Below are 114606 nucleotides of genomic sequence, written 5' to 3'. Positions count from 1 at the left end.
CAATGCGGCCTTCTTCGTCCATGGCCATGAAGTGGTCGGCCAGGGGATCCAGGCGGTCCCTGATTTCCTTCCTCCCATGGTCGGTTCCGGGAAGGTCCTGTTTGATTTCCCGGGCCCAGATCCGGTAGAGGAAACGAAACAGGCCGGTCTTGTCTTCCTCTCCCCGGGGGCGTGTGACAATGATGTTCATCCTAGCCGGCTTCCTTTTTCCGGTTTTCCAGAAGGTTCCTGACGGCGCCGGCAAATTTATGGACGGTGATGGGTTTCATCAGAAATTCATCAATGGCCTTGCCCTGGTAATCTTTCCGGGAGATTTTCTCGCTGAACCCCGTGCAGAGGATTACGGGAATCTCTTTTCTGATTTTTTTAATCCGGCCGGCCAGGACGTCTCCGGTCATGCCCGGCATGGTCATGTCCGTGATCACCAGGTCAAAATCGGCCGGGGATTTTTCAAAGGCTTCTAAGGCCAGGCTGCTGTCAACAAAGGCTGAAACCCGGTACCCGTATTTCTGGAGGATGTTCCGGCACATCTCGGCGATGCTCTGTTCATCGTCAACCAGCAGGATCTTTTCGGTACCCCCGGGAATCCGGGCTTCCGGCACCTGATCTTCCTCGGCCGAGGAGTCGGCTGCCGGAAGGTAGATATGGAAGCTGGTTCCCTGACCGGGTTCCGAGTAAACCTTGATGTCTCCGTTGAGTTTTTTAACGATCCCGTAGCAGACCGAAAGGCCCAGACCGGTTCCCTTGCCCTTTTTTTTCGTGGTAAAATAGGGGTCAAAGATCTGCATCAGGGTCTGTTTGTCCATGCCGCAGCCCGTATCCGCAACCGTCAACCGGGCATAGGTCCCCGGAACAAGTCTCTCTGTGCCGGTCTGGTATTCAGAGTCGATCTTGATCTCTTCCAGGCAGACCTCGAACCTTCCGCTTTTTTCCTGGACCGCATGAAAGGCATTGGTGCAAAGGTTCATGATGATCTGGTGGAGCTTGGTGGGATCGGCAAAAACCGGGCTGCAGTCGGGCTGGATATTCTGCAGGATCTCGATGTCGCTGGGGATGGAGGACCGCAGCAGCTTGAGCGCCTCCTTGATGATGCTCTGAAAGGATACGGCCTGATTTTTGAGTTCAGACTGGCGGCTGAAGGTCAGGATCTGGCGGGTCAGGTCCCTGGCCCTGGAGGCGGCCTGGTAGATTTCGCGAACCATGTCATGGTGGGGACTTCCCCGGGGCAGGTCTTCGGTTAGGAGTTCTGCATACCCGATGATGGGGAAAAGGATATTGTTGAAATCGTGGGCGATCCCTCCGGCCAGGGTGCCGATGGCCTCCATCTTCTGATAGTGGCGGAGCCTTTCCTCTAGTTTTTCTTTTTCCTCCTGGTTCTTTTTTCTCAAATTTTCCTGATTTTCAAGGGCCGATGCCATCTTGTTGAATCCTTCGGCAATGAGCCGGGCCTGTTCAATTCCGGAGACGGTTTCGAGCCGGTAGGAAAAATCTCCGGATCCGACCCGGTCAAGGGCATTCCGGATTCTCTGGTTCACGACATCCTCCATGGATTGGCGGGGAAAGGCAGAGAAAAATATCCATTGAATGCCGGGAATGACTTCAAAATAGCCCACCACTTCCTCGCCATCGGGCGGGGAAAGGGCGAATTGTCCGCTTTTCCGGTCCAGGAGTTTTTCAGGCTTCAGGGTATTGAACCCGGGGCCGAGCTCATGGAAATGGTGTTGGAAAATACTTCCTTTTTCCCGGTCGATCCGGGTTTCAATGGAGGGATGGGCCACAAGAAGGCCCATTTGATCCGCGATGAAGTTGACCTGACCCTTGAGAAGGGTGTCGAATACGAATTCCGGATAGAGGCTTTTCATGGGAAGATCAATGCTCCAGAGCCCGATGAAGTTTCCTTTCAGATCAACGGGAATGGAAACCGAAAGGATCAGCCCTTCTCCGGCATAGTCAATGCTGGGAGGGGTCCATTGTATTTTCCCCTCTGGATTGTTTTCCGGGGCCACGGATTGATAGGTGTGGTAGCTGCTCCAGTCAAAGTCCGGGGTAATGGCCGTAATCTGATCAATATAGGGAAACTGGATGGAGGTGTTGGTGATGTCCTGGTAATAGATCCATGCCGCGTCGGACAGCCCGGACCGGATTTCTTCCAGAAACGGACCCAAATTTCTCAGGGCATACATGCGGAAACAGGCGTCCCGGTTGCGGACCAGGTCCGGATGCCAGGAATGGGAAAGGATGTTTCCGGGGGCCCGGTTCTCCCGGAAGGCCTTTAAATTGGGGAGACTGAGCCAGAAACCGTCCTCATCGATTCCGAATCCCTCTTGTTTAAACCAGGCGTCAATGTCAGATTCCGTTGCCCGGGTTTCCAGGAATAAAACCTGTGAGAGTCGCCTGAGTTCGTAGAGGGCAGCATGAAATCGCCGGATATTGGTTTCCAGGGATGCGGCGATCTGCTTGACCTGTAATTGGAGGGGGTAATCTTTTAACATGACACCTCACAGGAAAGGCCGGCTTCTGGCACGGGGCTCCTGGGGGAATTCAGGTCCCAGGGCAGACGGCCAATACCTTTCAGATTATAAAATCCCCTGTCGGTTTAACACCCTTCCAGGTTATTATGATGAAACACTGTGTATTGTTCAGTTGAAAACGAATGTTTAAGGGTAGACAGGAACGCGGCTTTTGTCAATAGATCAAGCCAATTATTGGGTTCAAGAACAGCTATGGATTTCTGAAGATGAGTTGAGCCGGCGGGCTTTAAGAAGAAAGGACAGCCCCGGACCCGGGGCTGTCCTTTTCTTTAATGAGTTTTTCTAGTATTTTCCGTCCTTGAATATGGCGTCCGCGGTTTTGACATCCTCGGGACAGAACACGAACAGGCATTTGGCCCCGTCATCGGAAACCGACCCGTATACGTAGTTGATGTTGATCTCTTCTTCGCCGAATTTTCGGGTAATCTTGGCGAATTCCCCGGGTTTGTTGGTGATGTCAATGGCCACCACCTCCTTGGTGTCAAAGAGGTAGTCGTTTTTCTTTAACAGGGCCACGGATTCGTCGACCTTGTCCGTGAGCAGACGGATCAGGGCGAACTGGGCAGAGTCCCGGCGCATGGAAGAGTAACTGGCCGAAGAGGCCAGGCGTTTCAGGGATTTGCCCCGGGCCTCAAACAGCTTCTGGACATAGGCCGAGGCATCCTGGATGGTGATGGCATCGATGTTGATGCCGGCCTCCCCGAACAGGGCGGTCAGGTTTCCAAGCTCGCCGGGTACGTTTTTCAGGAAAAGAGATATTTCCATTCTGATCATGGGGCTGCCCTCCTCTTTTGGGTTCAGATTAAACCTCAGGTTTACGGGTCAGGATCTCATTATCGTCCAAACCGGGTCTGATGTCAATTGGCGGCCAGTTTCACCCCCTGGTCAAAGGCCTCCATGTTCAGGGGAATGATCTTTGCCTTGGCGGCAAATTCGTCTTTGACGCATTGCTTTAGAAGATCGAGATCCACCAGTTTACTCCGGGCGGCAAAGGCGCTTAAGGCAACGATATTGGCCGCCCGGACAGAGCCTGCCTTGATGGCCACTTCATTCACCGGTACGGCCAGCTCGTCCACATCGGTCCTATTGCTGCGCACCGGGATCAGGGAGGAGTTGATGAACACGATCCCCCCCGGCTTGACGTCATTTGCGAATTTCTCCAGGGAAGGCCGGTTCATGGCCACCAGGTGGGTGGGGTTCTTGATGATGGGAGATCCGATGAGCTTGTCACTGATGACCACGGTACAATAGGCTGTGCCTCCCCTCATTTCAGGACCATAGGAAGGAATCCAGGCCACAAAGGAACCCTGTTTCATTGCCGCATAGGCCAGAAGCTTTGCGCTGAGCAGGATACCCTGGCCGCCAAATCCTGCGAATTTTATTTCTGTCTGCATGGGTTTTACTCCAATATTCGTTAAAGGGTGCCTATTCAGGGACCTTGTAATCTCCCAGTTCATAGTAGGGAAGCAGTTTTTCCTCGGCCCATTTCAGGGCATCCAGGGGGGTCATGCCCCAGTTTGTCGGACAGGTGGAGATCACTTCCACCAGGCTGAAGCATTTGTCTTCCAGCTGATATTGAAAGGCCTGTTTAATGGCCTTTTTGGTCTTGTTGACCTGCTGGGGCTTGAGCACGGTCTGCCGGGTGATATAGGCCGGGGTGACCAGCTGGCTTAAGATGTTGGCCATGCGCAGGGGCATGCCGGTCTTGGCCGTGTCCCGCCCCTTGGGGGAGGTGGTGGCCCATTGGTCAGGCATGGTGGTGGGGGCCATCTGTCCGCCGGTCATGCCGTAAATGGCGTTGTTGATGAAGATGACGGTGAACTTCTCCCCCCGGTTGGCCGCATGCATGATCTCGCCCATGCCGATACTGGCCAGGTCGCCGTCGCCCTGGTAGGTAAAGACCATGAGGTCGGGTCTGACCCTTTTGATGCCCGTGGCCATGGCCGGGGCTCTTCCGTGGGCAGCCTCCTGGAAGTCACAGTTGAAATAATTATATGCAAGGACTGCGCATCCCACCGGGGCGATGCCCACGGTTCTGTCCCGGATGTCCAGTTCGTCGATGACCTCGGCCACCAGGCGGTGAACAATGCCGTGGGTGCAGCCCGGGCAGTAATGGGTATGGTTGTCGCTCATGGCCTTTGGCCTGGAAAATGTCTTGCCCATGGTCTCTCCTATATCATTCCTTTTATAATATCGATTATCTTTTCCGGTGAGGGGATGTCTCCTCCGCACTCTCCGTAAAATTCAACGGGCTTCTGCCCCCGGACACAGCGATCCACATCTTCCACCATCTGTCCCATGCTCATCTCAATGCTGATTACGAATTTGCAGCTTTCTTTGCCGGCGGCTTCATGTACGGCCTTTTCCGGGAAGGGGAACAGGGTTTTCGGCCGGAGCAGGGCCACTTCAATGCCCTCCTGTTTGAGCATGTCAATGGAGGTGCGGCAGACCCGGCTCATGGTACCGTAACTGGTGATGAGAACCTGGTAGTCGGTCTCTGCATTGTACAGCTCAAACATGACCTCTTCTTTTTTCATCTGGTCGTATTTGGCCTTGAGTTCCAGGTTGTTGTTGTTCAGTTCCGTGGGATCGAGAAATAAGGATTTCACCAGGTTTCTTTTCTTGCTCTTCCGGGTGGACATGCCATTGGTGGCCCAGTCGTCCTTGTTGGTCGGGGTGGTGTCCAGATCCTGATTGAACTCCACCGGTTCCATCATCTGTCCGATGAGGCCGTCTCCCATGATCATGACCGGTCCCCGGTATTTTTCCGCCAGGACAAAGGCCTTCATGGTCATTTCTACGGCCTCCTGGACGCTGTCCGGCGCCATGACCAGAAGGTGGTAATCCCCGTGGCCTCCGCCTTTGGTGGCCTGGAAATAGTCTCCCTGGGAGGGCAGGATTCCCCCTAAGCCCGGACCGCCCCGGACGATGTTCACAAATACGGCCGGGACCTGGGCCGCCGCAATATAGGACAGGGCTTCGCTCATGAGGCTGATGCCCGGAGAGGAAGAGGTGGTCATGACCCGCTCCCCTGCACCGGCTGCCCCGAAAATCATATAGCCCACCGCCACTTCGCTTTCTCCCTGGAGAAAGACTCCGTCCACCTCGGGAAGCCGCTTGGCCAGGTATTCGGCCACTTCGGACTGGGGGGTGATGGGATATGCAAAATAGTTCTTGCATCCGGCCCGGATCGCGGCCTCAGCAATTGCCTCATTCCCTTTCATCAACACTTTTGCCATGTTATTTTCCTTTATTCCTTGATTTCGGCTTCTTGGGTTTCTTTGATGGTGATGGCCACATCCGGGCACATGATACAGCAGATGGTGCAGTGGATGCAGTCCTCGGGTCTGGCCTGGAATGCCGGGAAATGTCCTTTGGCATTGACCGTGTCCGAGATCTCCAGCACGTTTTTGGGGCAGAAGTTGACGCAGAGTCCGCACCCCTTGCAGCGTTCGGAATCAATCACATGTTTGTACGCCATATTGGTTACTCCTTTTTGCTCAAATGCTTTTCCAGGGGGGTAAAAGTTTTCTGTCAATGGGTAACACGGGACAGTCAAAACGATCCAGATCCAGCTCTGGCAACACCTGGGTGGAAGCAGTTATAAATTCAAGTTTCAGACCGGTTTTCCGGGAAACATCCTTTGCCAGTTCATATCCTGTGAGTATGTGTTCAGGCTCGGTCTCGTCGATGAGATTGGCATTGGAGACCAGGCCGGTGATCTTCAGCTTGGAAGATTCTTCAATTTCTTTTCCGATCTTGATGCAGCCCGCCGTATCTTCCGTGGACGGCCGGAATGGGTTGATGACCTGGAGCATGGAAACCTCCCGGTTTTTAAAAAAATCGGCCAGTGCGGCCAGCACCGTTGCCCCCACATCATCTCCCCCGGCGTCCAGGAGGGTGAGCTGGGCCGGGTTCCGGATCATATCGGCCACGGCCGGGCTCAGGATGGGCAGATCCGCGTGCATATATTTCTTGTCGGGCAGGACCACTTCAACCCCCAGTTTTTCCAGGCTGATCCTGGCCTCCCGGGTCCTGAAATAGGGATTGACCAGGTCAAGGTCGGCTATCTTTACCTTTTTCCCGGCCATGGCCGCCCGGGCCGCCAGGTTGATGGCGGTCTCTGTCTTTCCCGAGCCGTAATTGCCTGCAATGATCACAATACCGTTCAGATCAGGGTCCAAATATATTTCCTTATACTAGAAGATTTCAATAACAACCCAAACATAAAATTAAAACAGATAAGAAATTGATTTGCAAATGATTTCTTTGATTTTCCGGAGATTTTTCATTTACCCCGGATCATGTTGTTTGAGGATGGCAGCGACCTCATTCCGTTTCAAGCGCCGGCCAAGCTCAATGCTCCGGTCTTTAACGGTTGAGGTGATCTGATCCAGGATCCCGGGGGAAAGATCCCGGGCCAGGTTTTCCCGGGCCAGGTAGCGGGCCACCAGCCCCCGGCTGCAGAGAAGATTAAGATAAAACTCTTCCTCTTTCACGGTTCCGAAGTCTTGACCGGCATGGGTCCCGGCCACATGGGTCCGGACCCCGGCACCGAAAAAAGGGAAATTATATTGAAGAAGGGCCTCTCCGGTCTGTTCCCGGACAATGCCATCCACATATCCGTAGTACTCCCGGAACAGGTCTGTATTGGTAAGATCCAGGTTCATGGAAATCCCCTGGTCCCGGATCTGCCGGGCCGTGGTAAAGAGATCGGCGATGCCGTTCCTCTCCCCGATCCCTAAGGCCGAGGCTTCCAGGACCGAGGCTCCGGCCAGAACGCCCATGAATGCATTGGCCGAGGCCATGCCCATGTCGTTGTGGCAGTGGACAGACAGGGCAGATGCGGATGTCTGGGAGGCCAGGCCGTGGATGGCGTCAAACACCTGATTGGGAGCCATGATCCCCGAGGTGTCGGGCAGGGAAACCATCTCCAGTTCCAGGTCCCGGGTCAGGAAGGCCACACATGACCTTAGGAATTGGGGCCGGGTCCGGCCCAGGTCGAGCAGGGCCAGGCTGATCCGGGCTTCCGGCTTCCGGGCCCGGATATGGGAGACCAGGGCCTTCAGGTTTTCAAGGATCCGGTTGATTTCCCCCTGGTCTGCCGAGGGCTTTACATGGAAATGGAAGTGGAGATCGTCCACCCCGGTCCCAAGCATGGTGTCGGCATCCTCTTTGCCGGCTCTGCCCAGGGCCGCCGTCCGGATTCGGAACCCCTTTTCCCGCCCATAGGCCGTAATCTTCCGGACGATTTCGGCCTCTTTGGGATGGGCCGCAGGATAGCCTGCCTGGCAGATGTCAACCCCCAGGGCTTCCTGGAACTCCAGGATTCGGATCCTCTGCTCCCGGGAAAAGACCAGGCCCCGGAACTGCATGCCCTCCCTCAGGGTCTGGTCGATGATGGTTATTTTTTTGGGTTTATTTTGGCTTTCCATGGTTTTCCTTGGGGGGATTAAAGTATCCGTGGATGAGGTTGGGAAATTCCCGGCTTATATTTCGGATCAGGCGGTCCATGCCCAGGGCCGGCCCTCCGGGTTCCACCCTTTCCATGGTCCGCCGGTAGACCCTGGGATCAAAGTTAAGATTCCGCCACTGGATCATGCTGATATCATGGGCCCGGATGAATTTGACCAGGGCATCTGCCTCTTTCTGGGAATCCGTGAATCCCGGGCAGTTAAGATAGTTGATGGCCACGAACTTCCCCTGGCTTCTGGCCCGGTCAATGCTGTCCAGAACATCCTTGAACCCATAGGACCGGGGCCTAAAATAGGCGGTATAGGTTGACTCCCGCACCGAATTCATGCTGACCCGCATACTGTCCAGCCCTGCCCGGCAGAGGTTTTCCACCTCAAGGGGGAGGCTTGCGTTGGTGTTCAGATTGATGGTGCCCTGGTCTGTTTTTTCCCGGATCATACGGACGGCAGGTTCAATGGCCTTTGCCGCGGTCAGGGGCTCGCCTTCGCAGCCCTGGCCAAAGCTGACCACGGCTTTCTCTACTTTTTTGATATGTTCCAGACTCACCTGGGCGATCTCCTCGGGCGTCGGGGTAAAGGCGATTCTTTCCTGGCAGGCGCAGAGGTTGTTTTCCGTCTGCAGGGAGATACAGCCCAGGCACCGGGCGTTGCACACCGTGGATGTGGGCAGGGGCGCTTCATACCGCTCAAGAAAGAAGTTCTTTCCTGCCGGACACCCGTACTCTAAAGCGCAGGTTTCCAGATGCCTCATGAGCCGGTTTTCAGGATAGGCTTTGCGCATGCGGTCCACCCCTTTTGCCACCCCTTTTTGGGGCATGAGCCGCAGATCCTGGCGGGGTTCCTCATCCACCCGGATGGCTGCCGACCGGAAATCCTTTTTCCCGAATCCCACGGCCCCGTAAGAGAACAGGGGCAAAGGCCCTTCCGCTCCCTCATCATCATAGGCGCAGAAATGGCGGTTCACGAACCCCGGGGAGTTGAACACGGCCACGGGAAATATCTTTTCATCCGAGGCATAGGGATTACGGTCCATGACCTCGAACCGGTCTTCATAGATATTATAGACCACCGGAGATCTTCCCGGCAGCATCATGAGCTCGCTGCCGTGGGGCATATCAAGGGTTTTATCCTTTGTCAGGGCCACGAACTCATCCCCGGACATGCCGGCCGCTCCATAGCCTTCCAGCTCGAAGATCTCCCCGTTTTCAGCAGCCACCACTGCGGTGATGTATTTTTTGTTTATATATGTGATAATTGATACCTCTTATTTTAAATATCCATGCTGTCAAGGGGACTTTTCAGCCGGGATATGTCATTGTCCATGACATGGGTATACCGCTTTGTTGTCTTTACATCCGCATGCCCCATGATTTCCTGGAGGGTTCTGATGTTGATCCCATCTTCCAGCATGGTGGTGGCAAAGGAATGCCTCAGGGTATGGCAGGTGACCCGTTTTGAGATCCCCGCCTTTCTCGCGGCTGTTTTAACGGCTTTCTGGAGACCGGATTCCAGTACATGATGGCGCCTTTCAACACCGGATCGGGGATCGGCAGATATTTTTTTGGCCGGGAACACATATTGCCAGCCGGTTTCCCGGGAAGCTTCGGGATATTTCCGGGCAAGGGCAGGAGGCATGAAGACCTGACCATACCCCTTCTGGAGATCTGTCCGGTGAAGATCCGTAACCCGGGAAACATGATTCTGCAAAAGGGGGATGACCGGCTCTGCCAGGATGGTGCTTCGCCATTTGTCTCCTTTGCCGAGTACATGTATCCTTTTCCGGTCAAAATCAATATCCTTAATCCGAAGGCGGACGCATTCCATGAGCCGCAGGCCTGAACCATATAATAATCCGGCCATGAGCGAGTGAGTTCCGTGAATATGACGAAATAAATTCTTTATTTCATCCCGGCCGAGAACGGTCGGTACAATGGGTTTTCTCCTGCTCCGGACAGGCTGGGTCCGGCTGCCGATTTGTATATCGAGCACATCCCGGTAAAGAAACATCAAAGCGTTTAAGGCCTGTCTCTGGGTGGATGCGGCCACCTGTTTTTTTGCGGCAAGGTCTGATAAAAACCGTTCAATATCCGAGGGCCCCAAATCACGGGGATGCGCCTTTTTCCCAAAGAAATATATATACCGCCGTATCCACTGGCAATAGGTTTGTTCGGTTCTGTAGGCATAATCATGATACCTCAGGACTTCACGGACCTGATCCATTAATTTCAAGCTTGGATCCGGATGGAATTTGGGTTTACTTTCCATTTTTTAGTTTGTAGTATGCTGATAAGTGGAAAATTGACAGTCAAAAATCAATAAGTGGAAAAAATGGCCTGCTTTTTCCATGTTTTTGGCATAATATCATAATATATGGAAAAATGACACACCCATATAGCTTGATATTATGAAAATTTTCCGTGTATTATCACTGTTAAACGAACCTATGCACTTTATTAAAATGAGAAAAATATGCAAACCAAAATTGATCATCTCGTTATAGGAGCGGCGACCCTCACACAGGGAGTTAACTATGTGAGAGACCATTTGGGTGTTGATATGCCCTATGGTGGTGTGCATACCAAAATGGGAACCCATAATCACCTGATGCGGATTGGAAACGATGCCTTTCTTGAAATAATTGCTATAAATCATGATATTGCACCGCCGAATCGCCCAAGATGGTTTGGTTTAGATGATCCCTTTATTCGGCAGCAGATAAAGATACAGCCGTCCTTGTTAACATGGGTCGTCAATACCCGAAATATTAAGAATCTGATGCGGCAATCAGCTTTTTCATTTGGGAAAGCAGAGTTAATCAGTCGAGGGAATTTAAGTTGGTATTTTGGGCTTCCTGATGATGGCAGACTCTTGGCCGGGGGAATGCTGCCCTATGCGATTGAATGGCAGACAGACAAGCATCCATCAGTAAATATGGCGGATCTCGGCTGTAGTTTTTACAGTTTGGAAATTTATCATTCTTATCCACGGTGGCTGCAATCTGCGCTATCGTCTGTTGGCGCATCAGATCTTGTCAAGGTAAACACTTTACCAAAAAATGAAGTCCCATATATGATAGCTTATATAAATGCGCCCAACGGAATAAAGAAACTATATAGCAGTGTTACGTTTAACAAAGCTAATTCAGCGGACGCAAAAAGCCGCACCGCTGATCAGCACCGCATTAACTTCAAAAGAATTCAAAACAGATATTTTCTGAGAAAATAACCTTAAATAAGAAAGGAAGAGGCGTGGTATGATACGAAGAATAGCATTTGTGTTTGTAGCAGTAGTGCTTTGGTCTGCTAATGGCAATACAGGCAACAACTTGGTTTTTTCTAGTTCCTCCGACACCAGGGATGCACTAAAATTTATTGGGGCCCCAGTAAGTGGGAATCCTATTCAAGGCTCCATAATAACCAGTGGGGAATACTATGACTTTTCACAAGAGTTGCTGGACATTTGGGTCAAAAAAGATTCGGCACGTTTGAAAAGTCTTCTCACTCAAAGTACCGTTGATTTGTATACCGCTGATGGTGAGGCAAATATTTTAGAGCAATGGGCAACTGGCATGACCGAACATCTTCTCAAATGCAAGCGAGAGAATCCAAAAATCTTCATTACACTGATTGATGACCTGCCGAACAATCAGATGTACATATCACAAAAGCAATGGTTTACCTATCCGGAAACACCTCCTGTCGCCTTGCTCCTCTATTCCTATGACGCTGAGAAACAGCAACTGTTAGGGCGTATGCTTTACCCTTTGAAAAAGAACGGGAAGATTCACTTACTTCTTGAAAAACCAAAAACATAAGGCATTTCACATGGCCTTTTATATCATTAAATCCTATTCTTTGAGTTGGATTTACAGAAAACACAAAAAAAATATTAAACCGCAACTACATTAGAAAAAGTTAACCAGACGCTCAACATTGACCACGGGAACAGCTCCGCGGCAAGTTAGCATACCATTCGGCATCACAATGGAGAAAAATATGTCAGTCTACATGATTATTCAATCAACAGTTAAGGATGAAGAGAAATATAATCAATATATTGACCAGGTCTCTCCAATTGTCGAAAAGTATGGCGGTTATTATCATGTTCGTGGAGAGAACATACGATCATTGGGAAGCTGGAATCCTGAAAGAGTCATAGTTATTGAGTTCCAATCTGAAGATCAAATACAGAATTGGCTAAAATCACCGGAATATACTGCCGTTGCCCCACTACGTGAAGGAGGTGCAGATGCACAGGCCATTATTGTTGAGGGGTATCAAAAAGATTAACTGCCTCGAACAAAACCTTGCACAGGATTCCCAGGATCGGCGGCCGCAGTTCTATTATGGTGTAGCGTTAACGCCTTTTTAACCACAGCTTGATTTCCCTGCTCACATTTGTAGGTGAACGTTCGTCGCAAGAGTATATGAAAATAAGAAAAGAGGGAATTTCCTTTGTCCCCGGAATTCACCATTGGGAAAAACGACTTTTGTAAAGCAATTGGAGAATATTTTAGGCAGACAGCTCAGGCCGAAAAAGCCAGGTCGAAAGAAAAATAGGTAAGGATGTCCCCGGATTACCATGTGGTTCATCTCGGTTTTGCAGGAAGCAAAAACACGGCCCGGGAATCGGATCCCGGACCGTGTTGTTCTGTCGAAACTTGAGTGGTATCTTGTCTTGGCTCAGTCCGCCTTAAAGGAAACCTTGTATTGAAAGGCGGTAGAGTCAAAGTAATCAAGCATCCTGCCGTCCACTTGGGCTGCAGGATACATGAAATAAGGCAGAGGCTTTTTGGCGCCGTTGAGACGGACGCCCCTGGAATTTTTTTCAAGCACCAGCCGGAAAAGATTGTCACCGCCCCAGAAGAAGCTCCTCCAGGCGTCTGTATCTTTATCTTTGAGTTCAAGGGTATGCACCAACATCATTTTTCTGACATCTGCCGGGTCAACCATGACCCAGCCGGTACCCGGCAGATAAAATTCCGCCCAGCAGTGGAACCCGCTTGTTACATCGCCATCTTCTGGAGAGGCCAGACGGAGACCATAAACATCTCTGGCTGGAACGCCTGCTGCCCTTGCCAATGTGACAAAAACTGCGGATAGGTCTGCACATTTGCCGCCCCCATTGTGCTGCTGAAGAGTCCTGGCAGGAAAGCCGAGTCCGCATGCTTGCACATCAGGATCCCGGAAGGTGTTTTCAACCACCCAGTCATAGATGGCCTTGGCTTTTTCGAGAGTACCCTTTTTGCCCTGGATCGCGTTCAGGGCAATTTTTTTTATTTCAGGATCATCGGCCGGGACAAACCGGGTTGCCCGCAGGTATGGTGCAATGATTTCGGGATATCCGTCATCTGACTGCTCTATCCCGGGATTGCGCCTGTCTTTCTGGCTGATGTGAAATTGCATGACGCACTGGGGCGGTTCTGGGGGGGTGCTCCAGGTGGCACGAAGATAAATCACTTCTGAAGAAGGATCCCGGTACACCGCCCTGGAATCGAAATTGCCGGTTATTCTCATATCTGAGATGGTTTGAAATTCATCGCTCACTGGGTAGGGCAGCCACAGATTCACCTGTTTTGTGTCTTGTCCGACAGCGGGGGTAATGGTAAATGTTAACTGCCCATCCGGCTGCCCTGCTTCGCAGATGCCTGTAAAAAACAGTGAGAGAACAAAAAACCATAGGATTTGTTTTTTCATGGGTTCTCCTCAAAATTAAGAAATTAAGATGCGAAATTGCGGAACCGGGTCCAATGATCCCGGTATCTTATTATTTAAAATAAGACCGGAGTTCCGGGTAATCAATTTCAAAATATGAATACGTTGGGTGAAAAGCTTCTGGAATTTCTATGTGTTTTCAAAGCCGTTAAGGCATAAAATTCAGAAAATGGCCTGAACCAGGGCCATGGGGGAAAAGTCTTCCCTCATCCTTTTTTTCTTTGGGATAGGCGGAGGCGCCGGGGAATTCCGGGGACATAATACAATTTTTTCTTAGGTCTGCCCGGTAGCCCCGGTCGAAAATTCCGTCCGGTAAACTTTTCAATAATAGAATAAAAATTACCCGGGCCAAAAGGCCGCCCGGTTCTGATTCTTTCTTCCAATATAGGTTCATTCTGATCTGTTGAGGATAAAAAGGCTTTCCAATCGGTAATTTCTGAAAACAATCGGTTTTCTCTCACTAAAGGATCATGACTTGTTTCACCGCAATGAAAGCTGGCACTGGACCATTTGTATTGCCAGGGATATTTAACAATCTTTGCTTTGACGGGATTTTGTTCAATGTAGCGCAGGGCTGTGAATAAATATTGATCGGTATAAACCGGACAGGATGAAAAACGGCCCTGAAATAAAAATCCGCGTAGGTTTTCCCTGAAATTTATCATTCTTGTATATTGCCGGTGCGCCTCGCCAACGGCTTTGGCAGGGCTGTCCTCTTTTTCAGGAACAGCAAGAAGATGAACATGGTTTGTCATCAGGCAATAGGCGAGAATGGTCAGCCTGAACCTGCCGCTTTGTTCGTTTAAAAAATTGAAATATTCGATCTTGTCTTGACCCTTGAAAAAGATATCCAGGGATCGGACACCCCTTTGAACAATATGATGAGGATAACCCGGGACTACTATTCTTTTCATCCGTGCCATGAGGGGAATTATACCCTTATTGAAAAATTATGCTATAAAACGGTATCATGTCCCCGGGATTTTTGTCCCCGGAATTTTCAACGCCATTGACAGGCTCCGCTCACGCTCCGCCTATCAATGGCGTTGGAGCCGACTCGACCAAGCGGACTTTAAATCAAAATTTCAGACCGCATTTGGTCGAGCGGCTTAACAGCGGTCATTAGCCTATAGAATAAAATGAATATTCGACAATACTCAGATACAGATTGGAAAGAAGTTGAAAAAATATATAATCTTTCCAAACCAGATGAAATGAGAGGATCTGTTAACTTACAGGCACTAATCCCTTTTAATGAAGATTCGAATGCTATAAAATTATTTCAAGATTCAGAAATAATCGTCATGGAAGAAAATGATAAGATCATTGGTTTCGCAGGTAATAAAGGGAATTATATCTCTTGGCTTTTTGTCCATCCTAATCATCGCAGGAAAAAAGTTGCAAGAGAGTTACTTAATAAAATATTGAGCACGTTGAAAGGTTCTATTGTTCTTAACGTTGCACAAAATAATACAGCTGCAAATAATTTATACGAAAGCCTTGGATTTAGGATCGAAAAGAAATTCATTGGTAATTTTAATGGTTTTGAATCAAAAGCAATGACTTTGAAATTAGAAAAATGATGGCTAACAATGCTTTTTCAGCGGATCGCAAAAAGAACGCGCCCGCTAAAAAGTGCCGTTGTAGATGAAAAAAATGAGCCAAAAAATAAAATTTCACGACTACCCTAGCTTTGAAGACAGCACAAAGGTCATGCGTCAAATAGAAAAAAAAAAATTTTTCAGTTCTTCGGGAATTGTGTCTATTTTGCTCGTTGTAGCTATCGGCGTAACCATCTCATCTATCAGTGGCAATATTGTTTTTTTTATATTTATGCTTTTCTTTCTAAGCGCAATAATGATCTTTGGTGCATGGTTTATCCGTAAATCAAACGCCAATGCTCAGAGAAAGAGTTATGATGCAAATTGCATAAAACGACATGGAATTTTTTCGAACGACAATATTGTTTTAGATTTTGAAAAGACCAAAACAGAGCTTGATTGGACATTCTTTGACAAAGCCATAGTAGGTGAGAAAGCCATAGCAATTGTAAAGGATACTGATTTTCTTGGATTTGCAGACTATATGTTTGATTCTGAAAACGATTGGTTAGAGGCAAAAGAACTGATTAATAAAAAATATGTACAACAAATCGCTGGAAAGGATGCGCCATAACTGGCGCATCTCTCAGCTCAGGCGTTCGGCAGTTGAAGGGTAAACCAATGAAGAAGTTTCTTAAATATACCGGAAAATTTTTATTGTTATTTTTTATTGGAGTCTCCGCTTACTATGCATATTCCATTCATGAGGCCCGAGAGTATACACAAAGAGTAGTCTCTCCAGACTTCGAAAAGGCTCAATGGCGGCATCCAAGTGGTACTTTAAAGAAATTTGAAATGTTCAATAATGATTTAAGCAAAAAACAAAGGGAAATACTGTTAAAAGTACAGGACCCTAAATTTTATGCCCATAATGGCATAGACCTTTCTACACCGGGAGCCGGGTTAACGACAATCACACAAGCCATCGTAAAAAAGTTGTATTTTGATAATTTTAAATCAGGTGTGGCGAAAATCAAACAAACCCTGATCGAACGCTTCGTTGTAAACGATATGATACTAAAAGACGATCAACTAACCATTTTTGTTAATACAATGTATTTTGGAAACGTTAATGGCAGGCCAATAGTCGGTCTTGAATCCGCAGCAAACGCCTACTATGGTCAATCAGCGATCAAATTGACAGAAGAGCAGTATATTTCGCTAATCGCAATGATTGTTATGCCTAAAACTTTTCATATTATTGACCACCCTGAGTGGAATAAAGATCGTACAAATCGAATTAAGGCATTGATCTCTGGCAAATACAAACCAAAAGGCCTTATGGATCAGTTCTATGGTAAATTGCCTCAGGAAGTAATTGACAATGGTTTACCTAAAGCATCCTATTTTGATGATGCATTAAAACCCGCTGATAAGAAATCAAATCTGTCGAACAAGGCTAATGCAGCCGACGCAAAAAGCCGCGCGGCTGATTAGCGGCGTGCGGAAAGTATAGAAAATGAAAAAATATATAATTTATCAAATTGATTCTTTTACACAGTCAAAATTTAAAGGAAATCCTGCAGGCGTGGTCGTAAATGCTGACGGTTTATCTGAGAATCAAATGCAAAAGATTGCAAGAGAACTAAATAATTCAGAAACTGCATTCTTATTCTCACCGGATGATAATAGTTGTGATGCTCGAATAAGGTTTTTCACTCCCACTACAGAAGTTCCCACCTGTGGGCATGCGACAATTGCAGCTATGCATGCAAAGGCACTGGAAGAAAATCTAGAATCGTGTGTCATACAAACCAAAACAAAAATCGGCGTTCTCCCCTTTGAAATTATTCGGTCCAATGACAGAATTAAAATTTGGATGACTCAAGGAGATATCGAGTTTGAACCTCCTTTACCAATTGATATTCAACAACAAATAGTAAATCATTTAGGGTTGTCATTTGAGGACTTGGATAAAAAATGCCCAATTCAAATCGTATCAACTGGTCATTCCAAGGTTATGGTAGGCATATCTGGCAGGGATACACTGAACAAACTTAATCCAAGCATGGATGGGTTAAAGAAGGTAAGTGAAATTATAAAATGTAATGGCTTTTTCGTATATACTCTCAACTCCCATGATTCATCAATTTTAAGCTATGGTAGAATGTTTGCCCCCGCAATTGGAATAAACGAGGACCCTGTAACAGGAAATGCCAATGGCCCCCTTGGAGCATATCTTGTAAAAAATAAACTTGTAAAGGGAGGGGGTGAGTCGTTCTCATTCTTAGGAGCACAGGGTGAAGCAATCGAGAGGCAGGGTGTTGTCGAGGTTTTAGTCTCAATACAAAATGATGAACCCAAACGGGTAAAAATCGCTGGTGAAGCAGTTGTTATATTTAGAACTACCATAGAGATATAAAAATCACATAACCAATCACCGGCGCCGACCCAAAAGCCCAGGCGGCAAAATTCAACCGTTAAACAACAAACCCGAAGGAAATCATGAATAACAGACATCTATTGTGGATTCCGTGCTTTTTAATCGTCTTGGTTTTCAATTTGGCATTTGCTGCGATCCCTGACAAAAAGGAAGAACAGCTTTCCACCGGTGTTTTCGGAATCATTGTACAAGATCAACAGGGCAAGGAAAAATTCCAGCCCACCAATACGGTCCCATTCATAGAAGGCCAGTCTTATGGATGGATCATTAAACTTAGCCCGGAATTCACCAAAGTAAAATGGAAAGAAGTCTTTGAGTTGCCGGCAAGCCCCGATACGTGGGGGGCTGGAGAGGCAAGCGGAGGGAATAAAATATCCGAAGATAGAAAGGTTTCCATTATAGAAAAAGAGGTTGCCGTTGAAGATGGCTATATTCAGAACTTTTGGAGTGTGGCGCCGGGTGACCCCCTTGGTGACTATGTTATTCGGGTTTATATTAATGATTTGCTGTTGGAAACCTTTCATTTCAGGGTGATTGGAGAATAGAAATGCCTGACAAGGCAAATCGGCTCGACCGGCAGGAAGCACCGCTCCTTCTCCGCTCTGATTTTTGCTGCGGTTGATGTAAGGCTTCAGGCGGCAAACAGGAGACAAGGGCTCCGGTTTAGGCAAAAGGATAAAGGAGGCGTTATGTTATCACGGAATCTTGGGCAATCAGGGATTTCAGTATCGGCCATTGGCCTTGGGTGTATGGGGCTTTCCGAATTTTACGGAGAATCCATGCAGGAGTCGGAGGCCATCCATCTACTCCACCGGGCTGTAGATCTGGGTATCACTCATTTTGATACTGCGGAAATCTACGGTCAAGGGCAGAATGAGCAGCTTCTGGGTAAGGCCTTTGCCGGACGTTGGGATCAAATTGTGCTGGCGACCAAGTTCGGTCCCCAGCGGGACCCGGCCACGGGGGCCTTTCTGGGGGTGGACGGCTCCCCGGCCAATGTCCGGAGCTCTTTCGAAAAGAGTCTTAAGCGTATGGGTGCCGAAAAAATTGACCTGTATTATCTCCACCGTGTGGCTCCGGCCACGCAGATCGAGGACACAATGGGTGAGCTGGAAAAGCTGGTTCAAGAGGGCAAGATCGGGGCGGTTGGTTTGTCAGAGGCTTCAGCCAAGACGATTAAGCGGGCATATGCGGTTCATCCCATTGCCGCCCTTCAGACCGAGTACTCGATATTCAGCCGTGATATTGAGCAGGACATACTTCCCGCCTGTGTGGAGCTTGGCATCAGCCTGGTGGCCTACTCACCTCTGGGAAGGGGAATGCTCACCGGCCGCTACTCCTCAACCAGTGATCGGCCCACCGGCGAGTCTGATTTCCGGGCCCAGATGCAGCCCCGGTTTCAGCCGGAAAATATGGAGTCCAACCTCAAACTGGTGGAGGCGATCAAGGAGATAGCCGCCCAAAAGGGATGCGCGGCAGCACAGGTTTCTTTGGCCTGGGTGCTGGACCAGGGGGATCATGTTCTAGCCATTCCCGGCACGACCAAACTTGCCAATCTCCAGACCAATCTGGGGGCACTTGATTGTCGTCTCACAGAGGAGGACAAAGCCATCCTCAATGAACTGGCCGATCAGGTGCTCGGGGAGAGATATCCCCCTGAAGGGATGGCCGGGGTCAATCAATAAGACTAGTGGGAGCTGCCTCCGGGCTGCTTTTAAAGAGAAAGAATTATCTGACAAGCGGCTGCACATGGATGCCGACCTCTGCACGGCACGACGAGGTTGCCGTCTGTGAGCCCTGAAGTTGGATGTCAGAAAGAGGGAGAAAAATGAATCATACATTGGGAATTATAGCGGCAATTCTTGTTCTTGCGGTATTGTCCGCATGTTCGACATACACTGGGGATAACCTATTGAAATTCCCCGAGCAAAGGAGCTCCTACGATCAGAGCAAAATCATTTCAAAGGCCAAGAGGGGTGTGTCAGACATACTTGATCGTTTTGGCGTTCCAGAGGAAAGGAAAACTGTTTTCGACAAAATTACTCCGAAGGAGATCATTCACGACAGCGAACCCCTCACAATGACCCGTGTCGACCACCAGCTTGTGGTTGCCGGGGCAAGTACCAATATTTCATTTGCAACAGATTCGATCATTATTTCAACCGGGATCCTGCATATCTCACACAGCAGCAATAACATTATTGTATGCGGCAGCGACGTATATATCAGCCATGACGGAAGCATGGGCAAGGGAAGCCTTGTCATATCGAAAGGGAAGTCCAAAATCAGTCATGCCGGGAATACCTTGATATATGCGATAAACGGCGTGGTAATATCACATGCACATAATGTAAAGGCATTCAATACCCGCGAGAGGAAAACATCCTGGGGGCATATCAACAATATCATTGTAGCGCCGCTGTTCCAGGAAGAAACAGCACCCGGCAAATCACCCCGGCCAACCGGCTCCGCCGGCGGCTAAATTTTACAATAGGGTATAAATTTAAAAAAAAATCTGAAAGGAAACCGGTTATGAGTGATGAAAAATACCCATACGTAAATCACATGAACATACTTCATGATCCCTTGGAACTCATCGATATTGAGTCATTGGTAAAGAAGTGTACTGACAAATGGTACAACCAAACGCTGTGTCAGGTAAATGAATCGGTGGTGCGGCTCGGAATAATGGAAGGGGAGTATCATTGGCACAAGCATGACAACGAGGATGAGTTTTTTTTCACCCTTAGCGGAAAGCTGCTCCTTGATATAGAAGGGAAGGAATCAATTGAACTGAACCCCCATCAGGGGTATGTGGTTCCTAAAGGGGTTGTTCATAAAACAAGGGCTCCGGAAAAAACCATAGTCTTAATGATAGAAACAGCAGGTATCATTCCAACAGGGGAAGCATAACGACGCTAGTTCAGCCGACGCAAAAACCCGAGCAGAGGAATAGCATCATTATACGTTTAAAGATGAAGCTAATTTTCATCACAAAAAGGATTTTATAAGTATTTTTGATTATTCTCTTGCTCATTGGGCAACCTTTTTTACGGCGGCTATTTTGTTAAATCTGTCTCCAGGACCGGACATGGCTTTCATCCTCGGGCAACCAGCCAAAAGAGGGGTGCGGTCCGGTTTTTCAGCCATGTTTGGTATTTGGTCAGGTGCATTCTTTCATGTCATTTTTGCGGCTCTTGGTTTATCTGCTGTTCTGGCCACCTCTGCAATGGCGTTTTCCATCGTTAAATGGATCGGGGCTGCCTATCCTATCTGGCTCGGGATCCAGGCCCTGCGCTCGAAAGGAGCCCATATGTCGGTCAATGGCCAGGAAGCCCCTGAATCTGGATCATAAATATGTTGACATTCAATTGATGCATATATAAGATCAGCCTGTTTATTCCGTCACACAATAATATCATTTCCCCCTCCCTGTTTTCCCGTAGTTCTACAAACCACGCCGTGTTTTATTCATGAGATCATCTCCCTTTCTGATTCATAATCCCTGAAATAATATTTGTGGAAAATTTTTATTGTTGCGATTCCAGCAGACAGGCAATTTCAAAATTATATTACCCAAAGCCGAGTTATGAAGTGCTATACGAATGTTTTGGGAAGATTATGGACATCTGTATATTTTACTGAATTCTTTCAAAAAAAGGAGATAAAAATGAAGCCGACCGAGTTATCAGCACCTGCACAGTTAATGAAATTTATCGTGGGAAGGTGGATAAGCAAACCGATTTACGTTGCAGCGGAGCTGGGGATCGCGGATATACTGGCCGAAGGCCCCAAAGATATTGAAGAAATGGCTCAAGTAAGCCGGTCCCATGCCCCTTCTCTTTATAGGATGATGAGAGCCCTGGCAAGTGTCGGCATTTTTTCTGAAACAGATGGCAGGCGGTTTGAACTTACACCTATGGCTGGATATTTGAAAACAGATGCAATGAGATCTATCGCCATTTTGTTTAACTCTGACTGGAGTGACAAATCGTGGGGATACTTTATGGATAGCATCAAAACAGGGGAAACGGCATTTGAAAAAGCCCATGGGAAGCCCCTTATGGACTGGCTTGGAGAAAATCCCCAGGCCGCACAAGTCTTTAGCGAAGCCAATGCCGTAAAAGCGGCCAACTCACACCGTGCAATTGTGGATGTCTATGATTTTTCAGGTATCCATAGGCTGACAGATGTTGGCGGGGGACTCGGAACTTTGATGGCTGAGATTCTGACTGCAAATCCTTTGCTTAAGGGGGTTGTGGCAGATACTTTTTTTGTAATTCAGGAAACCCAAAAAATGATCCAAACCCGGGGAATTGAAGATCGCTGTCAGGCATTAGAATGTGATTTTTTCAAAGAAATCCCGGCAGGAAGTGATGCATATCTGATGTCACATGTCCTTCATGACTGGTCGGATGAGCAGTGCCGGATAATCCTGGCAAATTGTCATCGAGCCATGAAAACAGAATCAAGGCTTTTGATTGTAGAGATGATTGTTCCTCCTGGAAATGAACCCTCCATTGCCAAGCTCTTGGATCTTGAAATGCTTGTCACCACAGGTGGGCGTGAACGCACAGAAAAAGAATTTCAAACATTGCTGGAATCATCAGGGTTTACGTTTTCCCGGACCATAGCCACAAAAGAAAATATTTTTATAATTGAAGGGCTTCGGGCATAAGCTGAATTGAGCAGGTTGATAGGATAATTTTCATGATCATTAAGAATAGCCGGGCTGAACATTTGATTCATACTCATATAGTCAGTTGACATAAAAATGATGACCAATACAGAAGACGCAATGATCGATTACTATGCCCGGCGTGCTGCCGAGTATGAACGAATTTATGCCAGGCCTGAGCGTCAAGCGGACTTGCAGGTTCTCGCTCAGTTTTTGAGCCGTGCTTTTTCCGGGCTTCAGGTGTTGGAGCTTGCCTGCGGCACCGGGTATTGGACCCAATTCATCGCCAGAACAGCGGCGGCTATTCTATCCACGGATTACAATCCAGAAGTCCTTGCTCTTGCAAAGCCCAAGGATTTTGGGAATTGCCGGGTGGAGTTTACCAGGGCAGATGCCTATTCACTCGAGAATACAGCCGGCGGCCATTGGGCCGGATTCCACGGTTTCTGGTGGTCCCATGTGCCCGTGGCCAGAAGAAGTCAATTCCTTTCAGTATTTCATTCCCGGCTCTCCCCGGGCGCCAAAGTCGTGATGATTGACAATGTCTGTGTGGAGGGAAGCAGCACGCCCGTTTTAAGACGGGATCCCGAAGGCAATACTTATCAGCTCCGGAGACTGGATGACGGCTCTGGGCACGAAGTCTTAAAGAACTTCCCCTCGGATTCGGATCTGCATGCATCCCTGTCCGGCTGCGCAACCGATATTAAAGTGAGGCGTCTTCCGTATTTCTGGATCACCGAGTACAAAACTGCCGGGATGCCGGACAATAGCATCAATACGGACGGGAATGCCGCCGGGCTTCTTTCCCGCCAATGATGGCGGGCATCCGGTTTTATAGCTGTTCTCAAAATACCATTCCGATTCATGCCGGGAGGAGCAACGATTTTGCGCTCATTCTCGAAAATCATCCATGATTTTCTCCGAGGAGGGCTCCCTTCTCCAGCGGCGTCCCGCCGCCCGAAGGAATCCAATCCTCGAAAATCTTGGCTCCTCCCTGGGTCCGGGCTCAGTCCAAATCTAAAGTAAAAATAAAGGAACATACTTTTGAGAACCGCTATAATTCATTATCCCCCAAACGGGTGATGTTTTGCACCAAAATCCAAGCTAACTAATATTTTTGACAAAGGGTATAAAAAAATAATAATGGAAAGACGGTTTATGGATAATGGGCCTGACCGATACCGGCCGTGCCCGAACCAGGGGGAAATATGATACGGGAAGAAGTGGATTTTTTGGGCTGCGGATTCAACAAGGCAAAGTATGCCGGAAAGATGAAATACTGCATTGAGCATGGGCTTGACTTTGGTATCTATAGATTGGGACCCAGACGGATCAAGAAGATGATCCAGCGCAACTACGGGATCGAACTGGATATTGAAGGCAAAGATCTGCATACGATCACCAGAGAAGCACAGGCCATTGAATATCAATAATGAAAAGGCAAGATTGTAAAGCGGACGGACAGGGCTTTCCGGTGACGGGGGTTTCACCGCCCCCCTCTTGTTTCAATTATAGGATTCACAGAGAATTAAATTGAAAAATGGACGTACAAAAAGCAATTTCAGAAAGAAGAAGTCATCGGCAGTACATGGATCAGAATATCTCCCCAAAAGATATGAAGGAGATATTGGAGGCGGGGGTGCTGGCTCCTTCTCCCAAGAACCGGCAGCCATGGTATTTCATCTCCTGCGGTAAACGCAATAAAAGCCGGATTCTTGATTTATTAAAAACAAAGATGGAAGAGATGACTCTTCAATCAGAAAATATCGGGAGTCTTCCCATCAGTACGAAATCGATTGAACAGGGCTCTGAACTGCTTTTGGTCTATAATCAATATTCAAACAAAGAGCCTGATTACAACAAAAACCGGTGGAAAGCCGACATCCTGTCCATTGGGGCCTGTATTCAGAACATGCTTCTGACCGCCCATGCCAAAAAAGTTCAGACCCTGTGGATATGTGATATATTGTTTGCCGAGGCAGAGATCAGTGCGCTTTTGGGGAGTAAGGATGAATTGGTTGCCGGTGTTGTGTTTGGGATCGGGGCACGAAAAGAAATTGCCAAAAGACCAAGAATGGAATTGGACAGCAAATTAAAACAGACCGATTAAAATGGGATTCCCGGATCCAAACCGCCTGCAGCGGATTATCCACGGTTCACCCCCTTGTATAAATCCTGTTATACCGATAAAAATAAATGGTATTGGATAGGTTCAAATAAAAAAAGATCCGGTTCTTCATCGGGGAGGTGGAAATCTTGAAGAAAAGCTCTGTTGTTGCCGTAGATATGTTTTTAAAGGGATATAACTGCGCCCAGTCTGTCCTTTACGCGTTCAGTGAAGAATTGGGCCTGTCAAAAGAGACGGCCCTGAAAATTTCTTGTGGATTTGGTGCCGGTATGGGCCGTAGACAAAAGACCTGTGGCGCTCTGACCGGTGGGATTTTGGTTCTGGGCATGAGGCATGGCAGGGGGGTGAACGATGGGAAAGAGGCAATGGAAACAACCTATGCCAAAACCCAGGAACTCATGGATCAGTTTAAGGCAAAACACGGCAGCTGCATTTGCCGGGATCTGCTTAAGGGGTGTGATCTGACTACGGAAGAGGGACAAGGTATTTTCAGGGAAAACGATTATCTGACAAAGATCTGTAAAACCTGTGTACAGAGTGTTGTCGAAATCCTTGGGCAGATCTGATGATCCCCCGGAGGTTTTCAGGTAGAAACAGGAGAGAAGAATGATCAGGGAAAAAGGACCCGGGGATCTGGGATGGATCATATCCGAACATGGATCTGTTTACGCCGGGGAGTTTGGTTTTGATTCCGGTTTTGAAGTGGATATCGCCCAAAAAGCGGTTGCTCTATGCCAAAAGGATGAAGACTTCACAAAAATCTGGATCAAGGAGATCAATGGGCGGAATGCCGGGTCAATCGCCATATCTGAAAAGAAAAAAGGCATTGCATTTATCAATTTTCTCCTTGTATCAGAAGAGTTCAGGGGCAGGGGGATTGCCGGGGAACTCATGGCCCGTGCCATGGACCATGCCGGACGCAACGGATATAAAAAGCTGAGGCTGGAGACTTACTCCTGCCTGAAAACCGCCAGAAAAATCTATGCAGACCTCGGGTTTCACATATCAGAGCCCCTGGAGGAAATGGAAAAATACGGCCGGAAATTTGATCGGGAATTCTGGGAACTGGAACTATAAATCTGATGGAGTTGGAATAAAAGATGAATATTCTGTTTGATCTGGACGGCACCCTGACAGATCCCTTCACGGGCATCTCCCGGTGTATCTCATATGCATTGGAAACCCTGGGGCGGAAGTCTCCGTCCCCCAAAGACCTGGCCTGGTGCATCGGCCCTCCCTTGCGGGACAGCTTCATCGAACTGCTGGGACCGGATAAGGCCCTGGCCGAGAAGGCCCTGACGCTTTACCGGGAAAGATTCACCCGGACAGGGATGTTTGAGAACAGTGTATATGAAGGCATCCCTCAAGCTCTCCGGGATCTGGAAAAAAGGGGGCATACCCTTTTTGTGGCCACCTCCAAACCCTGGGTTTATGCAGAAAAGATCATCCGCCATTTCGAGCTTCATCCCTTTTTCAAAACCATCTACGGCTGTGAACTGGACGGGACAAGGGGGGACAAGACCTCTTTGATCTCCCATGTGCTCAAGGAGGAATCCCTTTCTGCCTCTTCCACGGTCATGGTCGGGGATACGGCATATGATATGGAAGGAGCGGAAAACAACGGGATATCCGGGATCGGGGTGTTGTGGGGATACGGCAGCCGGCAGGACCTGGAAGCGGCAGGAGCCGGTTATTGCATCGGCTTCCCCCGGGATCTGGCCATGGCAATTCATTGACCCGGGACAGAAGCCGATGATTCAATCAAGACAAAAATCGGGTATCCTCCGGCATGCAGCCGGGTATTTTATCGGCATAGGTCTGTTTTTAATATTGATCCCCCTGGGGATAGTCTCCCTGGCCTCAAGTGAATACAGGATCTTTTCCATCCCGATCCTTCCCTATTTGCCTGCCCGGGTGATCCTGTCGGCTCTTTTCTTCATCCCGGGGGCCGTCTTTGTCCTCTGGTCCAATCTTTTCCTTTTTTCCAGGGGAAAGGGAGGACCCACGGATATCGCAGGGCTTTCCATCAGCCCCCGGACAAAAAAACTGGTGATGGAGGGACCCTATCGATATACGAGGAATCCCATGGTATTCGGGGTGCATTCCATCTATGCGGCTCTCTCCCTATACCTCAATTCACTGGGCTGTCTGCTGGTGTTGATCCTCTTTTTTCTTACCGTGGTCAGACTTGTCGTTCTCAAGGAAGAAAAACGGCTTGAAAAAGATTTCGGATCAGAGTATGCGGCATACAGGAAGAAAACCCCCATGTTCTTTCCCCGGCTTTTCAACATCGGCAAAAAAGGATGAACTCCCTCTGAGTACGGAATCTGCCTGATTGATCCGGGGGGACTCTTGTTAACCCGACTCCCTTACCCGGCAAAGATCGTCTCCATGGCAGATGAAAGATCCCGGCAGTCGGGCAGGGTCAGGGTGCCTTCAGGAAAGTCCACTTCCCCCTGGATCCCGATAAAGTGAAGGCCGGTTTCCAGGGCCGCATGATAATCGGTCAAGGCATCTCCGATGAAGATGCACTCCCCGGGGTCTAAACGGTACTTCTCGAGCAGCATCCGGATATGATCGGGTTTCCCCACGGGGGATCCGAGAATTTCATCAAAATAAAGGGCCATCTCTCTTTTTTGAAGGACATGCTTGAGCTCGGGCTCCGGGGTGCCGGAAATGACAAAGATCTTGATATCCTTTGGGCACGAATCCAGAAATTCCCTTGCCCCCTTTATCCAGGGAGCCTTTATCACCTTTTCAACCACAAGCTCGGAGTACTGCCCGGCCCAAAGGCCGAGCTCTTTTTTTGTTAAGGGTTTCCCGATGATCTGATCATGGGCGTATCTGATCTTTTCCACCCGGCTGATACCGCCGTTGCGACGGTGGTGGCGGACGATTTCATCGATAATTCCCCCATTGTAATCCTTGAACAATGAGATAAATCCCTGGGTTTTGGTAAGGGCGGAATCCACGAGTACTCCGTCAAAATCAAAAAATAAGGCCTGGGGTCGGGCTTTTTCTATCATATTACTCCATCATCAATATCGATTTTCCTGGGGTTTACCGGGGGAACCATATCCTGTTTTCCCAGCCGGGTAAAGCCGATTGGGCAGAGGCCTCACTTTCCTTGAGGTGATCTTCCGCCTTTGAAAGGTTTTGCTCCCTTTCCCTGAGCAGTTTTTGGGAAATCTTCACCTGGGAGGTCTTTTCCTTCACCATGCCGGCCACCTGGTCCCTGTAGCATTTCAATTCCAGCTGGGATTTTATCCTTGCCAGGGTAACCAAGGGGTTCACCGGCTTTATAATCCACTCGTTTTTCTCGTGGTCGCCGTTGGGCTCATTGGGAGGGTTAAAATAGACGTATTTCCCATTCTGAATATCTGAACAGACCGAGGAGATCAATTTGAGCTGGTTCAGGAAGAGCCATCTCAGCCCCAGGAGGACCGGCTTTACAGGGTCAGAATGATCCAGATCACCGGGCTCAGGCTCAAGGCTCCCTGGAAGCCCCGATCAAGGAACAGGGGAGTCTCCATCAGGAAAAAGGGGGATAACGGCCATGGGCAGGAGCATATAGAGCGATGTGATCAGTCTGAATTTTGGATGTGACAACATGAAAAATTACTTAAATCAAATAAAAAAATATCCAGGACAAACCCGGGCATGCTTGAACAAGGAAATTTTTTCCTTTGTCTGGCTGAATCTGATATAGAGAAATATCAGGGAATCCAAATGGCCGGCCGGGCCCCGGATAAATATGAATTGTAAAGAGCAGGACAAAGGACATGGATAAGATAGAAACCGATGCAAAGCATGTGCTGAACCAGCTGGGGGAACTCAGCTCCTTCCTGGCCTCGGCCGAGGTGACCCGGGATATTGACCGGTGTTTTGAAAAACCGATTCAGATCATGCAGAAGACCATGTCCTTTGATGTGAGCGTCCTCTACAAGGTGACCAATGCCGTGGAAGAGGCCCTGCTTCTCAAGATCGTCCAGGTGTCTGATCCCGATCATCTGAGAAAAGACCTTTATCCGGGCAGGCGTTTCCAGCTGGACCTGAAGAATCCCCACCCCAGGTTTGTCAACGAGGTGAAAGCCTTTCAGACCCGGAAGGTCTCCTGCATCAACGTGCCCGGTGACGGATGCGATATCATGGGGTTTGTCTACCTGCCCGAAACATTCGGGGGCGGGTATCTTTTCGGGGGGGATTTCTGCGGCAAGGAGTCCCGGGTCAAGGATTATGAGGCCAGTGTCTGCGAGATTATCTGCAATTACCTGAGCACCATCCTCATCAAGAGCCAGTTTGAGGAACTGGCCATCAATGACAGCCTGACCGGATTGTTCAATTCAAGGAAGATCAAGGAGGAGGCCCAGAGGATTTGCAACCGGTTCAGGAGAAAATCAGGAACAAGGGCCGCGGCGGTCCTCTGCGACATCGACCATTTCAAGAAAATAAACGATACCTGGGGCCATCTCCAGGGGGATGTGATTCTACGGGAAGTGGGCGACCTGCTCAAGTCCTCCATGAGGGAGAACTTTGATGTGGCCGGAAGGTACGGGGGGGAGGAGTTCCTCATGCTTTTTGAGGCTTCGGATATGGATACGGCTTTTTCCATTGTGGAGAGGATCCGGGAAAAGATCGCCGATCACAGGTTCACTGCCATTGACCCAGCCGGTCTCCCGGACAAGGACCGGCACATTTCAATAACGGTTTCCATGGGGATTGCGGAAAACCGGGCCATCCCGGAGGCCTTGACCCGGGAGGAGTGGATCAGCCGGGCAGATCGGGCCCTTTACCGATCCAAGGAGACCGGAAGGAACCGGACCACGGTCTGGGCCGGGGAGCTAGAAATGAAATCCCCGGAAGATGAACATCATGTACCCGATGCTTAGGCCAGCGCCTGCCAGACTGGGAAGCCGGCCGAACAGGGCTGTGAAAAAAAGATGGATCATTCCCGCCCCGGCAATGGCCATGATGCCGGGAAGAAAAACAGGGGGCAGGACAATGGGGCTGAACATGGCATAGAGCCCGATGCAGAGCGGGATACAGATATGGCTGTCCCCGATCTGGGATGAATAGGCAATGTCCGGCCTGCCCGAGGCGGAATAGTACAGGGCAAGCACCCCGTTGGGCACCACCATTAAAAGACCGCTCAAGATCCCTATATACTTCATGGACAGGATCCCTTTCCCGTTCACGGCCACCCATTCCACCAGGCCCTCAATACTATGGAGGGTGGCCCAGGCGCAGAGTCCGGCCAGACCCAGGTCAAACAGCACGCTCATCCGGAAGGACTGGCTTTTTCTGAGGTTGTTTTTCTTGACTTCAAATACATGGATGATCTGCCAGAATCCGAACAGGCCGCAGAGCATGATCCCGTCCGAGAAATCAAGGCGCCCGTCCCTGGCAAGGGTCCAGGCAGCCCCGGTGAAGAAGAGCAGGGCGGTCAGACTCAGCAGCAGGGAGATGTATCCGATTCTCTCCTCCGGGTCATTGGTCTTTTGTTTCAAATTAAGCCCCCGGAACAGGGCCGGGATTCCCAGGATCAGGGTCAGGTTGGTCAAATTGTTCACGATGCAGTTTTCAATGACCAGGCCCCCGCCGTTTCCGGACCGCCCCATGACAAAGGCAAAGGCCAGGTTGGCAAAGCCCGAGCAGTAGGGCATGACCAGGGTCCCCACCATGGTGCCTTGAAATCCTTTTTTCTCCACGGCATTGAGCCGCCAGATCATGACCATGGAGGAGAGGAAAAAGAGCAGGAGCATCTGAACCGGTCCCGGAAAGGTGATGAACCGGACGGCCGGTTCAAAGAACGGGACGGCCGTCACCGCATCTGCCCCGGCATGGTAAAGCCCGAGAATTTTTGTAAAAACTTCCTTCATAACGGGCCTGGTTTTATCATACTCCCGCGGAAAAGTTCAAATGCAAGATTGCTGATCCCGGAAATCAGCATTTTATATTTAAAGATTGCCCAATCATTATCTTGTGTTATACTAAAGCCTTGTTGCAGATTAAATCGTGAAATTTAACGGGAAAGAAAGCTTATGTGTTTGGCCGTACCCTCAAAGATAATTGAAATTAACGATACCATTGCCAGGGTGGACGTGGACGGCGTGGTCCGGGAGACCAGTCTCATGCTCATGGAAGATGCAAAGATCGGAGATTATGTGATCGTCCATGCCGGATTTGCCATCTCCAAGGTGGATGAGGAAGCTGCCCTCCAGACCCTTGAGGATATGCGCAATATCCTGGCAGCCGATTCCGGGGAGAATTGATCTGCCTTGGGGCGGGCGGATATGGGAAAAAAAATCGCCGGGCGCCGGCTTGAAATCAGCGGCGTGGTCCAGGGGGTCGGTTTCAGGCCCTTTTTATACGGCCTTGCCATGGACCACGGACTGGTCGGCCAGGTTTCCAATACTGCGGCCGGAGTGGATGCTGTTATAGAAGGTCCCCTGGAGGCCATTGAAGATTTTATCCGGGATATCCGGGAAAAGCCCCCCCTCCTGGCCCGGGTGGACCGGGTGGTATCAAAGGATACCCCGGTCCGGGGCTTTTCCGGCTTTTCCATTGTCAAAAGCCGGGCCTCAAATGCACGGTCCACCCTGATCTCCCCGGATGTCTGCACCTGCGCCGACTGCCTGGCCGAGATGAGGAACCCCGATGACCGGCGATTTGAATATCCCTTTATCAACTGCACCAACTGCGGTCCCCGGTTCACCATTATCCGGGACATCCCCTATGACCGGCCCAAAACCTCCATGCACTCATTTCAAATGTGCAGTCAATGTCAGAAAGAGTATGAAAATCCCCTGGACCGGAGATTCCATGCCCAGCCCAATGCCTGTCCCCAATGCGGTCCCCGGGTATTTTTAACGGACAATCAGGGAAAAGAACTTCCGGTGAATCAAGGTTCCCGGGATGGGGAGATCATTGCCGAGGCAGGAAACTTGCTCCGACAGGGGCATATCCTGGGCATCAAGGGCCTGGGCGGATTTCACCTGGCTGTTAATGCGGCCGACGACGGGGCGGTCCAAAGACTTCGGAAATTGAAAAACCGTCCCCACAAGCCCTTTGCCCTCATGGCCCGGTCTGCCTCTTCCCTGTCTGATCATGTTCACCTGTCTGGGCAGGAAAAGGAACTCCTTTTCTCTTTTCACCGGCCCATTGTTCTGCTGGAGAAAAAGGATCCCTCCTCAAATGCCGGGCTGTCACAGGCCCTGGCCCCGATGAACACCTGTCTTGGGGTGATGCTTCCCTATACCCCCCTCCATTTTCTTCTTCTGGAAAAGGGACCTTCCATCCTGGTCATGACCTCGGGGAACCGGTCCGGGGAACCCCTGTCCATTGACAATGACGATGCCCTGGATGCCTTTTCCCATATTGCCGATTATTTTTTGCTCCATGACCGGGACATCTATTTTCGGGCCGACGATTCCATTACAAGGATCCAGGCAGGAAAGCAGCGGTTTATCCGGAGATCCAGGGGATTTTCCCCCCTGCCCGTGGAACTTGCCATGGATCTTCCGCCCATCCTGGGTTGCGGGGCCGGCCTCAAGAGTATCATCTGCCTGACCCGGGGAAGATCAGCCTTTTTAAGCCAGCACATCGGGGATCTGGAAAACCGGAAGATCACTGATTATTTTGTCCGGAGCATGGATCATCTCAAGAAGATCCTGGACATTGAACCGGTCCTGGCGGCCCATGATCTCCATCCCGGGTATTTCTCCACCCAATACGCCGAAAATCTGGCCGAAAAGGGTCTGGAACTCTGTGGGGTCCAGCATCACCATGCCCATGCCGTTTCCTGCATGGCCGAGAACCATATGGACGGGGAGGTCATCGCCCTTGTCCTGGACGGTACCGGGTACGGGATTGACGGTCATATCTGGGGAGGGGAGGTTTTAACCTGTACCCACGGAGATTTTCAGAGAAAAGCACACCTTTCCTATGTCCCCATGCCCGGCGGGGATGCAGCCGTGCTGGAGCCCTGGCGCATGACCGCATCCATGCTTTTTCAGGCGTATGGCCGGGATTTTCTGGATATGGATCTGGAGTATATCCGGGAAATGGACCGGGGAAAACTGGAATTTATCTGTCAGATGATGGAAAAGAATTTGAACTCCCCCCTGACCTCCAGCGCGGGACGGATCTTTGACGCGGTATCCTCCCTGCTCTGCATCCGGCATCAGATCTCCCATGAAAGCCAGGCTGCCATGGAATTGGAAGCCGTGGCTGCCGGGGATGAATCTGGAACCGGCAGGGCCTATGATTTTACCCTTGAATCCGCAGCGTCTGAAACCCTGCTGGAAATTAATCTTATTCCCTGCCTCCGCCAGATCACAGGGGATCTGGCCAGGGGAGTTCCATTGGCCCGGATCAGCCGGAAATTCCATGGGACCCTGGTCAAAGCCTTTGTCCGTGCCGCCGGGAAAACCGCAGAACAGACCGGACTGGACCGGGTGGTGCTTTCCGGAGGGGTGTTCAACAACAATATTATCCTCACCCAAATGATCCGGTCACTTGAAGAAATCGGGCTCAGGGTTTATACCCAGTCCAAGGTGCCCTGCGGGGACGGAGGCATCAGTCTTGGACAGGTGGTTTCGGCCGGGGCAAGGATGAAGTAAAGAGAGGAGTACAATGGGAATCAAATATATTGAAGAGTTTCGGGATTCAAAGATCGCCGGAAAACTGATCCGGGCCATCCAATCGGAATGCACCCGAAAGCTTCGTCTCATGGAGGTCTGCGGCACCCATACCATGTCCATTTTCCGCCACGGGATCCGGAGTGTTCTGCCGACCGAAATCACCCTGCTGTCCGGACCCGGCTGCCCGGTCTGCGTGACGGCCCAGAAGGATATTGATGCTTTTGTGGAATTCTCCAGGCTTGACAACCTCATCGTCACCACCTTCGGAGATCTGATGAAGGTGCCGGGGTCCGGATCCACCCTGGCCCGGGAAAAGGCGGCCGGAGCTGATGTCCGGATCGTCTATTCCACCTTTGACGCCGTAAACATTGCCAAGGACAATCCGGACAAGGAAGTGGTCTTCTGTGCTGTGGGTTTTGAAACCACCATCCCCACCATTGCCGCAGGTATTCTGATGGCCCGGGCACAGGGGATAGAGAATTTTTCAATCTACTCGGCCAATAAGTTGACCCCACCGGCCCTGGCCGCCCTCATGGAGACTCCCGGGGTGGAGATTGACGGCTTCATCCTGCCCGGCCATGTCTCCGTGATCACGGGCACCCGGGCTTATACCCCGGTTTTTGAGAAGTACGATATCCCATCGGTGATCACCGGGTTTGAACCCGTGGACATATTAAGGGCCGTGCATATGCTGGTCCGGCAGAATGAATCGGGGGTCCATGCCCTGGAAAACGCCTATCCAAGAGCCGTGGCCCATGAAGGCAATGTCAAGGCCAGGGAAGTCATGGATCAGGTGTTTGAACTCTGCGATGCATCCTGGCGGGGGATCGGGGAGATCCCGGGTTCGGGCATGGGTCTGAAACCAGAGTTCAGAGAATTTAACGCAGCCGAAAAGTTCGGCATGGATCTGGAAGAGGTGCCCGAGCCCAAAGGGTGTGCCTGTGGCCAGATCCTCATGGGCCTGAAGACCCCTGAAGCCTGCAGCCTGTACAAGAAAAAATGTACGCCCATGACTCCGGTGGGGCCATGTATGGTGTCCAGTGAAGGGGCATGCGCAGCATTTTATAAATACAATATTTGAATGGATATAACTTTAGGAAATACGGATGAGTGAAGATAAAGTTTTACTGGACCACGGATCCGGGGGCAAGGTCTCCCATGCCATGTTTTCGGATTTAATTCTCCCCCTGTTTAACAATCCAGAGCTGGCCAAACAGGATGACGGGGCGGTCATGGATCTGGATCTTAAAGGGGGGCGGCTGGCCTTTTCCACAGACTCCTATGTGGTGGATCCCATTTTTTTCCCCGGGGGCAATATCGGGGATCTGGCCGTGAACGGAACCGTGAACGACGTGTCCATGTGCGGGGCCGTTCCCCTCTGTATCAGTGTGGGCCTGATCATTGAAGAGGGGCTGGCCCAAAAGGATCTTAAGTTGATCCTGGAGAGCATGGCCGGTGCCGCAAAAAAGGCCGGGGTGAAAATCGTGACCGGGGATACCAAGGTGGTGCCCAGGGGAAAGGCGGACAAGATCTTCATCAACACCTCGGGTATCGGGGTGATCCCGGCCGGGAAGGATGTGGGAGGCTCAGGCGCCAGGCCCGGGGATTGTATCATCGTCTCCGGCTTTATTGCCGATCACGGGATCACCATCCTGTCCACCCGGGAGGGATTGAAGTTCGATTCAGACATCCGGACCGACTCGGCCCCTTTAAATAAAATGGTTCAATCCCTCATCCATTCGGACTGCGACATCCATGTGCTCCGGGATCCCACCCGGGGAGGTCTGGGAACCACACTGAACGAGATCGCGGCCCAGTCCGGGGCAGGCATCCTCATCAAGGAATCAGCTCTGCCGATCCGGGGGGCGGTCCAGGGAATCTGCGAACTTCTGGGGTTTGACCCCCTGTACATCGCCAATGAGGGCAAACTCATTGCCTTTGTACCGGAACAGGATGCGGACAAAGCCTTGGAGATCATCAAACAGGATGAGTTCGGGCATGATGCAAAAATCATCGGCCGGGTCACGGACCAGGACCCTGGCAAGGTTTTTCTGGAAACCGGGATCGGGGGGATGCGCATGGTGGATATGCTCACAGGGGAGCAGCTTCCCCGCATTTGCTAGGGTTGGGATGAAGTTTCACCCATCTGCGGCGTTGCTTCACACGTTTGCCCGATTATATTAAGATTGGCCTCACGTACTGCAGTACGCTCCGGTTCCAAAAATGCTTGCGCCTTGCACCTATGCAAATCTTCATCCAACCCGGGAGAGTGCAGGAGGTGAGATATAAAGTGGGAGCTGCATATGCTTGAGATCGTCGATATCGGCGTTGAAGATGCCATTGCCTACCGGGTAGGTGCAAAGTTCACCAAGGATGAGATGAACGAGGTGCTTTCCCTGTTTCAGGAAAAGATCGACAAAGGGGAGAAGCTCATTGTTTACCAGGAGATTGCGGGATTCGGGAAGATTGAACCGGGAGCCCTTCTGGAAAAGATGAAATTTTTCAACAAGGCCGGTCTGTCCCATTTTTCACGGGTGGCCCTGGTGACTCAAGAGAAATGGGTGAAGCAGATCGCAGACCTCGAAGGACGCCTGTTTACGAGCTTTCAGATGAAGGGTTTCCCCATGGAGGAAAAGGATCAGGCCATTGAGTTTTTGAGGAAGGAAAACCAATAACCGAGTTTTACTAAATCAGGATGGTTCACCTGAATTTTGGAATTTCCGGATTGGCAGGATAATGTATAGAGTTGAATTCTCATCGGGAACCGGCAACTTCAAAATGTAGTGGTTAAAGTGAAATCGAAAATCTGAGCTTTGATAGACATATTGCGGGGTGATCCGAACGCAGCTTTCCTGAAAAAGGCAATCCAAAATTTTCAAACTCTAACTGATTTTGATCGTGTCGATACATGATATCCTGAAAAAAAGTGCAAGGGTTTTGGGGGATATGTCCATTTTTACTTTCATTTTTCAACCCTTTTATAGCAATTTTATCTTTAAAATTCAAGTTGTTATATCTAATTCAGGAGACCCTAATTATATTTCCCTTTGTAAAGGCTATAAACAAACGCAATCACATAAACCACGGCAACGACGATCAAGGCTATCCAAGGCTTATCTGCAAGAAGTGCACTAATATTCATAATATTTCTCCTTCTTTTCAAATGAAGCTTTTTCGAGTTATCAAAATTCGTTTAAATTAGCTCAACCTCAAGTGTACAATCCTTGTGAAGGATCACTCTGCTGCGTTCTCAAAATTTAGTCGGGGTAGTATCACTCTGATTTTCTGTTGCCTTCATCTTGGCATTTTGCTGCAACTCAGCCAATGCAGTAAGACCACCCAATGCACCGATGTTCATCGATTCCAGGGCAGAACTCGGCACGATCATCAGTGAACCTTTGTCCTTTAGCCCTTCAAACAACATGTTCATACCCCGTAACTGAAGCGCAACTGGGTTGTTTATATAGCGCTCACTAGCCTTAGCAAATTTTTCAGCGATCTCTGTTTCTGCAGTTCCTAATATAACACGGGCCTGACGTTCCCGCTCTGCCTGGGCCTGCTTACTCATGGCATTCGACAAGCCGGCAGGGATAATAATATCTTTGATTCCAACATTATTACAGGTGATGCCCCAAGGATTGGTTGACTCATCCAGGTATTGTTGCAAGCCCTCGGCAATTTGGTCGCGATGCTGAAGAAGATCTGCCAGATCATGCTTCCCGATAACATCCCGAAGCCCTGTCAAAGAGACATATGAAACGGCATCAGTGTATTGCTGGACTTCCAGAGCCGCTTTCTCCACGTCCCAGACTGTCCAGTATACAACTGCATCTACGGTTACGGGAACGGTATCTTTGGTCAAGGTCTTCTCTGCACTAATATCAGTTACACGCAAACGCTGATCAACGTAATTATCGATTTGATCAATGATCGGAATGATTAGAAAAAAACCGGGGCCTTTTAATTCCTTAAACTTTCCCATTCGAAGGACCACCGCTTTCTCCCATTGGTCGGCAATACGGATTGCCGCGGCCCCCAAAAGAGCAAACGCCACACCGAACAAACTTAGTAAAACCAGATGTTTGATGTGGGGATATACCAGGTAGTCAAGATATCCAGTGCCCGCAAGAATGACAAAAAAAATCGTCGTGGCGACTGGGTTAGAAAAAACCTTGGCCTCTCTATTTGTTATCATCGGACACCTCCTTCAATTTTTTTAAGTTCAGTGATCATTTCGTCTGCTTTAAACCCGTAGCTGGCAGCAATCGTATAAAACTCGGTGCAGATTGACTTGAGTTTAGCAGACCGCTCACGGGGCTCGATATCAACTGCAACCGGACCGATGAAGGTCCCGGTACCTTGGTGAGTCTCAAGCACTTTCTGAATTTCAAGTTCCTTGTATGCCTTGCTGACCGTGTTTAGATTAACCTTGAGTTCTACGGCTAAGGCTCTGACCGTAGGCAGTTGCTCACCAACGGTCAGGCTGCCGGCAACTATTCCGTAACGGATTTGATCGATAATTTGGCGGTAAAAAGGAACGCCACTTTTGGGGTCTAGTTTGAATATGATCATAGCATTGCTCGTCTGATTCATTTAGTTTAATATTGTTATATATAACTATGACAATAGTCTGTTGTATTATTGTCTGTCAAGAGAAAAAAAGGGCGCGATTCATTTTGAAATCATACTGCGCAATAGTGGTATGATCGATCGTTTTTCCTGAAATTGTCCAATCACAAGATCTGGTGGCTGTGCAAACAACCAAGATTCAGGTGTATTGGAAATAATCATCCCTGTTCTGGAATCCCAAGGCCAAAGTTTCTACCTTATAAAATCGGGAAGGTGGCTCCGGATTTGGATAAAAGCAAAATAGCAGATGCCGGATATCCCGATAAAAACAAGTCTTGAAAAAAAAGGCCCAGACAAGGTAGTCTAACCGGAACCCTTAACCGTCAACTGGAAATCATTTATGATTGATAATTATCAGAAAATCGTTCAGGGCAATCTTTCGAATTTGTACCTTGACCTGCCGCCGGATCTTGCCCGGAATATGGGTGCGGAGCAGGATGGGGACGGCTTTGTCTTCAAGGCATTCGGCGGGGAGTGCTTGATCCGCCCCGATAAAATCCTGCTGGACGGGAAAGAGGCCGACGGGGTGCTGGGAATCCTGATCTCCCTCTATGCCCTGAATGCCCATCCCGACCCGTGTGAAATCCTGCCGTTCAAAGCGTTCAAGGAATTTCCCGATTCCATGCCCTATACAGGAGCCTTTATCACCCATACCGAGCAGGTACTGGCACCCCATGTGGAAAAGATAGCGGCATCCATGGATATTATCCTGGAAACCCTGGATGGAAAAGCTTCCCCCGACGGGGTGGGAGGTGACTTTTCGTTCATGGTCCATGCCCTGCCCAAGATCGTTCTCTGCTATATTTTTTACGAGGCGGACGAGGATTTCCCGGCATCGGCGACCTGCCTCTACTCCAGCAATGCCCGGCTCTTTTTGCCTGTGGACGGTCTGGCCGATGTGGGGGAGTATACATCGAAAAAGATGATATCCATTGCCGCCGGTACCGCCGGATAAAGGGCGGGAGTATCCATGGAGAAAGACCACCTCTGAGAATGGACTTTTGGCCGGATTTCCCTGGGCTTTAAACTCAAACCAGTATTTTAAAGAGATACCCTAAAAAAGGATGGAGGAAGGATGGAAGTTCAAATCAATTCCCTGGAAATGGGAGAGGAGTTTAAAATCTGCCCCTCATGCGGGTATAAAGACGGGTTCCACTCCATGCTGAAAAAGGAAGGGGGCAAGGTAAAATGGATGTTTATCTGCCCGTCATGCCATGAGGTCTTTGATATCGGCTACAGGATTGAAGATTTCCACAACGGTTGAAGGGGCTTTTGCCGGCGGCCTCTGAAATCAAGGCCGCCGGCTGACACTCTTCAGGGGATCCGGATAAATTAAAATATCTTGGTCAGGGTCAGGACAAAGACATTGCCTTGGGGCCGGTCCTCGGCTTCAAATTCAAATTCGGCCCTGAAATTGGCAAAGAGCTTGAATCGGGGAATAAAGACCGAGATTTCGGGTCCGATGGCATAGACCTGGTCGTGGACACCGACGTCCGTGGCATTGCTTCCGGAATCATCACTGACCTGCCACTGGCAGTAGCCTGCGATCCCGGCCTCCCAGACCTTGGCAAAGGATTTACCGATGCCCCATTCAAAATGAAGATCATCCCCGGGGGTATAATCCCTGTCTTCCTGGTCCGTATGGATTTCGTACCGCCCCAGGAAGGAAGCAGACCAGGTCTTCTGAGCGTCAAAGTAATAGGTGCCGCCAAAGGTGGTCATGAAGGTGTAAAATCCCTTGCCGTTGGATGCCGGGTTGGTGATGTCGAAATCCCCGGTGGGCAGATAGACGGCCAAGGCCAGTGCCGCGTCATACCGGGGCCCGTGCCAGGCCAGGCCGGCCGGTTCCAGGCAGATGTCCCCGATACCCGAGTCATCGGAGTTCACGCCAAGGGCAGTGATCTCAAGGTCTGTCTTCATGAGGGGGATGGTGGTGTCCATGAAAAAATCCGCTCCCAGGAATTTCTTGTCGGTCACCCAGATGAAGCGGTTGGCAATGGCAAAGATATTGAGGTCAAAGCCGATGGGAGCCTCATTCCCATCCTGGTCCATGGTTTCGTCGGCGGAATAGAACACATTGTACATCTTATAATAAAAACCCGGGGGCGGAACCGAACCCCCTTTGACCCCCTCCACTCCGTTGACGTAATGGTTGTTGGGATCGGCGTGAACTCCTGAAAACCCAAAAGCGATCATGAGCATAAGAAACAGTGCGCTGATTTTCTTTTTCATGTTTTCCCCTTTTTTCAATTAGAATGGAGTAATAGTGTGTTTCTATATAAAGAAACACAAGGGATTGTCAAGCAGGTTTTTTAAAGGGTTCCGACAAATTGGGCGCGGTAGAAATTATTGGATATTTTGTTTTTAAATCAATGTATTGGGCAGTCGTTTGTTTTTATGATTCGGCGGAATCCGAATCTTTCAAATTCCCATGCAGAGGGGCGGCTCCGCTTTCAGAGCAGCTGAACTGGGGAAGGGCTTTTGGGGGGCCGGGCTTGCATAATCTATTTTGGAAGTTAATTTATCGTCATGAACAATGGTAAAAAAATAGAAAACAGACAGCTGAACTTTCGACCCCTTGCTTTCCTTGCACTGGGGGTTCTGGTTTCCCTGGCTGCCTTTTCTTCCTGTGAGAAAAAGACCCCCTTGCCTCCGGATTTCGGGGCGATCAAGGACACTGACCAGAAAAAGCAGGTTTTCTTCGCCTTTCTGTCTCCCATTGTCCGGGCTGAAAACAAACGGATTAACGCCCGGCGGGACCGGTTGCTGAAGGTTTATGAAACCCTAGGAAAGGAGAATGAAATGTCTTTCCTGGACAGGGGGTGGCTGGAAGATCTGGCCGAATCCTACGGCGTGGTTTTGGACGGAAAAGTCCCGTCAGCAGCGGACTGGGATATTCTGCTGCGCCGGGTGGATACCGTTCCCAGGGAACTGGTGCTGGTTCAGGCCGCCATTGAATCGGCATGGGGCACCTCCCGGTTTGCCCGGGAAGGGAATAATTTTTTCGGGGAGCACTGCACGGCTCCGGGCTGCGGCATGATCCCGGAGGCGCGGCCTCTGGAGCAGAAGTGGGAGGTGGCGGTGTTTGCCTCCCCGGCTGGATCCGTTCGCAGTTATCTGCATAATCTTAACACCCATGATGCCTATACCCGGCTTCGCAAGATGCGGGCAGAAATGCGGAATAAAGGGAAAACACCGGATGGTGTTCTGCTGGCCCGGGCCCTGGAGGATTACTCGGAACGGGGACATGAATATGTCAGGGATGTCCAGGCCATGATCCAGGCCAACCAGGAGGAGATATTGAAATGAGAACCCGGCTTCCGGCGATTCTCTTGGTATTCTTTGTCGGCTGCAGCTCTGCCGCGGCTGCCGGTCACGGAGTGATCCTGCAATACCATCATTTCGGCAAAGACACGCCGCCTTCCACCAGTGTTACTCTGGATCAGTTCCGTCAGCATGCGGCTTACCTGGAAAAAAACGGGTTTATAATCTGGCCCCTGGAAAAGATGATTCAAAACCTGAAAGCCGGAAGCCCTCTACCGGAAAAGTGTGCAGCCATTACCATAGACGATGCCTATGTCTCCATTTATGAAAAGGCCTTTCCCATCCTTAAGGAGAAAGGCTGGCCTTTTACCGTGTTTGTGGCGACCCAGGCCGTGGACAAAAATTACAAGAACATGCTTTCCTGGGATCAGATGCGCGAGATGGCCGGCCATGGTGCTGACTTTGGGCCCCATACCCACACCCATCTCTATCTGCTGAAAAGGCTGGACAGGGAGTCTGAAGCCCAGTGGGCCACGCGCATTAAAGCGGACATCACCCGGTCCGTTACTCGGATCCAGGAGGAGGTTGGCCGGGTGGTTCCCCTGTTTGCCTATCCCTTTGGTGAGTACAATCCGGCAATCAAGGGAATGGTTACAGCCATGAGGCTGACAGGGCTGGGGCAGCAGTCCGGTCCGGTATGGACGGGCAGCGATTTCGGGGCGGTTCCCCGGTTTGCAATGGCTGCGGGGTATGCAGACATGGAAAGTTTCACGACCAAGGTGAACTCCCTGCCCCTGCCGGTAACAGCAGTCACTCCGGAGGATCCCGTGGTATCGGAGGAAAATCTGAAGCCTGTCCTCCGCCTGACCCTTGGGGAAGGGGAGTACGACAGGGAAAGCCTTGCCTGTTTTCTCAGCGGCCACGGGCCCATTGATCTGTCCTGGGTGGACCGGAAAAACCAGGTTCTCGAGGTGAAGTCTTCCCGGCCCCTGCCTGAAGGACGCAGCCGGTACAACATCACGGCCCGGCACAGAGACGGTTCCCGGTACTTCTGGTACAGTCATCTGTGGATCCGGGGCCGACAGCCCTAGTTTCGGTATCTTCTTCCATGGCCCTATACCTGGGCGGAAAGCCCATTTCAGCATCAAATTAAGACCTTAAAATAAATCTTGACAAAAAAAAGGGTTTGGAATAGGAACTTGTATACACGTGTATACAAATTCCAAATGGAAATTATGATACGGATACTTTCATGGGAATAGAAAAAAACAGCAGCACACCGATATATCTTCAGCTGAAAAAAAAATTGAAAAACGCAATTTTTTCGGGTCAATTTCAGGACGGGGAGGCCATTCCCTCGGAATCCCAGCTGGCGGATAAATATGAAATCACCCGGACGACGGTGCGGGCGGCCATCAACGAACTGGTCAACGAGAATATTTTGAGAAAGGAACACGGCAAGGGGACTTTTGTCTGCCTTAAACCGGTTGCCTATTCCATGACCAATTTTGGCAGTTTTACCGAATATGCCAAAAAAAAAGATAAAAAGCCCGTATCCAAAATCCTGGAAGCCGGAACCGTCAATACAGGGGATGAACCCCGGTTCAAGCTGAAAAGAGCCCGGGGGATCGAAGTTGACGGCCAGGTCCACTATCTGACCGTGGATACCTCTCTGATCTCCCTGACAATTTTTCCTGGAATTGCCGAATATGATTTTGAAATCCGGTCCCTCTACCAGATCATGCGCGAGGCATACCATATCGTTCCGGACCGGGCCGAGCTGTCCGTTACTCCCTGCCGGGCGGATGAGGTGATGGGTGATCTGTTCCAGGTAGAAAAAGACCATCCTTTGATCATGGCCGGGGGAAGGGTTTGCACTCGGGATAACCGGTTTATCGAAGAGCTGGAAGTCGTATACGGGCCCAAGGTGGATTTTAAACTGGTGACAAAAGTTGACCCGTCCCCCTGATCCAAAAGTCATTGGAAAAAATTTGGATGGGGTGAGGGGCTTGAATTTTTTAATACAAATTAAACGGAGAATGGAAATTATGGCAAAAAACCGGCTGGTTTCATTAATTTTATTTATATGTCTGGTTCTGCCCGGTTCAGCAATGGCGGGCAGTACCCAATCCCTTGTGCTGATCAATACCGGGGGAGACTGGGGAAAGTGTCAGAGAGTTACCTTTGCCGACACCTTTGAAAAAAAAACCGGGATCAAAATCATAGACGGTCCTTTTCTGGACGACGGCCAGATCAAGGCGGCCGTTGAAACAAGCGTCTATGATGTGGATGTGGTTTTTCCCACTCCCAGCCTGGCCCTGGAAGCTTCCGGGAAAAAATACCTGGAGCCCATTGATTTTTCCCGGGTCAACAAGGAAGAACTTCTGCCGGGCACCTATACCAAATATGCCGTGGCCCTGGATCTTTTTGCCTGGGCGTTTGGATTTCGGACAGATGCCAAAGCCGTTCCGACCCAATGGGCGGATTTCTTCGATGCAAAAAAGTTTCCCGGTAAAAGAGGGCTGGTGAGCTGGGATTTTGCAACGGTAATGATCGGCGCCCTGATAGCAGACGGGGTCAGTCCCGACAAGCTGGTTCCCCTGGATATTGACCGGGCCCTGGCCAAGCTGGACACCATTAAAAAGGACATTGTCTGGTTCGGTACCGGAAGCGACGGCCAGAACCTGCTGAATACCGGAGAAGTTTCCTATATCCAGCTTTACGCCAACCGGATCACCACTTCCAGGGACAAGGGAGAGCCCGTGGATATTATCTGGGACGGACAGATCATCCAGGCCGATTACCTGGGGATTCCCAAGGGAAGTCCCAATGTGACGGCGGCCCAGCAGCTCATCGCCCACATGACCAGCAAGGAAATCAACGGGAAATTTTCCTTTTGCCAGCCGGGCGCCCCTTCCAACACCAAGTCGGAAGTCAATCCGGCCATGGCCAAGGATCTGCCCACCAGCCATCTGGATAAGCTTCACGTCATCTCCAGCAGTCCCGAGATTGCCGGCTATATTGAGCAGCATCTGGAGGAAATCACCAACCGTTTCAACAATTGGAAGGCAGAGAAATAAGCTGCCCATGGTGACCAAGAACAAAGACAGGGGGCTGGCCCTGCCGGCCCCTTCTCCTGCCTGGCTGATCCTCCCTGGGCTCCTGGTCCTGTTCTTCCTCTTTCTCTGGCCCCTTTCCCAGATGATCATCCGGAGTTTTACGGATCCGGAACTGGGCCTGGGCAATTACCAGCGGTTTTTTACCACCTCATCCGCTGTCCGTTCCCTGTTGACCACCATGAAGGTATCCCTGGCAGCCACGCTGATCTGCGCGGTGATCGGTTATATATACGCCTATACCATGGCCGGGGCATCCACCGCGGTCCGGCGCCTGCTCATGGCCGCCATTGTCCTGCCCATGGGCATCAACCTTCTGGTCAGGACCTTTGCTCTCCAGGCCATTTTAAGGGATACCGGGGTGATTAACCAGGCCCTCATGGGGATCGGCCTGATAACGGAACCCCTGCCTTTGATCCGCAACCAGTTTGCCGTGGCCGTGGGCATTGTCAGCATGCAGCTTCCCTTCATGGTTCTGCCCGTATTTTCGACCATGGTTAAGATCGACCAGAACCTGCTTCTGGCCGGGAAAGGCCTTGGAGCGACCCCGGCCCGGGTATTTTTTGACATCTATTTTCCCCTGTCCCTTCCCGGGGTGCTGGCCGGGAGCCTGATCGTGTTTGTCTCCTCCCTTGGATTCTATGTGGTTCCGGCCCTTCTGGGCTCCGGCAATGACCAGTTTTTAAGCGAGCTTGTTTTTTTCTGGGTTCGGGGCAGGGGGCAGTTCGGGTACGGATCGGCCATGGGAGCCATCCTGCTGGTACTGACCCTGGGCACGCTTCTGGTGGCCTCCCGGTTTATAGGGATTGACAAGGCCATTGTCCAGTCCACCAAAGGAGAGTAATGCAAGGTTCAAAGATTCAATGGATTAACCGGGGCATCACCCTGTGCATTGCCCTTTTGCTTGTGGCTCCCATTGCCATTGCCGTGATCATGAGTTTTACCGCTTCCGACTCCTTACGGTTTCCTCCCAAGGGATTCAGCTTCCAATGGTATGAGGCTGTGGTGAATGAGCCCAAATGGCAGGAGCGGGTACCGGTCAGCCTCGAGGTGGCGGTTGTTTCATCCCTGCTGGCTACGGCCCTGAGTACCCTGGCTGCCTTTTCGCTTGTCAGGAGCAATATCCGGGGAAAGGGACTGATTTCGGCGCTGTTCATCGCCCCCCTGATTGTTCCCATTGTGGTCCTTGGCTCAGGGGATTTTTTCGTATGGGCCCGGGGATGGTCCCTGGGCCCGTTCAGCTTTGGGGGCCGGCTTGTGGGAACGGTGAGCGGCCTTGTCATGGCCCACACCGTGATTGCCATTCCCTATCCGTTTATCACGGTCCGGACCAGCCTGAACAATGTGGATCCCCTGCTGGAACTTGCTGCCCGAAACCTCGGGGCCCATCCCCTGAAAGCGTTCAGAACCATCACCCTTCCTTTGATCATGCCCGGGGTGTTGTCGGGCCTTATCTTTGCCTTTATTGCCTCCTGGGACGAGGTGGTCATCGCATCTTTTCTGTCAACCTCCCGGGTGAGTACGGTGCCGGTACAGATTTTCAACCAGCTGAGGGATTCCCTTGACCCGTCAGCCGCGGCCCTGTCCACCCTGCTGCTGGCCGCCAGCGCATGCCTGATCGGTCTGCTGGCCCTGGTACGGAAAAATCAGAATCCGGCGGGCAAAATTGAAAAGGGAGAAAGAGCATCATGAGCTATTTGAAAATTCGCGGCCTTTGCCACCGGTATGGCCGAAAACTCGTCCTGGATGATTTTTCCCTGGACGCGGACCAGGGAGAATTCATCTCCCTGCTGGGTCCGTCCGGATGCGGCAAGACCACTATCCTGAAACTCATTGCAGGGTTTGAAACCCCTGAATCCGGCACCATTGAGATCAATGGGACGGTTCTCAATAAAGTGCCTTCCCATAAAAGGAATATGGGAATGGTGTTTCAAAGTTATGCCCTCTTTCCCCACATGTCTCTGATTGACAATGTGGCGTACGGGCTCCGCCAGCGGAAAATGGGCAGGAAACAGGCCAGGGCCTCAGCAGGAGAGGCTTTGGAACTTGTCCGGCTCAGCGGGTTTGCCGACCGCCGCCCGGATCAGCTGTCCGGGGGGCAGCAGCAGCGGGTTGCCCTGGCAAGGGCCATTGTGATCCGGCCCGGGCTCCTTCTCCTGGACGAAAGCCTGAGCGCCCTGGATAGAAAACTGAGGGTGGAAATGCAGGTGGAATTAAGAAAGATACAGCAGACCGTGGGCATTACCACTCTTTTTGTCACCCATGACCAGGAAGAGGCCCTGACCCTGTCCGACCGGGTCGCCCTTCTTGACAAGGGGAAAGTGGTTCAATACGATACACCGGACAGGATTTACGAGCAGCCCAGGAACCGATTTGTGGCCGGTTTCCTCGGCCAGGCCAATTTTCTGGAGGGAATTGTCTTTCCCGGCCGGGAAGAGCTTTACGAAATGGAGCTTAAAAACGGAAACCGGTTCCGTTTCGGATGCGCTGCTTGTCTTCCTCCCCAGTCCCGATGTTTATTGGCGGTTCGGCCCGAAAAGATGTCCATATCCCCTGAGCCTTCCCCGGCCCGGCCGGTGCAGGGCGTTGTCAGTCTGGTCACCTATGCCGGGGGGACCACCCAGTACAATATCGATGCGCTGGGAAAAAACTGGATTGTCCAGACCCAGAATGCCCGGGTCAGCAGCGGCCTCTTCTCGGTGGGAGACCCCGTGTGGATCGGCTGGGAAAAAGAGAATTGCCTTGTCCTTGATGTTGAAAAATCTTAAAAAAAAAGCCGGCCCGGCCCTCCATTTTGGGCGGGATCAAGGAAATAAAACCCTTTCCAAGGTGGATTATGGATAAGAATTATACAGAGAGCAGACCCGTCAGGGTCCTTCTCCTGGGCGGGGTCATCATCGACCGATGTTTTGAGGTGGACCGCTATCCTCTGGCCGGCCAGGATGCCGGCATTACAGATTCCTATAATAAAATCGGCGGATGCGCCCTGAATATGGCCGTGACCCTGGATAACCTGGGAGACCGGCCTTATCTGGTGTCCATGATCGGAGAAGATCCGGGGGGACAAAAGATCCGGGAATACATCGGAGGGCTTGAGCTGCCCCTGGACGGGATTGTCTCCTGTCACGGTGAACCCACGGGATTCTGTCTCAACATGATTGATCCTTCCGGTGAAAGGACCTTTTTTACTTCCAGGGGATGTGAGGGAAGGTTTTCCAAGTCCATGCTTCTGCCGGACCTGGCCCGGAAAGTTTCCTGGGTCTATGTGACCGGTTATTATCTTCTCGATCCGGATTCGGCCGGACAGGTAGTGGAACTCATCTCCGGGATGAAATCCACGGGATGTTCTGTTCTTTTTGATCCGGGCCCCCTTGTCCAAGGGATCGAGCCGGGTATTATCCGGGACATGGTCAGCCTCTCGGACTGGAGCGTTCCCAATCTGGAAGAAACCTTCATGATCCGGGACCGGGTCGGGTTTGATAAGTCACCGGTGAACTGGTTTCAAGACCTGGGCTGCCGTAATCTCGTGGTCAAGAAGGGCAGGAGCGGGGCCGAAGTTTATACGGATGATCTCCATTTTAGAGTTACGGGTTTTACAGTGGAGTCCCGGGATACCACGGGCGCAGGGGACAGTTTTGCAGGGGGGCTGATCCACGCCCTTTCCAGGGGCCGGTCCCCGGGGGATTCCGTGAAATTCGCCTGTGCCTGCGGAGCGTTGACCACCTCTTTTCAAGGGCCCCACGGACGTTTTTCCTTAGAGGATGTTAATCAACTGGTTGTAAAGGACAATGAAATATGATCGATCGTGCATACGGCTGCCTTTTGGGCGGCGCCATCGGGGATGCAATGGGCATGCCCGCTTCATTTATGTCTCCGGAACAAATCAAACAGGTTTACGGCCGGATTATTGATTTTCTGCCTCCGGATAAGGAGCAGCAGAAAGCCCACGGCGGCCTTGCAGCGGGTCAGGTCACCGACGATACCGAGGAAAGCCTCATTCTGGCTTCGGTCCTGACCGAGGCCCGTGGATTTGACCCGGACCTGTTTGCAGAAAAGATGAGGAAATGGGCCGTGGAAAACCGTATGCTGGAAAGTACGGTAATCGGTCCGTCCACCCGTAGATTTCTGGAGGCCCTGGTCAACCATACCGATTTTATGGAGGCGGGAAAAACCGGGAATACCAACGGGGGGGCCATGCGCGTCGCTCCGGTGGGAATCTTTTTTCACGGGGACCTGGACCGGACCATCCAGGCCGCAATCGACTCGGCCCGTCCTTCCCACGGAAGCCGGCCGGGAATGGCTTCCGCCGCTGCGGTTGCCGCTGCCGTCTCCACCGCTGTTGAAGGCGGGTGCACGGCCCGGGAGGTTATGGAGGTGGCGGTCCGGGGCGCCGAGGCCGGGGAAGAGCAGGGACACGATATCCCGGCTCCCTCGGTAAAGGCAAGGATCCTTCTGGCCATGGAGCTTGTGGACAGGAACCGGGACAAGCCCCTTGAGGAGATCTGCTTTATCCTCTATCAGCATATCGGGGCAAGCATGAAAAGCTATGAATCCATTCCCCTGTCCCTGGGGGTATTTTACGCCGCCAAAGGCGATTATAACCAGGGGCTTGTCGCCGCCATAAACCTGGGAGATGACGCAGACACCAACGGCGCCATTGTGGGGAATCTCTGCGGTGCCTTTGGCGGCGCCCGGAAAATCGATCCGGCCTGGATCCGTACCCTGTCAAAGACCAGTCCCTTTGACTTCAAAGAAATGGCAGGGAACCTGATGGCCGTTTAATTCTGAATAGGGCAGATAAAGGCAGACCCTGGTATTTTGGGATAAATCAGCGGCCCGCTAAAAAAAGGAAAACCGGCTCCGGTCCCTGTGAGCAGAAGATTCTGGCCAGGGGCTGGAGCCGGTTGGTCTGAATTTACCAGTTTTCGCAGAGCAGTTCAAAATAATTGGCAGGCTTGACACAGGCCGGGCATTTGTCCGGGGCCTCTTTGCCCTTGTGGATATACCCGCAGCTCAAACATCTCCAGGATTTTTCCTCTTCCCTGGCAAAGGCCCGGTCCGAGGCAATGTTGGCAGCCAGCTGCCGGTACATTTTTTCGTGCTGAACTTCGGATACGCTGATGGCGTTCAGGGTATCGGCGGCCCGCTGGAACCCTTCCTTTTCGGCGATCCTGGCAAAACCGGGATAGATCCTGGAGTGAACCGACAACTCAAGTTCGGCAGCCGAGATCAGGTTGGCCCGGGTATCCCGGATCACACCGGCGGGAAAGGACCAGGTGGTCTCCAGGTCGCCGCCGTTGAAAAATTTGAAAAACCGGAGCGCATGTTCATACTCCTGGGCTGCGGTTTCGTCAAAGATCCCGGCGATCTGCATATATCCTTCGTCCCTGGCCTTCTGGGCAAAAAAATTATACCTTGTCCGGGCCTGGGCCTCCAGGGAAAAGGATATGAGCAGGTTTTTGGCTGTCTGGCTCTCCCTGAATTTTCCCATGATGATTCCTCCTGGAGTCTACTCCTCGATGATAATGGCGTCTGCCCCGCATTCGTCGGCTGCCTGGCGGACAATGTTTTCAAGGTGTCCGGGGATGGGATCCACCTTTACTTTGGAAAGCAGATCATCTTCATCATAGGCAAACACTTCGGGACAAAGATCATTGCAGTTCCGGTCTCCCATGCATTGTTTCGTAATCGTTACCTTCATCTAAACCTCCTGTTCGGTTAAATCAGTTAGGCAGGCGGACAGGCCTGCAGCAGGAACCATAAATTTCACTCGCGTTTGATTCTTATAGATCTTAAATAGATCTATAACAGATTCTTCAGACCCTTTTCAAGAATGAAATCATCGCGGCAAAAAGGCCGGAAAACCTTCCTTTTTTAAGGAAATGAGTTTTCTTGTAATTCCGGCCGGCATCGTGTAATCTTATGTTTTCGGCGAAACCAGAAACCTTTGTACAGGAGAATAGGACATGGGGAAATCCAATACACTGACCATATTGAAACATGCCATCCTCATGGAGAGAAAGGGCAGAAGTCTTTATTTAAAAGCAATGGAACACACCCGGGACGAAGCGGTGAAATCTTTTTTCAAGGACCTGGCCGATGATGAACAGGAACATATCAACATCCTTGAAAAACAGTTTAAGGCATTCATGACGGACGGGAAATTCATGGCCGGCGACTTTGAGAACAATGCAAGAGCCGTGGATGCACCCCAGATCCTTGACGAGGCCGTAAAGGGAAAGATCAGTGCGGCCGGATTTGAGGCCGTTGCCATTACCGCTGCCATCGGATTTGAGGAAAAGGCCGTTAAAACCTATGCGGAACAGGCTGAAAAGACCGATGATCCGGAAGAAAAAAGGATCTATACCTGGCTTTCCACCTGGGAGAAAACCCATTTAAAGAAACTCATGGCATTGGAAGAATCCCTGATGGAGCGGGTATGGGAGGATAATAATTTCTGGCCTATGTAGCTTTGTTTGAACGAAACTTCACCCATCTACGGCGTTGCTGCAACCTTTTGAAATCCTCATGTACTCCAGTACACTCCGGTTTCAAAAGCTTTTGCGCCTTGTATATGGGCAAATTTTCGTCCAAACCTTGGGCATGATTTAAAATTAAAGCTGTTTTTCCACCCGGGCCATCTCAATCACCGGCAGAAGCTCAAAGGGCTCGCCCGGGATCATGTTGAGCAGTTTTCGGGGCATGGACCGGTACAGGAGGCGGATGCGGATCCTACTTCCCTTGTCCGGGACCCCGGGCAGGTCAACGACAAGATTACGGGTCTCTTTTGCCTTGATCCGGTTGTCTGTCAGGACCTCTCTGGCCTTGGCCAGGTTGATGACCGGGTTCCCCTTTCCATCCCCGAAGATTGTCCGGAAGAGAAGGGTCTCTTCCGGAAGCTCATGCTTTTCGTTCAGGACCCCGGACTGGAATTTTATCTGATTGTTTTGATCCTGGATCCTGATCTCAAGCCAGACCTGGCGAAGGTCTCCCACCCCCGTGGGAATGGAATGGCCCGCACCGGAGTTGGTGATGGCGATCTTCAGTTTTTTTTCTTTGATCCCGGAGGTGTCAAGGGAGAGATCTGCCGCATGTCTAAGTCTTTCCTCGGCCATTTTCGCCTTTTGTTCCGACTGGAACATCCTTGGCAGTCCCGCATTGGCCCCGACAAAATAATGGGTAAAGATATGGGGGCGTTCATCGGAATAGTCGGATGCCGATCCCGGGTTTTCCGGCCGGGGGGTGGAACCGGTGGCCGGGATCCCGGGCCTCTGGAACATATGGCAGCCCTGGCAGACCACCCTTTTCCCAGGGTCTTTTGAATTATAGGGACTGTTTGCCCATTCCGTGTAGGTGGTTTCCAGATTCGTTCCAAAGGCCACATGCTTGACGTCGTGGCAGGTCCCGCAGATGGTGGCATCCGTATGAAGAGGGGAGAACCGGGCTTCATGGAAATCCGGTTCTGCATCATCAAAGGGGCCCTGTTTGATCCCGGGATCGTCCTCTCCATGGCCGGGTTCCAGTTCCAGACCGTTATTGTACATCTGACGGACCTTTACGGCGGAATGGCAGAAATCGCATTGAATGCCCTGGACTGCGATTTCAGGGGTTTTGGACAGGTCGTCGGACACCCTCTTTGGGAATCCGGTCATATATCCTATCGGGGTATGGCACTTGACACAGGATTCAGCCTCCCTGACTTCCCCTTCATGGACCAGGCCCCTGCGGAGGAATTTGGCCACCCTTGAATAGACCGGATCCTTGTGGGAGAGGTTGTGCATGGAGTTTTCCCATTGATCAAATATGCTTCCGTGGCAGTCCCTGCAGACGGCCGGCCGGATGAACCGGTTGAGTTCCAACTTTTCCGGCTCTGATGCCCGGATGGGGCTGTAAATGAAAATTCCCAGTATTGTCAGAATGGCCCACTCTTTTGTTTTCAGCATTTGTTCTGGATAAAACTCCTTTTATTTTCATGGATTCAATCTCTATACAAATATCGGCTGGAGTCTCCCCTGTCAATAAGAGATCCCCGGGAAAAATCAGTTTCCGTGAAGGGTAGGAAAAAGGATTCAATCGGTCCCATTGACCTGGAGTTTCCCATTGCCTGCTTTCTTGTCAGACTCCCGGCCCAGGATGCTGCTAAAACTGAATCCCCGGTCGATTCTGGACAATTCATCGGCAATCCTGCCGGAGAGCTGGCCTGGGGTCTGTTCCGAAAAGATCACATAGCGCATCAATGTTTCCGCATAGGTCTGCTTGTCCTTGTACTGGCTGTAAAAAGTGAACATGAGGGCGGCGATGGCCGTTACCGTGGTCTGTACGATGGAGGACTTGAGCCATTTCCATTGATCCGGTCTCGATTTGAGGATAACGCTTAGGGAAGGCCATAGGAGAACAGCCAGGGCAAAGACCACGGAAAACCAGAAAAAAATCTTGTTGAGCCAGGCATAGCTGTTGGCTTTAATATAGATATCATAGAGCAGGGCATATTTTTTTCTGGCTTCATCTTGTTTTTCTGGCGGGGCCATATCCATTTCATTCTTGGCATATTTAATGAGCATGGATGCACTGGTCTGTCCGGTATGAAATATATTTTCACCGGCCATGGACAGGGTGCTCATTAAAATTAAGGCTGCCAGAACCGGAACCATCCAAAAGAAAGATTTCATGGCTGCTCAACCTCCGTTTTTTAGAAATATCATTTGTCAAGGGAAAATATTTACTGTATGTTGATAACCTATCAAAATTCGATGAAATAATAAATATAATCAGGGGCATGATTATGAATATCAATTCACATCTTTTGGGGGATCATCTCAAAAGCCTGGGGATCATTACAGGCAAACAGCTTGAAGAGGCTCTTCAATTTCAAAAAGATCTGGCATCCGAATCTCTGCCCGAACCGGAGATTGACCGTGTGGAACTGATCTCCAAAAGCAGGGAAAAGAACAGGGATGTTCCCATGCTGGGGCAGATCCTTCTGGACAAGGAGTTTATCACGGAAGATATGCTGGCACCGGTTCTTGCCCTTCAGAACCGGCAGGTCCGGGAACTTAGGATGCTGAGCAGCGAAAAGTTGGCCCTTGTGATTCAGATCGGATTTATCATCAATTCCACCGTGGACCTGGTGGATGTTCTCTCATTGATCATGAAATATGCCAATATCGTGACCGATGCCGGGGCAAGCACTCTGATGCTTCTGGATGAAAAAACAGGCGAGCTGGTCTTCAGCGTCCCCACGGGCCCCAATGCCGAAGAGCTCAAGGATATCCGGATCCCCCCGGGTGCCGGGGTGGCCGGCTGGGTAGCCCAGAACCAGCAGCATGTTCTGGTGAAGGATGCCCGGGAAGATTCAAGGTTCTACTCCGGGGTGGATGATATGACCGGGGCTGAGACCCGGTCTCTTCTCTGTGTTCCCATGCGGTCCAAACGTAAGATTATCGGTGTTCTGGAAGTGATCAACAAGAACGACGATGCCGGTTTTTCCGAAGATGACGCCCTGCTGTTGAGTATTTTTTCCCACCAGGCGGCCATTGCCATTGAGAACGCCATTTTATTTGATTCCATCCAAAAACAATGTAAAAAAGATTGAATCGATAAAATTGTTTTGTCCTTGCCCTTCAAAATGGCATTGGCTATACTCCAACTCAATTTTTAACCCAAACAATTAGAAGGATATGAATATGCCGGGTTTACTTCCCAATATTGACCCTGACGGACTTCTGGAATACTCAGTGGTATTTACGGACCGGTCCCTGAATCATATGTCACAGTCTTTTCAGGAGGTGATGATCGATATATCAACCACCCTGAAAAAAGTATATAACGCCGAATCCGTCGTGGTTGTCCCCGGAGGGGGGACCTTTGCCATGGAGTCCGTGGCCAGGCAGTTTGCCGGAGGCAAAAAATGCCTGGTGATCCGGAATGGCTGGTTCAGTTTTCGATGGAGCCAGATCTTTGACATGGGCAGGATCCCTTCCGAGACCATCGTATTAAAGGCCCGCCCGGAAAGCGGGGAAAAATGGGCTGCCTTTGTTCCGGCCCCCATTGAAGAGGTGGAGGCCACCATAAAGGCGGAAAAACCCGATCTGGTCTTTGCCCCCCATGTGGAAACCTCATCGGGCATGATCCTGCCCAGGGATTATATCCGCCGGATGGCAGATGCCGTGCATTCCGTCGGCGGACTTTTTGTCCTGGACTGCGTGGCCTCGGGCACCATCTGGGTGGACATGGAGGAAAGCGGAGTGGATGTGCTGATTACGGCCCCCCAAAAAGGATGGAGCAGTTCTCCCTGTTCCGGCCTGGTCATGCTGGGCCCCCTTGCCCGGAAAAAAATCGAATCCACGGTCAGCAGCTCCTATGCCTGTGATCTTCTCAAATGGCTCCAGATCATGGAGGCCTATGAAAACGGGAGCCATGCCTATCACGCCACCCTGCCCACGGATGCCCTGAGAGGGTTCCGGGATACCATGAAGGAGAGCGAGGCGTTCGGGTTTGATAAACTCATGAAGGCCCAGCAGGAGCTTGGGGACCGGGTCCGGGCCCTTCTGGCTTCAAAGGGATTTAAAAGCGTTGCCGCAAAAGGATTTGAAGCCCCGGGTGTTGTGGTCTGCTATACCGAGGACAAGGAGATCCAGAGCGGCAGGAAATTTTCATCCGCCGGCCTGCAGATCGCAGCGGGCGTTCCCATGCAATGTGATGAGCCCGATGATTTCCAGACCTTCCGGGTCGGGCTGTTTGGCCTGGATAAATTTCAGAACGTCGATCGTACCGTGGAAAACCTTGAAAAGGCATTGAGCCGGGTGATCCCGGTCTGATTCCGGATTTTTTTATCTTGAGGGGGAGCGGTTTTTGAAATTCCCAGGGAAGACCGCTCCATCTCAATGAATGGTTCTTTTCGGTTTTTGGCCGGCCGGTTTCTATTCCGCAGGATTGTATACATGGGTGTAGGGCGTCTGGCTTCGGCTGGTGCTCAAGAGGGCTTCCAGGGAACTGCCGGCGGATTTTGTCGCTGAATACTTCAATGCCAGGGACATCAAGTCATCATCACTGGTATCCCCGTTCACATAGTTTGCAAGGTTGTCGGAGCGTGTCAGCAGAGAATCCTTGAAGTTGATGATTTCACTGTTGGCAGTCAACCCCGTGAACGCCGATTTAAAGGCTTCCTCTTCGTTTAAAATCGCTTCCAGTTCCTCTTTCCCGGAAAAATCTTCCTGGATGGAGATGTCTCCGTTGTTATCCAGGCCCAGGCTGACCTGCTGCTCCGAGTCAATCCCCAGGGCCTGCACGGCTGTTTCAAGCATCGAGTTTACGGCTTCTTCCTGTGCGGCGGAGGCGGCTTCAAAATCCGCAAGGGTGAGCCGGCCCGTCGGGCTCAGTCCCAGGGCTTCCCTTGTCCTGGCTGTGGCCACCTGGCTGGAAAGGGTCACGGTGTCCCGGGCCGTGGAAGATGAAAGGGTTTCATCTTCAGAATTGGTATTGGCGGAAGTTTTGATTGATTCCAAAAGACTCGTGTTGGAATATGAGTAGAAGTTGCTAGAGAGCGTATCCGTAATGGAAGTCATTTTTCCTCCTTTTTGTTGAAGTTTGGGGTATCCTGTTCATGGGAAAAGCAATTTTGATGCCGGTTGAACAGAATCCCGGGAACCGTCTTTACCAGAGCCCGGGGCATCATCATGAACCACGGGACGGAACCAAAAAAGGAGAAAAAATTTCCCAAGGGGAGAGGAAGGAAAAGAAAAAACTGCAGGGTTGGAAAAAGATTTGTAAGAGGGTTTTGTCCAATAAGAAAGGGCAGGGAAAAAGGTTGTTTCTTATCCGTTTTTTTCTGCCAGAATGGCCCGGATATGCTTTCTGGCGACTTCCATAAAATCGGGAAGGGCTTTGGCCAGGGCTGGGGTGGGTTCGGTTCCCCAGTTGATTTTTTCAGGCTCAATCCCGATGACTTTCAGCCGGGGACGGTTTCCCCTCATCTCGGCCATGCCCAGGGAATCGAGAAGATCAATGTCGTGGAGGGAGAGGACCTGTTTCTCGTTCTGTCTTAAATCCTCTTCATCCAGGCTGTATATGGTCCCGGGTTCATGACCGGCCCGGACAATGTCCAGGACCAGGATGTTTTCATACTCTTCAAAGAGATAAAAAATGTCCTGGGTAAAGGTTCCTCCGTCAATGAAGTCCACAAGGGATCCGTCCCAGTCCTCTTTTTCCTTCCAGAATTCCTGGACAGCGTAAACGCCCATGCCTTCGTCCATGAGAAGGATATTGCCCACACCCAGCACCAATAATTTTTTCATCTCTTTTTTCTCTGTCCAGGTCTAAAGCCGAAAGATGTCTTCTCTGTTTCTGCTCTTTTATCCCGGGATTGTAAAAAGAGCAAGGGGATGCCCTGGGCATCCCCTTGTTCCTATCATAATTGAAAATTTAAATCAGAGCGGTACTTCCACTTTGATTTCCCGACCAGTATCTGCGTCCAGCACGTGGACGGCACAGCCCAGTCAGGGGTCGTAGGAGCGGATAAGCCGCCCCACATTCACAGGATTCTCCGCATCCGGGACCGGGACGCCGATCAGGGCTTCCTCAATGGGGCCTCTTACGCCCATGTCGTCCCTGGGGTTGGCGTTCCAGATGGTGGCCGAGGTTACCTGGTAGTTGGAGATCTTCTGGTCTTTGATGTCCACGTAGTGGAGCAGGGCGCCCCGGGGAGCCTCTGTCATGCCGAGGCCTTCCGCAGACTGGGGAATCTCGGCCGGAACAAAGGTTTCCTTGCCGGGCTGGGCAGCGGCCAGCCATTCTTCCACGGCCATGGCCACCAGGCCGGTCTCTTCAGCCCTTGCCACATGGCGGCCCAGGATGGAGAAACAGGCATCGCCGATGTCGCGCAGCTTTTTAACGCCCAGGGCATCCTGGCCGGTCTTGGACAGCTCGGGGTTGGTGGCCCACATTCTGGCAAGGGGACCGCCTTCATGGGGCTTTCCGTTATATCTCGGGGCCTTGATAAAGCTGTAGGCGCCGGGTTTGTCGATATTGGGCAGGGTTTTTCCCCTGGTGGGGTTAAGGCCTGTGGTGGAATCCTCAAACCAGGAGTACTTCACATACTCCTTGATCAGGGCCGGATCCACGGGGTAGTCCTTGCCGTCGGTGTAAACACCGGGTTTGAGAAGGGTATTGCCTTGGGCATCCAATTGGAAAACACCCCAGGAAACCAGGTTCTTGTGTCCCACACCGGTCTTGAGCAGGTCTCCGTAGGGACCGGCCAGCAGATAGACGATGGGGATATATTTTTTCATGATAAATTCTTTTACTTTTTTGAAACGCTCGGCATAGGCGTTGAGAGCTTCCCGGGTGGGGATCTCGGTGGCGCCGCCCACAACGATACCCTGGACATGGGGCATCTTTCCGCCCAGAAGAGCGACCATCTCGTGACAGATCTTCCTCATTTCAAGGGCCTCAAGGTATTGGCCCACGGCCACGTCGTTGATATCTTTGGGGACCCGGACGTCATTTTTAGCGTATCTGGGGATAAAAGGCGCGGTATCCGGACCGTTGACATAGTCGAGTGCGGCCAGGTGGTAGAAATGCAGGATATGGGACTGGAGAAAATTGGCGCCCAGGATCAGGTTCCTGGCAATTCTTCCGTTTTCCGTCAGTTCCACGCCGAATGCATCATCCAGGGCCAGGGCCGATGCCGTGGCATGGGCCGTGGGGCATACCCCGCAGATCCTCTGGGTGATCTGGGTGGCATCCCTGGGATCCCTGCCCACCAGGATCTGTTCAAAACCGCGGTACATACCGCCGGAGAGCCTGGCATCAACGACCTTGCCTCCCTTTACCTCTACTTCTGCCTTGAGATGGCCCTCGATCCGGGTGACGGGATCAATGCCGATCTTTATCTTTTTCCCGGCCTGGGCCGGTTCAGCCTGTGGTTTACAGCCTGCCATAGTAAAACCTCCTTGGTTTCATTGAGTTCTGGATATTAAGCGGGTTCATAGAAAGGGGATGATCCGTCGGGAAAACCCGGTTCAACACAACCGATGCAGACGGAATTATCCACGCACCAGTTCATGCCGCTGTTCCATTTCCTCTTATAGCAGTCGGCATAGGTGTCCGGACCTTTACAGCCCAGATCCATGCGGCAGCCTTTGGGATCTGACAGGATTTCAGCCATTTCTCCTTCATCGTACATGTCAAGCCTGGGGCAGTTGTCATGGATGTTCTCACCATAGAAAAGTGTGGGACGGCCGGCATCGTCCAGCTCGGGAACACCCTTGGTCAGAAGATGGACCAGGGAGCCGACAATCCAGTCCGGATGGGGCGGACAGCCCGGAATGTTGACCGTGGGAGTGGTGATTCCCTTGGATTTGAGGAAATCCATGGTCCCGGTGGCGCCGGTGACGTTGCCTTCAGCCGCCGGAATTCCGCCGTAGGCGGCACAGGTTCCGATGGCCAGAACCGAACCGGCGTCTGCGGCCAGTTCCTGCACCAGGTCCATCATGGTGATTTCCTTGTGTCTCATTTCGCCTACAATGCAGTATCTGCCGTCGGCAGCCGTGGGGATGGCTCCTTCAACGGCAAGGGAGAACCTGCCCTTGTACTCTTTGGCAATGGCATAAAGATTTTCCATGGCGATCTCCCCCTCGCTGGCCATGACAGTGGGATTGAACTGCAGACTGATCACCTTGAGAAGAATATCTGCAATGGTGGGCTCAACACTGTTCAGCAGGGATACTGAACAGCCGGTACATCCCTGTCCCTGGACCCAGAGGACGGGATGTCTCTTCAGTCCTTTTTCAAGGGCCTGGATGAGTGCAGGATTGAACATCTGAGAAATTCCGATCCCGGCAGCTGTTCCAGTCACGGTTTTCAGAAAGCTCCTCCTGGAAACCCCTGTTTTTTTCGTTTGTTCGTCTTTCACGGGCACCTCCTTGATGCTGTTAAAGTCTAACTCCGCTTATCCCGCCGGGAAACCATTCCCGCACAGGTTTGAATTCAGTAGAAAAGCCAGTATATAAAGGGAATCTATGACTGTCAACGGTTTGTATAGAAAATTTTAATGATTTTCAAGGCAGTATAGTGGGTTTTTAAAAAAGACTATAAAAACAATAAGTTAAACCTGTCTTCAGGAAGAGAAAATCCTGGGAAACCGGATGGTTTCATTGAATATGGGAGCAGGGAATCAGTTGAGAAATTCAAGGGTGGGAATGGGGATGAGTTTTTTCCCCGGACCCAGGCAGACCAGCTCAAGTTCGCAGGTTACGGCGGGTTTTTTTCCTTCCGGGCGCCAGGCTTCATGAAAAAAAATAACCCTGTATTCGCCCTGTTTCTCCCAGGTGGTCCGGATGTCCAGAACATCGCCGAAAACGGCTCCGTCATGATAGGAAAGGGAGGCCTTGTAAACGGCGAATCCGATGCCGTCCTTGTGCCACATCCTTGAAAGGGCGTCCACCCCGATGACGTCCTCCCTGGCCCGTTCAAAGAATTTCAGGTAATTGGCATGGTAGACGACCCCGGAATGGTCCGTGTCTTCGTAGTAGATCTGGGCCGTGAAGTGGTGAACCAAGGGTTTCAACGGTTATCCCCAAAAGAATTCATTGATCAGTCAATCCTCTTGAATTTCATAATATTGTTCGGTCATTGAGACTTCGGTCGCCGTTTCCTGAATCTGCCGGCCCATGAAATGGACGCCCCTGTAAATCTCTGAAACCGGGTGCGGCCCTTTGACACCGATGGATATCCGCTTTCACGCTTCACCTGCAAATCCGGTACGCAGCAGGGAATCCCGGCTGATCATTCCTGCAAACCGACCCTGTTCATCGACTACCGGAAGGCGCTTGAGCGCTTTTTCCGTCATGATCCCGATGGCCTCTTCGAGCAAGGCGTCTTCACGGACCGTGACCAGATCGGTATTCATGGCAGTTGCTGCGGTGATACCGCTTAAGCACTCTCGAAGTTCATCATCGCAGGTGTTGGTATGGATAAAAAAGAATGATTTTTTAATCAGACCCCAGACGCCGTTCTGATCCCGCTTGAAAAAACGAAGCAGGTCCCAATCCGAGATGATACCCAGGAGCTTCTTTTTATCATCAATCACGGCCACCCGCTGGATATCGTTTGAATCAATGGTCCGAATTACCTCCCATACGGCAGTCTCAGGGGAAACCGTCTGTAAATCCCGTCGCAAAACATCCTTAACATACCTTAGGTTTTCCACCCGTACCTGCTGCGCCCGGAAAGTGTTCCAGTCCGGGGCTTCCTTCATCACTGTCTTGAATACATCTAGCCGGGACAATATGCCGGTCAAACGGCCTGCCTTGTCCACCACCGGCAGTCGTTTGGTTCCTTTTTTCAGCATCAGGTCGACGGCTTCAATGAGCCGGCAATCTTCTTCAATGGTAATCACCGGCCGGGTCATCACATCCGCGGCCTGTTTTCGGCCCAGGGCGGTCAATATGCTGTCCTGTTCTTTCGGGTCTGATTCAGCCAGGAAACCGAGGCGAATCGGCATTCCACCCCGTTTGATAAGATCTCCCTGGGTGATCATGCCAATGGGTTTGGCCGATTCATCCACAACCGGCAAGCCCGTGAATATCGAAGAAAGGAGCAGCTGGGCAGCTTCATCCAGAAAGCTGGCAGACGAAACCGATTTCGGATCACGTGTCATGGCATCCCGGACCCGGACCTGACGTGGGAAAAAAGAGTTTCGTGCACGGTGGCTGACAACCTTTAAATCGTGAATTGCAACGATACCGTCGGTGATCATTTCAGTGATCGTCGGCAATACACGCTCAACTTCCGCCTCGGGCAGAATGATGTAAATGCGCACCGGCATGTTAAACGACAAAATCTCCAGGCGCCGGGTGACCACCTCTCCGTTTTCATAACATCCGTCTGTCCCTTTGGTTACGTGGCATCTTGCCGCGATTTTGAGATTCTGAACAAATTCGATGACCGCGTCTGAGACAGGTTGCGACTGATACCGGGCTTCTTCGTTGGTAAAAATATCAATCGATTTATAATTCAGCATCATCTCCTCCGTGGATCAGATCAGCCGTCCCAGCCAGATCCCCAGAAATGCCAGGAACAAGCCGCCGATATTATTGACAAGGATATTTGCAATGAACAGGAAATTTGTTCCGTCACGGGCGATGTTGACCGATTCCAGCGCAAAAGAAGAGAAGGTGGTCAAAGCGCCCAGATACCCGGTGATGATGAACAGTCGAACGTCCGGGCTTAAAATGCGGCTCCTGTCAGCAAGGGAAAAAATCAAACCAACCAGAAAACAGCCCAAGAGATTGGCGGCCATGGTCCCCCAGGGGAAATGACTCCCGCCCAATTTTACGCCGAGCAAACTTATTCCATAGCGACTGATCGCGCCCAAGCTGCCACCGATCATGACGAGCAAAATTTTAAACATCATTTCCCAGCCCTTAAAACTGTTATACCATCGGATTGAAACATGCGGCCCGGAAAAGGCAATAAAAAAAACCCGCCTGCTCGCGGGTTAATATTACCAAATAACTCCCACCGCGACTAGTGCCGACAGGAGTCATCAGCCAAAAGCGGTTTGCAGGGACGCAGGCCCTGTGGGGGACTCCATCCCCGAAAATCCCTGACTTTTTGTACCAGAAGGATGAAATCAGATCAAGCAATAAAAAAAAGGGAATTCATTTGAAATCCAGGAAGTTTTTAAAATGCCCCGGGTTTTCTATCCCCTATAATTCCTTGACTATATTCTTTTCATTGACTATTCAAATCCAGTATGGCTGCAGAAAGTCAAAAAAAATTATTTCCAATTTAAGATCATCGGAGGTCGTTTTTGCCGGAACACCAGAACACAGGGTCCCACACTCTTCCTGTTCGGATCATCATACCCGTGGGACTGACCATTGTTCTCTTCAGCATGACCATATTTTTGCTGGTCATCCCCATGCTGGAAGAGAATATGATGGAGGGCAAACGGGAGAATATTATGCATTTGACCGAGAGTGCCTGGTCCATTCTATCCCTGTATCACGACAGGGCCGGCCAGGGAATGATCTCCCCGGCAGAGGCCAGGGCAGAGGCCATCAGACATCTGAGGCATCTGCGCTACGGAGCGGACCTCAAGGACTATTTCTGGATAAACGACATGGGACCGGTAATGGTCATGCACCCCTACCGTCCGGATCTGGTGGGCAAGGATATTGCCGGATTCCAGGATCTGGCAGGCAAGTATCTGTTCAGGGAGATGGTGGAGCTTGTGAAAGAAAGGGATGCCGGGTTTGTGGATTATCTATGGCAGTGGAAAGAGGATTCGGACAGAATTGTCCCCAAGATCTCCTATGTCAAAGGTTTCCAGCCCTGGGGCTGGATCATCGGCACGGGCATTTACGTGGAGGATGTGAGGGCCCAGATTTCCAAAATCACCCGGCATCTGACCTGGACTTGTCTGGGGATCATGGCCCTGGCCCTCTGTCTTTCCTTTTATATTATCCGGGAGGCGGCCAAGGAAAAACAGGAAAGGGTGCGTGCCACGGCCCAGTCTCTTTTGAGGGAAAAACAGCTCCTCCAGGCGGATAAGATGAGTTCCCTCGGAATTCTGGTGGCCGGGGTGGCCCATGAAATCAACAATCCGGCCACCTCCCTCATGCTCAACGCGCCCAATTTGAAAAAGGCCTGGAAGTCTTTTTTGCCGGTTCTGGACAATCACTTTGAGCAGGACCCCGGGGCCAGGGTCTGCAACATGGCCTATTCTGATCTGAGGAAGCGCATCGACCTGATGCTGGCCGCCATTGAGGACGGCTCCATCCGGATCAAGAGAATCATTTCGGAGCTCAAGGACTTTTCTCGGCCCGTTTCCGGGGATATGGACCATGATATCGATGTGAGCCAGCTGGTTGAAAAATCCCTGGACCTGACCGCCTCCATTGTTAAAAAGGCCACCCGAAATCTTTCTGTGGAGTGTAAAGAAAACCTGCCCGGGGTGCGGGGCAATTTTCAAAAACTCCAGCAGGTGGTGATCAATCTGATTGTCAATGCCGCCCAGGCCCTGGAGAATCCGGATCAGGCCATCCGGGCAGCCACCTTTGCAGACCGGGAAGGGGGTTTCCTGGTCATTGAGATCGCCGATACCGGCCCCGGGGTCTCCCCCGGGGATCTGAAGCGGATGAAGGATCCCTTTTTTACCACCCGGAGGGATGAGGGGGGCACGGGCCTGGGGCTTTCCATTTCGGAAAAAATTATTTCCGACCACGGGGGAATGCTCGAGTTCTCCTCTGTCCCGGGGCAGGGACTGACTGCCAGGATCCTCTTGCCCTTGGACCTTAAATGAGTTATGAGATAAAGGATATGAGTCATGAGATGAAAATGATTGCACCAGAATCCCGGATCTCCCCGCTCAAACTCCATCTCCCATATATTAACACCGGAACAGGTATATGACAGAAAAAGCCCTAGCCATGGACCGCCCCATTTTTGTTGTGGACGATGAGCCTGAAATCCTGATGGCCGTGGATACGACTCTCAGAATGGCGGGACTGGACAATATCGTCACCATCGGCGATTCCCGGGACGTGATCCGCCGGATGGAACGTCAGATCCCCGGCCTGATTCTCCTGGATCTGAACATGCCCCACATCAACGGCGGGCGGCTCTTAAAAATTATCCGGAAAACCTGGCCCAGAATACCGGTGATTGTGCTCACCGGGACCATTGATGTGGATACGGCGGTCAACTGCATGAAAATGGGGGCCATGGACTACCTGGTCAAGCCCGTGGAAGAGGAAAAACTCCTGGCCGTGGTCAAAAAAGCCATGGATGAGAACATGGAGGGCGGCAGCGGATCCCTGCCCAGGGATCTGTTTGACCAGGTCAAGAATCCAAAGGCCTTCCGCCATATTATCACCCAGGATGAGAAGATGCATTCCATCTTTCACTATATCGAGGCCATTTCCCCCTCTTCCCAGCCGGTGCTGATCTTCGGGGAAACCGGGGTGGGAAAGGAGCTAGTGGGCCGGTCCATCCACACCCTGAGCCAGAGAAAGGGGAAACTGGTGGTGGTCAATGTGGCCGGCCTGGACGACAACGTGTTTTCCGATACCCTGTTCGGCCACCTCAAGGGCGCATTTACCGGAGCGGAAAAATCCAGGCCCGGCCTCATCGAGCAGGCAGCCGCCGGTACCCTGTTCCTGGACGAGATCGGGGACCTGGCCCTGGGCTCCCAGGTCAAACTGCTCCGCCTTCTCCAGGAGGGGGAATACCTGCCCCTGGGATCTGACCAGACCCGGCGTTCAGACGTGAGGATCATCGCCTCCACCAACCTGGATCTCTGGGCCCTTGAAAAAAAAGGGGTTTTCAGAAAAGACCTTATCTACAGGCTGTCCACCCATACCCTGACCCTTCCCCCCTTGCGGGAACGCCTCCTGGACCTGCCCCTGCTCCTGGACCGGTTTGTCTGCCAGGCAGCAGATGAACTGGACAAACCGGTTCCGGATATCCCCAAAACTCTGATTGAACAGATGGAGAAGTATCCGTTCAAGGGGAATATCCGGGAGCTCAAATCCATGGTTCATGATGCCCTGTCCCGCTATAAAACCGGCCCCATCACGGCGGATCTTTTTAAGGGACTGTCGGATTCAGCATCCCCGTCGGTTAGAGAGGACGACCCAGAGGGCGATTTGCCCACCCTGAAACAGGCTTCCATGGAGCTGGTGGAAAGGGCCATGGAGCAGACCGGGGGAAACCAGTCTGCCGCGGCAAAGATCCTGGGAATCTCCCAGCAGGCCCTGAGCAAGCGGCTTTTAAAGATGAAATCCCAGCAAAAATAAGCGTACAACAAAAGTTGTATTCACAACTTTTGTTGTGAACGCGGCCGATCCTCCTGTTCCCCATGTGTTTTTTTTACGAATCGCCGTGGAATACAACTTTAGTTGTAAAAATCTGCAGGGGAGCGTATCTGAAAAATTCATATAAAATCTTTTAAAATCAAGTAGATATATAAATCATAATCCCCTGGCATAATGATTGCTTTTAAAAGATGTGAACCACAATCATTTAATATGAGGGGATCATTATCATGCAAAATCAGAAAAATTTAGGCTGGCGGGTAACCTTTGCAGGACTGGGAATTAACCTGGCTCTGGGGATTCTTTATACCTGGTCCATATTTAAAATGGCCATCAAGGATTCCATTGTCGCAAAGGACGGGCTCTTCAACTGGAGCCTGGCCTCTCTCAACGACCCCTACGCAGTCTGCTGCCTGGTGTTTGCCTTTGCCATGATTTTCGCCGGAAGGATCCAGGACCGGATCAGCCCGAGAATTACCGCGGTGATCGGCGGTATCCTGACCGGGTCGGGCCTGATCCTCATTGCTTTTTCCACCTCCTGGATTGTCTGGATACTGGGTTTTGGAATTCTCATGGGCCTGGGCCTGGGATTCGGCTATGCCTCTGCCACTCCGCCGGCCATCAAATGGTTCCCCCCGGCAAAAACCGGAATGATCGCAGGGCTGGTCGTGGCCGGATTCGGCCTGGCCTCGGTATATATTGCTCCCCTGGCCATTTATCTCATTGAAAGATTCGGCCTGAGCCAGTCCATGCTCATCTTCGGCGTGGCATTCATGATCATCGTATCTCTTTTGGCCCAGCTCCTGGTCAATCCCCCGGAAGGGTATGTTCCCGAGGGAAAGGCTAAGTCCGCTTCTGCCTCTGCTCCCAAACTCGTGGATTTTTCACCGGGCGAAATGATGAAAACCAGTGCCTTCTATAAACTCTGGATCATGTTCTGCGTGGGCTCGGGAGCCGGACTCATGATCATCGGCAGCGTGGCCGGGATGGCCAAACAGGGCATGGGTCAGCTGGCCTGGGTGGTTGTGGCCCTCATGGCCGTTGGCAATGCTTCTGGCCGGGTGGTCGCAGGCATTCTTTCCGACCGCATCGGCCGGGCAAACACCCTTTTTATCATGCTGACCTTCCAGGCTGCCGTGATCTCGTCCCTCATGTTCATCTCCCCGGATCAGGTCTTCTACCTGGTCCTGGCCGCCGCCCTGATCGGGTTCAACTACGGCACCAACCTCTCCCTGTTCCCCTCGGCCACAAAGGATTTCTTCGGACTCAAGAACTTCGGGGTCAACTACGGCCTGGTCTTTTCCGCCTGGGGTGTGGGCGGCTTTATCTTCCCGAGGGTATCCCAGATGATCGTGGCCTATACCAATAGTCCCAAGATGGCCTATCTCATGGCTGCCGGCCTGCTTGTGGTCGGTGCCATCCTGGCCGTTGTGACCAAGGCTCCGGGAGCGGAAGAGGAGACCGAACCTTTATTGGGAACACCTGCCCCTGCGGCAGCAACTGTTATTGAGAAAAACTGATCTTTTCTTGAATCCTGAATCTGTGATTAACTTTGTAAACTGACTTGAAAAGGAGATGATGATGAGCGAATTTAAATTTCACGCACCTGAGGAAGAGTACCGGAAAAACGCCTGGGTAAAGAGCATGGAAGAGTACAAGGCCTTGTATAAAAGGTCCATCGAAGACCCCGAAGGGTTCTGGGCGGAGATTGCCGAAGATTTTTACTGGGAAAAGAAGTGGGACAAGGTCAGGAACCATAATTTTCATATGTCCAAGGGACCCATTCTTATTGAATGGTTTAAAAACGCAAAGACCAATATCACATACAATTGCATTGACCGGCATCTTGCAACCCGGGGGGATCAGACCGCATTGATCTGGGAAGGCAATGCAGTGGGAGAAGATCTGGAGATCTCCTATAATCAGCTCCATGAAAAGGTCTGCCAGTTTGCCAATGCCCTGAAATCCAGGGGCGTGGGCAAGGGAGACCGGGTGGCCATCTACATGCCCATGATTCCGGAACTGGCCGTAACCATGCTGGCCTGTGCAAGGATCGGAGCCATTCACAGCATCGTGTTCGGCGGATTTTCAGCAGAAGCCCTGTCGGACCGGATTCTGGACAGCCTGTGCAAGGTCCTGGTCACCACGGACGGGGTCATGCGGGGGGCCAAGGCCGTACCCCTCAAGGGCAATGCCGACACAGCCCTGGAACTCTGCAAGGACAAAGGCCATGCCGTTGAAACCTGTTTCGTGGTCAAGCGGACCGGGTCGGACATTGAAATGAGAGAAGGCCGGGATATCTGGTGGCATGATGCAGCCAATGCCGAGTCTGCCGACTGCCCTGTGGAATGGATGGATGCCGAGGATCCTTTATTCATTCTCTATACCTCCGGGTCCACAGGCAAACCCAAGGGGGTTCAGCATAATGTGGGCGGCTATATGGTCTATACCGGAACCACGTTCAAGTACATCTTTGACTACCATGACGGGGATATCTATTGGTGCACCGCCGATATCGGCTGGGTCACGGGCCATTCCTATATCGTTTACGGCCCCCTGTCCCAGGGAGCCACCAGCCTCATGTTCGAGGGCGTGCCCAATTATCCGGATCCGGGCCGGTTCTGGGCCGTGGTGGACAAGTGGAAGGTCAACCAGTTCTATACCGCACCCACGGCCATCCGGGCCCTCATGGCCCAGGGAGAGGAATGGGTGGAGAAGTATAACCTCTCCTCTCTGCGGCTTTTGGGATCCGTGGGCGAGCCCATCAATCCCGAGGCCTGGAAGTGGTATCACAAGCACGTGGGCAAAGAGAAATGCCCCATAGTGGATACCTGGTGGCAGACGGAGACCGGGGGGATCCTGATTTCCCCCCTTCCCTATGCCATTGACCAGAAGCCGGGTTCTGCCACTCTGCCCTTCTTTTCAGTGAACCCTGTGATTCTCAACGAACAGGGCCAGGCCCTTGAAGGGGCCTGCGACGGGATCCTGGCCCTCAAAGAACCCTGGCCCGGTCAGATGCGGACGGTTTACAACAACCATGAACGGTTTGAAAAAGTCTATTTTGAGATGTTTGACGGGTACTATTTTGCCGGTGACGGCTGCCGCCGGGACGAGGATGGCTACTACTGGATCACGGGCCGGGTGGACGATGTCATCAACGTATCCGGACACCGGATGGGAACCGCGGAAGTGGAGTCTGCCCTGGTCAGCCACAAGGAGGTGGCCGAGGCCGCCGTGATCGGATTCCCCCATGACATCAAAGGCCAGGGCATCTACGCCTATGTCACCCTGAATGTCACCAGCGAGCCTTCCGATTCCCTGCTGGCGGAATTGAAAAATCATGTCAGAAAGGAGATCGGGCCCATTGCCACCCCGGACATCATCCATTTTGCACCGGCCCTGCCAAAGACCCGGTCCGGCAAGATCATGCGCCGGATCTTGCGGAAAATAGCCACGGACGAATTTGACCAGCTCGGCGATATTTCCACCCTGGCCGATCCCGAAGTGGTCGGTAATTTGATCGAGTGTCACAAAGAACTGACACAATAGACCCTGGCCCCGGCGCCCGTAAGGAGCCGGGACCTGTTTTGGTCCGGGGCTAGATCGGGGCCCCGGGCCAAATCGGGTCCATAAAATAGTTCTTTTCCTCCAGAAGACCGGAAGGGGTTGGCCCTTCCGGTCTTCAATATTTTTATCCGTATTTAAAAATGATTAAAATCAGGGGTTTTTCGCCCCGGAGCCCTTTACAAAAAGCATTTCATGGAATAATAATTGCGGTTATACCTGAACGGGCGATATCGATTGTGCTCAACGGGCACAGGATGGACTCTAAATATTTATAGTTAAAGGGTAGGGCAATGACAGATGAAAAGACAATAGCCGTTGTGGGACTGGGGTATGTGGGTCTGCCCCTTGCCGTAAATTTCGCAAGAAAATATAAGACCATCGGATTTGATCTGAAGCAGAGCATCGTTGAAAACTGCAAAATCCATGAAGACCCCACAGGGGAGGTGTCCAAGAAGGAGTTTGAACAGGCGGTCCATTTCACCCCCACCACAGACCCGGCAATGATGTCGGATGCGGATTTTATCGTTGTGGCCGTGCCCACCCCCATTGACAAGGCCAGAAGACCCGATCTTTTTCCCGTGGAAAGTGCATCCAGAACCGTGGGTAAGGTCATGAAAAAAGGCTCTGTGGTTATTTTTGAGTCCACGGTATACCCGGGGGTCACCGAGGATATCTGTGTGCCTATTCTTGAAGAAGAATCCGGGATGAAATGGAAGCAGGACTTCCATGTGGGATACTCTCCGGAGCGGATCAATCCCGGGGACAAGGAACATACCCTGACCACCATTGTCAAGGTGGTATCCGGGGACGATGAATCCACTCTGGAGCAGGTGGCCGGTCTCTACGAGGCCATTGTCACTGCCGGGGTTCACCGGACAAAGACCATTAAAGAGGCCGAGGCGGCCAAGGTGATTGAAAATACCCAGAGGGATCTGAATATCGCCCTGATGAACGAGCTCTCCCTGATATTTGACCGCCTGGGCATTGATACGAAAAACGTATTGGAAGCGGCCGGGTCCAAGTGGAACTTCTTAAAGTTCACCCCGGGTCTGGTGGGGGGGCACTGCATCGGGGTGGATCCCTATTACCTGACCTTTAAGGCCGAGTCCGAGGGGTATCATCCCGAGGTTATCCTGGCCGGCCGGCGGATCAACGACAATATGGGGCGGTTTGTGGTGGAAAAGACCGTGAAGATGATGATCCAGCAGGGACGTCATGTCAAGGAGACCCGTGTGGGTGTCCTGGGACTGACCTTTAAGGAAGATTGTCCGGATTTAAGAAATACCCGGGTGGTGGATATCATCCAGGAGCTGGATTCATACGGGTGTGAGGTCCTGGTCCATGATCCCATGGCCGATCCCAAGGAGGCCCTGGAGTATTACGGGGTGAACCTGCGTTCCTGGGAGGAGTTAAAAGACCTGGGGGCGGTCATCCTTGCCGTTCCCCATGAATGGTACAGGAAGAGATCCGTGTCAGACTTTGTCGGGCGCCTGGGTGAAAACGGATGCCTGGTGGATGTGAAGTGTATGCTCGACCCGGAAGAGGTCAGGCAGAATGGTGTGAGTTTCTGGAGGTTGTAAAGCAGCCTAAAGCTGAAAGCGAAAAAGTTACGCCGTACAAACTAAAAGAGTAAAAAAATGAGTTTTGAAAAATTGCAGGACAGATTAAATGGAGAATCCTTTTCCTGGCTGATAACCGGATGTGCCGGGTTTATCGGGTCCAATCTCCTGGAAACCCTGCTGAATCTCGGCCAGAAGGTAACCGGCGTGGATAATTTCTCCACCGGGTTCCAGCATAACCTGGATCAGGTAAAGGCTGCTGTCGGGCCGGAAAAATGGAAAAATTTCAGGTTTATCCAGGGAGACATCACCCGGTTCGAGATCTGCCAAAAAGCCTGCACCGGCCAGGATTATGTGCTGCACCAGGCGGCCCTGGGATCGGTCCCAAGATCTGTTGCCGATCCCCTGACCACCAATGAGAACAATATCACGGGCTTTTTAAACATACTTACGGCGGCAAGGGATGCCAAAGTCAGGCGGTTTGTCTATGCCGCTTCCAGCTCCACCTACGGCGACCACCCCGGACTTCCCAAGAAAGAGGATAAGATCGGCAAGCCCCTTTCGCCTTATGCCGTGACCAAGTATGTAAATGAGCTTTATGCAGAGGTGTTTTCCTCCACCTATGGGTTTAAGACCATCGGCCTGAGGTACTTCAATGTGTTCGGCCGGCGCCAGGATCCTTTTGGGGCCTATGCCGCCGTGATCCCCCTCTGGTTCGCCTCCATGGTCCGGGAAGAGGAGGTCTATATCAACGGAGACGGCGAGACCAGCCGGGATTTCTGTTATATTGACAATTGCGTCCAGGCCAATTTGCTTTCCGCCCTGGCAGGGGACGAGGCCGCCGATGAGGTGTACAATGTGGCCTTTGGGGAAAGGACCAGCTTAAATGAGCTCTTTGTCATGATCAAGGACCGGGTGGTCCGTGCATATCCCCGGTGCGCAGGCCTCAATCCCGTTTTCCGGGACTTCAGGGCCGGAGATGTCAGGCACTCCCTGGCAGATATATCAAAGGCAGGCAAGCTTCTGGGATACAAACCTCAATTTTCTGTCGGCCAGGGACTCGACCTGGCGGCAGAGTGGTATATGGAGAATCTTTCATGTTAAAAGACGGAGAAAAAGGAGTGATCCGGCAGAGGGGCAAGGATGAACCCAAATACGCCATTGCCCCCCACCTGCCCTGCGGACTGGTCAATCCGGATCAGTTGCGCAGAATTGCAGATGCTGCGGAACAATACGGGGTCCCTGCATTAAAAATCACCAGCGCCGCCAGGATCGCCATGATCGGGATTGAAGAAGGCCAGGTGGATGAGATCTGGAAAAAATTGGGCATGGACCCGGGGCAGGCAACAGGGCTCTGCGTCAGGAGCATCAAGGTCTGCCCGGGAACTCAATTCTGCCGGCTGGGCAAGCAGGACAGCCTGGCAATGGGTCTGGAACTGGACAGGATCTACCATGGAATGGTTTTGCCCAGCAAGATGAAGATGGGGGTCAGCGGGTGCAAGATCCAGTGCGCAGAAAACTGCATCAAAGATATTGCTTTATACGGAACCCAGGATGGGTGGACCCTTACCATCGGCGGGAACGGCTCGGCCCGTCCCCGGCTGGCCGACCTTCTTGTTGAAGATCTCTCCTTTGAAGATGCCAAATCCATGGTGGCCCGGGTGGTTGAGTACTATCGGGAGAACTCAAAGCGGGAGCGCATGGGAAGGATGGTCGACCGTCTGGGCCTGGATACCATTAAACAAGACCTTGGTTTATGACGAGTCCCGTTTGATTTTCGGACAAAACCGCAGGAGGAATTTCTCAGGCCCTCGCGGTTTTCCCGGACAATTGCCGCCCCTTTATCAATAATCGCAAATGGACTGATCCACACTCCTGGGAACCCCTTCATAAGGGGTCCATTTATTGGATCGGTATGCATCCTGCCCTCTCATGTGCTTGAGAATCTCGATACTGGTTTTATACCCCTTGTACATTCTGCACATATCCATGGCCATGCCGCAGATCAGGGCCACGGCCTGGACCAGGGTGATATCGTTGTAGGAGAATTCCCAGTGTTCCTTGGTGTAGACCCGGAGGGCACCGATGACTTTATCGTGGCTGATGATGGGAACCCCGAGCAGGGAGACGATTCCCTCTTTTCGGGCCTGGTCAGGGTATTGGATCCTGGGATCATCCATGACATCGTAAATGGCAACGGGTACCGCATCCTTGGCTTCCTTGATGGTCTGCATAAAGTGAATGGGACCCTTGTTGAGATACTCCTCGCTCAACCCGTATGATGCCACAAGTCCCAGTTCCCGGGTGTCGCGGTCGACCAGGAAAATCGAACAGCCTTTTGCCTTAAATGCTGTTTTTACGCTTTCCGCCGTTATCAGTGCAACATCTTCCGGATCCTTGCACTGGGAAATGGCTGTGGTGACCTTGATAAGGGTGTCGTAGTACATGGCGTGTTTGTCCATCTGGGCCTCCTTTGGTTGAAATTATAAGATCCGGCTCCGGGCAGAAACGCCTGCTCCGGGCCATGGGCAATCCGGAAAACAATTTTTAAGAGAGGCTGAAAATCAGGACAAGCCGGTCAGGGAAAAGGCAAATGAGACAGGATGGAACTCATTCATAAGGATGGAATAAGTATAGTCCAATCCCCTAAAAGAGTCAAAGGGTTTTGATAAAGCAACAAGAAGACTTAACCGCAAAGAGGGTGCCTGGGGCCTTTTCGAAAATGTTCGGGACAGGCATTGGAAAGCTTGCCTAGGCCGAACCATAATTGATATAGTCTCTGAAGTGGTATGGTAAACTTTTGGAGATTTATTCCGGTGTTTTTTATGCTCCGGATTTATGACCCGTCCGCCATGCAAAACGGGTACAAGGCTGTTTCAATAATGTCTGTTTCCGTTTTTATGATTATATAAAGAATCAGAGGAGTACAAAAGTGAAAGCCCTTGTCATTGCCGCCCACGGCAGCAGGAAAAAGGAAACCGCCCTGGAGGTTGAAGCCCTGGTGGAAAGACTGGCAAAAAAGGCAGCAGATGAGTTCCATTTTGTGGAACATGCTTTTCTGCAGTTTACAGAGCCGGGTCTGGAAGAGGTCATGGAAACCCTGGTTCAAAGAGGGGCAAAAAAAATTTTCATTTTTCCTTTTTTCATTGCCGTGGGCACCCATGTTCTTCAGGATCTGCCGGAATGCATTGAAAAGGCCCAAAAGACCCATCCAGGTGTGGATTTCATTATCACCCGGCATCTGGGGGCCCTTGAATCCATTGAGGATGTCATCCTCAATGAAGTCAGGGAAGGGGTACCCCGGCCGGAGGGGGAAAGGGCAGATTGAAACCAAATGAAAAAGAGGTCCGTGGCCGGGACATGGATAAAAAGATCATCGTGGTAAAAACAGGAAATACATTTGCGTCCATGAAATCAAGGTACGGAGATTTTGAAGACTGGATTTCCAGGGGCCTTGGGGTGGAACCGGAAATGATCCGGGTGGTCAATGCCAGCGGGCATGAGCCTTTGCCCGGAAAAAAGCAATGTATGGGGGCCGTGGTTGCCGGATCCCATGCCATGGTCACCGATGACCTGGACTGGAGCCTTGTCCTGGAAAACTGGCTCCGGGAGATGGTTGAGGCCGGGGTTCCGATTCTGGGGATCTGCTACGGCCATCAGGTCCTGGCCCGGGCCATGGGAGGGCAGGTGGATTATCATCCCCGGGGAATCGAGATCGGCTGTGTGGACATCAAACAGACCCGTGAAGAGGATCCTCTTTTTCATGGATTTCCTGAGATATTCAAGGCCCATGTCTGCCATTCCCAGACCGTGGTGTGTCTGCCGGCCCATGCCGTTCACATGGCCGGGAATGATTTTGAGCCCCACCATGCATACAGGCTTGGGGATAGAGCATGGGGCGTGCAATTTCATCCCGAGTACGACAGGCCCATCATGAAGGCCTATGTTGAGTATATGCAGGCCAAGATTGAGGCCTCAGGCCGTGATCTAAAACCGATTTTGGACGGGATTGAAGAAACTCCCCATGCATTGAAAATTCTGGAAAGATTCGGCCGCCTCTGCCTGGCCTGACACCGGGAGAGAGAACCCCTCTGGCCGGTTCACCGGTTCAGGCTCCAGTCATAGGGGAGAAAATCAAGTTTGATCTCTTTTCCCCCATCCAGGTTTTCTTTGAGTTCTCCCCGGGCATATTGCCGGATAAAACCAAGGGGATTGTCGTTAAAGTCTTCCCGGAACCAGTCAAAGATCCTGCTGGCAAAGAGGGTGGTGCCCCGGAGGGTATTGCGCCTGGGATCGTTGATAAAGGCAGTTGCCTGGTCGTCAAGCTGGGTTTCCAGGGTTTTTCCCTCATAGGGGACGTTGAGCAGGGCAGGGCAGCTTTTAGAGGCGCAGTTAACCGCAAAGTGAACCCTGGGATCCTTGAAAAAAGGCCTTAAAATATCATGCTCCACCTGATCCAGGGAGAGTTTCCGGCCGTTGAGGGAGATGAACTTCCGGCTCCAGGGGCCGGAGAAAAATGAACCGATTTCCTTGATGGAATTGATGCCCGGATACTCGGTCAATACCAGTTGAATGGTGGCCGCATTGTACAGATTGATGTAAAAAGCGAACCTGCCGCTCCGGGAAAGAGATTCAAGGTCGGTCCGGCTCAGAAGCTCAAGGTACTCGTCCAGACGTTTTTCATCCTGTTTAAACCCGTCATAGTCGACCCGGCCCCTGAATACATGTTTTTTGAGCAGACCGGCATAGATGCGGTTGTCCACGCCTGCCGGGCAAGGTCCCGGAAAAGCCAGGAACAGGACCATAAAAAACAGGACAGACGCACCGGCCTTTTTGTAAAATGAAATTGGATTGCCCATGGATCCCTCTCTAGAAAAATTAAGGATTGACAGAGAGATTACTTCATGTCCGTATAATTCTCAATTCTCAATTCTCAATTCTCAATTCTCAATTCTCAATTCTCAATTATATCACCCCGAATCCCGCAATCAGGTTGAGGCCCCCGTGAAAAATTATCCTGGACCTAAGCTGTTTCAGACTTAATTCCTTCCGGGTCCGGTGATCCGGACAAAGGATGCCCAGGCGCCACCCCTTAAAATCCCGGGTCAGTTTTTGGCCGATCTCATGGTAAAAATCATCCGCGTTCTGCCCCTGGCCAAGCCGTTTTCCATAGGGTGGATTCAGGAGAATCACACCTTTTTGAAGAGACGGACGGGGCATGATATCAAAAAAATCAATTTTTTCAGCCCGGATGGAATTAAGAAATTCATGGGCGGAAATATTGGCCCTGACCGCATCCACCGCCCTGGGATCAAGATCCGAAGCAAAGATTTCCGGCTCCCGGGACAGGATAAATTTTTCCTTGGCCTTTTTTTTTAGGTGATTAAAATTTTCAGGCCGGAAACCGGGCCAGGCCTCAAAGGCAAACGACCTGAAAAACCCCGGCGGCACCCGGGATCGGATCATGGCCGCTTCAATGGAAAATGTCCCGGACCCGCACATGGGATCCACCAGGATGTCTCCCCCATGAAAGCCGGATTCCTTGAGAAGGGCAAAGGCAAGGGTTTCCCGTAAAGGGGCCGAGATCACGTGGCCTTTGATCCCCCGCCTGTGCAGAAGGGCCCCGGACATGTCCAGGGAAACCTGGAAACGGTCATTTTCAGCACGGATCATCAGGGTCTGGATACTGCCGCTTTCCTGGGGTGCCCCTGTGCTCAGCCTGGACTGAATAATGGGCCGGCACCTCTGGGCAATGGCATCGGAATGAAAGAGCCTTGATTTTTTACAGCTCACCTGGATCCGGATGTCTGCATCGGAAGGCAGGAACAGCTCCCAGTCAACGGAGGAGATGCTTTTTTCCAGGGCCGGAAAATTCGCAGCCTTGAAAGAGGCCAGTCTCAGTAGCAGCCTGGATGGGCTCCGGAGATGGAGATTGGCCAGATATCCTGCCTCAAGCCTACCTTCAAAGGCGACCCCGCCCTTTACCACCCGGGGATTGAGGATTGGATCTCCCAGTTCATCCATTTCAGATCTGCAGAGGGACTCAAGTCCGGGGGAGCATACGGCAAAAAATTCATGCTGTCTGGCAATGATCCGCCGCTTTACCCTCTTTTCAAAGGCAGATGGATTTTTACTCAAAGACATTGTTGGCCATCCGGATGGACTCAAAATAATAACCCGGCAGTTTCGTTTCTATGGCCTTCCCGGATATGGCCCTGAAAATATCCTTGCTCCACTCCCCTTTTTCAAAAGAGGTGATGAGTTTCAACATCGTATTAAAACTTTTTACCCTGCCGAGAAGGGCCTCATTCATCTTCTGTGAGAATCCGAGCACCTTTATGATATCTTCCATTGTATGATCCAGCATGGCATCCATGAAAGAAAAAAGCCCGAGGGTAAAAAGTTCATCGTCGGAGAACTCCGTATGGAGTATGGATCCGAGTTTTTCACACATCATGGCTCTGACCACGGATCGCCTGGCCAGCTCATTGGGTTTGTCCTTGTTCAGATCGGATACGGCAATGACGCTGATGAATTTTTTTAATTCATCCACCCCCAGATAGGTGATCCCATCTTTGATGGTGTGAATGGGGTTGGGGCGTTTAAAATAGGCTGAATTTAAAAATTTGAGCAGTTTATAGGAAATGGAAACATCATTTTTGATCAGGGACTCGACTTTTCTTATATCCAGGTTCTCATACTGAAGTTCATTGATCAGACGGAGTTTGGTCACCTGGTTGAGAGAAATGTCTTTTTTGGAGAGCATTTCAGGTCTGGAGAAAAAATAGCCCTGAAACAATTGAAAGCCCATGTCCCGGGCCCGGGCATAATCTTCATGGGTCTCCACTTTTTCTGCCAGAAGAGTTGTTTTTTGATCCGTTTTAATCTTTTCTGCCATCTTGTAAATATCTTCCCTTTTGGAATACTTGAAATCCACCTTGATGATATCACTTATTTCCACCAGGGGGGCGTATTTTTTGTGATCTGAAAAATCGTCCAGGGCAATTCGATATCCCTTTTTTTTCATCTGATGAAGTGCATGTATGATCCCGGATGAGGGTTCAACATCTTCCAATACTTCTATAATGATATGGCGGGCAGGGAAAAGCAGGGCGGTCTTCTGTGTGATCAGTTTTTCGGTGAAATTGATAAACCCGGGCCTGTTTCTCAGGATCTCCATGAGTTCAAAGGAGAAAAAGGCATTGGACAGGACGTTTGAGGTGGCAATATCTCCTTCAATGCCCGGGAATGCGTTTTCCAGCCTGTCCCTGAATAAAAGCTCATAGCCAAAAACTTTTAGCTGGGTATCAAAAATTGGCTGTCTTGCAACAAATATCTCCATTTTAATTCATCCCAATCGATCAGAATATTAAATGATTTTTACGTTGCACTGCCCTGGCACAGTATAACCATTATTTCAAAATAAAAAACCGGATCCCCCCTAAAAAAGGTAATCCGGTTGCAACGGCATACTATTTTTTGTCTGCAATCCGGCTATCTTTTTTAAGACCCGTGACTTTCCGTCCTTGCCTCGCGGCAAGTTTGGCTTTTAAAAGTTAAGACGACAAAATTCTACGCGTTTTCAAAGATTTGTCAATGAATTTTATGTTTTGGCAGGATTTGAACCCAAATCGGCCGCTTTCTGCCCCTTGGCGGGGTCCGGCAGAATCCCGAAAGGAAAATCAGAAGGACTTTCCGCAGCAGGATCCCGGGCCGGCGCACCCGGATGCCTGTCCCGGTGTGGAGCCGCAGCAGGCCGTGTCCTTCAGGCCGGGCATGCTGTTTTTTGAGGGACCTGACATGGAAGAGTGGGCGGCCATGAGTTTTTTTAGGTTCTGGCTGCCGCAATGGGAGCAGGTCGGCAGGTCTGATCTGTCGATCACCAGAACTTCACTTTCTTTTCCACACGCCTTGCATTGAAAATCATACAGGGGCATAAGATGTCTCCTATTATGGTGTTTGGAGCCCCGGCCGCATCCCCCAGGGGACAGGGTAGGTATGGAGAGAAAGGGGGGCGGCAACGGGGCTCCAGGGGAAGCCGATGGCTGAATCTACCAGTGACCGTCTACATTGGCTCCGTCGGCATATGTAAATTTTCCTTTGTTGAATTGTTCAATCACCCCGCTGACGGTTCCGTCGGCGTCGTTGGCGACCTTGATCCCTGCGGCATCAAGGGTTTTAAAGGCATTGGGTCCGCAGAATCCCGTCAACAGAACCTTGGCGCCTTTTTCGCTGATACTGGAGGCCGCCTGGATGCCGGCGCCCTTGAAGGCATTTTTATTGTTCTCGTTGTCAATGACCTCAAATTCTTTTGTGTCGGTATCCACGACAATGATATATGAAGCCCGGCCGAACCTGGGATCCACCTGGGCATCCAGGCCCCGGCCCTTGGATGTTATGGCAATCTTCATCTTGCTGTCCTCATGTATATAGAGTAGGTGTTCTTTTCCCTATTGGCCTCCGCCTCCGCCGCACACCTGGTCATTGCGGATCTCCGGCAGCTTGCCCTGGATCAGGTCCATGACCACAGGTTCGATCTCGGCCCTTTCGGCATCGTGGAATACGTCAATTCCGACCTGGCGGAAGCCCATGAGGGGCCTCATGCCGATGCCGCCCACGACCAGGGCATTGACCCTGTTCTCGGACAAGAGGTTGACCGGGACCATGCAACCGCCCTGGACGTGTTCCTGGTTGGCAAGGGTGGAGATCTTGGTGATTTCACCGTCTGTCACATCCACCAGGGTAAAAACATCGCAATGTCCAAAATGTCCTGCCCGGGTTCCTTTAAGTCCGCCTTCCCCGTTGGAAGGGATGGCAATTCTACCATTTTTCATCTCGTACAACTCCTGTGTTTAAACGGTTTTTACATTATTCTTTCAAGTTTCATGGCTGAACTTTCCATTACTTTCTGCCATATGTCTTTGACAGCCTTTGCTGCCATGGAATCCTCATTGGTTTCCATGATGGTTTTTCCCTGGACCATGGCCCGGGTAAATTCCGGATCAAAGGGGATCCTGCCGGCAAGCCCCAGGTTTTTCTCTTTTGCAATTTTTTCAATGATCAGGCCCTGATCCGGATTGAGATCGAACTTATTGATACAGACCATGGCCGGAATTTTGAAATGGGCGGCCAGCCGGGTCACCCTTTCCATGTCATGGACTCCGGACACCGTGGGCTCCGTTACGATGAGCACGGAACTTGCCTGTCCGATACTGGCAATAACAGGGCAGCCGATTCCCGGAGGGCCGTCCGTCAGTATGAGGTCAATGTGCTGATTTCTTGCCCTTTTTTTCGCTTCTTCCCTGACCAGGGCCACCAGCCGGCCTGAGTTTTCCTCGGCGATCCCTAACCGGGCGTGGACCATGGGGCCGAATCTTGTTTTGGAGACAAACCACTGGCCGCAGGTTTTTTGGGGAAAATCCACGGCCTGTTCCGGGCACATGTCTACACATACTCCGCATCCCTCACAGTCAATGGGGTCCACCACGGGCCGTCCTGTCCGGTCCTCTTGAATGGCGTTAAACCGGCAGAGTTCCATGCACAGGCCGCATTGACTGCATTTGTCGGCAAGGATGAAGGCCTCGTTCCCTCCTACAAAATCGGTCGTTTTAAGGATTTCAGGGGCCATGAGAAGATGGAGGTCGGCTGCGTCCACATCTGCGTCACAGAGCATCATATTGTCTGCCAGATTTGCAAACGCACCGGTCAGGCTTGTTTTCCCGGTTCCCCCTTTTCCGCTTAATATGACAAGCTCTTTCATTGGACAGAATTCCTTTTTTCAGCTATTTCTTTGATCCGCTCCAAGAGCCCTGAGAATTTTTCTCTGTATTCCGGAAGAGCCGATACGATGAGTTCTCCCCGGGAATAGGCTTCTGCAATCCGCCTGTCAAAAGGGATTTCCATGAGAATGGGGATATCTTCCCTTTGGGCATAGGCTTTTACGTCATCATTGCCCATGCCGGCCCTGTTGATGATGATGCCGTGGGGAATGCCCAGCAGTTTGACCGCCTCCACTGCCAGGGTAAGGTCATGGAGGCCGAATGGTGTGGGTTCTGTGACCAGGACCACAAGGTCAGCCCCTTTCATGGAGGTGATGACCGGGCAGGAGGTTCCCGGAGGGGCATCAATGATATTGATTTTTTCCGGATCCGTATAGGTCCTGACCTGTCTGATAATGGGAGGGGCCATGACCTGGCCGATGTCCATGAGTCCGTGGACAAATTTGATTCTCTTTTCTTTGCCCGGATCGGCCGTTCCATTTACCCGTGAGGTCTTGATCCATCCTTCCTGGATGACGCCCAGGCTCCTTTTCTTTTCTTTTACGGCATTTTCTGGGCAGACGGCGGTACAGCCGCCGCAGGAGTGGCAGAGTTCGGGAAAGGTCACAACGCTCTTTGCCACAACGGCAATGGCCCCGAACCGGCAGATGTCCATGCATTTTTTGCAATGGGTGCATTTTTCAGTATCAATTTCAGGAACCGGGGCAATCACCTCTCTGGTTTCAAAGATTTCAGGCTTTAAAAACAGATGGGAATTGGGCTCTTCCACGTCACAGTCGAGGATCTGGGCCTGATATCCGATGGTTTGGGCAAGGTTGGTGCTTACAAGGGTTTTTCCGGTGCCCCCCTTCCCGCTGGCGATGCTGATGATCATCTCTTGGGTATGTCCTTTTTGTAGAAAATTTATTTTCAGCCGGTCAGGTCAAGGATCTTTTTTACACAGGAGATTAACTCTTGCGCGTCCTTTTCTCCCGGGTGTCCGGGAAGCTGCATCAATACCCCTAGCCCTTCGAAATAATCGTGGAATTCCTCAGGGGCAAGGGAACTGACCGGAACGCAGTTGATCATGGGATTGGTCATGATCGCCTTTTCCACCAGTTGTTTAGGGGTCATGTCCACCAGGTGTTCATCCACAATTAACAAATCTATTGTTTTTTTATCCGTGCACATGGCAAGACAGGCTTTGCCCGAGTCGGCCCATTCAATCACAAAATTATTTTTTTCCAGGACCGGTTCAATATCTGAAAAGTTTTTCCGGTTCCCGGCCGCGATTACGGCTTGTTTCATATTCAGGTTCTCCAATTATCAGGGCCTGCGCCAAGCCTCTGATGAAGTTAAATTCAATCGCACCCATACCCTATAGCAAGACCTGTGCCATGGGGATATTAGAACGATTTTTCAGGTTCAAGTAATTGAAATTATATTATTTAATTTAATTGAAGAAAGGGGGGTGCCCATTCCATGGACAGAAAGAGACGCATAAATGCGACCCGTGGTATTGCAGGAGAATCTGCCCCTGCCCGATGGGCAGGGGCAGATAGGGTCAAAGGATCATAATTTGCCGTGGGCGCAGCGGATCAGGTCAATGGTGCTTTCCCAGGAGATGCATTCATCAGTGATGGAAACCCCGTACTTGAGCTGGTCTGCTCCGCAGGTGCCGTCCTGCCGCCCCTCAAAGAGATTGCTTTCCAGCATCAGTCCGATGATCCGGTCATTGCCCTGGAGCCGCTGGTCCAGGGAGCTTTTGAAAACAAAGGACTGGCCCGTGTATTTCTGGCCCGAGTTGTCGTGGGAACAGTCGATCATGATCCCGTCCAGAAGATCTTTCGCCCGGAGCTGGTCCTGGGCTTTCCCCACGGAAATGGGATCATAGTTGGGGGTAGGGCCTCCCCTGAGGACGATGTGTCCGTATTGATTGCCCGTGGTGCTGACCACGGATGAGACTCCGTTGGGGTCAATTCCCAGAAAATGCTGGGGGGCCGAGGCCGCCTGCATGGCATTTACCGCAACCGTGAGGCTGCCGTCCGTGCTGTTTTTGAATCCCACGGGCATGGAAAGGCCCGAGGCCATTTCCCTGTGGGTCTGGGATTCAGTGGTCCGGGCGCCGATGGCCACCCAGGAGAGAAGTCCGGCAATGTACTGGGGAGTGATCGTATCCAGGATTTCCGTGGCCGTGGGCAGGCCCATCTTATTGATATCAATGAGCAGGGATCTGGCCTTTCGCAATCCTGCATCCACATTATAGGTGGAATCCAGGAAGGGATCATTGATCAGGCCCTTCCATCCCACCGTGGTCCGGGGTTTTTCAAAGTAGACCCGCATTACCAGTTCGATCTTGTCCTTGATCTCTTCCCTGAGGTCCTTCATCTTCCCGGCAAACTCAAGGGCGGCATCGATATCATGGATGGAGCAGGGGCCGGCAATGACGAGTAGCCGTTTGTCCTTTCCCTGGAGGATGTTTTCAATGTCCCTGCGGCCTTTGATAACGGTCTGGGCCGCATCATCGTCCACCGGGAGTTCCTCTTTCATCCGGGAAGGGGAAGTAAGGGGTTTGAATTCCTTTACATTGACGTCATAGGTCTGTTTCATGGCGGTTTCCTTTTTTTGTCAGGCTTGCTTGGTCCGCCCGGGGGGAGAGAAGAAGAGTTTAAGCCCCAGGCGGTGTCTGCCTGCGGCTTAAATTAAAGATTAAATCAGCGCAATACAGGCAGATCGGGTATAAAAATAATACCAAAAATAAAATCTGTCTGTTTTGCAAAAATTCATCGGGTCTGGCTCCTTGTTTTAAAACAGGTAGAACACAATTCAGAATCCGTGTCAACCACTAAAACGGTTCTTGGCTCAATAAGAAACCAAACCCTCATGAAAACCTAAATCTTATCTCATATTTGGAGTGCTAGTCTTAGGCCCAACGTAAACCTGAAAACCAAGCGAGAGGATAGATAATGACCTGTGCGGATCTGCATCTTCATTCATGTTACTCCAAACACCCTGCGGAGTGGTTTCTGAAGAGACTGGGGACCCAGGAGTCCTATACGGACATTGATTTCCTATACCGGTCTGCCAAGGAACGGGGCATGTCCTTTGTCACGCTGACAGACCACAACACCATCCAGGGCGCCCTTGAACTCCACCGACGGTATCCGGAAGATACCTTTGTCAGTGTGGAGGTGACCGCCTATTTCCCTGAGAACGGATGCAAGGTCCATGTCCTGGTATATGATATTGATGAAGATCAGTTTAAAAAAATCGAGGCCGTCCGGACCAATATCTACGATTTGCGGGAGTTTCTGCTTGAACAAGAGATCGTCCATTCCCTGGCCCACGCCACCTATAGTGTAAATGAGCGCCTCAATGCAGATCTTGTGGAAAAATTGCTGCTGCTGTTCAACACATTCGAGGGGGTTAACGGCGCCAGAAGCCCTTATTATGCAAAAAAATGGATGAAGCTGCTGAAAGAACTCACCCCCGGGGATATGGATCGGCTTTCAGCCAAACACGGGATCAAGCCCCATGGCCCGGCCCCCTGGTCCAAGGGAATCACGGCAGGTTCCGACGACCATGCCGGCCTTTTTCAGGCCCTGACCTTTACCCGGGGACCCCAATGCAGAGATCCCAAAACATTCCTGGCAGCCGTCCGGAACGGGCAGACCCGGGCAGAGGGAAGAAGCCATGATTTTAAAACCTTTGCCTTTTCCATTTACAAGATCGCCTATGATTTTTCCAAACACAAGACCAGCGCGGATTCCCATGATCTCTTCAATATGATCAGCTCCATCCTCTTTGATCAGAACGGGGCATTGATTGCCAGTGCCCTCATCCCCAAGGATCAGAATACGCCATCGGAAGGGGCGGCCGGGGAGAAAAACCCCGAATCCCTGATGCTCGAATTCATGGAGGCCATTGCCAGGGATCTTGCCGATACCGGCGGTTCAGATATGGACACCAAGTTCAACCGGATCTATGCCAGCCTCTCCTCCCTGGTGGACAACTACTTTGTCATGGTCATGGATTCCATGGCCGATGCCGTTGATAAACTTTCCCTGGTCTCTTTTCTGAAAAATCTTTTTGCCTCTCTGCCCTTTTTCTTCTTGTCCACCCCCTTTGTCACCAGTGTTCGCCACCTTACCCGGGACAGGATCATCATCAACCGCCTCAGGGAACAGATGGACAAGCCCGAAGCCCCCTCGGGAAAGCGGGTGCTCTGGTTCACCGATACCATCCACGATCTGAACGGGGTATCGGCCAGCCTCCGTCAGATCGCCTGGCATGCCCACAGGACCGACCGGAATCTCACCCTGGTCACCTGCCATCCCGGCAGCGATAAAATCCAGGCACTGCCCCCCAATGTCATGAACCTGGACAGCGTCTATTCCTACAGGCCTGAACTCTATACCTCCTATACCATGTACTTCCCCTCTCTTCTCAAGGCCATTGACAGGATCAGCACCTGCAACCCGGAAAGGGTGATCATCTCCACCCCCGGTCCCGTGGGACTGCTGGGGCTGATGGCGGCCCGGATGCTCAATATTCCCAGCACCGGGGTCTATCATACGGACTTTAAAACCCAGCTGGACCTGACCATTAAGGATCACACCCTTTCTTCCCTCATCTTCCAGTATGACCGGATGTTTTTTACCATGATGGATGAGATCCGGGTGCCTTCCATGGCCTACGTGGACATTTTAAACCAGCGCGGTTATCCAGGGGAAAAGCTCAAGATCTTTGAGCGGGGAATCAATACCTCGCTTTACAGGTACCGGGAACAGGGGAACCATGAAAAAGCAGATTCCCAAGAGCCGGAATTCACCCTGGTCTGGGCCGGACGGGTGAGCCACGATAAAAATATCGCCTATCTCCTAGAGGTATTTGAACTGGCCCGGAAGGAAATCCCCGGAATCCGGCTGGTCATGGCCGGTCACGGTCCGGATTACGATTATTTTAAAGAGATCACCGCAGGAATCAAAAACGTGGAAATGAAGGGCAGGGTCCCCTATGAAAAGCTTCCCGGGTTTTATAGTGCCGGAGACCTCTTTGTCTTTCCCTCCACCATGGACACCTTCGGCATGGTGGTCCTGGAGGCCCAGGCCTGCGGCCTCCCCGGTCTGGTCACCGACATCGGCGGCCCCCAGGAAATTGTGGAGAACGGGGTTACCGGTAGCGTTCTCTCCCTTGCCAGAAGGCAGGACTGGGTCTCTGCCATCCAGGCCCATGCCCGCCGGAAAGCCGAGAACCCGGAAGAGTACAGGGCCTATAAAAAGAAGATCAGCCGGAAGGTCCATACCCAGTTCTCCTGGGAAAAGGCCCTCACCGATATGATTGACCTGCCCAACCGCTCCATCTGCATCCGGGGCGAAGCCCTGTACGCAAAGTCCGCATGATGAATGTTCTGCCGGCCGCAGCCGAACGGCTCAAGAGAAAATGGCGTCAGAAACTCATCCGGAGCCTGCCCGGACAGGTGGTGATCCAGGTCACGGACAAGTGCAATGCCGCCTGTCCCCAGTGCGGCATGCGGATCTCCTCTGATTTTACCCGAAAGAGCCTGGCCAGGGAAGATGTGTTCAAAATCATTGATGCTGCCGGGGATCGGGGCGTCAAGGCGATTTCCTTTACCGGGGGAGAGCCCCTTCTTGTGCTGGATGATCTGTGTGCCTATATGGACCGGGCAGGAGAGAATGGGATTCCCTTTATCCGTACCGGCACCAACGGATTTTTATTCCGGGGCAGCCCCAAGCCAGGATTCCGGGACAGGATAGGGAAGCTGGCCCGGCAGGTTGCTGCCACACCGGTGAGAAATTTCTGGATCAGCCTGGATTCCTGTGATTCAAAAATCCACGAAAGAATGCGGGGATTTAAAGGCATCGTGGAGGGCATTGAAAAGGCCCTGCCCATTTTTCACGATGAGGGCCTTTATCCTTCGGCCAACCTGGGGATCAATAGGAACCTGGGAGGAGACCTGACCCGGAATCTGGACCCAAGAGATTATTCTGATCCGAAAGATTACGAACAGGCCTTATACAAGGCCTATTCCAAAGGATTTTCAAAATTCTACAAGAAGGTCATTGAGCTGGGGTTCACCATTGCCAATGCCTGTTACCCCATGAGCGTGGACCCGGACCAGGAAGACCTGGAAGCGGTTTATGCCGCCACCTGCTCCGAGAACATTGTCCGATTCTCGCAAAAAGAAAAAAAGATGATTTTCAAGGCCCTGAAGGATACCATCCCCAGTTTCAGGGAAAAAATCCGGATATTCACGCCCCTGGCATCCCTGGACGCCCTGATCCGGGAATACGGCGGCAAAACCGCTAGCTCTTTTCCCTGCCAGGGCGGACTCAACTACCATTTCATCGATTCCCAGACCGGCAATACCTTTCCCTGCGGATACAGGGGAGGGGAGAATTTCGGGAAATACTGGCATCTTAACGGAAAGACCCGGGATCTCCAGCCCGACTGCCGGCTCTGCGACTGGGAGTGTTTCCGCGACCCTTCGGAACTGGCAGGACCGGTCCTGGACCTTTTTTCCTCTCCCTTGGGCCTGGTCAAAAAAACCGCCCGGGACCCTTTGGGAGTGAAAACCTGGGCCCGGGATCTTCTCTACTACCGGGCCTGCGGCTACTTTAACGGAAGGTCGGCTCCGGATTACCGGCGAATGTCCCGCGTCTGATTTTTTGATCCGGCGTCAACATCCGGCAAGAACCTGCAATAATAAATTCGGGATACTATCGACTCGAAACAGTATTGATGCCCTCGGTTGGAAAGGCATTTGCCCCGCAATAATAGATATAGTTCTGGAATATTGATTCCTAAGGATGTTTTAAAACTATCCTTTGATGTTTCATAAAGTTGGTTGCAAAGCCGAGTTTCGTCTGGGCAACTTAAAAAGTGTTGAACGCATCTAACTTTGCACAGGGGACATCGGCAAACGAATGATGAATTTAGCTCCCGCTCCCGGCTGGGATTCCACAATCATTTCGCCTCCATGATTTTCAGTGATGATGAAGTATGAAACACTCAGACCCAATCCCGTTCCCACACCCTGGGGTTTGGTGGTAAAAAAAGGATCGAATATCTTCTTGCGGGTGGTCTCGTCCATGCCCGGACCGTTGTCCTCAATCTCCACGCAAGCCTTGTTGCCGGTGGAATCCACATAGGTGCTGATGATAAATTGGGGAGACTCGATTCCTTCAGACTGCATGGCTTGGGCTCCGTTGCCGAATATATTGAGGAACACCTGCTGGATCTTTGTGGCTTGACAGGGAACCCCCGGCAGATTGTCAGCATACTGTTTGATGATTTTTATTTTTTTGAAATCATACTGCTTTTTCAAGTCATAGTCCGTGGCGGCCAGTTCCAGGGTCTTATCCAACAGCTCATTCAGATGATGGGACGTGGATGATGGGTCCTCATCGCCTTTACGGGCAAAACTGAGCATATTATTCACAATTTCCGCCACCCGCAAACCCGAGGTGGTGATGGCATTCAGCATGCGGTGAATACCCCGGGCTTCCATGAAGTGCTCTATTCCTTCCAGGGTGATCCCAGCTGCATCGGCGGCCCGCTGGTTGGCCGGTATATGGAAGCTGGTGGTGAGTCGGTTGCCTAATACGTTGGCGGTTTGCAGCATTGCGGCCAGGGGGTTATTTATTTCATGGGCCATGCCCGCAGCCAATCCCCCCACGGAAAGCATCTTTTCGCTCTGGATCATCATTTCCTCCATATGCACGTGTTCGGTGACGTCATCCACACGAATCACGGCACCTTCCACCCCGTTTGTCATCAGCGGAAAAATGGTGATGTCTTCATAACGGATATCCTGATCCACCTTACGGGAAACCTTTGAAGAACTGACTACCCGGCGATCCCGGATAGAGGTTCTAAGATCTTCCATTTTGCCCTTAAGCTGGGCAAAGACCGTATCAAGAGGCTTTTTAACTGCCTGATCAGAAGAAATTCCAGTCACCTGCTCGGCCTGCCGGTTCCAATGAGTAACCCGGCCCTGGGAGTCCACCCCCACCAATACCGAGGGCATGGAGTCGATGATGTTTGAAAGATAGTTGCGCAATTGCCTGAGTTCATCTTCAGCCTGTTTTCGTTCGCTGATGTCACGCACAAAGGAGACGTGCAGAGGGGTATCATCGAACCACATTTGCCGGCTTACTACATCAGTGGGGAAAATGGAGTTATCCTTGCGTTTGTGCAAGGTTTCAATTTGCTTATTCTCTATCGGAATGCCTTTCCGAAATTGTTCCCAGTCATTGAAATGCTTTTCTCTGGGATAGACCGGGTCTATATCCCATAAATACAATTTCTCCAGTTCATTTCGGGTATACCCCAGACTGCGGCAGGCCTGTTCGTTAACATAAGTAAATCGCCCCTCCCCGTCCATCCAGAACACGGCATCCGGTGCATTGTCGATGGTGAACCGGAACATTTCCAGGCCTTTTTGCATCTGCTTACGTTGTGTGATGTCACGGAAATACCAGACGCGCCCAAGATGATTCCTGTCCGGATCCAGCATGGGAGAGGAGTAGTGGTCAATGATGCGGCCATCGGCCAGGACAAGTTCTCCATGGCTTTTTTTCTCGGGATGGGCGTGCAGATGCAGGATCTGGGCTTTGAACGGATCAGGTTTTTTGATCCTTTCCAAGACCAGGTCGAGGTCCTGCCCATCCACCTTTGATACCTCGGTATCTTTCGGCATCGACCACATCTCGGAAAACCGCCGGTTACATAAAAGCCGTCTTCCGTTCCGATCCAGCACGAGAATGGCATCCAGGGAGGTTTCCTGCTGGGTGGCGAGGATCACATTCAATGATGCAAGATCGGATGTATAATCGCCAATCCGGCAGAATAGTTCATCCAGGGCTGTTTTTACCAGCCAAATCTCTTCGCTCACCACACCTTTGAGCTGGGGCAGGCTCTCCTGGACATCTCCTCCGCTGCGGCGCAGGGTATTGGCCAGGGTGTTCAGGGGCCGCAGAAGCAAGATGACAATCCACCAGCTCAGAAAAAGCAAAAGCAGGATGCAGACGATGCCCCAGAAAAAGCCGATGGTCACATCCCGCTTGACCTTTTGTAAAAACGCCTTGCTCCCGTAAAATGTGGCAATGCCCAAAAGTTCTCTGGTTTCTCTGGAAAAGATCGGTACCTCCGCGGCATAGCCCCGGATCTGATAATCGGTTCCTGCGGCTGCCCGGCGGACCAGATCAAGGGATCCGGGCTCCGCATCCACGGCATCATAGTCCATCTCCAGCTTCACAGCCAGAACCAGGGGGGTCTGGGTCGCTGGATCCTTGAGCAGCAGCATATGGTCCATGAACCGGACGATCTGGTTTTGATCAACATCGGAACCGGACAACTGGGCTGCCAGGGCCAGGGATTGGGACTGGGCCAGGGATCGGATACTGGATTCGACGCCCGCTTCCAGTCGAGGCCCCAAAATCCTCATCCAGTAAAACAAAAGCAAGCCTTCCATTAGAACCGCCAGCACCACGAACATCATGGTAATGCGTCCTTTGAGAGAGGAGGGGTATCCAATTCCCGATCTAGTCGTCATAATGCTTTGATACCCTGAGAAAAAACGGTTTGATTTTAATGTCGGATGCCTTCATGGCTTCAATATTGATGTAGGGCAGCAGTCTATCGCTAATGTGGATGCCGCCCACGATACCCTCCTCCACATCTCCTTTGAATGGCGAAAAAACGATGATATGGTGTTTTTTGCCGAAATTGACCACTGTGTTCAGTTCATCACGAATCTTCTGGACCAGAAAAATGCCGGCAGGGGGCTCATTTTGATATTGAATCAAGGCGTTGCTGACAGCCAGTTCCACGCGAATGGGAATTTTCTGGATATGCCGGACCTCTTCCAGGTTGCGGGCGAAGGTTTCCGCGAGTCTTTTGTTGTTCGTGTAAATCAGGACCAGCAGCAGCGCACCATCTGTCCCCCGTTTGTCCCGAATATCCAGGTCAGCGGCCAGCACGCTGCGGAAGACGTCGAGACCGGCATTAAGGCGCACGTCTTTTATTTCCAGTGTCCAGGCATGGGCACATAAAAGCAAAAGCAGACCCACCATCAGAAAGATGGGAGGCCGGGCAGTAAGGTTTGCCCCCGGCCATATATTCAAAACCCTGCCCGGATACTTGTTAAAAAACATAGCTCAAACTCACCCACCACTGTCTGCCCGGGCGTGGATAGTCTTCGCGGTATGTGGGCACGTAGTTGCCCGAGGAGTCAGTCGTGGTCGGGGCAGGATCGCGGATCTCCGAATTGAAGATGTTTTTTATCCCTGCTCGCATCGTAAGGCCGGTAACCCACAGATTGAAAATCGAGCCTGTAACATCCAGGGTAAAATAGTCATTCATTTTTTCCCGGGTGTCATGGGCTTCTCTCAAACGTTCTCCCACATACCGGCCTTGCAGGTTGACTACCAGGTCCGGGTTATATTCATACAGCATCCCGATATTGCCGAGCCAGTTGGCCACGGTAGTGGCCGACCCGACCGGGACATCATTGATATCAACATAGGAAAAATTCGCATCCAGTTTCAGGCTGTCTCCCAGGCGTCGCTCAAAGGACATTTCCACACCGCTATGGACGGTTGTTCCATCTGAATTGGCATAAATCTCGTCACTCCGGTCCCGTACAATGAAATCGTTTAGTTTCGAATAAAACAGGGTGACGCGGCTCACAAGCTGTTTGGTACGATAGATATAGCCCAACTCAATGGTGTCAATGGTTTCGCTTTCCAAATCTTTATTACCCGATAGTATTGGATTGTTTTTGGTATACATCTGATTAATCGTGGGCGGACGAAATGCATGGGCATACTGGGTTTTAAAAATATGATTGTCCGTGGCCCTCCAGACCAACGCCATCCTTGGGCTCAGATCCGTACCTGCATCGTCGTAGTGGTCAAATCGCACCCCGGCGGTTATGCTGATGTCCGGGCCGACGGCAATTTCATCCTGCAAGGTTAGGCTGTTGAGCCAGCGATCCACATCCTCGTCAATAAAATTCTCTTCTCCTGAAAATCTTGTCAACCCGGCAAGGGGCGCACCCGTGGAGGGTTGGAAGTTGGTTTCATGCCAGGCATCATCCACCTGTATGTATGCTAACGAGTAAACCAATTTAAGGGTTTGGTGACGAAACCCCTCCCAAGTCATTTCGATGTCGCCATCGATCCTGGACTCCAGATAGTATGGGTTGCCGATCAGTCCATCGGGGAAAATGCCGAGATAGCCGGCAGGTGCAGTGATGATTTCCGAAGTGGAATACTCATACCGCAAATAGCCCAAAGAGAAGACCGTTTCCAGGTCGGGCGTGAAATGGAGTCGCTGCCTCGCCTGAGCCCCGTAGTTTTTAGATTGGAATTTGATTTCATCATCGGGCGGGGGAAGATAATTGCTGAGGCCGAAATGGTCGCCGAACCCGGTTTGGAGATAGTAGGCGGATAGGGAAAAATCTTTAAACCCAATGTTAAGAATTCCCGAGCACATTTCCCGGGATTCGTTGGTCGGACCCGGAGCGTTGGATATTGCAGGCATGCCCAGGCCATAGGCAAGATCCTCTCCCGAATCGATAACGGCTCCATCCGTTCCCGTTGATGCAAGATTGAGACTTAATGAAAGATCATGCTTGGGTTTTTTGAACGATAGAAGCCCCGTGCCGATGTAGGAATTATGGCTGCCTATGGATCCGGAGATTTGGTTGCCATGCTTTTTCGTAATCACATTGACAACCCCCCCATAGGCATACTCACCGTGGACGGCTGAACCGGGGCCGGCTATCACTTCGATGCGTTCAACTATGGCCAACGGAATGGCGGAGACCATCCATGCATCTCCAAGATGGGCAGTATTCATGGCAATGCCGTTGACCTGATATTTTAAAATATGTCCAATCACCCCTGATTTTCCGATCCCCCTGGAGATGATGTCAATTTGACCATAAGAGTTGATGGAGGTTTCGATCCCCGGCACCAGTTCCAGGGCCTCCAATACTGTTTGCATGCCGCGGGAGAGCAAATCTTCACCGTCCAGCACTGTCACCATGCCGGGTACGTAATCTGCGTTTAGTTTTGATTTGGTGGCGATTTCGGTATGTTTATCAAGAATTTCCAGTAAATGCTGCATTTCTTCCTCTTCTCCAATTGCCTTGGACTGTAAAGGAATATTGTCAGAGGAGCGGGGCGGTGTATTCCGCGCGTTACAAAGAGGGGCGGCAATAGCCCATACAACCCATACCAGCAACAAAATTGTGGAACCCGCGCCTTTTTGTCGTTTTTTCATGGATTTTCTCCTCCTTGATTGTCAATCGATAGTATGGATAAAACTGTGCCGACCATACCGAATCAGGAACAGGCTGTGTATTTTGAACTCCCCGGTTTTTGTCTTAATATGAATGATTCTTCCTTTTTTTACAATTACGCTTCCATAATTTAAAATTCCATATACCTTCTTACAAATCCCGCATCCGAGCCACAAGACCATCCAGGTAATCGTGACGATTCAAGCGGCCACTTCCTTCCATCCATCAGGTGGGAACAAGACTGGCGAATTTTTTTGGGCTTTAACAACATCTCCGAATCATAATATATTATAATTGCATGGGGATTATTTAAAAGTCAAATTCTCTGTAATATTGATTCATATATTGTGACACAATGAGCATTATGACAGAGGAGAAGGAAAAGCAGACTGCGCAATCACGGCTTTTTCAGGATAGAAGGGGAGGTCAAAAATAATCAAACATAGAACCCATCTTATCCCAAAGCGATGCTTTTGAAAAATAGATGTCGTCTTGGAACGCAAAATTAGCAGGATAATCTTGCAGCTACGATTTTGTATTTCTATTGATGATTTGCCTTCCCACGAAAAAAGGGATTGACCTGCTCTGGGAATGGGTCTTTTTATTGAAATCCCCTTAACCGGTTTTAAAACTCATACTTCAAACTGGTCACGATCCGGTCGTTTTGATCCCAGTGCCCATAACTGATATTGTCGAAGGAGTACTCGTCCGAGGACTCAATGTCATCTGTATCGCCCTCGAAGATTTCAAAGGCACAGGCCAGCGTCAGTCCTTCCCTCAGCCGGTACGAGATTTTAAACCGGTTCATCCAGGCATTATCTGACAATTGGTTGTGAAAGAGGTTTTCAAACTTTAGGGATTCATTGTATTTCAGCTGGAGTCTTGCCAGGATGTCATTTTGTCCCGGACGGCCGTTTTGGGAACTCTGGGTATAATTTTCCGCGCTCTGGCGGTCTGTGATGATCTCATTGGCATATTCCATTGTGAGTACGATCTGGTCCATCCGGATCAGGGCGGCGGTGTCATTCAGCGTATAGGTGACTCCGGCGGCCCAGCTGACATAGTCGTCATCCTTGTTGTTCTCACTGACGTTATAGAGTGCCTCCCCATGGAATTCAAATTTATTGACAGTGGTTGAAAATCCGCCGGCAAGGGAGTAGACACGCACGATTTTTTCAAAATAAGAATCGCCTTCTTTTTTCACGACGGTGTATGGATTCGGACCGGAATCCATGCTCGCAAAAAGGTCCCATCCGCTGAGGGTTGTTTTTGCCTTGATAAAATATCCCATGTTTTTTCCTGAGATATCCGGATCTTCCCGGGTCACCGATCCTTTTGTCATGGGCAGTGACGAGGGGAGGGAGGTCTGGGTTGAATAGGTTCTCTCCCCCCACCACCTTGAAAGGGGGGAGGGTTCTTTATTGCGCTGGTTTACGGGGAGTACGGCAAATTCGAGCCGGGTGGTATCCTGAAAATAATCCGCCCGGGCCTGCCATATGCCGAATTGTTTTGCATCTGTGGGATCAGTCATATCCATGGGGCGGAAGCGGTCGGAGGGCGAAATGAGCGTACAGATCCCGTTGGTGAATTTCTTTTTGCCAATGGTGAAATCGGTGTTTTCACCGCTGTAGACTGCGTAGAGCTCATTGATTTCCAGGTGGCGCCGGTAATATTCCTTGTCCTGCATCCAGTTTGAGACATTCCTATAGGTGTCGTCCTGGGTTCCGGTTTCCACCCATCCGGAGGTAAAGAGGTTCACGGATGATGTTCCCGTCGAGGTTGAAAATTCGAGCAGGGCTTCTCCGACATCTTTGTTGTTGTCACATTCAATGGAACTGTCCATTTTGTCAAAAAAATGATGATACCTCAATCTCAGGCTTCCCTCGAAATTGTCCAGCAATCCGTTTACCCATGGATTCCCGCTTTTCTCAACCGCCTCCGGCGTCCGGACTTCCGATTCGCTGCTTTCCAGGTCTTCAAACAGATCCAGATCATCAGAGGCAAAGGTGCTGTCGCAGGAAAAGAGAACCGCACACAAAAATCCGGTCAGTCTGATAAGCATGTCTGAAAGGGTCATTTGGTTACTTTCATCAGGTCAATGGTTCTCTCATTGAGCCGCTGTCCGAGAATTTTTGCAATATTGCGGTAAAGGTGAGCTGCGATTCTCGGATAGATCGTCCTGAGCCGGCTCATCCCCTTCCAGTCAAACTCAAGGCATTTCATATCTTCGGTTGCTTTGATATCTGCGGTTCTGGGACCGGGGTTCACCAGGGCCATTTCCCCGAAAATATCCCCGGGCCTGACACTGCCGATTACACAGGGGGCGTCGTTGGCATCCCGGGTCAAAACCTCAGCGCTGCCTTCCAGCACCATGAACATGGTATTCCCATGCTCACCATAACGGATGATCCGTTCCCCTTGGGGGGTTTCCCAGACCTTCCCCAGCAGGATCACACGCTTCATCTGCCAGGGTTTCAGGCCCCGCAGCAGCCGGGACCCTTCGATGACCTCCTGCCGCAGGTTCAGTTTGACCATATCCCAGATGGTGATCAGCTGGGTTGAAGACAATAGGACCGGCGTGAGAAGCAGATCTCCGAAACAGGCAAAAATCATGACCAGGGCAGAGAGAAATCCAAAGGAGACAATGGGCTTGAAACTGGAAAAACAGATCACGGCAAATCCCATTGCCAGGGCAGTGGATGTGGAGATCACCGGGGTGATTTCCGAACGGATACAGGATTCCATGGCCTTATCCTGGTCCTGGAGCTTTCTCATATCCCGGTTGTAGTGGGTCATGAGATGAACCGTATCGTCCACTGCAATGCCGATGGCAATGGCTGCAACCATGGCGGTCCCGACGTTCAGGGATATCTTGAAGATCCCCATGACCCCGAAAACAAGGATAATGGGGAAAAAATTGGGCACAAGGGATAAAAGTCCTGCCTTGATGTTGACGAACAGGACGGACATGATGACAAATATGATGAACAAAAGCAGGGTCAGGGACCAGACCTGGCCGTAGGCAATGCTGTCTGCAGCATTGTTCACCAGGATATTCTCTCCGGTAAAGCCGGTTTTCAAATGGGGATTCAAATGGGCCGCCATATAGGTTTTCACATCAGACACGGCCTCATTCAGTTCGTGGGAAGAGCCTTTGATATGCCGTACCATGAGATTGACCTCGCTGTAATCCGGCGACACATACCGCTCAATTTCATCCCGCTGAAGGGTTAAAAGATACTGGGCGATCAGTTTTTTTGAAGTGGGCAGCTTAAAAAATACCGGATCCCCGTTGTTCATTTCCTTGTGGATGAGCTTGAGGAATTCAGTGAGGGAAATCACCTTGTCAAACCAGTTCTTTTCCTGCATATAGCTGACCAGGCCGGCAACCTGGGCAAGATTTTCAGGCTCTTTAAAATATCCTTTGACCCCGCTGCTCACACGGATGTAGAAGGCCTGGGGGCCTGCGATCTCTTCATGGAGCATCTGACTTCTCATCCGTATGGGGGAATCGGGTTTAAAATACCCGAGAAGGTCATTGTCCACTTTGACGTCGAAAATAAAAAGCCCCATGATAATGGAAAGGGTCAGGGAAAATCCCAGGATCAGTTTCTTCTGGGTCTGTACCAGAAGGATAATTCGGTTCGAAAGGGCTGCCAGCAGACGGGAATTCAAATTTGCTTTCCCCTTTTCCGGGTGTTTCAGGCCGGGACCGAAAAACTTCAGGTAAACCGGCGTGACCAGGCAGGTGATCAGGGGATTGACAAAAAGCCCGAATGAGGAAACGATACCGAACTGCTTCAGGATCAGGATGTCGTTGATGGTAATGGATAAGAATCCCAGGAAGGTGGTCAGGGCGGTCAGCATGACGGCCGTGCTGGTCTTTGCCGCCATGAAATCCACTGCTTTGAGTTTGCTGCCCCCTTCTGCCTTGAGTCCCTCAAAATATTTGGCCAGAAGATGAATGTCTTCTGTGGACCCGATAACGATGATCAGGGAGGGGACAATGACGGTCAGGATATTAAGGGGAATCCCCATATATCCCATGAACCCGGCCGACCAGACGACACTGCTGCCCGCTGTCAGCATGGGCAGGACAGCACCGGCCGAAGTCCGCATGGTCACCAGCAGCATGAGAAGCAGGACAATGACGGAGAGCGGTGCCATGGTCATCTGATCTGAAATGATGCATTCGGTGATTGATTTGCGGGTATAGGAATTGCCCAGCTGGAACACTTTTTCAAAATCCGGCCGGGCCTTGCCAATGATCTCTTCAACCTTATCCGTAAAATGAAGGACAAAATCCGGATCGTCCGGGTCCGGTGTGACAAAGAGGTTCAGTGCCACTGCATTGCCGTCGGGGGAGATGATATTGTTGACCCAGATGGGATTGTTCAGGGCATCGGCCTTGACCCGGGCCGCCTCTTCCAAGGTCTCCGGCAGATAATCCATCAGGGGCAGGACGTTCAGCGATCCGTTTTCCCCCTTGAAATTGGTGACCGTAAAAAGGCTTTCCGTCTTCTGGACAGCCGGCAGGCTTTCGAGGGCATACTGGATATCATCCAGGCGGAGAAGCTTCTCCGGGGTGAACAGATCCTTGTCTTTGATAAAAACAACCGTGATATTCTCTGTTCCGAATTTTTCAACGGTATCGTTGTAGTAAGCCATTGAGGGGTCATGCTGGAGCATCATGCCGGAAGAAGAGGCATCAATCCTAAGTTTTTTAAGACCCAAACTGAAAAACAGGGTTATGGCAAGGATAAAAATAACAATGGTTTTGGGGTGACGGTGGCTCCACAGGATTAATTTCTGCATAGGATGTCTCTATCTGCAATAGGCTTTTTTAATTGTCATGCTGGTTGCTGAGAATGAAGCGCTCTGTGAAAATCTGATCCTTGATGTCGGAATCAACCAATCTTTTCCTGACAAGACAGAGGGTTTTATGATTTTTCTTGTGATTGTCCATGATCACTTTTTTGGGACGGAACACCGTACCGGATATATTTTGAATTTCATATGCTCTCTGGGTTTTGAGCAGACGTTTTCTCCGGTCGTAGAATTCCACCTTCAGACTTGTAAAATTGGCTTTATCCACCCAGAGAATCCGCTTTGAATATCCGCTGGAGCGTTTTTGTCCATCCTGTGAAGGCAGGGCTTCAATCACCCAGCATTCAGCCGCCGGTTCCACCTGGTCAAGGGTTTCATCCTTTAAAATCGTATACTGGAAGTTTTCGATTTTTTCCGGTTCCATGTCCTCATAGGTAAAATCGGTTCCCATGAAATAGGATTTCTTGCTTGCCGAGGCAATGCGCTGCATCTTCTGGGTTGCCGGCATATAAAGCCACTGGTCATCCTCGGCTTCCTGCTCATGGGTTAAAAGTGCAGTGCCCTTGATGTCTGCCGGCCCTGTGAAAACAAGCAGATACCGGTTAAGGTCGTTGTCCATCTTTTTTCCATACCGTTTGATTTCCCGTTTTTCCTTTGTCCCGCTTCTGCCGTCAACCAGCATCATTATTTCTTCGCCGTATTCCGTATCAACGCTTTGGCGGTTTTTCTGTTCTTCCATGATCTGCCGGCCGGTCATCTCTTGGCTGTAGACTGTGGAATGAAACAGCATCCCCCACAAGGGCAGCATCAGAAAAATAAAAACAAACTTTTTTGAATGACTTTTTAATCTCTTTTTCAAACTGAAGTTCTCCTTTTGCAGCACCCTCTTTGATAAAGAATCATTAACGGATGTGCGGAATCTGATTTTAGAAACTGATAATGCCTTTATACAAAAGCACTTATTTATTAACCTGTTCATATATACCGTCCCAGTCCCGTCCCGGCGGTACTTCCATAAAAGAACGAATCCGTTTCACCATTTCCCTGGACGGGCCGTCATCCGGGCGATATGCCAGGACCTTTTGAAAATTTTCAATGGCAGTCTCCCATTTTTCTTGACGGTAGCTGTCCAGACCTGCCCCATAGTACAGGATCACCTCATCCTGCTTTTCCAGGCGGGGCTGTTCCCCATGGCTGACAAGCTCATAGATGCTGATGGCCTGCTTCCTTCCCTTGACCCGGACATAATCGAGTTCACGGAGGACAAATGCCTCATCCAGCATTCCGGCTGTATTTTCTCCGATAATGATTTCGGTCCCGTAGATCTTGTTGAGCCCTTCCAGACGGGAGGCCAGATTCACCTGATCCCCCAGGACACCGTATGAAAACCGGTAGGGAGAGCCCAGGTTTCCGACCAGCATGGGGCCGGTATTGATCCCTGTCCTGGCGTAAAGCGGAGGGCGGCCGTTTTTTTCCCAGTTCTTCCGGAGCTGCCGGGCTTTTTCCGACATGGCCAGGGCAGCCGCACATGCCCGTCCGGCATGGTCGGCCTGCTCGATGGGTGCGCCGAAAATCGCCATCATCTCATCACCGACATACTCTTTCAGGGTCCCTTCATATTTGAATATTTCATCGGTCATTTCTTTGAAATAATCGCTCAAAATCTCGACAATCCGTCGGGGAGGCAGCCGTTCGGAATGGGTGGTAAAGCCCACCAGATCGGAAAACAGGACGCTCAGTTCCTTTTCCTCTCCTCCCAGCTGCAGGCGGGCCGGCTCTTTTGCAATGATTTCCGACACCGACGGCGGAACATACCGGCGGAATGCATCGGTGAGAAAATGAATATACGTCCTGTCCTCAATGGTCATCAGGAGGCCGCAGATCTGCTGTTCATCATCTTTCAGGGGATGCAGGTAGAGGTTCCCCACTATCTTTTCTCCGGTGTTGAGGGACAGGTTTTCCGAGCGCATATGGTGCGTCCGTCCTTTAAGGAGGGTGCTCTCAATTTGGGCTGTAACTTCGGGACTGTTGGGAAAGAGGCTGCCCACGGGATGATCTTTGATGTCTGCCAGATGGGTTGCCAGAATCTTCTCTGCAATCTGATTCATGGTCTGAATTCTGCCGTCTGCATCCGTGGCCAGGATGGCAACCGGCAGGGATGAAAGAAGGGTTTTGGTATACTGGGACTGGTTGATCAGGTGTCTTGCCTGGTCGATTACCAGATCCTGAAGCTTGTTGTAAAAGTGTTCCAGATCATCGTTCATATATTTCACTCAGCGCCGGTACGCAAAAAAGCGGAGATCTTCTCCGCTGCCAGAAAGACGTCCGGAGACTGTAAGCCATGAGGGGACCGCTTGTCAAGAAAAGCCGGCACATTTATAGCCGCCTTTTTAAGAATCTGTTCCCCCTGCTAAATCCGGGTGCCGTCCCTTTCATCTTCCGGTCCGGCGCATTCGGCCCCTTATCCGCCCAAAGGCCTGACAGATATGTACCTAATCCTAGGGGATGATGGATTGTTGAATTTAAAATCCGGCTGCCATGGTGATAATCGATCAAAATATATTTTTTTTGCACACTTTTTTCAATTGTTCAAAAAATTGTTCAAAAAGGGAAGCCCCCGGGCGTTTTCTTTATCAAGGTAAAGACCTTCCCAGCCCCTCCTGCTTTATCAGAAAACCAGTGAAACTCCCCTCCGGATCTGGTAATAAATAGTATCCAACAGATAAAAAAGATCAAAGGGGGTGTCATGTCAAGTACATTCGGGCGTGTATTCAGGGTTTCCACATTTGGGGAGTCCCATTGCAGGGGGGTGGGGGCTGTTGTGGACGGGTGTCCGCCGGGCATGGATCTTACCGAATCGGATATCCAGCCCCAGCTGGACAGAAGAAGGCCCGGCCAGAGCACCCTGACCACGGACAGGGATGAAACCGACCGGGTGACCATCCAGTCGGGAACTGAAAACGGAAAAACCCTGGGAACCCCCATCTCTCTTTTTGTACCCAATCAAGACCAGCGGCCCCATGATTATGAGGATATGAGTGGGATCCCGAGGCCCTCCCATGCAGATTATACCTATGAGATGAAGTACGGGACCCGGGCATCCAGCGGAGGGGGGCGGTCCTCTGCCCGGGAGACCATCGGCAGGGTGGCCGGGGGGGCTGTGGCGGAAAAATTTCTACGCCGGGACCTGGGGATCGAAATCGTGGCCTGGGTGAGTGATGTGTCTGACATCTCCTCCCAGGGGCCGGATCTTTTCAAACTTCAAAGAGATGAGGTGGATGCCACCATGATCCGCTGTCCGGACCTGGCCGCGGCAAAGGAGATGGAAGCCCTGATCCTGGAGGCCAAAACCGATCAGGATTCCCTGGGGGGGATTGTCTCCTGTGTATGCCGGAATGTCCCTGCCGGCCTGGGGGAACCGGTGTTTGACAAGCTGGAGGCCATGCTGGCCCGGGCCATGCTTTCCATCCCGGCGACCAAGGGCTTTGAAATCGGCTCTGGATTTTCAGGGACAAAAATGAGGGGATCCAAGCATAACGACCCCTTTGTCTCCAGGGGAGACCGGCTGGGCACCCTGACCAATAACAGCGGCGGGATCCAGGGCGGCATTTCCAACGGGGAGCCCATTCTGTTCCGGGTGGCCTTTAAGCCCCCGGCCACCATTGGTCTGCCCCAGAAAACCGTGGATTTCCAGGGCCGGGACACTGTGTTGGAGGCCAAGGGCCGCCATGATCCCTGTGTGGTGGCCCGGGCGGTTCCCATTGTGGAAAGCATGGCCGCCCTTGTTCTGGCGGATTGTGAAATGCAGCAGCGCTCCCGGCGGTGAAGGCCCGCCTTGAACATCCAAATCCAAGGGAATAGACCGGCCACGGCGCCCATGCCGGTTCCCTGGCAAAAAGAACAGGTCTGGCAGGAGGTCGCCCAATATTTTCAGACCATGGACCGGGCCTGCCGGGAATCCCTGGATCCGGTCCGCACCCTTGCCCTGTCCATCCGGCAGTCCCTTGAACGCCTGTCGGAACCGATGGATGAGTTGTGCGCGGTCTCCTGCCCGGACTGCCGGGATATCTGCTGTGAACGGGCCACCATCTGGTATGATTTCAAGGATCTGGCCTATCATTATTTTGCTTTTGGATATCTTCCTCCTGAACAGATCCGGAAAATAAAAGGACCGGGCAGAGCCCCCTGCTGTTCCATGCTGACGGAAACCGGCTGCTCCCTGCCCAGGAGCCGGCGTCCCTTTGTCTGCACCTGGTATATCTGCCCGGCCCAGAGATCCATGCTCGGGACCCCATCCTGCCATGCTGACCTTGCCAAGATCCCGGAGCTTGTGAAATCACTGAGGAACAGGCTGGAGGACCGGTTCTGCCGGATATCGGCAGGACACTTCCCCTCGGCACCGGCTCCGAAGGTCTAAAATCCTGTTTTCCATTCCCTTTCTGTGGTAATATAATTCCTTTAAAACGACAGATAAAAGGATAGAGATTTGATTCAATTAAAAGGATCCCAGAGAAAATATTTGCGTGGGCTTGCCCATAAACTCAACCCCTCGGCCCTTGTGGGGCAGAAAGGGGTGACCCGGGCTTTGATCGAAGAGATCGGCCAGGCCCTTGATGCGGCCGAACTCATCAAGATTAAATTTGTCGATCACAAGGATAAGGAGACCAAAACCGCGCTGACTGAGGAGATCTGTGAACAGACCGGATCAACAGCCGCCGGCATGGTGGGCCATGTGGTGGTTTTGTTCCGCCGGAATCCTGATCCTGAAAAGCAAAAGATAAACCTTCCGGGCTGATATTTCTCCGGCCCCGATTATTTCCCGTTCTGAACTTCTCCTTTGCCCTGTTTAATTTTTTTTGGATTTGATATATTAGATCCCCTTTTAAATAAAATGCAAATGAGATGACAATACAGAGGATGAATACATGAAGGTTGGAATCATCGGCCTGCCCCAGACAGGTAAAAAGACATTGTTCCGGATTTTAACGGGCAACGAGATCACGGAGCCGGCAAAGGCATTCAAGCCCGTTCCCGGAGCCGCCGACATCCTGGACTCCCGGTTCAATTCTCTTGTGGCCTTATATGAGCCCAAAAAACAGGTCCGGGCCCGGCTGGACCTGGTGCTTCTGCCCAAGCTGGAAGCCGAGACCATAGCCAAGGGGGAGATCTTCAGGGATATTGCGGATATGGATGCGGTCTGCCATGTGGTCCGGGCCTTTGAGGACGAGGCCGTCTACCATGCGGAAGGCTCTGTGGATGCGTTCCGGGATTTTGAGATGGTCAACTCCGAGCTGATCATGCATGACCAGATTTTTGTGGAAAAGCGGATCGAGCGCTTGGAGGCCATGGTCAAGAAGATCAAGGACGAGGCCCAGGAAAAGGAGCTGGTCCTCATGAACAAGATGAAAGACCATCTTGAACAGGAAAAGCCCCTGCGTCTCCTGGAACTCAGCGAAGACGAGGAAAAAATGATCCGGAGCTATCCCTTTATCACCCGGAAAAAACTGGTCATTGCCGTAAACGTGTCCGAGGAAGACCTGGGCTCCGGGGATATCCTGACCCGGTTCCAGGAGAGCTGCGGGGCGCAGATGATCGAGGCCATGACTGTTTCGGCCAAGGTGGAATCGGAAATTGCCATGCTGGACACGGAAGAGGAGAAAAAGGAATTTTTAGAGGATCTGGGTATAAAGGAGACCGCATTGGAGATGCTCACCGGCCTCTGCCTGAAAAGCCTGAACCTTATCTCCTTTTTCACCGTGGGCAAGGACGAAGTCCGTCAATGGCTGGTCCGCAAAGATGCCCCGGCCCCCCGGGCCGCCGGGGTGATCCATTCCGACCTGGAACGGGGATTTATCCGGGCCGAGGTATTCAAGTACGATGAACTCATGGCGCTGGGTTCCGAGGCTGAACTCAAGAAAAACGGGAAGTTTTACGTGGAAGGCAAGGAGTATCTTGTCCAGGACGGGGATATCCTGAACATCCGGTTTTCCGTATAGGCCTGTTTATTTTTCCAGCTTTTTTTTGGCTTTGTGCATCTGGACATCAATGGCCTTGATTTTTTCCAGCTTGTCTTTCAGGACGGACAGTTCTTTTTCCAAGCTTTTTTGGGATTTTATTTTCGCCCTTGCCTGTTCCAGTTCTGATTCGGCTTGTTCCAGTTTTGATCCGGTATTCTCCAGTTGCCGGGCAAGGGATTCAATCTGGATCTTTTGACTGCGGGTCCGGGACAGGAGATTTTCTTTCTCTTCTTGCACAGAACGGATCTGTCCGGCAAGGGCAATGCAGAAGACGGCCATTTCTTTTTCCTCCGGCAGAAGATCCAGAGATAGATATTGTTCCAGCCAATATTCCCCTTTTATGAAATCGGCTTTTGGATTGTCAGGATCAAGGTGGAGCAGGGCCATTTTCAGGACCGCGGTTTTGTAATGGCCGGTTTTGGGATAGGTCCGTACAATGAAGCCATACTCTTTTATGGCTTCCTCAAATTGCAAGGCCTTTTCTTTTTCCCGGGCCGACTCCATGTGGACCCGGGCCTGGTTTTCTGAAACCGGGAGACCGGAGATGCAGCCGGTCAGAACAAGGCTCAAAAGGATGAACCCAAAAAGGGAGATTCCCATAAAAGATCTCATGGGAAGGCCCCTGCATTTTCAGATTCCGGCTCCGGGGAATCCAGCGCCGGGAATTCAACCTGGAACAGAGAACCTTGATCCGGCATGCTTTGGACATGAACCCGGCCCCCATGGCCTTCTGTATAGGCTTTGACAATGGCCAGGCCCACACCGGATCCGTTCTGCGTTATCTGTCCGGCGTTGCCGGCCTGGTAGAACCGGGTAAAGACATTGGGAATTTCCTCCCTGGAGATGCCGATACCGGAATCCTGAACCCGGATCCGGGCCCCAAGCTCTCCCGGATCGATGCGGACAAGGATGTTTCCCTTTTCCGGGGTATACTTGATGGCATTGGTGATCAGATTGGAGACGATGATGGCGATTTTTTCCCGGTCCGCCATGATCTTCGGAACAGCAGAGTGTTTCAGTTCAAGGTCGATTTTTTTTGATTCTGCAATGAATCGGGTCTCTTCAACAACGGGCATCACTATGTTCACCAGATTCGACGGCTCCAGGTTGTATTCAATGGCTTCGGATTCGATTTTGGCCAGGTCAAGGTATTGCCGGCTCAGATGATTCAATTTGTCAACGGCCCTGGAGACAACTCCCAGTATCCGGACCTGGCCTTCATTGATATCCGGGGAGGCTTTTAAAACATCATGGGCCGACTGCATGGCCTGGAGCGGGGTCTTGATCTCGTGGGAAATCTGCTGCATCATCCGGGCTCTTTGACGGTTGACTGCGCTGATCCTTGAACCCATATCGTTGACCGCCTCTGCCAAAAGGGCAATTTCATCCCGGGACGAGACCCGGATTTCATCGAAGTTGCCCCGGGCCATTTCCTGGGTCCCCCGGATCAATTCACCGATGGGTTTTGTGAGGGTCCGGGTGATGATCAGGGCTGCTGCCGTGGCAGCCAGGAGGGAACCGGCGATTAAAGCCAGGGCAACCTGGACCGACTGGGCAATGATGGATTCGATTTCTCCCATTTCTTCCCCGATACGGAACTGATTCCTCTGGATCATGCTGTCAAGGGAGGCCATGAGCCGGGCCAGGTTCTCCTGGGTTTTCCCGGGGTCTGGTTCCTGATTTTCCACTGCCCGGACAAGGGTTTCATGGCTCTGGATCATCTCCTGGACCAGGGCCCTGTCCCGGGCGGAGGTCTGCCGGGAGAGCAAAAGCGTCAGTTGCTGGTTGACCTGTGTGCCGGTTTCGGAGAAGAGGGATAGATAGGTCGGGTCATTGGAGATAAGATATTTTTCCGCATAGGAGTTTTCATCCCGAACAATGGACTTGAGCTGCCGGGCTGCCTTCTGGGTCTGAACATTTGAGTTCAGGATGGTTTTGACCCCGGTGGATACTTCATTGAGTTCAAAGATGACATAGGCGCTGGACAGGATCACCAGCCCGATGATCGCGCCGAATCCAAGCATCATCTTTTTGTATACGGTCAGTTTCAATACTCAGGATTCCTAATCAATCGTAAGGATGTTCTTTGGCTTCCAAGGGATCTGCCGTAAACGGATAAGACTAAATGATATGGGGCTCCCCGGGGGGCGGCTCCATGGGGTTTCCGGGGGTTATTCCCCGGCGTTGCCATGGGCCTGGCTCAGCCGCTGCTTCAGATATTCGATCTCATCTTTGTCGTATTCGTAGAGATCAAAGCAGTAGCCGTCTTCTCCCAGGAGCCCCTCGGGGATCAGGTCCCCCATTTCATCCGGGTCTGTGATCATCTCACCGTAGAAGCAGACGGAAAGCCATCTTTCATCTGGATCGTCGTCGATGACGTCCACCATGGCAAAAAGGGATCTTGATTTCTGGTCCCTGCGCCGGGGCCGCAGGGAGTAGCTCACCCCGGGCCGGGCATTGAATTCCAGGTCTGTGATTTCAAGAGTCTTCAGGTGTTCAAGAAGTTCGGTAAAGGCTTTCTGGGTCTGGGAGTCATTGTCTTCCCAGGCGGATGCAAATTCTTCTATTTCATTCATTCTTTATTCCTTCATGTGCTTGACCAGATGTCCGAGTTCCGGGAAAATCAATCCGTTGCAGGCCAGTTTGCAGGCCTTAATGCTGCCAGGGATGCAGAAGACCACGCTGTTTTCGATGATGCCGGCCGTGGCCCTGGACATGATGGCGGCCGAATCGATTTCTTCAAAGCTGAGCTGGGCAAATACCGGGCCAAAGGCGGAGAGTTCCTTTGTAAAGAGCGGGCTGACCGCCTCAATGGTGACGTCCTTGGGACTGATTCCTGTCCCGCCGGACAGGATCACGGCATGGGGGCTGATTTTCCGGGTCACATGTTCCACCAGTTCCTGGACCGCCTGGATATCATCGGTAACGGTCTGGTGGATCACCACTTCATTTCCCTGCTTTTTGGCCTGTTTTTTTATCCAGGTTCCGCTTTTGTCCTCGGAAAGCTTTGTCCGGGTGGTGGAGACGGAGATGACGGCGATCCTCAGTTTTCCGAGGGCCTCTTTTTTGTGGAGAAGGGTGCTCATGGAATCCTCCCTAGGATCGGGCCTCCTTGAATACCAGGTCCTGATCATCATGTTCCCGGACCAGGACCTGGATGTTGTCCCCCTGTTCCGTGTCAATGGAAATCCCCTTGTAATCGGCCTGGATGGGCAGTTCCCTGTATCCCCTGTCCACGAGGATGGCCAGTTCGATCCGGGAGGGCCGTCCGAAATCCATGAGGGCCTCCATGGCCGCCCTTATGGTTCTGCCTGTGTAAAGGACATCGTCCACGAGGATGATCTCCTTGTCGTCAACGGAAAAGGGAATATTGGAGGGCCTGACAATGGGCTGGTGGCTGATCTTTGTCCAGTCGTCCCGGTACATGTTGATATCCATGGACCCCACGGGGATACGGATGCCCTCTATGGTGTAAATCTGATCGGCCAGCCGCTTGGCCAGGGAATCCCCCCGGGTTAAAATTCCCACAAGCGCCAGGTTTTGGGCCCCTTTATGGGTTTCAATGATCTCATGGGCAATTCGTGTGATGATCCGCTTGAAATCCTGGTCATTGAGAATGGTTTTTGATTTTTTCATGGAAAGTCTTTCAAGTCCTCCGGACCCGTCACGGGCCTTTTCATTATTACCGGTTCCACCCCTGTACCATTTTTTTTTTCGCCAGGCAATACCCCGGGCCCAATGTTAATATTGATTTTAAATCCCAGTTCCTATAATTCAATGGGCAGGGTCAGGGCTTTATGGTTTGGGGAAAATAATTTGAGCGGGATGTTAGGGGTATGAAATTTGACTGTACCGGCGTGATTCTGGCCGGGGGCCGGAACAGCAGGCTTCCGGGAAAGAAAAAATCCTTTCACAGGGTAGGGGAAACCACCATGCTGGAGAGGACCTGCGACCTGTTTTCAGATTTGTTCAGGGAGATCATCCTGGTGGTCAATGACCCCGGGGATTTCATTGGGCTGGATGCCATGGTGGTGACGGATATTATTCCGGCCGGGTGCGCTTTGGCAGGCCTTCATTCCGGCCTGTTCCACGCCTCCTATCCCTGGGCCTACGTGACGGCCTGTGACTTCCCCTTTGCCAGCCGGGCCGTGATTGAATATCTGGTCAAACGGACCGGGCCCGGGGCCCAGGTTGTCATCCCAAGGACTCCGGAGGGGCTGGAACCCCTTACCGCGGTTTACGCCAAGACCTGCATCCCTTTGATCGAGAAGAACCTGGCAAAAGAGATCTTCATGATCAAAAAATTTTTTAATAAAAAAAGGGTAAGGGAAATTCCCTTTGAACAATTGAAAAAACTGGACCCTGACCTTAACTTTAAGTTCAATGTCAATACCCCGGAGGATCTGGCCAGGGCCAGGCAATTGGTAAGACAATTAAAAATTAAGAATTGATAATTAATAATTGAGGAGCGGGGATCGGAACAGCGATCCCGGGAGGATAGAATGGATATTGCATCAATGCTGGAACAGGTCAAGGCACATCCGGATTTTTCAAAGGCCGGCATGGTCCTGTGCCACAACGGGGTGGTCCGGGAAAATACCCGGGAAGGAGATCCGGTTACGGGCCTTACCATCCAGGTGGACCATGAACTTCTCTCCCGGATCGTACAAGAGCAGAAATCCAGGCCCGGAATCGTTGAAATCCTGGTGCACATTGAAGAGGACAAACTTCTTCAGGTGGGGGATGATGTCATGGTTCTCATCGTTGCCGGGGATATCCGGGAAAATGTTATAGAGACCCTGGCAGAGACCCTGAATCTCATCAAATCCCAGGTGACCCGGAAAAAGCAGTTTTTCAAAGAATAAAACCCTTGTAAATACCCCATGGAAGCATTTTGGCTTTCATGGGAGGAAATGGAACTCATATGAAGGATTTTACACACCTGGATGCAGACGGCCGGGTCAGGATGGTCGATGTGGGAGACAAGGCCGAAACCCCGAGGACGGCCGTGGCCGGAGCCCATGTGGTCATGGCTCCGGAAACCCTTGAACGGATCATGGATGAAAAGGTGAAAAAGGGGAATGTCCTGGAAACGGCAAGGATCGCCGGGATCATGGCCGCCAAGAAAACATCCGATCTCATTCCCATGTGCCATCCCCTGAATATCACCCATGCCCGGGTGGATTTTTTTCCCGATCCCTCGGGAAACCGGATCCGTATTGAGGCTGAAGTTTCCCTGACCGGAAAAACCGGGGTGGAAATGGAGGCTTTGACCGCCGTGACCGTGGCCGGCCTGACCATCTACGATATGTGCAAGTCCTATGACCGGGCCATGTCCATCTCCAAGGTTTTTCTCAAGTCTAAATCCGGGGGCAAGAGCGGGGTTTATCGGGCAGATCCGTCAGGGGACAATGACCTTTCCTGATTTCAGCCAGATCAGCCCGGATAACCTGGCATGGCTGGCTTTGGGGTTTGGTCTGGGAATCCTGGTCTGTTTTATCCTGACCCGGCTGGGCCTCTCCTTCTTCTCGGGCCGGCTGGAAGAGCTTTCTGATAAGGCTTTGTACAAGAATTCCACCCGGTTCATGGAGATTGCCGAATCCTATTTTTCAACCTATGTGAAGGAGGCCAGGAAAGATTTTTCCATCCGGGGGGATGAGATCCGGCATACCATAGACCCCATCCGCCAGACCCTGGACCGGTATGAATCCCGGCTCAGCGAGATGGAAAGGGAAAGGGAAAAGGCCTATGGAACCATCACGGAAAAGCTCCTTGAGATGGGAAAGACCCAGCACCTGCTCCACATGGAGACCGGGAATCTGGTCAAGGCCCTGCGCCAGCCCCATGTGCGGGGACGGTGGGGGGAGATTACCCTCAGGCGGGTGGCGGAGCTGGCCGGTATGGTATCCCACTGCGATTTTGAGGAGCAGAAGACCGGGACAGGGGAGAACGGCCGGCTGAGGCCGGACATGGTGGTGACCCTGCCGTCCAATCGCAAGATCATTGTGGATGCAAAGGTTCCCCTCATGGCCTACCTGGACGCCCTGGAGGCAGGAGATGAAAACGAAAGACAGGCCAGGATGGCGGACCATGCCCGCCAGGTCATGGCCCATGTCGTTTCCCTGGGGTCCAAGCAGTACCAGTCCCATTTTTCCCCCTCTCCTGAGTTCGTGGTCCTGTTTATCCCTGGGGAGAATTTTTTCTCGGCCGCCCTGACCCATAAGCCCGACCTCATTGAAAGGGCCGTTGAAAAAGGGGTGATCCCTGCCACCCCCACCACCCTGATTGCCCTGTTAAAGGCGGTTTCCTATTCCTGGCTCCAGAAGAAAAGCTATGAGAATGCAGAGGAGATCCGGGATTTAGGGGTCCAGCTTCACTCCCGCCTTTCTGCCATGGCCGACCATATGAACCGTCTGGGCAAGGATATTGAAAAAACTGCGGCCAGCTTTAACCGGACCGTGGGCGCCATGGAAAAGCGGGTCATGCCCCCGGCCAGAAAGCTTTCGACCCTGGGGCTGGGTTCCGTGAAAACCACGGAGCTTTCTTTTCTGGATCCCTCGGTTTCCGGGGTGAGAAAGGTCGGAAAAGGAGAGGATGATGGAGAATAGAGTAATGGCTTTGTTCCGGCCTGGAAGTGGAGGTCCGGTAGCGGCCGTCTGGGCTTTGGTCCTTGTTCTTATCTGCCTGGGCGGATTTCTCGGATGCGGCCCTTCAAAGGGGATGCGGCCCGGAGAAGAGGGCTTTCCTTTGAAAAAACTGAAGCCCCGGCAATATCCCCGGTTTGAGGACAGCCTGGGTTTTAAGGACCTTTGCACCTCCCTTGAAAACAGCCTGACCTATTTTTCAAGGGTCCCAAAAGGCCGGACCTATACCCTGGGCAGAGAGGTATACCCGGCCGGACACATGGCCCGATCCATTGAGGTGTTTAGGGATTTTCTGGCCGGGTCTCCTTCGGTAAAAGAACTCAACTCTTTTATCAAAAAGAAATTCATCGTCTACGAAAGCGTGGGAAACCCGGATCATGAAGTCCTGTTCACAGGATACTTTGAGCCGGTTTATGAGGGAAGCCTGTCACCCGGCCCGGAGTTTGAGTGGCCTTTGTTTTCCCTGCCCTCGGATCTTCTTAAAATCGATCTCTCCCTGTTTTCGGACCGGTACAAGGGGCATAAGAGCCTGACCGCACGGGTAGACGGGAACCGGGTGCTTCCCTATTTCACCCGGGAGGAGATCAACCTTTTAAAGGATTTTTCCGCCAGGGCAGAGCCGGTGATCTGGCTCAAGGACCGGGTGGACCGGTTTTTCCTGGAAGTCCAGGGATCGGGCAGGATCCGGGTTCCGGGCGGAGAAGAGATCCGGGTCCACTATGCCGGGTCCAACGGGAATCCCTACCGGTCCGTGGGCCGGTATCTTATTGACCAGGAAGAAATTTTAAAAGAAGATATGTCCATGGCGGCCATCCGGAACTGGCTGGAAGCCAACCCCCTGCGTATGGATGAGGTCCTTCACCATAACCCCAGTTTTGTCTTTTTCCAGCAGGAAGAGGGGGGACCCTACGGGAGTATCGGGGTGGAACTCACCCCTTTGCGGTCCATCGCAACAGACCATAAGCTTTTCCCCTGGGGAGGGCTTGGCTTTATGATGGCTGCCCTTCCTGATCCTGAATTCCCTGCCCCCAGGGACCAGTGGGCGCCGGCTTCCTTTTTTGTCATGAACCAGGACACCGGCGGCGCCATACGGGGACCGGGCCGGGCAGATCTTTTCTGCGGCAGCGGGACTCTTGCCGAATTTACGGCAGGAAATATGAATACCCCGGGCCGTCTCTTTTTCCTGGTCCTGGCCCAGCCTGACTCTCCCGGCGATTTCTGATCAAAATGATTTCCTGAAACATATTGAACAGATATCTGATTTTTTTTATGCAATAGCGGCTTGAATTGTGTTATGTCTCTGATTGGGAATTATTTTTACTCATTAAATCGGGAAAGGAAGAGTAAATGGGGATAGAGGATAGGTTCTGGCAGATGGCAGAGGCGTTTGTGTCCCAGGTTAAACAGGAATCCGGCTATCCGGTCATCGTCTGCGATGAAGCAGGAGTGATTCGAATTGCCTCGGACCGGACCCGGCTTGGGGATACCCATGCCGGAGCCCAGAAGATCATGTCCGGGGAAGTGGATGAGGTATTGGTTACGGCAGAAGATGCCCTGGAAAATCCCCTTGTCAAAGAGGGGTACAACTGCGTAATCCAGGCGGGCCAAAAGCGGGTGGGAACCTTCGGTCTCGCCGGAGACGTGGACCGGGTCAAGTCCCTGGCCAGGATTTCCTCCCTGGTCATGACCTCCTGGGTGAATGAACTGGAACAGAAAGAACAGATCGACCAGACCTCCCAGCGGGTATTTTCCAGTGCCGATGTGATGACGGACAAGAACAGGGATATTTCCGAAAGGACAAAAACCATTTTCCAGGAGATTGAGAAGTCCGCCGGTCAGGTCCTTGAAAATGTCAAGGTCACCGACGATATCCTCAAGACCATCCAGGATATTTCTTCCATGAGCAATATCCTGAGTATCAACGGCACCATTGAAGCCTCCCGGGCCGGGGAACAGGGCCGGGCCTTTGCCGTTGTAGCCCAGGAGATGCGGGAAATGTCAAAGGCGACAAAAGAGGCGGCCCTCACCATTGAGAAGAATATGGGAATTATCAATGGCTCCATTGAGGATCTGAACCAGACCCTGGAGGCTTTTTCCGGAATTTCCGTTCAACAGAATGAGATGATTGATGAGACCATTGTCATGATTAATGAGTTCAAGGATTCCCTTCTCAGGCTCAAGCAGGGGGGATAAAGATCCCCTTCCCGGACTCTATCTCCATTGAATATCTCCGGATCTGAACCTGAGTTCCACGATTTTTCCCGGAACAAGGCCGAGGCGGGATCCGTTTTCAGGTGAAAGGCTGAGGGCAAAGCTCAGGTCATTTACCTGGATAAAGGTCATGATGTTTCCGGTCTGTTTTTCCAGGAGCATGGAGATCACCTGTCCCGGGATTTGATTGTCCATATCCGGATCATGGGCCTGTTCTCCGGACAGGCATATCCGAATCCGGTCCCTTTGTATCACGGCGGTTTGATCCGGCCCCCCGGGCAGGGACAGCCGGATCCGGCCGATATCCCCCAGGGGGCGGACCATTGTCCGGGTTCCTGTCCGGTTTTCATAGGGTCCGGGAATGATGATCTCCCGGCCCGTGGAAAACAGTCTTCCCTGGAAAATGGAGATCTGGGTGTCCGAGCATTTGTAAAGCCATTGGAGATCGTGACTGGCAATGATCAGGGTGGTGCCCCACTCTTTTCTGGCGTTGAGGGAGGCCTGGCGGATCAGGCCGGCACTCTCGGTGTCCACGCTGGCCACAGGCTCGTCCAGGAGCAGGACTTCAGGCTTGAGGATGAGCCTGGCCGCCATGGCCACCCTCTGGGCTTCCCCCCCGGAGAGTTCATGCCATTTGCGCCGGGCGAAATTTTCATAATCCAGGCCGACAATGGACAGGGCCTGGCCCACCCGGTTTTCCAGATTCCGGGTATCTTTCCGGATGGCCAGTCCATAGGCCACATTGTCGAAAACGCTCCGTTTCAGCAGGTAGGGTTTCTGGGTCAGGAGACTCACCCGGGCCCTGACCCGGGGGGAAAAGGGGACTTCGGGCTGCCCGTTGAGATGAACGGCTCCCTGCCTGGGCTTCATGGCAAAGGCCAGGATTTTCAAGAGAGTGGATTTGCCGCTTCCGTTGGGCCCCTGGAGCCCGGTGATGGAGCCTTTGAAAATGGAAAGAGCCCCAATGTCGAGAACCTTTTTTTCCCCGTAGTAATGGACAAGGTCCTTTATTTCAAATACAGGGGCCGGGCTCATTGTCTTCTCAGGAAGGAAAGGGAAAGGTTGACGGCAAAGGCAATGGTGATCAAAACCAGTCCCAGGGCAATCCCGTCGGCAAAGAGTCCCTTGTTGGTTTCAAGGGCAATGGCCGTGGTGATGGTCCGGGTATGATACTTGATATTGCCCCCCACCATCATGGAGATGCCCACCTCGGTGAGGACCCGTCCATAGGCCGTGACCGCGGCGGCCAAAATGCCGTATCGCACCTCCCAGAGGCAGGTGGCAATGATGTTTTTTTTCCCGGCGCCCAGGGAAACCAGGGTCAGCTTAAGATCCGGATCCAGGTTTTCCACGATGGAGGCGGTGATGGCCGTGACAATGGGAAAGGCCAGGATGGTCTGGCCCATGGCGATCCCGGTAAGGGTGAACAAGAGGTTGAACTCCCCCAGGGGGCCCCGGCTGGAGATCAGGGCGTAGATTACAAGACCGATGAACACCGTGGGCAGGGCCAGGAGAGTATCCAGAACGGTTCTTAAGGGTTTTTTGTACTTAAAATTAAAGTACCCCAGGACAAATCCGCAGGGAAGACCTGCTCCGATGCTGACCAGCATGGAGCAGGTGGAGATCTTCAAGGTTGCAGATACGGCGGTCCAGGTGGAGGCATCCCCGGAAAAAAGAAGCTGGACCGCCTTGATCAGGCCTGCAACGATATAATCCATGGATGATCCGGGTTATTTGGCATTGGGGATAAAGAGTTTTTTCCCCAAAAGCCTGAAATCCCGGATCAGGTCCTGGGCCGCCTTGGAGGCCATCCAGTCGGAGAATTTCAGGGCCAGATCATACTTGGCCTTGGGGCAGTTTTTGGGATCCAGGGTCAGGACGCTGTACTGGTTCAAAAGGATCTTGTCCCCTTCCACCAGGACCTGTAAGGGGGCATTGCCTCCCTGCTGGGACTGGTACTTGATATAGGTGCCCCGGTCGGTCATGGTATACCCTTTTCTTTCCTGGGCCACGTTGATGGTGGCCAGCATGCCCTGGCCGGTCTGGACATACCAGGACTCTTTATCCGGAAGCTGGATTCCGGCATTCTTCCACAGCAGTTTTTCTTTTTTATTGGTGCCTGAGTCGTCTCCCCGGCTCATGAACATTGCCTTGCCCGCCTTGACAGCGGCCAGGGCGCCGGAGATATCCTTTCCCTTGATGCCGGCGGGATCGGATTCAGGGCCGATGATGACGAAATCATTGTACATGACTTCCCTGCGGTCTTTTCCGTATCCGTTGGCAATGTATTTTTTTTCCGCCGGGGGGGCATGGACCAGAAGCACATCCACGTCACAGTTCTGCCCCAGTTTCAGGGCCTTGCCCGTTCCGGTGGCCGTCCATTTGAGTTCAATCCCAGTATCTTTTTCAAAATGGGGGATGAGATAATCCAGAAGCCCGGTGTTGTCCGTACTCGTGGTGGTGGCCATCATCAGGCTGTCAGCCTGGGAGGTTGCCGAGGCAAATATCAGAAACAAGACAGCGGCAAGGATCGACTTCAGTTTTTTTCCGTTCATTTTTCTCTCCTTTGAATTAAGTGATTTTTCCCTTTGATGGAAAATGATTTTGTCCCTTCAAAAAGAAATATGCGAATCCAAGGGTTTAGTCAAGAACATCGTAAATAAAGGAGTATGCGGTTTAAAAGGTTACCGATAACAACCAAAAATAACAGAAG

117 protein-coding genes and 2 riboswitches (1 of these 119 only partly in view) are annotated in these 114606 nt (G+C 51.4%); of the genes, 61 read left to right on the top strand and 56 right to left on the bottom strand.

Features of this window, described 5'->3' with window-relative positions:
• The 11 genes from F608_RS34510 to F608_RS0107220 all read right to left on the bottom strand — a co-directional run.
• Positions 1-190 carry the start of a GNAT family N-acetyltransferase gene (locus F608_RS34510; RefSeq protein WP_022664965.1) on the bottom strand. 1835 nt of this gene lie to the left of the window's left edge, so 190 of the gene's 2025 nt are visible here — the first part of the coding sequence; the start codon lies at positions 188-190; its stop codon lies off the left edge, out of view.
• A gap of 1 nt (position 191) precedes the next feature.
• Entirely contained in the window at positions 192-2492 is a 2301-nt protein-coding gene (locus tag F608_RS34505; RefSeq protein ID WP_022664964.1) for an ATP-binding protein, read from the bottom strand.
• A 321-nt stretch (positions 2493-2813) separates the two neighbouring features.
• Positions 2814-3305: an amino acid-binding protein gene (locus F608_RS0107260; protein WP_022664962.1), complete on the bottom strand. Its 492-nt coding sequence runs from the start codon at positions 3303-3305 to the stop codon at positions 2814-2816.
• 83 nt (positions 3306-3388) lie between these two features.
• Positions 3389-3925, bottom strand: a complete 537-nt coding sequence (locus F608_RS0107255; protein ID WP_022664961.1) for a 2-oxoacid:acceptor oxidoreductase family protein — start codon at positions 3923-3925, stop codon at positions 3389-3391.
• 31 nt (positions 3926-3956) lie between these two features.
• Positions 3957-4694, bottom strand: coding sequence for a thiamine pyrophosphate-dependent enzyme (locus F608_RS0107250; RefSeq protein WP_022664960.1), 738 nt, complete (start codon positions 4692-4694; stop codon positions 3957-3959).
• 8 nt (positions 4695-4702) lie between these two features.
• Complete coding sequence (gene vorB, locus F608_RS0107245; protein WP_022664959.1) at positions 4703-5770, bottom strand: 3-methyl-2-oxobutanoate dehydrogenase subunit VorB; 1068 nt, start codon at positions 5768-5770, stop codon at positions 4703-4705.
• Between the two features lie 11 nt (positions 5771-5781).
• Positions 5782-6012, bottom strand: a complete 231-nt coding sequence (locus F608_RS0107240) for a 4Fe-4S dicluster domain-containing protein (protein ID WP_022664958.1) — start codon at positions 6010-6012, stop codon at positions 5782-5784.
• A gap of 19 nt (positions 6013-6031) precedes the next feature.
• Entirely contained in the window at positions 6032-6715 is a 684-nt protein-coding gene (locus F608_RS0107235; RefSeq protein ID WP_022664957.1) for a hypothetical protein, read from the bottom strand.
• Positions 6716-6823: 108 nt separating this feature from the next.
• Entirely contained in the window at positions 6824-7966 is a 1143-nt protein-coding gene (locus F608_RS0107230) for a hypothetical protein (protein ID WP_022664956.1), read from the bottom strand.
• Complete coding sequence (locus F608_RS0107225; RefSeq protein WP_022664955.1) at positions 7950-9224, bottom strand: radical SAM family protein; 1275 nt, start codon at positions 9222-9224, stop codon at positions 7950-7952. The genes F608_RS0107230 and F608_RS0107225 overlap by 17 nt, the downstream gene beginning before the upstream one ends.
• A gap of 50 nt (positions 9225-9274) precedes the next feature.
• A complete protein-coding gene (locus F608_RS0107220; RefSeq protein WP_244154281.1) occupies positions 9275-10225 on the bottom strand; it encodes an integron integrase in 951 nt (316 codons plus the stop codon).
• 249 nt (positions 10226-10474) lie between these two features.
• On the opposite strand from F608_RS0107220, the gene F608_RS34500 reads away from it, so the two are divergent.
• The 3 genes from F608_RS34500 (at position 10475) to F608_RS0107205 (ending at position 12294) form a co-directional block, all read left to right on the top strand.
• Complete coding sequence (locus F608_RS34500; protein ID WP_022664953.1) at positions 10475-11230, top strand: VOC family protein; 756 nt, start codon at positions 10475-10477, stop codon at positions 11228-11230.
• A 28-nt stretch (positions 11231-11258) separates the two neighbouring features.
• Positions 11259-11819, top strand: coding sequence for a hypothetical protein (locus tag F608_RS0107210; protein ID WP_022664952.1), 561 nt, complete (start codon positions 11259-11261; stop codon positions 11817-11819).
• Positions 11820-12000: 181 nt separating this feature from the next.
• Positions 12001-12294: a DUF1330 domain-containing protein gene (locus F608_RS0107205; protein ID WP_022664951.1), complete on the top strand. Its 294-nt coding sequence runs from the start codon at positions 12001-12003 to the stop codon at positions 12292-12294.
• Positions 12295-12687: 393 nt separating this feature from the next.
• Here F608_RS0107205 and F608_RS0107200 read toward each other — a convergent pair whose 3' ends face one another.
• Both F608_RS0107200 and F608_RS31070 read right to left on the bottom strand, forming a co-directional pair.
• Positions 12688-13701: a transglutaminase-like domain-containing protein gene (locus F608_RS0107200; protein WP_022664950.1), complete on the bottom strand. Its 1014-nt coding sequence runs from the start codon at positions 13699-13701 to the stop codon at positions 12688-12690.
• Between the two features lie 224 nt (positions 13702-13925).
• Positions 13926-14633, bottom strand: coding sequence for a transposase (locus F608_RS31070; protein ID WP_208599519.1), 708 nt, complete (start codon positions 14631-14633; stop codon positions 13926-13928).
• Positions 14634-14858: 225 nt separating this feature from the next.
• Here F608_RS31070 and F608_RS0107185 point away from each other — a divergent pair, with 225 nt between their 5' ends.
• The 17 genes from F608_RS0107185 (at position 14859) to F608_RS0107100 (ending at position 26816) form a co-directional block, all read left to right on the top strand.
• Complete coding sequence (locus tag F608_RS0107185; RefSeq protein ID WP_022664948.1) at positions 14859-15302, top strand: GNAT family N-acetyltransferase; 444 nt, start codon at positions 14859-14861, stop codon at positions 15300-15302.
• A 64-nt stretch (positions 15303-15366) separates the two neighbouring features.
• Entirely contained in the window at positions 15367-15894 is a 528-nt protein-coding gene (locus tag F608_RS0107180; RefSeq protein WP_022664947.1) for a hypothetical protein, read from the top strand.
• Between the two features lie 47 nt (positions 15895-15941).
• Positions 15942-16757 (top strand): transglycosylase domain-containing protein, encoded by an 816-nt coding sequence (locus F608_RS0107175; RefSeq protein ID WP_022664946.1) that lies wholly within the window; start codon positions 15942-15944, stop codon positions 16755-16757.
• A gap of 22 nt (positions 16758-16779) precedes the next feature.
• Complete coding sequence (locus tag F608_RS0107170; RefSeq protein WP_022664945.1) at positions 16780-17682, top strand: PhzF family isomerase; 903 nt, start codon at positions 16780-16782, stop codon at positions 17680-17682.
• Positions 17683-17765: 83 nt separating this feature from the next.
• Complete coding sequence (locus tag F608_RS31065; protein ID WP_022664944.1) at positions 17766-18248, top strand: hypothetical protein; 483 nt, start codon at positions 17766-17768, stop codon at positions 18246-18248.
• A gap of 144 nt (positions 18249-18392) precedes the next feature.
• Positions 18393-19388: an aldo/keto reductase gene (locus tag F608_RS0107160; protein ID WP_022664943.1), complete on the top strand. Its 996-nt coding sequence runs from the start codon at positions 18393-18395 to the stop codon at positions 19386-19388.
• A gap of 143 nt (positions 19389-19531) precedes the next feature.
• Complete coding sequence (locus F608_RS31060; protein ID WP_051148507.1) at positions 19532-20185, top strand: hypothetical protein; 654 nt, start codon at positions 19532-19534, stop codon at positions 20183-20185.
• A 50-nt stretch (positions 20186-20235) separates the two neighbouring features.
• On the top strand, positions 20236-20616 hold the full coding sequence (locus F608_RS0107150; RefSeq protein ID WP_022664941.1) for a cupin domain-containing protein: 381 nt from the start codon (positions 20236-20238) through the stop codon (positions 20614-20616).
• Positions 20617-20767: 151 nt separating this feature from the next.
• On the top strand, positions 20768-21058 hold the full coding sequence (locus F608_RS31055; protein WP_022664940.1) for a LysE family translocator: 291 nt from the start codon (positions 20768-20770) through the stop codon (positions 21056-21058).
• A gap of 315 nt (positions 21059-21373) precedes the next feature.
• Positions 21374-22381 carry a methyltransferase gene (locus tag F608_RS0107140; protein ID WP_022664939.1) on the top strand — a complete coding sequence of 336 codons (1008 nt, stop codon included), beginning with the start codon at positions 21374-21376 and terminating at the stop codon, positions 22379-22381.
• Between the two features lie 96 nt (positions 22382-22477).
• Positions 22478-23197 carry a class I SAM-dependent methyltransferase gene (locus tag F608_RS31050; protein ID WP_153307461.1) on the top strand — a complete coding sequence of 240 codons (720 nt, stop codon included), beginning with the start codon at positions 22478-22480 and terminating at the stop codon, positions 23195-23197.
• A gap of 392 nt (positions 23198-23589) precedes the next feature.
• On the top strand, positions 23590-23814 hold the full coding sequence (locus F608_RS0107125) for a hypothetical protein (RefSeq protein ID WP_022664936.1): 225 nt from the start codon (positions 23590-23592) through the stop codon (positions 23812-23814).
• Positions 23815-23921: 107 nt separating this feature from the next.
• Positions 23922-24491, top strand: a complete 570-nt coding sequence (locus F608_RS0107120) for a nitroreductase family protein (protein ID WP_022664935.1) — start codon at positions 23922-23924, stop codon at positions 24489-24491.
• Positions 24492-24637: 146 nt separating this feature from the next.
• Positions 24638-25075, top strand: a complete 438-nt coding sequence (locus F608_RS31045; protein WP_022664934.1) for a C-GCAxxG-C-C family protein — start codon at positions 24638-24640, stop codon at positions 25073-25075.
• Positions 25076-25115: 40 nt separating this feature from the next.
• On the top strand, positions 25116-25586 hold the full coding sequence (locus F608_RS0107110) for a GNAT family N-acetyltransferase (RefSeq protein WP_022664933.1): 471 nt from the start codon (positions 25116-25118) through the stop codon (positions 25584-25586).
• Between the two features lie 23 nt (positions 25587-25609).
• The gene (locus F608_RS0107105) at positions 25610-26245 is read left to right on the top strand and encodes an HAD family hydrolase (RefSeq protein WP_022664932.1); all 636 of its coding nucleotides are present in this window, start codon (positions 25610-25612) and stop codon (positions 26243-26245) included.
• Positions 26246-26261: 16 nt separating this feature from the next.
• Positions 26262-26816: a methyltransferase family protein gene (locus F608_RS0107100; RefSeq protein WP_022664931.1), complete on the top strand. Its 555-nt coding sequence runs from the start codon at positions 26262-26264 to the stop codon at positions 26814-26816.
• A 62-nt stretch (positions 26817-26878) separates the two neighbouring features.
• Here F608_RS0107100 and F608_RS31040 read toward each other — a convergent pair whose 3' ends face one another.
• Both F608_RS31040 and F608_RS0107090 read right to left on the bottom strand, forming a co-directional pair.
• On the bottom strand, positions 26879-27535 hold the full coding sequence (locus F608_RS31040; protein ID WP_022664930.1) for an HAD family hydrolase: 657 nt from the start codon (positions 27533-27535) through the stop codon (positions 26879-26881).
• Positions 27536-27569: 34 nt separating this feature from the next.
• Positions 27570-27803, bottom strand: a complete 234-nt coding sequence (locus F608_RS0107090) for a hypothetical protein (RefSeq protein WP_153307460.1) — start codon at positions 27801-27803, stop codon at positions 27570-27572.
• 488 nt (positions 27804-28291) lie between these two features.
• On the opposite strand from F608_RS0107090, the gene F608_RS34495 reads away from it, so the two are divergent.
• The gene (locus F608_RS34495; protein WP_022664926.1) at positions 28292-29398 is read left to right on the top strand and encodes a GGDEF domain-containing protein; all 1107 of its coding nucleotides are present in this window, start codon (positions 28292-28294) and stop codon (positions 29396-29398) included.
• Here the strand turns inward: F608_RS34495 and F608_RS0107070 are convergent.
• Entirely contained in the window at positions 29351-30388 is a 1038-nt protein-coding gene (locus F608_RS0107070; RefSeq protein WP_022664925.1) for a sodium/calcium exchanger membrane region, read from the bottom strand. The genes F608_RS34495 and F608_RS0107070 overlap by 48 nt on opposite strands.
• 162 nt (positions 30389-30550) lie before the next feature.
• On the opposite strand from F608_RS0107070, the gene F608_RS0107065 reads away from it, so the two are divergent.
• From F608_RS0107065 to F608_RS0107045, 5 genes are all read left to right on the top strand, one after another.
• On the top strand, positions 30551-30781 hold the full coding sequence (locus F608_RS0107065; protein ID WP_022664924.1) for a HypC/HybG/HupF family hydrogenase formation chaperone: 231 nt from the start codon (positions 30551-30553) through the stop codon (positions 30779-30781).
• 21 nt (positions 30782-30802) lie between these two features.
• Positions 30803-33130 (top strand): carbamoyltransferase HypF, encoded by a 2328-nt coding sequence (hypF, locus tag F608_RS0107060; RefSeq protein WP_022664923.1) that lies wholly within the window; start codon positions 30803-30805, stop codon positions 33128-33130.
• 13 nt (positions 33131-33143) lie between these two features.
• Positions 33144-34232, top strand: a complete 1089-nt coding sequence (hypD, locus tag F608_RS0107055; RefSeq protein ID WP_022664922.1) for a hydrogenase formation protein HypD — start codon at positions 33144-33146, stop codon at positions 34230-34232.
• Between the two features lie 25 nt (positions 34233-34257).
• A complete protein-coding gene (gene hypE, locus F608_RS0107050; RefSeq protein ID WP_022664921.1) occupies positions 34258-35274 on the top strand; it encodes a hydrogenase expression/formation protein HypE in 1017 nt (338 codons plus the stop codon).
• Positions 35275-35454: 180 nt separating this feature from the next.
• Positions 35455-35826, top strand: coding sequence for a SpoIIAA family protein (locus F608_RS0107045; RefSeq protein ID WP_022664920.1), 372 nt, complete (start codon positions 35455-35457; stop codon positions 35824-35826).
• Between the two features lie 575 nt (positions 35827-36401).
• Here F608_RS0107045 and F608_RS31030 read toward each other — a convergent pair.
• Positions 36402-37346, bottom strand: coding sequence for a slipin family protein (locus F608_RS31030; RefSeq protein WP_022664918.1), 945 nt, complete (start codon positions 37344-37346; stop codon positions 36402-36404).
• A complete protein-coding gene (locus tag F608_RS0107030) occupies positions 37343-37723 on the bottom strand; it encodes a GntR family transcriptional regulator (RefSeq protein WP_022664917.1) in 381 nt (126 codons plus the stop codon). The genes F608_RS31030 and F608_RS0107030 overlap by 4 nt, the downstream gene beginning before the upstream one ends.
• A gap of 397 nt (positions 37724-38120) precedes the next feature.
• Between F608_RS0107030 and F608_RS0107025 the strand changes: the two genes are divergently transcribed.
• Both F608_RS0107025 and F608_RS0107020 read left to right on the top strand, forming a co-directional pair.
• Positions 38121-38735, top strand: a complete 615-nt coding sequence (locus F608_RS0107025; protein ID WP_022664915.1) for a DUF3786 domain-containing protein — start codon at positions 38121-38123, stop codon at positions 38733-38735.
• A 120-nt stretch (positions 38736-38855) separates the two neighbouring features.
• Positions 38856-39044 (top strand): hypothetical protein, encoded by a 189-nt coding sequence (locus tag F608_RS0107020; protein WP_022664914.1) that lies wholly within the window; start codon positions 38856-38858, stop codon positions 39042-39044.
• Between the two features lie 68 nt (positions 39045-39112).
• Here the strand turns inward: F608_RS0107020 and F608_RS31025 are convergent, their stop codons facing one another.
• Entirely contained in the window at positions 39113-40012 is a 900-nt protein-coding gene (locus F608_RS31025; RefSeq protein WP_022664913.1) for a SphA family protein, read from the bottom strand.
• A gap of 297 nt (positions 40013-40309) precedes the next feature.
• Between F608_RS31025 and F608_RS31020 the strand changes: the two genes are divergently transcribed.
• The 9 genes from F608_RS31020 (at position 40310) to F608_RS0106965 (ending at position 48942) form a co-directional block, all read left to right on the top strand.
• On the top strand, positions 40310-41089 hold the full coding sequence (locus F608_RS31020) for a glucosaminidase domain-containing protein (RefSeq protein ID WP_022664912.1): 780 nt from the start codon (positions 40310-40312) through the stop codon (positions 41087-41089).
• Positions 41086-42135 carry a polysaccharide deacetylase family protein gene (locus F608_RS0107005; RefSeq protein WP_022664911.1) on the top strand — a complete coding sequence of 350 codons (1050 nt, stop codon included), beginning with the start codon at positions 41086-41088 and terminating at the stop codon, positions 42133-42135. Before F608_RS31020 ends, F608_RS0107005 begins: the two co-directional genes overlap by 4 nt.
• A 161-nt stretch (positions 42136-42296) precedes the next feature.
• A complete protein-coding gene (locus F608_RS0107000) occupies positions 42297-43013 on the top strand; it encodes a GntR family transcriptional regulator (protein ID WP_022664910.1) in 717 nt (238 codons plus the stop codon).
• A gap of 79 nt (positions 43014-43092) precedes the next feature.
• Complete coding sequence (locus tag F608_RS31015; protein WP_161626830.1) at positions 43093-44124, top strand: extracellular solute-binding protein; 1032 nt, start codon at positions 43093-43095, stop codon at positions 44122-44124.
• A gap of 7 nt (positions 44125-44131) precedes the next feature.
• Positions 44132-45004, top strand: a complete 873-nt coding sequence (locus F608_RS31010) for an ABC transporter permease (protein ID WP_022664908.1) — start codon at positions 44132-44134, stop codon at positions 45002-45004.
• Complete coding sequence (locus F608_RS31005) at positions 45004-45852, top strand: ABC transporter permease (protein WP_022664907.1); 849 nt, start codon at positions 45004-45006, stop codon at positions 45850-45852. Before F608_RS31010 ends, F608_RS31005 begins: the two co-directional genes overlap by 1 nt.
• Complete coding sequence (locus F608_RS0106980; RefSeq protein WP_022664906.1) at positions 45849-46928, top strand: ABC transporter ATP-binding protein; 1080 nt, start codon at positions 45849-45851, stop codon at positions 46926-46928. Before F608_RS31005 ends, F608_RS0106980 begins: the two co-directional genes overlap by 4 nt.
• Positions 46929-46996: 68 nt before the next feature.
• Entirely contained in the window at positions 46997-47959 is a 963-nt protein-coding gene (locus F608_RS0106970; protein ID WP_022664904.1) for a carbohydrate kinase family protein, read from the top strand.
• Complete coding sequence (locus tag F608_RS0106965) at positions 47956-48942, top strand: ADP-ribosylglycohydrolase family protein (protein WP_022664903.1); 987 nt, start codon at positions 47956-47958, stop codon at positions 48940-48942. The genes F608_RS0106970 and F608_RS0106965 overlap by 4 nt, the downstream gene beginning before the upstream one ends.
• A 133-nt stretch (positions 48943-49075) precedes the next feature.
• Here the strand turns inward: F608_RS0106965 and rbr are convergent, their stop codons facing one another.
• Entirely contained in the window at positions 49076-49651 is a 576-nt protein-coding gene (rbr, locus tag F608_RS0106960) for a rubrerythrin (protein WP_022664902.1), read from the bottom strand.
• Positions 49652-49669: 18 nt separating this feature from the next.
• A complete protein-coding gene (locus F608_RS0106955) occupies positions 49670-49861 on the bottom strand; it encodes a ferredoxin (protein WP_022664901.1) in 192 nt (63 codons plus the stop codon).
• 265 nt (positions 49862-50126) lie between these two features.
• Here F608_RS0106955 and F608_RS0106950 point away from each other — a divergent pair, with 265 nt between their 5' ends.
• A complete protein-coding gene (locus F608_RS0106950) occupies positions 50127-50630 on the top strand; it encodes a ferritin-like domain-containing protein (RefSeq protein ID WP_022664900.1) in 504 nt (167 codons plus the stop codon).
• A gap of 144 nt (positions 50631-50774) precedes the next feature.
• Here F608_RS0106950 and F608_RS0106945 read toward each other — a convergent pair whose 3' ends face one another.
• Complete coding sequence (locus tag F608_RS0106945) at positions 50775-52103, bottom strand: multiheme c-type cytochrome (RefSeq protein ID WP_022664899.1); 1329 nt, start codon at positions 52101-52103, stop codon at positions 50775-50777.
• A gap of 126 nt (positions 52104-52229) precedes the next feature.
• On the bottom strand, positions 52230-52829 hold the full coding sequence (locus F608_RS0106940) for a hypothetical protein (RefSeq protein WP_022664898.1): 600 nt from the start codon (positions 52827-52829) through the stop codon (positions 52230-52232).
• 113 nt (positions 52830-52942) lie between these two features.
• Here F608_RS0106940 and F608_RS34490 point away from each other — a divergent pair, with 113 nt between their 5' ends.
• Both F608_RS34490 and F608_RS0106930 read left to right on the top strand, forming a co-directional pair.
• Entirely contained in the window at positions 52943-53752 is an 810-nt protein-coding gene (locus F608_RS34490; RefSeq protein ID WP_022664897.1) for a GAF domain-containing protein, read from the top strand.
• Positions 53753-53843: 91 nt separating this feature from the next.
• Positions 53844-54977 (top strand): aminotransferase class V-fold PLP-dependent enzyme, encoded by a 1134-nt coding sequence (locus F608_RS0106930; RefSeq protein ID WP_022664896.1) that lies wholly within the window; start codon positions 53844-53846, stop codon positions 54975-54977.
• Positions 54978-55079: 102 nt separating this feature from the next.
• Here the strand turns inward: F608_RS0106930 and F608_RS0106925 are convergent, their stop codons facing one another.
• The 7 genes from F608_RS0106925 to crcB all read right to left on the bottom strand — a co-directional run bounded on the left by F608_RS0106925 (position 55080) and on the right by crcB (position 61573).
• Complete coding sequence (locus F608_RS0106925; RefSeq protein WP_022664895.1) at positions 55080-55724, bottom strand: hypothetical protein; 645 nt, start codon at positions 55722-55724, stop codon at positions 55080-55082.
• A gap of 249 nt (positions 55725-55973) precedes the next feature.
• Positions 55974-56453, bottom strand: a complete 480-nt coding sequence (hysD, locus tag F608_RS0106915; protein ID WP_022664893.1) for a NiFeSe hydrogenase maturation protease — start codon at positions 56451-56453, stop codon at positions 55974-55976.
• 201 nt (positions 56454-56654) lie between these two features.
• Entirely contained in the window at positions 56655-58097 is a 1443-nt protein-coding gene (gene hysA, locus F608_RS0106910; RefSeq protein ID WP_022664892.1) for a NiFeSe hydrogenase large subunit HysA, read from the bottom strand.
• Between the two features lie 35 nt (positions 58098-58132).
• Positions 58133-59071, bottom strand: coding sequence for a NiFeSe hydrogenase small subunit (gene hysB / locus F608_RS0106905; RefSeq protein WP_022664891.1), 939 nt, complete (start codon positions 59069-59071; stop codon positions 58133-58135).
• A gap of 261 nt (positions 59072-59332) precedes the next feature.
• Positions 59333-59725, bottom strand: a complete 393-nt coding sequence (locus F608_RS0106900; protein ID WP_022664890.1) for a YbgC/FadM family acyl-CoA thioesterase — start codon at positions 59723-59725, stop codon at positions 59333-59335.
• 171 nt (positions 59726-59896) lie between these two features.
• A complete protein-coding gene (locus tag F608_RS0106895) occupies positions 59897-61180 on the bottom strand; it encodes a DUF190 domain-containing protein (RefSeq protein WP_022664889.1) in 1284 nt (427 codons plus the stop codon).
• A gap of 15 nt (positions 61181-61195) precedes the next feature.
• Positions 61196-61573 carry a fluoride efflux transporter CrcB gene (crcB, locus tag F608_RS0106890; protein ID WP_022664888.1) on the bottom strand — a complete coding sequence of 126 codons (378 nt, stop codon included), beginning with the start codon at positions 61571-61573 and terminating at the stop codon, positions 61196-61198.
• A gap of 116 nt (positions 61574-61689) precedes the next feature.
• Positions 61690-61766, bottom strand: a riboswitch (Fluoride riboswitch).
• 206 nt (positions 61767-61972) lie between these two features.
• On the opposite strand from crcB, the gene F608_RS30995 reads away from it, so the two are divergent.
• The 7 genes from F608_RS30995 (at position 61973) to F608_RS0106850 (ending at position 71865) form a co-directional block, all read left to right on the top strand.
• On the top strand, positions 61973-63466 hold the full coding sequence (locus tag F608_RS30995; protein WP_022664887.1) for a cache domain-containing protein: 1494 nt from the start codon (positions 61973-61975) through the stop codon (positions 63464-63466).
• 106 nt (positions 63467-63572) lie between these two features.
• Positions 63573-64961 carry a sigma-54-dependent transcriptional regulator gene (locus tag F608_RS0106880; RefSeq protein ID WP_022664885.1) on the top strand — a complete coding sequence of 463 codons (1389 nt, stop codon included), beginning with the start codon at positions 63573-63575 and terminating at the stop codon, positions 64959-64961.
• A gap of 248 nt (positions 64962-65209) precedes the next feature.
• A complete protein-coding gene (locus tag F608_RS30990) occupies positions 65210-66499 on the top strand; it encodes an L-lactate MFS transporter (protein WP_022664884.1) in 1290 nt (429 codons plus the stop codon).
• Between the two features lie 61 nt (positions 66500-66560).
• The gene (gene acs / locus F608_RS0106870; protein WP_022664883.1) at positions 66561-68528 is read left to right on the top strand and encodes an acetate--CoA ligase; all 1968 of its coding nucleotides are present in this window, start codon (positions 66561-66563) and stop codon (positions 68526-68528) included.
• Between the two features lie 308 nt (positions 68529-68836).
• Positions 68837-70126, top strand: a complete 1290-nt coding sequence (locus F608_RS0106860; protein ID WP_022664881.1) for a nucleotide sugar dehydrogenase — start codon at positions 68837-68839, stop codon at positions 70124-70126.
• A gap of 57 nt (positions 70127-70183) precedes the next feature.
• The gene (locus F608_RS0106855) at positions 70184-71209 is read left to right on the top strand and encodes an SDR family oxidoreductase (RefSeq protein ID WP_022664880.1); all 1026 of its coding nucleotides are present in this window, start codon (positions 70184-70186) and stop codon (positions 71207-71209) included.
• Positions 71203-71865: a nitrite/sulfite reductase domain-containing protein gene (locus F608_RS0106850; protein ID WP_022664879.1), complete on the top strand. Its 663-nt coding sequence runs from the start codon at positions 71203-71205 to the stop codon at positions 71863-71865. Before F608_RS0106855 ends, F608_RS0106850 begins: the two co-directional genes overlap by 7 nt.
• Positions 71866-71949: 84 nt before the next feature.
• Here the strand turns inward: F608_RS0106850 and F608_RS0106845 are convergent, their stop codons facing one another.
• Positions 71950-72567, bottom strand: coding sequence for a GAF domain-containing protein (locus F608_RS0106845; protein WP_022664878.1), 618 nt, complete (start codon positions 72565-72567; stop codon positions 71950-71952).
• 446 nt (positions 72568-73013) lie between these two features.
• Between F608_RS0106845 and F608_RS30985 the strand changes: the two genes are divergently transcribed.
• On the top strand, positions 73014-73433 hold the full coding sequence (locus F608_RS30985) for a sirohydrochlorin chelatase (RefSeq protein WP_279615082.1): 420 nt from the start codon (positions 73014-73016) through the stop codon (positions 73431-73433).
• A complete protein-coding gene (locus F608_RS0106835; RefSeq protein WP_022664875.1) occupies positions 73430-74176 on the top strand; it encodes a glutamine amidotransferase in 747 nt (248 codons plus the stop codon). Before F608_RS30985 ends, F608_RS0106835 begins: the two co-directional genes overlap by 4 nt.
• Positions 74177-74205: 29 nt before the next feature.
• Here F608_RS0106835 and F608_RS0106830 read toward each other — a convergent pair whose 3' ends face one another.
• The 10 genes from F608_RS0106830 to F608_RS0106785 all read right to left on the bottom strand — a co-directional run bounded on the left by F608_RS0106830 (position 74206) and on the right by F608_RS0106785 (position 82473).
• Positions 74206-74964 (bottom strand): DUF547 domain-containing protein, encoded by a 759-nt coding sequence (locus F608_RS0106830; protein WP_027362544.1) that lies wholly within the window; start codon positions 74962-74964, stop codon positions 74206-74208.
• 106 nt (positions 74965-75070) lie between these two features.
• Complete coding sequence (locus F608_RS0106825; RefSeq protein ID WP_022664874.1) at positions 75071-76249, bottom strand: THUMP domain-containing class I SAM-dependent RNA methyltransferase; 1179 nt, start codon at positions 76247-76249, stop codon at positions 75071-75073.
• On the bottom strand, positions 76236-77447 hold the full coding sequence (locus F608_RS0106820; RefSeq protein ID WP_022664873.1) for an EAL and HDOD domain-containing protein: 1212 nt from the start codon (positions 77445-77447) through the stop codon (positions 76236-76238). Before F608_RS0106820 ends, F608_RS0106825 begins: the two co-directional genes overlap by 14 nt.
• Positions 77448-77586: 139 nt before the next feature.
• A riboswitch (cyclic di-GMP riboswitch) is annotated at positions 77587-77662 on the bottom strand.
• A gap of 125 nt (positions 77663-77787) precedes the next feature.
• Positions 77788-78042 carry an FmdB family zinc ribbon protein gene (locus tag F608_RS0106815; protein WP_022664872.1) on the bottom strand — a complete coding sequence of 85 codons (255 nt, stop codon included), beginning with the start codon at positions 78040-78042 and terminating at the stop codon, positions 77788-77790.
• A gap of 114 nt (positions 78043-78156) precedes the next feature.
• Positions 78157-78516 (bottom strand): NifB/NifX family molybdenum-iron cluster-binding protein, encoded by a 360-nt coding sequence (locus F608_RS0106810; protein ID WP_022664870.1) that lies wholly within the window; start codon positions 78514-78516, stop codon positions 78157-78159.
• Between the two features lie 39 nt (positions 78517-78555).
• Positions 78556-78939 (bottom strand): NifB/NifX family molybdenum-iron cluster-binding protein, encoded by a 384-nt coding sequence (locus F608_RS0106805; protein ID WP_022664869.1) that lies wholly within the window; start codon positions 78937-78939, stop codon positions 78556-78558.
• Between the two features lie 29 nt (positions 78940-78968).
• Positions 78969-79865: a P-loop NTPase gene (locus F608_RS0106800; protein WP_022664868.1), complete on the bottom strand. Its 897-nt coding sequence runs from the start codon at positions 79863-79865 to the stop codon at positions 78969-78971.
• Entirely contained in the window at positions 79862-80758 is an 897-nt protein-coding gene (locus F608_RS0106795; protein WP_022664867.1) for an ATP-binding protein, read from the bottom strand. The genes F608_RS0106800 and F608_RS0106795 overlap by 4 nt, the downstream gene beginning before the upstream one ends.
• A 35-nt stretch (positions 80759-80793) precedes the next feature.
• Positions 80794-81171, bottom strand: coding sequence for a response regulator (locus F608_RS0106790; RefSeq protein WP_022664866.1), 378 nt, complete (start codon positions 81169-81171; stop codon positions 80794-80796).
• Positions 81172-81435: 264 nt separating this feature from the next.
• A complete protein-coding gene (locus F608_RS0106785; protein WP_022664865.1) occupies positions 81436-82473 on the bottom strand; it encodes a 3-deoxy-7-phosphoheptulonate synthase in 1038 nt (345 codons plus the stop codon).
• A 356-nt stretch (positions 82474-82829) separates the two neighbouring features.
• Between F608_RS0106785 and F608_RS30980 the strand changes: the two genes are divergently transcribed.
• Positions 82830-85265, top strand: a complete 2436-nt coding sequence (locus F608_RS30980) for a glycosyltransferase (RefSeq protein WP_022664864.1) — start codon at positions 82830-82832, stop codon at positions 85263-85265.
• Positions 85262-86548: a radical SAM protein gene (locus tag F608_RS0106775; protein WP_033398084.1), complete on the top strand. Its 1287-nt coding sequence runs from the start codon at positions 85262-85264 to the stop codon at positions 86546-86548. Before F608_RS30980 ends, F608_RS0106775 begins: the two co-directional genes overlap by 4 nt.
• A gap of 231 nt (positions 86549-86779) precedes the next feature.
• On the opposite strand, the gene F608_RS36860 is transcribed toward F608_RS0106775, so the two are convergent.
• The 7 genes from F608_RS36860 to F608_RS30970 form a co-directional block, all read right to left on the bottom strand.
• Positions 86780-89440, bottom strand: a complete 2661-nt coding sequence (locus F608_RS36860; protein WP_153307458.1) for a PAS domain S-box protein — start codon at positions 89438-89440, stop codon at positions 86780-86782.
• Entirely contained in the window at positions 89430-89960 is a 531-nt protein-coding gene (locus tag F608_RS0106765; RefSeq protein ID WP_208599517.1) for a hypothetical protein, read from the bottom strand. The genes F608_RS36860 and F608_RS0106765 overlap by 11 nt, the downstream gene beginning before the upstream one ends.
• A 70-nt stretch (positions 89961-90030) precedes the next feature.
• A complete protein-coding gene (locus F608_RS0106760) occupies positions 90031-92175 on the bottom strand; it encodes a TonB-dependent receptor (protein ID WP_084681002.1) in 2145 nt (714 codons plus the stop codon).
• 644 nt (positions 92176-92819) lie between these two features.
• Complete coding sequence (locus F608_RS0106750; protein WP_022664858.1) at positions 92820-94271, bottom strand: hypothetical protein; 1452 nt, start codon at positions 94269-94271, stop codon at positions 92820-92822.
• Positions 94268-97009: an MMPL family transporter gene (locus tag F608_RS0106745; RefSeq protein ID WP_022664857.1), complete on the bottom strand. Its 2742-nt coding sequence runs from the start codon at positions 97007-97009 to the stop codon at positions 94268-94270. The genes F608_RS0106750 and F608_RS0106745 overlap by 4 nt, the downstream gene beginning before the upstream one ends.
• A 28-nt stretch (positions 97010-97037) precedes the next feature.
• Positions 97038-97880 (bottom strand): outer membrane lipoprotein-sorting protein, encoded by an 843-nt coding sequence (locus tag F608_RS0106740; protein WP_022664856.1) that lies wholly within the window; start codon positions 97878-97880, stop codon positions 97038-97040.
• 100 nt (positions 97881-97980) lie between these two features.
• On the bottom strand, positions 97981-99285 hold the full coding sequence (locus tag F608_RS30970) for an adenylate/guanylate cyclase domain-containing protein (RefSeq protein ID WP_022664855.1): 1305 nt from the start codon (positions 99283-99285) through the stop codon (positions 97981-97983).
• Positions 99286-99767: 482 nt separating this feature from the next.
• Between F608_RS30970 and aroC the strand changes: the two genes are divergently transcribed.
• From aroC to ychF, 4 genes are all read left to right on the top strand, one after another.
• Entirely contained in the window at positions 99768-100847 is a 1080-nt protein-coding gene (gene aroC / locus F608_RS0106725) for a chorismate synthase (protein WP_022664854.1), read from the top strand.
• Between the two features lie 9 nt (positions 100848-100856).
• Positions 100857-101438: a hypothetical protein gene (locus tag F608_RS30965; protein WP_153307456.1), complete on the top strand. Its 582-nt coding sequence runs from the start codon at positions 100857-100859 to the stop codon at positions 101436-101438.
• Positions 101439-101507: 69 nt separating this feature from the next.
• The gene (yhbY, locus tag F608_RS0106715) at positions 101508-101816 is read left to right on the top strand and encodes a ribosome assembly RNA-binding protein YhbY (protein ID WP_022664852.1); all 309 of its coding nucleotides are present in this window, start codon (positions 101508-101510) and stop codon (positions 101814-101816) included.
• A gap of 130 nt (positions 101817-101946) precedes the next feature.
• On the top strand, positions 101947-103017 hold the full coding sequence (gene ychF / locus F608_RS0106710) for a redox-regulated ATPase YchF (RefSeq protein WP_022664851.1): 1071 nt from the start codon (positions 101947-101949) through the stop codon (positions 103015-103017).
• Between the two features lie 6 nt (positions 103018-103023).
• On the opposite strand, the gene F608_RS0106705 is transcribed toward ychF, so the two are convergent.
• The 5 genes from F608_RS0106705 to pyrR form a co-directional block, all read right to left on the bottom strand.
• Positions 103024-103650, bottom strand: coding sequence for a hypothetical protein (locus tag F608_RS0106705; protein ID WP_022664850.1), 627 nt, complete (start codon positions 103648-103650; stop codon positions 103024-103026).
• The gene (locus F608_RS0106700; RefSeq protein ID WP_022664849.1) at positions 103647-105089 is read right to left on the bottom strand and encodes a sensor histidine kinase; all 1443 of its coding nucleotides are present in this window, start codon (positions 105087-105089) and stop codon (positions 103647-103649) included. Before F608_RS0106700 ends, F608_RS0106705 begins: the two co-directional genes overlap by 4 nt.
• A gap of 120 nt (positions 105090-105209) precedes the next feature.
• Complete coding sequence (locus F608_RS0106695; RefSeq protein WP_022664848.1) at positions 105210-105614, bottom strand: hypothetical protein; 405 nt, start codon at positions 105612-105614, stop codon at positions 105210-105212.
• A 3-nt stretch (positions 105615-105617) separates the two neighbouring features.
• A complete protein-coding gene (locus tag F608_RS0106690) occupies positions 105618-106124 on the bottom strand; it encodes a MogA/MoaB family molybdenum cofactor biosynthesis protein (RefSeq protein ID WP_022664847.1) in 507 nt (168 codons plus the stop codon).
• Positions 106125-106134: 10 nt separating this feature from the next.
• Complete coding sequence (gene pyrR / locus F608_RS0106685) at positions 106135-106674, bottom strand: bifunctional pyr operon transcriptional regulator/uracil phosphoribosyltransferase PyrR (RefSeq protein WP_022664846.1); 540 nt, start codon at positions 106672-106674, stop codon at positions 106135-106137.
• Positions 106675-106874: 200 nt separating this feature from the next.
• Here pyrR and mobA point away from each other — a divergent pair, with 200 nt between their 5' ends.
• The 6 genes from mobA (at position 106875) to F608_RS0106655 (ending at position 111875) form a co-directional block, all read left to right on the top strand.
• Entirely contained in the window at positions 106875-107489 is a 615-nt protein-coding gene (mobA, locus tag F608_RS0106680) for a molybdenum cofactor guanylyltransferase (protein WP_022664845.1), read from the top strand.
• A gap of 51 nt (positions 107490-107540) precedes the next feature.
• Positions 107541-107903: a molybdenum cofactor biosynthesis protein MoaE gene (locus tag F608_RS0106675; RefSeq protein WP_022664844.1), complete on the top strand. Its 363-nt coding sequence runs from the start codon at positions 107541-107543 to the stop codon at positions 107901-107903.
• A gap of 59 nt (positions 107904-107962) precedes the next feature.
• Positions 107963-108463, top strand: coding sequence for a cyclic pyranopterin monophosphate synthase MoaC (moaC, locus tag F608_RS0106670; protein WP_022664843.1), 501 nt, complete (start codon positions 107963-107965; stop codon positions 108461-108463).
• Positions 108450-109646, top strand: coding sequence for a DNA recombination protein RmuC (locus tag F608_RS0106665; protein ID WP_022664842.1), 1197 nt, complete (start codon positions 108450-108452; stop codon positions 109644-109646). Before moaC ends, F608_RS0106665 begins: the two co-directional genes overlap by 14 nt.
• Positions 109636-110904: a murein transglycosylase A gene (gene mltA / locus F608_RS0106660; protein ID WP_022664841.1), complete on the top strand. Its 1269-nt coding sequence runs from the start codon at positions 109636-109638 to the stop codon at positions 110902-110904. The genes F608_RS0106665 and mltA overlap by 11 nt, the downstream gene beginning before the upstream one ends.
• Positions 110905-111029: 125 nt before the next feature.
• Entirely contained in the window at positions 111030-111875 is an 846-nt protein-coding gene (locus F608_RS0106655) for a sugar diacid recognition domain-containing protein (RefSeq protein WP_022664840.1), read from the top strand.
• 18 nt (positions 111876-111893) lie between these two features.
• On the opposite strand, the gene F608_RS0106650 is transcribed toward F608_RS0106655, so the two are convergent.
• From F608_RS0106650 to F608_RS0106640, 3 genes are read right to left on the bottom strand one after another with little or no spacing between them, the layout of a single operon-like run.
• Positions 111894-112928 (bottom strand): energy-coupling factor ABC transporter ATP-binding protein, encoded by a 1035-nt coding sequence (locus F608_RS0106650; protein WP_022664839.1) that lies wholly within the window; start codon positions 112926-112928, stop codon positions 111894-111896.
• The gene (locus F608_RS0106645) at positions 112925-113611 is read right to left on the bottom strand and encodes an ABC transporter permease (protein WP_022664838.1); all 687 of its coding nucleotides are present in this window, start codon (positions 113609-113611) and stop codon (positions 112925-112927) included. The genes F608_RS0106650 and F608_RS0106645 overlap by 4 nt, the downstream gene beginning before the upstream one ends.
• 12 nt (positions 113612-113623) lie before the next feature.
• A complete protein-coding gene (locus F608_RS0106640) occupies positions 113624-114448 on the bottom strand; it encodes an ABC transporter substrate-binding protein (protein ID WP_022664837.1) in 825 nt (274 codons plus the stop codon).
• Positions 114449-114606 lie beyond the last annotated feature (158 nt).

The sequence above is a fragment of the Desulfospira joergensenii DSM 10085 genome, from assembly GCF_000420085.1.
Taxonomy (GTDB): Bacteria; Desulfobacterota; Desulfobacteria; order Desulfobacterales; family Desulfobacteraceae; genus Desulfospira; species Desulfospira joergensenii.
This window is presented reverse-complemented; position numbering and strand designations above follow the sequence as displayed.

Excerpts from the sequence above, each read along its gene's own strand:
- F608_RS34505 (WP_022664964.1), bottom strand. The coding sequence starts at position 2,492 with ATGTTAAAAGATTACCCCCTCCAATTACAGGTCAAGCAGATCGCCGCA.
- F608_RS0107260 (WP_022664962.1), bottom strand. The coding sequence starts at position 3,305 with ATGATCAGAATGGAAATATCTCTTTTCCTGAAAAACGTACCCGGCGAG.
- F608_RS0107255 (WP_022664961.1), bottom strand. The coding sequence starts at position 3,925 with ATGCAGACAGAAATAAAATTCGCAGGATTTGGCGGCCAGGGTATCCTG.
- F608_RS0107250 (WP_022664960.1), bottom strand. The coding sequence starts at position 4,694 with ATGGGCAAGACATTTTCCAGGCCAAAGGCCATGAGCGACAACCATACC.
- vorB (WP_022664959.1), bottom strand. The coding sequence starts at position 5,770 with ATGGCAAAAGTGTTGATGAAAGGGAATGAGGCAATTGCTGAGGCCGCG.
- F608_RS0107240 (WP_022664958.1), bottom strand. The coding sequence starts at position 6,012 with ATGGCGTACAAACATGTGATTGATTCCGAACGCTGCAAGGGGTGCGGA.
- F608_RS0107230 (WP_022664956.1), bottom strand. The coding sequence starts at position 7,966 with ATGGAAAGCCAAAATAAACCCAAAAAAATAACCATCATCGACCAGACC.
- F608_RS0107220 (WP_244154281.1), bottom strand. The coding sequence starts at position 10,225 with ATGGATCAGGTCCGTGAAGTCCTGAGGTATCATGATTATGCCTACAGA.
- F608_RS34500 (WP_022664953.1), top strand. The coding sequence starts at position 10,475 with ATGCAAACCAAAATTGATCATCTCGTTATAGGAGCGGCGACCCTCACA.
- F608_RS0107210 (WP_022664952.1), top strand. The coding sequence starts at position 11,259 with ATGATACGAAGAATAGCATTTGTGTTTGTAGCAGTAGTGCTTTGGTCT.
- F608_RS0107205 (WP_022664951.1), top strand. The coding sequence starts at position 12,001 with ATGTCAGTCTACATGATTATTCAATCAACAGTTAAGGATGAAGAGAAA.
- F608_RS0107200 (WP_022664950.1), bottom strand. The coding sequence starts at position 13,701 with ATGAAAAAACAAATCCTATGGTTTTTTGTTCTCTCACTGTTTTTTACA.
- F608_RS31070 (WP_208599519.1), bottom strand. The coding sequence starts at position 14,633 with ATGAAAAGAATAGTAGTCCCGGGTTATCCTCATCATATTGTTCAAAGG.
- F608_RS0107185 (WP_022664948.1), top strand. The coding sequence starts at position 14,859 with ATGAATATTCGACAATACTCAGATACAGATTGGAAAGAAGTTGAAAAA.
- F608_RS0107180 (WP_022664947.1), top strand. The coding sequence starts at position 15,367 with ATGAAAAAAATGAGCCAAAAAATAAAATTTCACGACTACCCTAGCTTT.
- F608_RS0107175 (WP_022664946.1), top strand. The coding sequence starts at position 15,942 with ATGAAGAAGTTTCTTAAATATACCGGAAAATTTTTATTGTTATTTTTT.
- F608_RS0107170 (WP_022664945.1), top strand. The coding sequence starts at position 16,780 with ATGAAAAAATATATAATTTATCAAATTGATTCTTTTACACAGTCAAAA.
- F608_RS31065 (WP_022664944.1), top strand. The coding sequence starts at position 17,766 with ATGAATAACAGACATCTATTGTGGATTCCGTGCTTTTTAATCGTCTTG.
- F608_RS0107160 (WP_022664943.1), top strand. The coding sequence starts at position 18,393 with ATGTTATCACGGAATCTTGGGCAATCAGGGATTTCAGTATCGGCCATT.
- F608_RS31060 (WP_051148507.1), top strand. The coding sequence starts at position 19,532 with ATGAATCATACATTGGGAATTATAGCGGCAATTCTTGTTCTTGCGGTA.
- F608_RS0107150 (WP_022664941.1), top strand. The coding sequence starts at position 20,236 with ATGAGTGATGAAAAATACCCATACGTAAATCACATGAACATACTTCAT.
- F608_RS0107140 (WP_022664939.1), top strand. The coding sequence starts at position 21,374 with ATGAAGCCGACCGAGTTATCAGCACCTGCACAGTTAATGAAATTTATC.
- F608_RS31050 (WP_153307461.1), top strand. The coding sequence starts at position 22,478 with ATGATGACCAATACAGAAGACGCAATGATCGATTACTATGCCCGGCGT.
- F608_RS0107125 (WP_022664936.1), top strand. The coding sequence starts at position 23,590 with ATGATACGGGAAGAAGTGGATTTTTTGGGCTGCGGATTCAACAAGGCA.
- F608_RS0107120 (WP_022664935.1), top strand. The coding sequence starts at position 23,922 with ATGGACGTACAAAAAGCAATTTCAGAAAGAAGAAGTCATCGGCAGTAC.
- F608_RS0107110 (WP_022664933.1), top strand. The coding sequence starts at position 25,116 with ATGATCAGGGAAAAAGGACCCGGGGATCTGGGATGGATCATATCCGAA.
- F608_RS0107105 (WP_022664932.1), top strand. The coding sequence starts at position 25,610 with ATGAATATTCTGTTTGATCTGGACGGCACCCTGACAGATCCCTTCACG.
- F608_RS0107100 (WP_022664931.1), top strand. The coding sequence starts at position 26,262 with ATGATTCAATCAAGACAAAAATCGGGTATCCTCCGGCATGCAGCCGGG.
- F608_RS31040 (WP_022664930.1), bottom strand. The coding sequence starts at position 27,535 with ATGATAGAAAAAGCCCGACCCCAGGCCTTATTTTTTGATTTTGACGGA.
- F608_RS34495 (WP_022664926.1), top strand. The coding sequence starts at position 28,292 with ATGGATAAGATAGAAACCGATGCAAAGCATGTGCTGAACCAGCTGGGG.
- F608_RS0107070 (WP_022664925.1), bottom strand. The coding sequence starts at position 30,388 with ATGAAGGAAGTTTTTACAAAAATTCTCGGGCTTTACCATGCCGGGGCA.
- F608_RS0107065 (WP_022664924.1), top strand. The coding sequence starts at position 30,551 with ATGTGTTTGGCCGTACCCTCAAAGATAATTGAAATTAACGATACCATT.
- hypF (WP_022664923.1), top strand. The coding sequence starts at position 30,803 with ATGGGAAAAAAAATCGCCGGGCGCCGGCTTGAAATCAGCGGCGTGGTC.
- hypD (WP_022664922.1), top strand. The coding sequence starts at position 33,144 with ATGGGAATCAAATATATTGAAGAGTTTCGGGATTCAAAGATCGCCGGA.
- hypE (WP_022664921.1), top strand. The coding sequence starts at position 34,258 with ATGAGTGAAGATAAAGTTTTACTGGACCACGGATCCGGGGGCAAGGTC.
- F608_RS0107045 (WP_022664920.1), top strand. The coding sequence starts at position 35,455 with ATGCTTGAGATCGTCGATATCGGCGTTGAAGATGCCATTGCCTACCGG.
- F608_RS31030 (WP_022664918.1), bottom strand. The coding sequence starts at position 37,346 with ATGATAACAAATAGAGAGGCCAAGGTTTTTTCTAACCCAGTCGCCACG.
- F608_RS0107030 (WP_022664917.1), bottom strand. The coding sequence starts at position 37,723 with ATGATCATATTCAAACTAGACCCCAAAAGTGGCGTTCCTTTTTACCGC.
- F608_RS0107025 (WP_022664915.1), top strand. The coding sequence starts at position 38,121 with ATGATTGATAATTATCAGAAAATCGTTCAGGGCAATCTTTCGAATTTG.
- F608_RS0107020 (WP_022664914.1), top strand. The coding sequence starts at position 38,856 with ATGGAAGTTCAAATCAATTCCCTGGAAATGGGAGAGGAGTTTAAAATC.
- F608_RS31025 (WP_022664913.1), bottom strand. The coding sequence starts at position 40,012 with ATGAAAAAGAAAATCAGCGCACTGTTTCTTATGCTCATGATCGCTTTT.
- F608_RS31020 (WP_022664912.1), top strand. The coding sequence starts at position 40,310 with ATGAACAATGGTAAAAAAATAGAAAACAGACAGCTGAACTTTCGACCC.
- F608_RS0107005 (WP_022664911.1), top strand. The coding sequence starts at position 41,086 with ATGAGAACCCGGCTTCCGGCGATTCTCTTGGTATTCTTTGTCGGCTGC.
- F608_RS0107000 (WP_022664910.1), top strand. The coding sequence starts at position 42,297 with ATGGGAATAGAAAAAAACAGCAGCACACCGATATATCTTCAGCTGAAA.
- F608_RS31015 (WP_161626830.1), top strand. The coding sequence starts at position 43,093 with ATGGCAAAAAACCGGCTGGTTTCATTAATTTTATTTATATGTCTGGTT.
- F608_RS31010 (WP_022664908.1), top strand. The coding sequence starts at position 44,132 with ATGGTGACCAAGAACAAAGACAGGGGGCTGGCCCTGCCGGCCCCTTCT.
- F608_RS31005 (WP_022664907.1), top strand. The coding sequence starts at position 45,004 with ATGCAAGGTTCAAAGATTCAATGGATTAACCGGGGCATCACCCTGTGC.
- F608_RS0106980 (WP_022664906.1), top strand. The coding sequence starts at position 45,849 with ATGAGCTATTTGAAAATTCGCGGCCTTTGCCACCGGTATGGCCGAAAA.
- F608_RS0106970 (WP_022664904.1), top strand. The coding sequence starts at position 46,997 with ATGGATAAGAATTATACAGAGAGCAGACCCGTCAGGGTCCTTCTCCTG.
- F608_RS0106965 (WP_022664903.1), top strand. The coding sequence starts at position 47,956 with ATGATCGATCGTGCATACGGCTGCCTTTTGGGCGGCGCCATCGGGGAT.
- rbr (WP_022664902.1), bottom strand. The coding sequence starts at position 49,651 with ATGGGAAAATTCAGGGAGAGCCAGACAGCCAAAAACCTGCTCATATCC.
- F608_RS0106955 (WP_022664901.1), bottom strand. The coding sequence starts at position 49,861 with ATGAAGGTAACGATTACGAAACAATGCATGGGAGACCGGAACTGCAAT.
- F608_RS0106950 (WP_022664900.1), top strand. The coding sequence starts at position 50,127 with ATGGGGAAATCCAATACACTGACCATATTGAAACATGCCATCCTCATG.
- F608_RS0106945 (WP_022664899.1), bottom strand. The coding sequence starts at position 52,103 with ATGCTGAAAACAAAAGAGTGGGCCATTCTGACAATACTGGGAATTTTC.
- F608_RS0106940 (WP_022664898.1), bottom strand. The coding sequence starts at position 52,829 with ATGAAATCTTTCTTTTGGATGGTTCCGGTTCTGGCAGCCTTAATTTTA.
- F608_RS34490 (WP_022664897.1), top strand. The coding sequence starts at position 52,943 with ATGAATATCAATTCACATCTTTTGGGGGATCATCTCAAAAGCCTGGGG.
- F608_RS0106930 (WP_022664896.1), top strand. The coding sequence starts at position 53,844 with ATGCCGGGTTTACTTCCCAATATTGACCCTGACGGACTTCTGGAATAC.
- F608_RS0106925 (WP_022664895.1), bottom strand. The coding sequence starts at position 55,724 with ATGACTTCCATTACGGATACGCTCTCTAGCAACTTCTACTCATATTCC.
- hysD (WP_022664893.1), bottom strand. The coding sequence starts at position 56,453 with ATGAAAAAATTATTGGTGCTGGGTGTGGGCAATATCCTTCTCATGGAC.
- hysA (WP_022664892.1), bottom strand. The coding sequence starts at position 58,097 with ATGGCAGGCTGTAAACCACAGGCTGAACCGGCCCAGGCCGGGAAAAAG.
- F608_RS0106895 (WP_022664889.1), bottom strand. The coding sequence starts at position 61,180 with ATGCTGAATTATAAATCGATTGATATTTTTACCAACGAAGAAGCCCGG.
- crcB (WP_022664888.1), bottom strand. The coding sequence starts at position 61,573 with ATGATGTTTAAAATTTTGCTCGTCATGATCGGTGGCAGCTTGGGCGCG.
- F608_RS0106880 (WP_022664885.1), top strand. The coding sequence starts at position 63,573 with ATGACAGAAAAAGCCCTAGCCATGGACCGCCCCATTTTTGTTGTGGAC.
- F608_RS30990 (WP_022664884.1), top strand. The coding sequence starts at position 65,210 with ATGCAAAATCAGAAAAATTTAGGCTGGCGGGTAACCTTTGCAGGACTG.
- acs (WP_022664883.1), top strand. The coding sequence starts at position 66,561 with ATGAGCGAATTTAAATTTCACGCACCTGAGGAAGAGTACCGGAAAAAC.
- F608_RS0106860 (WP_022664881.1), top strand. The coding sequence starts at position 68,837 with ATGACAGATGAAAAGACAATAGCCGTTGTGGGACTGGGGTATGTGGGT.
- F608_RS0106855 (WP_022664880.1), top strand. The coding sequence starts at position 70,184 with ATGAGTTTTGAAAAATTGCAGGACAGATTAAATGGAGAATCCTTTTCC.
- F608_RS0106850 (WP_022664879.1), top strand. The coding sequence starts at position 71,203 with ATGTTAAAAGACGGAGAAAAAGGAGTGATCCGGCAGAGGGGCAAGGAT.
- F608_RS0106845 (WP_022664878.1), bottom strand. The coding sequence starts at position 72,567 with ATGGACAAACACGCCATGTACTACGACACCCTTATCAAGGTCACCACA.
- F608_RS0106830 (WP_027362544.1), bottom strand. The coding sequence starts at position 74,964 with ATGGGCAATCCAATTTCATTTTACAAAAAGGCCGGTGCGTCTGTCCTG.
- F608_RS0106825 (WP_022664874.1), bottom strand. The coding sequence starts at position 76,249 with ATGTCTTTGAGTAAAAATCCATCTGCCTTTGAAAAGAGGGTAAAGCGG.
- F608_RS0106820 (WP_022664873.1), bottom strand. The coding sequence starts at position 77,447 with ATGGAGATATTTGTTGCAAGACAGCCAATTTTTGATACCCAGCTAAAA.
- F608_RS0106815 (WP_022664872.1), bottom strand. The coding sequence starts at position 78,042 with ATGCCCCTGTATGATTTTCAATGCAAGGCGTGTGGAAAAGAAAGTGAA.
- F608_RS0106810 (WP_022664870.1), bottom strand. The coding sequence starts at position 78,516 with ATGAAGATTGCCATAACATCCAAGGGCCGGGGCCTGGATGCCCAGGTG.
- F608_RS0106805 (WP_022664869.1), bottom strand. The coding sequence starts at position 78,939 with ATGAAAAATGGTAGAATTGCCATCCCTTCCAACGGGGAAGGCGGACTT.
- F608_RS0106800 (WP_022664868.1), bottom strand. The coding sequence starts at position 79,865 with ATGAAAGAGCTTGTCATATTAAGCGGAAAAGGGGGAACCGGGAAAACA.
- F608_RS0106795 (WP_022664867.1), bottom strand. The coding sequence starts at position 80,758 with ATGATCATCAGCATCGCCAGCGGGAAGGGGGGCACCGGAAAAACCCTT.
- F608_RS0106790 (WP_022664866.1), bottom strand. The coding sequence starts at position 81,171 with ATGAAACAAGCCGTAATCGCGGCCGGGAACCGGAAAAACTTTTCAGAT.
- F608_RS0106785 (WP_022664865.1), bottom strand. The coding sequence starts at position 82,473 with ATGAAACAGACCTATGACGTCAATGTAAAGGAATTCAAACCCCTTACT.
- F608_RS30980 (WP_022664864.1), top strand. The coding sequence starts at position 82,830 with ATGACCTGTGCGGATCTGCATCTTCATTCATGTTACTCCAAACACCCT.
- F608_RS0106775 (WP_033398084.1), top strand. The coding sequence starts at position 85,262 with ATGATGAATGTTCTGCCGGCCGCAGCCGAACGGCTCAAGAGAAAATGG.
- F608_RS36860 (WP_153307458.1), bottom strand. The coding sequence starts at position 89,440 with ATGACGACTAGATCGGGAATTGGATACCCCTCCTCTCTCAAAGGACGC.
- F608_RS0106765 (WP_208599517.1), bottom strand. The coding sequence starts at position 89,960 with ATGGTGGGTCTGCTTTTGCTTTTATGTGCCCATGCCTGGACACTGGAA.
- F608_RS0106760 (WP_084681002.1), bottom strand. The coding sequence starts at position 92,175 with ATGAAAAAACGACAAAAAGGCGCGGGTTCCACAATTTTGTTGCTGGTA.
- F608_RS0106750 (WP_022664858.1), bottom strand. The coding sequence starts at position 94,271 with ATGACCCTTTCAGACATGCTTATCAGACTGACCGGATTTTTGTGTGCG.
- F608_RS0106745 (WP_022664857.1), bottom strand. The coding sequence starts at position 97,009 with ATGCAGAAATTAATCCTGTGGAGCCACCGTCACCCCAAAACCATTGTT.
- F608_RS30970 (WP_022664855.1), bottom strand. The coding sequence starts at position 99,285 with ATGAACGATGATCTGGAACACTTTTACAACAAGCTTCAGGATCTGGTA.
- aroC (WP_022664854.1), top strand. The coding sequence starts at position 99,768 with ATGTCAAGTACATTCGGGCGTGTATTCAGGGTTTCCACATTTGGGGAG.
- ychF (WP_022664851.1), top strand. The coding sequence starts at position 101,947 with ATGAAGGTTGGAATCATCGGCCTGCCCCAGACAGGTAAAAAGACATTG.
- F608_RS0106705 (WP_022664850.1), bottom strand. The coding sequence starts at position 103,650 with ATGAGATCTTTTATGGGAATCTCCCTTTTTGGGTTCATCCTTTTGAGC.
- F608_RS0106695 (WP_022664848.1), bottom strand. The coding sequence starts at position 105,614 with ATGAATGAAATAGAAGAATTTGCATCCGCCTGGGAAGACAATGACTCC.
- F608_RS0106690 (WP_022664847.1), bottom strand. The coding sequence starts at position 106,124 with ATGAGCACCCTTCTCCACAAAAAAGAGGCCCTCGGAAAACTGAGGATC.
- pyrR (WP_022664846.1), bottom strand. The coding sequence starts at position 106,674 with ATGAAAAAATCAAAAACCATTCTCAATGACCAGGATTTCAAGCGGATC.
- mobA (WP_022664845.1), top strand. The coding sequence starts at position 106,875 with ATGAAATTTGACTGTACCGGCGTGATTCTGGCCGGGGGCCGGAACAGC.
- F608_RS0106675 (WP_022664844.1), top strand. The coding sequence starts at position 107,541 with ATGGATATTGCATCAATGCTGGAACAGGTCAAGGCACATCCGGATTTT.
- moaC (WP_022664843.1), top strand. The coding sequence starts at position 107,963 with ATGAAGGATTTTACACACCTGGATGCAGACGGCCGGGTCAGGATGGTC.
- F608_RS0106665 (WP_022664842.1), top strand. The coding sequence starts at position 108,450 with ATGACCTTTCCTGATTTCAGCCAGATCAGCCCGGATAACCTGGCATGG.
- mltA (WP_022664841.1), top strand. The coding sequence starts at position 109,636 with ATGGAGAATAGAGTAATGGCTTTGTTCCGGCCTGGAAGTGGAGGTCCG.
- F608_RS0106655 (WP_022664840.1), top strand. The coding sequence starts at position 111,030 with ATGGGGATAGAGGATAGGTTCTGGCAGATGGCAGAGGCGTTTGTGTCC.
- F608_RS0106650 (WP_022664839.1), bottom strand. The coding sequence starts at position 112,928 with ATGAGCCCGGCCCCTGTATTTGAAATAAAGGACCTTGTCCATTACTAC.
- F608_RS0106645 (WP_022664838.1), bottom strand. The coding sequence starts at position 113,611 with ATGGATTATATCGTTGCAGGCCTGATCAAGGCGGTCCAGCTTCTTTTT.
- F608_RS0106640 (WP_022664837.1), bottom strand. The coding sequence starts at position 114,448 with ATGAACGGAAAAAAACTGAAGTCGATCCTTGCCGCTGTCTTGTTTCTG.